Source organism: Pseudomonas sp. IT-P12, assembly GCF_949767465.1.
Lineage (GTDB): Bacteria > Pseudomonadota > Gammaproteobacteria > Pseudomonadales > Pseudomonadaceae > Aquipseudomonas.
The window spans coordinates 398,286-513,628 of the sequence record NZ_CATKPY010000011.1 but is presented as its reverse complement, the minus strand read 5'-3'; the positions used below and the strand labels follow the sequence as shown (position 1 = coordinate 513,628).

Annotated in this window: 93 protein-coding genes and 2 pseudogenes (1 of these 95 only partly in view); 54 read left to right on the top strand and 41 right to left on the bottom strand. The window is 60.5% G+C overall.

The annotated features are described in order from the left end of the window. Window positions 1-3 precede the first annotated feature (3 nt). Window positions 4-1,764 carry a hypothetical protein gene (locus tag ACM6IM_RS05535; RefSeq protein ID WP_414864445.1) on the top strand — a complete coding sequence of 587 codons (1,761 nt, stop codon included), beginning with the start codon at window positions 4-6 and terminating at the stop codon, window positions 1,762-1,764. 296 nt (window positions 1,765-2,060) lie between these two features. Here ACM6IM_RS05535 and ACM6IM_RS05530 read toward each other — a convergent pair whose 3' ends face one another. The 14 genes and pseudogenes from ACM6IM_RS05530 to ACM6IM_RS05465 all read right to left on the bottom strand — a co-directional run bounded on the left by ACM6IM_RS05530 (window position 2,061) and on the right by ACM6IM_RS05465 (window position 18,454). Further along, window positions 2,061-2,591 carry an HpcH/HpaI aldolase/citrate lyase family protein gene (locus tag ACM6IM_RS05530; protein WP_373940536.1) on the bottom strand — a complete coding sequence of 177 codons (531 nt, stop codon included), beginning with the start codon at window positions 2,589-2,591 and terminating at the stop codon, window positions 2,061-2,063. Next, a complete protein-coding gene (locus ACM6IM_RS05525) occupies window positions 2,591-2,962 on the bottom strand; it encodes a hypothetical protein (RefSeq protein WP_134722317.1) in 372 nt (123 codons plus the stop codon). The genes ACM6IM_RS05530 and ACM6IM_RS05525 overlap by 1 nt, the downstream gene beginning before the upstream one ends. 79 nt (window positions 2,963-3,041) lie before the next feature. Then, a complete protein-coding gene (locus ACM6IM_RS05520; protein WP_414864444.1) occupies window positions 3,042-3,656 on the bottom strand; it encodes a toll/interleukin-1 receptor domain-containing protein in 615 nt (204 codons plus the stop codon). Between the two features lie 234 nt (window positions 3,657-3,890). Next, window positions 3,891-4,751: a hypothetical protein gene (locus tag ACM6IM_RS05515; RefSeq protein WP_338507327.1), complete on the bottom strand. Its 861-nt coding sequence runs from the start codon at window positions 4,749-4,751 to the stop codon at window positions 3,891-3,893. Between the two features lie 242 nt (window positions 4,752-4,993). Beyond that, a pseudogene (locus tag ACM6IM_RS05510) lies at window positions 4,994-5,449 on the bottom strand (zinc-binding dehydrogenase); the annotation flags it as partial. Between the two features lie 381 nt (window positions 5,450-5,830). After that, window positions 5,831-8,662 (bottom strand): DEAD/DEAH box helicase, encoded by a 2,832-nt coding sequence (locus ACM6IM_RS05505; RefSeq protein WP_414864443.1) that lies wholly within the window; start codon window positions 8,660-8,662, stop codon window positions 5,831-5,833. Between the two features lie 22 nt (window positions 8,663-8,684). Continuing rightward, window positions 8,685-10,787: a hypothetical protein gene (locus ACM6IM_RS05500; protein ID WP_414864442.1), complete on the bottom strand. Its 2,103-nt coding sequence runs from the start codon at window positions 10,785-10,787 to the stop codon at window positions 8,685-8,687. A 153-nt stretch (window positions 10,788-10,940) separates the two neighbouring features. Next, window positions 10,941-11,777, bottom strand: a complete 837-nt coding sequence (locus ACM6IM_RS05495; protein WP_414864441.1) for a hypothetical protein — start codon at window positions 11,775-11,777, stop codon at window positions 10,941-10,943. Window positions 11,778-11,968: 191 nt separating this feature from the next. Next, the gene (locus tag ACM6IM_RS05490) at window positions 11,969-12,538 is read right to left on the bottom strand and encodes a hypothetical protein (protein WP_134722322.1); all 570 of its coding nucleotides are present in this window, start codon (window positions 12,536-12,538) and stop codon (window positions 11,969-11,971) included. Window positions 12,539-12,540: 2 nt separating this feature from the next. Beyond that, window positions 12,541-13,683 carry a toll/interleukin-1 receptor domain-containing protein gene (locus tag ACM6IM_RS05485; RefSeq protein ID WP_373940514.1) on the bottom strand — a complete coding sequence of 381 codons (1,143 nt, stop codon included), beginning with the start codon at window positions 13,681-13,683 and terminating at the stop codon, window positions 12,541-12,543. A gap of 81 nt (window positions 13,684-13,764) precedes the next feature. Beyond that, a complete protein-coding gene (locus ACM6IM_RS05480) occupies window positions 13,765-15,378 on the bottom strand; it encodes a CBASS cGAMP-activated phospholipase (protein WP_338507319.1) in 1,614 nt (537 codons plus the stop codon). Window positions 15,379-15,440: 62 nt separating this feature from the next. Continuing rightward, window positions 15,441-16,040, bottom strand: coding sequence for a TIR domain-containing protein (locus ACM6IM_RS05475; RefSeq protein ID WP_134722325.1), 600 nt, complete (start codon window positions 16,038-16,040; stop codon window positions 15,441-15,443). A 663-nt stretch (window positions 16,041-16,703) separates the two neighbouring features. After that, the gene (locus ACM6IM_RS05470; RefSeq protein ID WP_414864440.1) at window positions 16,704-17,201 is read right to left on the bottom strand and encodes a hypothetical protein; all 498 of its coding nucleotides are present in this window, start codon (window positions 17,199-17,201) and stop codon (window positions 16,704-16,706) included. A 521-nt stretch (window positions 17,202-17,722) separates the two neighbouring features. Then, a complete protein-coding gene (locus tag ACM6IM_RS05465) occupies window positions 17,723-18,454 on the bottom strand; it encodes a metallophosphoesterase (protein WP_134722329.1) in 732 nt (243 codons plus the stop codon). A gap of 221 nt (window positions 18,455-18,675) precedes the next feature. On the opposite strand from ACM6IM_RS05465, the gene ACM6IM_RS05460 reads away from it, so the two are divergent. Then, window positions 18,676-19,143: a helix-turn-helix domain-containing protein gene (locus tag ACM6IM_RS05460; RefSeq protein ID WP_338507317.1), complete on the top strand. Its 468-nt coding sequence runs from the start codon at window positions 18,676-18,678 to the stop codon at window positions 19,141-19,143. Between the two features lie 85 nt (window positions 19,144-19,228). Here ACM6IM_RS05460 and ACM6IM_RS05455 read toward each other — a convergent pair whose 3' ends face one another. From ACM6IM_RS05455 to ACM6IM_RS05425, 7 genes are all read right to left on the bottom strand, one after another. Then, complete coding sequence (locus ACM6IM_RS05455) at window positions 19,229-20,302, bottom strand: hypothetical protein (protein WP_414864439.1); 1,074 nt, start codon at window positions 20,300-20,302, stop codon at window positions 19,229-19,231. 415 nt (window positions 20,303-20,717) lie between these two features. Then, window positions 20,718-21,689, bottom strand: a complete 972-nt coding sequence (locus ACM6IM_RS05450) for an ATP-binding protein (protein WP_414864438.1) — start codon at window positions 21,687-21,689, stop codon at window positions 20,718-20,720. Between the two features lie 13 nt (window positions 21,690-21,702). Continuing rightward, window positions 21,703-23,559 carry a hypothetical protein gene (locus tag ACM6IM_RS05445; RefSeq protein WP_414864437.1) on the bottom strand — a complete coding sequence of 619 codons (1,857 nt, stop codon included), beginning with the start codon at window positions 23,557-23,559 and terminating at the stop codon, window positions 21,703-21,705. A gap of 134 nt (window positions 23,560-23,693) precedes the next feature. Next, the gene (locus ACM6IM_RS05440) at window positions 23,694-24,377 is read right to left on the bottom strand and encodes a hypothetical protein (protein ID WP_414864436.1); all 684 of its coding nucleotides are present in this window, start codon (window positions 24,375-24,377) and stop codon (window positions 23,694-23,696) included. Between the two features lie 346 nt (window positions 24,378-24,723). Continuing rightward, window positions 24,724-24,933: a cupin domain-containing protein gene (locus ACM6IM_RS05435; protein WP_414864435.1), complete on the bottom strand. Its 210-nt coding sequence runs from the start codon at window positions 24,931-24,933 to the stop codon at window positions 24,724-24,726. An 81-nt stretch (window positions 24,934-25,014) separates the two neighbouring features. After that, on the bottom strand, window positions 25,015-25,464 hold the full coding sequence (locus tag ACM6IM_RS05430) for a hypothetical protein (protein WP_414864434.1): 450 nt from the start codon (window positions 25,462-25,464) through the stop codon (window positions 25,015-25,017). 79 nt (window positions 25,465-25,543) lie between these two features. Next, complete coding sequence (locus tag ACM6IM_RS05425) at window positions 25,544-26,458, bottom strand: helix-turn-helix domain-containing protein (protein ID WP_414864433.1); 915 nt, start codon at window positions 26,456-26,458, stop codon at window positions 25,544-25,546. 161 nt (window positions 26,459-26,619) lie between these two features. Between ACM6IM_RS05425 and ACM6IM_RS05420 the strand changes: the two genes are divergently transcribed. The 14 genes and pseudogenes from ACM6IM_RS05420 to ACM6IM_RS05355 all read left to right on the top strand — a co-directional run bounded on the left by ACM6IM_RS05420 (window position 26,620) and on the right by ACM6IM_RS05355 (window position 40,468). Then, window positions 26,620-27,978, top strand: coding sequence for a glutamine synthetase family protein (locus ACM6IM_RS05420; protein WP_192307953.1), 1,359 nt, complete (start codon window positions 26,620-26,622; stop codon window positions 27,976-27,978). Between the two features lie 150 nt (window positions 27,979-28,128). Next, entirely contained in the window at window positions 28,129-29,217 is a 1,089-nt protein-coding gene (locus ACM6IM_RS05415; RefSeq protein WP_414864432.1) for a polyamine ABC transporter substrate-binding protein, read from the top strand. Continuing rightward, on the top strand, window positions 29,214-30,515 hold the full coding sequence (locus tag ACM6IM_RS05410; protein ID WP_414864431.1) for an NAD(P)/FAD-dependent oxidoreductase: 1,302 nt from the start codon (window positions 29,214-29,216) through the stop codon (window positions 30,513-30,515). Before ACM6IM_RS05415 ends, ACM6IM_RS05410 begins: the two co-directional genes overlap by 4 nt. Before the next feature lie 256 nt (window positions 30,516-30,771). Then, a complete protein-coding gene (locus ACM6IM_RS05405; protein WP_225607151.1) occupies window positions 30,772-30,963 on the top strand; it encodes an antitoxin in 192 nt (63 codons plus the stop codon). Continuing rightward, window positions 30,953-31,222 (top strand): type II toxin-antitoxin system RelE/ParE family toxin, encoded by a 270-nt coding sequence (locus ACM6IM_RS05400; protein WP_414864430.1) that lies wholly within the window; start codon window positions 30,953-30,955, stop codon window positions 31,220-31,222. Before ACM6IM_RS05405 ends, ACM6IM_RS05400 begins: the two co-directional genes overlap by 11 nt. A gap of 118 nt (window positions 31,223-31,340) precedes the next feature. After that, a complete protein-coding gene (locus tag ACM6IM_RS05395; RefSeq protein ID WP_414864429.1) occupies window positions 31,341-31,937 on the top strand; it encodes a paraquat-inducible protein A in 597 nt (198 codons plus the stop codon). Beyond that, window positions 31,934-32,584 (top strand): paraquat-inducible protein A, encoded by a 651-nt coding sequence (locus tag ACM6IM_RS05390; protein ID WP_192307948.1) that lies wholly within the window; start codon window positions 31,934-31,936, stop codon window positions 32,582-32,584. The genes ACM6IM_RS05395 and ACM6IM_RS05390 overlap by 4 nt, the downstream gene beginning before the upstream one ends. Beyond that, entirely contained in the window at window positions 32,565-34,220 is a 1,656-nt protein-coding gene (locus ACM6IM_RS05385; protein ID WP_414864428.1) for an intermembrane transport protein PqiB, read from the top strand. Before ACM6IM_RS05390 ends, ACM6IM_RS05385 begins: the two co-directional genes overlap by 20 nt. A 17-nt stretch (window positions 34,221-34,237) precedes the next feature. Then, a complete protein-coding gene (locus ACM6IM_RS05380; protein ID WP_192307946.1) occupies window positions 34,238-34,798 on the top strand; it encodes a membrane integrity-associated transporter subunit PqiC in 561 nt (186 codons plus the stop codon). A 141-nt stretch (window positions 34,799-34,939) separates the two neighbouring features. Further along, window positions 34,940-35,953 carry an iron ABC transporter substrate-binding protein gene (locus tag ACM6IM_RS05375; RefSeq protein WP_414864427.1) on the top strand — a complete coding sequence of 338 codons (1,014 nt, stop codon included), beginning with the start codon at window positions 34,940-34,942 and terminating at the stop codon, window positions 35,951-35,953. Between the two features lie 4 nt (window positions 35,954-35,957). Then, window positions 35,958-37,556: an ABC transporter permease gene (locus tag ACM6IM_RS05370; RefSeq protein ID WP_414864426.1), complete on the top strand. Its 1,599-nt coding sequence runs from the start codon at window positions 35,958-35,960 to the stop codon at window positions 37,554-37,556. Next, complete coding sequence (locus ACM6IM_RS05365; RefSeq protein WP_192307943.1) at window positions 37,553-38,632, top strand: ABC transporter ATP-binding protein; 1,080 nt, start codon at window positions 37,553-37,555, stop codon at window positions 38,630-38,632. Before ACM6IM_RS05370 ends, ACM6IM_RS05365 begins: the two co-directional genes overlap by 4 nt. A gap of 187 nt (window positions 38,633-38,819) precedes the next feature. Next, a pseudogene (locus tag ACM6IM_RS05360) lies at window positions 38,820-39,002 on the top strand (hypothetical protein); the annotation flags it as partial. Window positions 39,003-39,088: 86 nt separating this feature from the next. Then, complete coding sequence (locus ACM6IM_RS05355; RefSeq protein WP_192307942.1) at window positions 39,089-40,468, top strand: UDP-glucose dehydrogenase family protein; 1,380 nt, start codon at window positions 39,089-39,091, stop codon at window positions 40,466-40,468. Window positions 40,469-40,472: 4 nt separating this feature from the next. Here ACM6IM_RS05355 and ACM6IM_RS05350 read toward each other — a convergent pair whose 3' ends face one another. Continuing rightward, window positions 40,473-41,438, bottom strand: a complete 966-nt coding sequence (locus tag ACM6IM_RS05350) for a LysR family transcriptional regulator (RefSeq protein WP_414864425.1) — start codon at window positions 41,436-41,438, stop codon at window positions 40,473-40,475. Between the two features lie 318 nt (window positions 41,439-41,756). Between ACM6IM_RS05350 and argH the strand changes: the two genes are divergently transcribed. From argH to ACM6IM_RS05295, 11 genes are all read left to right on the top strand, one after another. After that, entirely contained in the window at window positions 41,757-43,184 is a 1,428-nt protein-coding gene (argH, locus tag ACM6IM_RS05345; RefSeq protein WP_414864424.1) for an argininosuccinate lyase, read from the top strand. Window positions 43,185-43,333: 149 nt separating this feature from the next. Next, window positions 43,334-44,212, top strand: coding sequence for an amino acid ABC transporter permease (locus ACM6IM_RS05340; protein WP_414864423.1), 879 nt, complete (start codon window positions 43,334-43,336; stop codon window positions 44,210-44,212). Window positions 44,213-44,222: 10 nt separating this feature from the next. Beyond that, complete coding sequence (locus ACM6IM_RS05335; RefSeq protein WP_192307938.1) at window positions 44,223-44,987, top strand: amino acid ABC transporter ATP-binding protein; 765 nt, start codon at window positions 44,223-44,225, stop codon at window positions 44,985-44,987. 53 nt (window positions 44,988-45,040) lie between these two features. Beyond that, complete coding sequence (locus ACM6IM_RS05330; RefSeq protein WP_414864422.1) at window positions 45,041-45,865, top strand: ABC transporter substrate-binding protein; 825 nt, start codon at window positions 45,041-45,043, stop codon at window positions 45,863-45,865. Window positions 45,866-46,013: 148 nt separating this feature from the next. Continuing rightward, window positions 46,014-46,862, top strand: coding sequence for a polysaccharide deacetylase family protein (locus ACM6IM_RS05325; RefSeq protein ID WP_414864421.1), 849 nt, complete (start codon window positions 46,014-46,016; stop codon window positions 46,860-46,862). Beyond that, window positions 46,855-47,742, top strand: a complete 888-nt coding sequence (locus ACM6IM_RS05320; RefSeq protein ID WP_414864420.1) for a polysaccharide deacetylase family protein — start codon at window positions 46,855-46,857, stop codon at window positions 47,740-47,742. The genes ACM6IM_RS05325 and ACM6IM_RS05320 overlap by 8 nt, the downstream gene beginning before the upstream one ends. Then, window positions 47,739-49,088: an MmgE/PrpD family protein gene (locus ACM6IM_RS05315; RefSeq protein WP_414864419.1), complete on the top strand. Its 1,350-nt coding sequence runs from the start codon at window positions 47,739-47,741 to the stop codon at window positions 49,086-49,088. Before ACM6IM_RS05320 ends, ACM6IM_RS05315 begins: the two co-directional genes overlap by 4 nt. A gap of 136 nt (window positions 49,089-49,224) precedes the next feature. Beyond that, window positions 49,225-50,403: an MFS transporter gene (locus tag ACM6IM_RS05310; protein WP_414864418.1), complete on the top strand. Its 1,179-nt coding sequence runs from the start codon at window positions 49,225-49,227 to the stop codon at window positions 50,401-50,403. Between the two features lie 159 nt (window positions 50,404-50,562). Beyond that, window positions 50,563-51,267, top strand: a complete 705-nt coding sequence (locus tag ACM6IM_RS05305; RefSeq protein WP_414864417.1) for an HPP family protein — start codon at window positions 50,563-50,565, stop codon at window positions 51,265-51,267. A 191-nt stretch (window positions 51,268-51,458) separates the two neighbouring features. Next, window positions 51,459-52,565: an enoyl-CoA hydratase/isomerase family protein gene (locus ACM6IM_RS05300; protein WP_414864416.1), complete on the top strand. Its 1,107-nt coding sequence runs from the start codon at window positions 51,459-51,461 to the stop codon at window positions 52,563-52,565. Window positions 52,566-52,568: 3 nt separating this feature from the next. Beyond that, complete coding sequence (locus ACM6IM_RS05295) at window positions 52,569-53,720, top strand: acyl-CoA dehydrogenase family protein (RefSeq protein WP_192307930.1); 1,152 nt, start codon at window positions 52,569-52,571, stop codon at window positions 53,718-53,720. A gap of 203 nt (window positions 53,721-53,923) precedes the next feature. On the opposite strand, the gene ACM6IM_RS05290 is transcribed toward ACM6IM_RS05295, so the two are convergent. The 6 genes from ACM6IM_RS05290 to ACM6IM_RS05265 all read right to left on the bottom strand — a co-directional run bounded on the left by ACM6IM_RS05290 (window position 53,924) and on the right by ACM6IM_RS05265 (window position 60,842). Next, window positions 53,924-54,697: an enoyl-CoA hydratase gene (locus tag ACM6IM_RS05290; RefSeq protein ID WP_414864415.1), complete on the bottom strand. Its 774-nt coding sequence runs from the start codon at window positions 54,695-54,697 to the stop codon at window positions 53,924-53,926. Between the two features lie 13 nt (window positions 54,698-54,710). Further along, window positions 54,711-55,838, bottom strand: a complete 1,128-nt coding sequence (locus ACM6IM_RS05285) for an acyl-CoA dehydrogenase (protein WP_192307928.1) — start codon at window positions 55,836-55,838, stop codon at window positions 54,711-54,713. A gap of 135 nt (window positions 55,839-55,973) precedes the next feature. After that, window positions 55,974-57,167, bottom strand: coding sequence for an acetyl-CoA C-acyltransferase (locus tag ACM6IM_RS05280; RefSeq protein WP_201192691.1), 1,194 nt, complete (start codon window positions 57,165-57,167; stop codon window positions 55,974-55,976). A gap of 11 nt (window positions 57,168-57,178) precedes the next feature. Next, window positions 57,179-57,940: an SDR family NAD(P)-dependent oxidoreductase gene (locus ACM6IM_RS05275; RefSeq protein ID WP_414864414.1), complete on the bottom strand. Its 762-nt coding sequence runs from the start codon at window positions 57,938-57,940 to the stop codon at window positions 57,179-57,181. Window positions 57,941-57,956: 16 nt separating this feature from the next. Then, window positions 57,957-59,621: an AMP-binding protein gene (locus ACM6IM_RS05270; RefSeq protein ID WP_414864413.1), complete on the bottom strand. Its 1,665-nt coding sequence runs from the start codon at window positions 59,619-59,621 to the stop codon at window positions 57,957-57,959. A 204-nt stretch (window positions 59,622-59,825) separates the two neighbouring features. Then, window positions 59,826-60,842, bottom strand: a complete 1,017-nt coding sequence (locus tag ACM6IM_RS05265) for an AraC family transcriptional regulator (protein ID WP_414864412.1) — start codon at window positions 60,840-60,842, stop codon at window positions 59,826-59,828. 258 nt (window positions 60,843-61,100) lie between these two features. Between ACM6IM_RS05265 and efeU the strand changes: the two genes are divergently transcribed. The 4 genes from efeU to efeO (ACM6IM_RS05245) all read left to right on the top strand — a co-directional run bounded on the left by efeU (window position 61,101) and on the right by efeO (ACM6IM_RS05245) (window position 65,443). Continuing rightward, the gene (gene efeU / locus ACM6IM_RS05260; protein ID WP_414864411.1) at window positions 61,101-61,958 is read left to right on the top strand and encodes an iron uptake transporter permease EfeU; all 858 of its coding nucleotides are present in this window, start codon (window positions 61,101-61,103) and stop codon (window positions 61,956-61,958) included. A 111-nt stretch (window positions 61,959-62,069) separates the two neighbouring features. Continuing rightward, the gene (efeO, locus tag ACM6IM_RS05255) at window positions 62,070-63,269 is read left to right on the top strand and encodes an iron uptake system protein EfeO (protein ID WP_414864410.1); all 1,200 of its coding nucleotides are present in this window, start codon (window positions 62,070-62,072) and stop codon (window positions 63,267-63,269) included. A 15-nt stretch (window positions 63,270-63,284) separates the two neighbouring features. Further along, window positions 63,285-64,583: an iron uptake transporter deferrochelatase/peroxidase subunit gene (efeB, locus tag ACM6IM_RS05250; RefSeq protein ID WP_414864409.1), complete on the top strand. Its 1,299-nt coding sequence runs from the start codon at window positions 63,285-63,287 to the stop codon at window positions 64,581-64,583. A gap of 35 nt (window positions 64,584-64,618) precedes the next feature. Then, window positions 64,619-65,443 (top strand): iron uptake system protein EfeO, encoded by an 825-nt coding sequence (gene efeO, locus ACM6IM_RS05245; RefSeq protein WP_414864408.1) that lies wholly within the window; start codon window positions 64,619-64,621, stop codon window positions 65,441-65,443. 115 nt (window positions 65,444-65,558) lie between these two features. Here the strand turns inward: efeO (ACM6IM_RS05245) and pssA are convergent, their stop codons facing one another. Then, entirely contained in the window at window positions 65,559-66,902 is a 1,344-nt protein-coding gene (gene pssA, locus ACM6IM_RS05240) for a CDP-diacylglycerol--serine O-phosphatidyltransferase (RefSeq protein ID WP_414864407.1), read from the bottom strand. Between the two features lie 169 nt (window positions 66,903-67,071). Here pssA and ACM6IM_RS05235 point away from each other — a divergent pair, with 169 nt between their 5' ends. Further along, window positions 67,072-67,635 carry a TetR/AcrR family transcriptional regulator gene (locus ACM6IM_RS05235; RefSeq protein WP_192307917.1) on the top strand — a complete coding sequence of 188 codons (564 nt, stop codon included), beginning with the start codon at window positions 67,072-67,074 and terminating at the stop codon, window positions 67,633-67,635. A gap of 56 nt (window positions 67,636-67,691) precedes the next feature. Beyond that, a complete protein-coding gene (locus tag ACM6IM_RS05230) occupies window positions 67,692-68,168 on the top strand; it encodes a DUF1348 family protein (RefSeq protein WP_192307916.1) in 477 nt (158 codons plus the stop codon). A 59-nt stretch (window positions 68,169-68,227) separates the two neighbouring features. Here the strand turns inward: ACM6IM_RS05230 and sfnG are convergent, their stop codons facing one another. Further along, a complete protein-coding gene (gene sfnG, locus ACM6IM_RS05225) occupies window positions 68,228-69,319 on the bottom strand; it encodes a dimethylsulfone monooxygenase SfnG (RefSeq protein ID WP_414864406.1) in 1,092 nt (363 codons plus the stop codon). A gap of 334 nt (window positions 69,320-69,653) precedes the next feature. Between sfnG and ACM6IM_RS05220 the strand changes: the two genes are divergently transcribed. Both ACM6IM_RS05220 and ACM6IM_RS05215 read left to right on the top strand, forming a co-directional pair. After that, window positions 69,654-70,892 (top strand): acyl-CoA dehydrogenase family protein, encoded by a 1,239-nt coding sequence (locus ACM6IM_RS05220; protein WP_414864405.1) that lies wholly within the window; start codon window positions 69,654-69,656, stop codon window positions 70,890-70,892. Window positions 70,893-71,083: 191 nt separating this feature from the next. Beyond that, window positions 71,084-71,863 carry a TSUP family transporter gene (locus tag ACM6IM_RS05215; RefSeq protein WP_201192721.1) on the top strand — a complete coding sequence of 260 codons (780 nt, stop codon included), beginning with the start codon at window positions 71,084-71,086 and terminating at the stop codon, window positions 71,861-71,863. Here ACM6IM_RS05215 and nudC read toward each other — a convergent pair. Beyond that, entirely contained in the window at window positions 71,831-72,661 is an 831-nt protein-coding gene (gene nudC, locus ACM6IM_RS05210) for an NAD(+) diphosphatase (protein ID WP_414864404.1), read from the bottom strand. The two genes, ACM6IM_RS05215 and nudC, sit on opposite strands and share 33 nt — an antisense overlap. Window positions 72,662-72,668: 7 nt before the next feature. Then, complete coding sequence (locus ACM6IM_RS05205; protein ID WP_192307911.1) at window positions 72,669-73,481, bottom strand: crotonase/enoyl-CoA hydratase family protein; 813 nt, start codon at window positions 73,479-73,481, stop codon at window positions 72,669-72,671. 556 nt (window positions 73,482-74,037) lie between these two features. Here ACM6IM_RS05205 and glgA point away from each other — a divergent pair. The 14 genes from glgA to ACM6IM_RS05135 all read left to right on the top strand — a co-directional run bounded on the left by glgA (window position 74,038) and on the right by ACM6IM_RS05135 (window position 93,900). Then, window positions 74,038-75,624, top strand: a complete 1,587-nt coding sequence (gene glgA / locus ACM6IM_RS05200) for a glycogen synthase GlgA (protein ID WP_192307910.1) — start codon at window positions 74,038-74,040, stop codon at window positions 75,622-75,624. A gap of 13 nt (window positions 75,625-75,637) precedes the next feature. Further along, a complete protein-coding gene (treZ, locus tag ACM6IM_RS05195; RefSeq protein WP_414864403.1) occupies window positions 75,638-77,434 on the top strand; it encodes a malto-oligosyltrehalose trehalohydrolase in 1,797 nt (598 codons plus the stop codon). Next, a complete protein-coding gene (gene malQ, locus ACM6IM_RS05190; RefSeq protein WP_414864402.1) occupies window positions 77,431-79,509 on the top strand; it encodes a 4-alpha-glucanotransferase in 2,079 nt (692 codons plus the stop codon). Before treZ ends, malQ begins: the two co-directional genes overlap by 4 nt. Continuing rightward, window positions 79,506-82,289, top strand: a complete 2,784-nt coding sequence (locus ACM6IM_RS05185) for a malto-oligosyltrehalose synthase (protein ID WP_414864401.1) — start codon at window positions 79,506-79,508, stop codon at window positions 82,287-82,289. Before malQ ends, ACM6IM_RS05185 begins: the two co-directional genes overlap by 4 nt. A gap of 4 nt (window positions 82,290-82,293) precedes the next feature. Beyond that, the gene (locus ACM6IM_RS05180; protein WP_192307906.1) at window positions 82,294-82,620 is read left to right on the top strand and encodes a DUF2934 domain-containing protein; all 327 of its coding nucleotides are present in this window, start codon (window positions 82,294-82,296) and stop codon (window positions 82,618-82,620) included. A gap of 154 nt (window positions 82,621-82,774) precedes the next feature. Further along, window positions 82,775-84,934 (top strand): glycogen debranching protein GlgX, encoded by a 2,160-nt coding sequence (glgX, locus tag ACM6IM_RS05175; protein ID WP_201192740.1) that lies wholly within the window; start codon window positions 82,775-82,777, stop codon window positions 84,932-84,934. A 1-nt stretch (window position 84,935) separates the two neighbouring features. Further along, window positions 84,936-85,925, top strand: coding sequence for an acyl-CoA dehydrogenase (locus tag ACM6IM_RS05170; protein WP_414864400.1), 990 nt, complete (start codon window positions 84,936-84,938; stop codon window positions 85,923-85,925). Further along, window positions 85,922-86,680 (top strand): PIG-L deacetylase family protein, encoded by a 759-nt coding sequence (locus tag ACM6IM_RS05165; RefSeq protein WP_414864399.1) that lies wholly within the window; start codon window positions 85,922-85,924, stop codon window positions 86,678-86,680. The genes ACM6IM_RS05170 and ACM6IM_RS05165 overlap by 4 nt, the downstream gene beginning before the upstream one ends. Then, a complete protein-coding gene (locus ACM6IM_RS05160; protein WP_414864398.1) occupies window positions 86,677-87,276 on the top strand; it encodes an SAM-dependent methyltransferase in 600 nt (199 codons plus the stop codon). Before ACM6IM_RS05165 ends, ACM6IM_RS05160 begins: the two co-directional genes overlap by 4 nt. Further along, entirely contained in the window at window positions 87,273-87,932 is a 660-nt protein-coding gene (locus tag ACM6IM_RS05155; protein WP_192307901.1) for a glycosyltransferase, read from the top strand. Before ACM6IM_RS05160 ends, ACM6IM_RS05155 begins: the two co-directional genes overlap by 4 nt. Before the next feature lie 122 nt (window positions 87,933-88,054). Continuing rightward, window positions 88,055-88,813 carry a PIG-L deacetylase family protein gene (locus ACM6IM_RS05150; protein ID WP_201192755.1) on the top strand — a complete coding sequence of 253 codons (759 nt, stop codon included), beginning with the start codon at window positions 88,055-88,057 and terminating at the stop codon, window positions 88,811-88,813. 75 nt (window positions 88,814-88,888) lie between these two features. Beyond that, window positions 88,889-89,689 (top strand): endonuclease/exonuclease/phosphatase family protein, encoded by an 801-nt coding sequence (locus tag ACM6IM_RS05145; protein ID WP_201192758.1) that lies wholly within the window; start codon window positions 88,889-88,891, stop codon window positions 89,687-89,689. A 258-nt stretch (window positions 89,690-89,947) separates the two neighbouring features. Beyond that, entirely contained in the window at window positions 89,948-92,509 is a 2,562-nt protein-coding gene (locus tag ACM6IM_RS05140; RefSeq protein WP_414864397.1) for an autotransporter outer membrane beta-barrel domain-containing protein, read from the top strand. Between the two features lie 323 nt (window positions 92,510-92,832). Then, the gene (locus ACM6IM_RS05135) at window positions 92,833-93,900 is read left to right on the top strand and encodes an autotransporter domain-containing protein (protein WP_414864396.1); all 1,068 of its coding nucleotides are present in this window, start codon (window positions 92,833-92,835) and stop codon (window positions 93,898-93,900) included. Window positions 93,901-94,026: 126 nt separating this feature from the next. On the opposite strand, the gene glgB is transcribed toward ACM6IM_RS05135, so the two are convergent. From glgB to ACM6IM_RS05120, 3 genes are all read right to left on the bottom strand, one after another. After that, window positions 94,027-96,258: a 1,4-alpha-glucan branching protein GlgB gene (glgB, locus tag ACM6IM_RS05130; protein WP_414864395.1), complete on the bottom strand. Its 2,232-nt coding sequence runs from the start codon at window positions 96,256-96,258 to the stop codon at window positions 94,027-94,029. 2 nt (window positions 96,259-96,260) lie between these two features. Further along, on the bottom strand, window positions 96,261-99,602 hold the full coding sequence (treS, locus tag ACM6IM_RS05125) for a maltose alpha-D-glucosyltransferase (protein WP_414864394.1): 3,342 nt from the start codon (window positions 99,600-99,602) through the stop codon (window positions 96,261-96,263). Window positions 99,603-99,742: 140 nt separating this feature from the next. Next, window positions 99,743-101,737: an alpha-1,4-glucan--maltose-1-phosphate maltosyltransferase gene (locus ACM6IM_RS05120; RefSeq protein ID WP_414864393.1), complete on the bottom strand. Its 1,995-nt coding sequence runs from the start codon at window positions 101,735-101,737 to the stop codon at window positions 99,743-99,745. Window positions 101,738-101,943: 206 nt separating this feature from the next. Here ACM6IM_RS05120 and ACM6IM_RS05115 point away from each other — a divergent pair, with 206 nt between their 5' ends. Further along, a complete protein-coding gene (locus ACM6IM_RS05115) occupies window positions 101,944-102,114 on the top strand; it encodes a hypothetical protein (protein WP_201192776.1) in 171 nt (56 codons plus the stop codon). Window positions 102,115-102,368: 254 nt separating this feature from the next. After that, window positions 102,369-102,626 carry a hypothetical protein gene (locus tag ACM6IM_RS05110; protein WP_414864392.1) on the top strand — a complete coding sequence of 86 codons (258 nt, stop codon included), beginning with the start codon at window positions 102,369-102,371 and terminating at the stop codon, window positions 102,624-102,626. A 65-nt stretch (window positions 102,627-102,691) separates the two neighbouring features. On the opposite strand, the gene ACM6IM_RS05105 is transcribed toward ACM6IM_RS05110, so the two are convergent. Further along, window positions 102,692-103,195: an MgtC/SapB family protein gene (locus ACM6IM_RS05105; RefSeq protein ID WP_201192782.1), complete on the bottom strand. Its 504-nt coding sequence runs from the start codon at window positions 103,193-103,195 to the stop codon at window positions 102,692-102,694. Between the two features lie 122 nt (window positions 103,196-103,317). Between ACM6IM_RS05105 and ACM6IM_RS05100 the strand changes: the two genes are divergently transcribed. The 3 genes from ACM6IM_RS05100 to mapR all read left to right on the top strand — a co-directional run bounded on the left by ACM6IM_RS05100 (window position 103,318) and on the right by mapR (window position 106,696). Beyond that, window positions 103,318-103,551 carry a DUF3203 family protein gene (locus tag ACM6IM_RS05100; protein WP_414864391.1) on the top strand — a complete coding sequence of 78 codons (234 nt, stop codon included), beginning with the start codon at window positions 103,318-103,320 and terminating at the stop codon, window positions 103,549-103,551. Between the two features lie 195 nt (window positions 103,552-103,746). Then, entirely contained in the window at window positions 103,747-105,159 is a 1,413-nt protein-coding gene (gene ccoG / locus ACM6IM_RS05095) for a cytochrome c oxidase accessory protein CcoG (protein ID WP_414864390.1), read from the top strand. Window positions 105,160-105,286: 127 nt separating this feature from the next. Further along, the gene (gene mapR / locus ACM6IM_RS05090; protein ID WP_414864389.1) at window positions 105,287-106,696 is read left to right on the top strand and encodes a GntR family transcriptional regulator MpaR; all 1,410 of its coding nucleotides are present in this window, start codon (window positions 105,287-105,289) and stop codon (window positions 106,694-106,696) included. Between the two features lie 112 nt (window positions 106,697-106,808). On the opposite strand, the gene ACM6IM_RS05085 is transcribed toward mapR, so the two are convergent. From ACM6IM_RS05085 to ACM6IM_RS05065, 5 genes are all read right to left on the bottom strand, one after another. Beyond that, window positions 106,809-107,555: an SDR family oxidoreductase gene (locus ACM6IM_RS05085; RefSeq protein ID WP_192307885.1), complete on the bottom strand. Its 747-nt coding sequence runs from the start codon at window positions 107,553-107,555 to the stop codon at window positions 106,809-106,811. A gap of 117 nt (window positions 107,556-107,672) precedes the next feature. After that, complete coding sequence (locus ACM6IM_RS05080) at window positions 107,673-109,754, bottom strand: putative bifunctional diguanylate cyclase/phosphodiesterase (RefSeq protein WP_414864388.1); 2,082 nt, start codon at window positions 109,752-109,754, stop codon at window positions 107,673-107,675. A 267-nt stretch (window positions 109,755-110,021) separates the two neighbouring features. After that, entirely contained in the window at window positions 110,022-111,491 is a 1,470-nt protein-coding gene (locus ACM6IM_RS05075; protein WP_414864387.1) for an efflux transporter outer membrane subunit, read from the bottom strand. Then, window positions 111,488-114,595 (bottom strand): efflux RND transporter permease subunit, encoded by a 3,108-nt coding sequence (locus ACM6IM_RS05070; protein ID WP_192307882.1) that lies wholly within the window; start codon window positions 114,593-114,595, stop codon window positions 111,488-111,490. The genes ACM6IM_RS05075 and ACM6IM_RS05070 overlap by 4 nt, the downstream gene beginning before the upstream one ends. Beyond that, window positions 114,592-115,343: the 3' end of an MdtB/MuxB family multidrug efflux RND transporter permease subunit gene (locus ACM6IM_RS05065; RefSeq protein ID WP_414864386.1), read on the bottom strand. It continues 2,353 nt past the right edge of the window; 752 of the gene's 3,105 nt are visible here — the last part of the coding sequence; the start codon falls outside the window, past its right edge; its stop codon occupies window positions 114,592-114,594. The genes ACM6IM_RS05070 and ACM6IM_RS05065 overlap by 4 nt, the downstream gene beginning before the upstream one ends.

Here is a 115,343-nt window from a genome sequence, read left to right as displayed (position 1 = left end):
AAAATGAGCGCGCTTCTCCTTCACGCACCTCAAAATCAAGCTTTCCTGGCAGACGTTGGCAAGTACATCGTAGAGCTTGAAGGTTGCATCAAGCGACATGCCTTTTTTACCGCTGCCCGGGCTGAGGGTCTTCTGTCAGCTCGTGATAGTTGTGCCTTTTTCACCGAGTGCATGGCGGCGTTGGAAAGCGCGTTCGCAGCCGACCTAAACTCCTATTCGACAATGCGGTGGATGTACTACCTACGTCGGTTACCACACAGGGTATTCGAAGGTGAACTGGCTTCCACTGCTCCTAATGCACGAGCATTGATCGAGGGCTATGCCAATCGCAGCGGCAAAGCCGAACCAGCGACTTATGGAAGCCGAGGCTTCGTATTTCCGGTCAACGAAAGCACCCTACGACACATCGCGCGCTTTATAGCCTTCATCACAATCATTTATGACTTGCAAGTTGGATTCCGGTTGGCGAGCAAAGGGTACGACTATGCATTCCCTGCCACTTCCTCACGAACGCCAAGGAATGGGGCGGTAAGGCCCCCCCTAACCCACAAACCAATGGCCAGCCCTGCCCCTACTGTCCTGCCTCAGCGCGTGGAAAACGCGCTGGTGGAGTCCGCAGTCCGAATCTATGATCAGCGCCACGACCGCCATCGGCGCACGTTCCTTGGCGCAGTGATGAGCCAGACAGGCCTGGCCCATGATGAATCTGCAACAGCTGATCATGCCCCAGAGCTCGACGTTTCCTGCGCTTACTGGGGGTTGCTCAGCGAAGAGGTCTCTATTTCCCCTCAGCCCTTTCTTGAGGGCCACGCCCATGCTGCTCACTTCGGTGACGATGGGAAAATCATGGTCAGGTTTGGCCCGAGCACTCTAGATCTAAGCCGCATTTTCGAACTCTATCGATTACCCGCGATGGCGGAAGTAAGCGTGGACACCCACACCTCACTGTGTTTGATCGTGCTAATGCTCGGCGGGCGCTGGCTGCAGCGCAGCCGTTACTCAGCGCTTCGTACCATGGAGCTTGGTTACTTCATTACTAAGCTTGAGCACTGGAGCACGTTTGGCGAGGAAGAGTATCCGGCAGTCTGCAGCGAAATCAGAGCGGCTCTCCCACAGTTTGTGGCGCCTGCCGACTTCAGCGTTTTCCGCAATGGTTGCGCAACATTCAAAGGAGAGGTATGGCCTACAGCACACGGAGCCCCGGCAAAAGCAACCAACGACTACATGTGCATCGATATGTGGGCTGCCTCCATGGGGTTCCTGGCATGGCTGCAGTTCCCAAAGTTGCAGGGCAACGTCGCGAACACGCGCGCAACCAGGTTCGAGGACGTTGTTCAGGATGCAATTGACCGAACGCAGTGGGGTCATAGTCAGCACCGCGTGATGAGACAACGCACGCTCCGAGCCCACGGCCAAAACCTGACCGATATCGACGCAATCGGATCGTATAAAGACGCCCTTCTCATTGTTTCGTGCAAAAGCATCCCCTACACCCGCGATTACGACCAAGGAACTCATAGAGCTATCCGGAATGCTGCGTCAACAGTGGATCAAGGCGTCGAGTTTTGGAGTGATATTGTCGATACGCTCACGGCAAATCCAACGGGCGAAAATTTCGATTTCTCGCGCTACAAGCGCATCATCGGCGTGCTCTGCACTCCATTTGCGGTCTATACAAGCGATGCGAAGGCTTTGTCCATAACAGTGGACGAGCTGCGGTGGGCGTCCTCTCTGGACGAACTCGTGACTTTTCTTGAGGGATAGTCAAGTGTTCCGGCCTGGCGAGGCAGGGCATCTCATGTGAGCGCAAGGGATCGACGGCGGTGACCAGCGGCGTTGCTCCACTGCCAAACGCAGCGACATGAATTACGCCTATTGGTTGCTGGATGATGCTCAAAGATATGCCCTAGCTACTAAAGCAAGCGCAGCACCTGACAACCGAGGCTGCGACGCTGATGAACCGCGCCATCACTGACCACAGAATCGTGATGCCGCGCTTCGACAAACGCGTGAAAACCTACGCCTTGATCATGACGCAGGTTTTCGACGCGGTGTTTGCTTCATCTCTGTGAGGTATGACTAAGGCTGGCGAGCGAGATAATGCGATCTGCTCGCGCTAGCACGGGCGCATCGATCATCCGGCCATCCATCTTGAACGCCCCCGGTTGATTCAACGGGGCCTCACGGACACGCCGCGCCCAGTCTACCTCTTCAAGAGCAGGCGCAAGGCTTTCGTGAATCACGGAGATCTGGGACGGGTGGATGCAAAGCACACCGCCGAATCCGATCCCGTGGGAGTTCTTCACTAATGCTGCTAAACCGTACACATCCGCGATAGCCGGGTAGACACCATCCAGGGGCGGCTCCAAGCCATTGAGCTTCGAGTGCAACATAACGCCGGCGCGCAGCGTATTGAGCATGCTCTGTCCGCCTTGAGTCCCCTCCTCCAAAGCCAGATCCACAGCCATGTCGATCGAACCAAAGCAAAGCCGCTCCACGCCTGGCGTTGCACTCAGCAGTGACAGTGTCGCAGCCCCGATGGCGGTTTCAATGATCAGCCAGAGCGGCTTACCGCACTCAGACAACTGCATCACGAGAGCCACTGCCGAATACCGGAAAAGCATGACTGAATCGATCTCGAACTGTTCACGACATTCGGCGTCGGGTGCAGGTTTACCAGGCGCGACTTTGTAAGGGCTGGGGTCGCGATAACGATGTCCTGCTCCTCGGTGAGCATCAGTTCGTCGTGCTGATAGATGCTGCGCCTCACCGTCACAAACAACAACGAGCCCGAGCGCCCCTCTTTCTCTTGAATGTGCTCGATTGTCGAAACACGTTTGGCGGGAACGCAGACTTTAAGCGGCTGGCTGAACGCAAGCCGGCCACCGGCCCACATCCGGGCGCGGCTACCCACATCCGGCAAGAAGCCTCCCGTTAGAGGATGGCCGTCTTCACCGATCAACTCCGCGGCCACAGCTTCTTGGAAAAACGCCCAGTGCTAAAGCAGCGGCAATGGTTCCCCATCTGACTGCCCGTCTCGCTCAGAACAAAGTCCTAGACCCTCCAAAGGGGAAGTCGGGAAGGTCAGGCAAGTCAGGGGTAAATCCTACGTCTAAAGGAAGCCCGTAAGGTCTGTGAATTCCGCGTCCCAAGGCAGGCCTAGTGTTGCTCTGCACTACCATTTCTTTTGTGACAACTGGATAGAGCCCCAGGTACTCCTGGCCTTCAAAGGGGGAGTCCGACTCATGCATTACTGGTAGAACAGATACACCGCCATTCTTATAACCGTCGAAGTATCCGAGTTCCCACGGCATCCACTTAGATTTAGGAGCGTTCTCAGTGGCGAGGTAGAGAAGAGTTTCACACTGCCGCATGCGGTGGCGCAGGAGTTCGGCGGTGTCGGCCGTAACGCGATTGCGATCCAGAGCCTGGTCATCAACCCAGTCCACATAGACCTTTTTGCCTTCCTCCTCCAGCAGAACTTTGATCCCAAGGACAAGCTCCGAATCCACCATAGCGTGGGAGAGGAAGATGTCGAATCGTTCCGTAACCTTGTAGTTCTTCTGTGCATTCTTAATGGCATCAATGGCACTACGGCCGCCACGCAGAGCCTGCTGTCCGACCTTACGGGCTTCTGCCTGTGTGAAGTACGACATTTCGATCTCCGTCCGGTAACCTGGCAGGTACTATACATAGAACATTACGGCCAATTGCTGGCGCAAGGCTAGAAATTGTACATCTTCGGGAATCTGAGTGCTTGACTGCAGGCTGGAGGCGTTCACGGATTGTGCTCTTGCCCCTGTATCCAAGCACTCTCAGCTGTTTCCACATACAGAACATTCAAATGAGGCAGGAAGACCTACCTCACTATGCAGCCCTGCTACTCCCCGCTAACCTCGATCAGCCCTGGCTTTCAAATTTTTAAATCGATCTTCGAGAGACAGGCGATCATAAATATTATTCAATGCCACCTCTGCGGGGGTAAGGTTTTTGCTCCGCTCCTGCCAAGTGTCGTACCATTCTTGCATCTCCTCACCGGTGACCTTTGGCAAGTGGCGATTAAACGCTTTAAAGGCGAGCAGCGCGTCTGATCTTACCGATGCAGTTGACTTGATAAGGCTTTGTGAACCATCGTAGGACTCAAAGGCCGGTGTCAAACGTCTTTTCGGAGTCTCATTACTCACATACGCGCTAAACTGGAGCTCCGAATAAATCCAGGGCGAAAATGTCCGGTCGAACTCTTGATAATCCTCAAGAGGAATTGACTTGGTTGTATTAAGAAAAATGAACAATTCAGACTGGTGAATCACTTTATGCAGAGCACCAGTCAGCATCATATGCACGCCAGCGGCCAAATCTATAGCATCACGGTAATTGTAGATAGTTCGATTTTCTTCGCGCTTAGGGTCTGCGTAGATTTCGCTGAGATCATGAAGGAGATCGTGGAAATAACCCCAGACGCAAGAATCAACAAAGACACGCAGCCCTCTTGCCTGCAACGAAACCGCCAATTCTATCGCCTTGTCCTCATCTGCATGTGAGTGAGAAAGAAAAACATCAGCATCCTGGAAAGGAAAGATGTGGTCGGCAATTTTTTGAGCGTCAATGACTTCCTTTTTCTCAAATACACCAACTAGATAGTTAGAGAGCTCATCATACCGCCCCTTAGCTTGCTCTCGAAACGCTTCAAGCTCATCTTCATCAGGTATCGATAGATGTGAATACCGATTTAACTCAAAACCTACGTACATCGAAATATCCTTAATCGAAGTTCATAGCTCCAAACGGAGGCGCTGTATCACAGAGGACTACAACTATCTGTCAGGCTCAATGGCCGTTTCATCGGCCGGGAAGTGAGGTTGGGATTATACTGAAAATCAAACCAAAAGTGGCACTTGGCCACTCCAAGCAAAGGTCGAGACTGCAGACCTTATGGCATCAACGCAAAAATGGAAGCAACCCAAGGGCTGCTTCCTTCTTTCATCAATCGTGTTTACTGGCCTACGGAGATGACAACCTTGCCAAAGGCGCCTTTCGAGAGGTGCTCATTAGCCTCGCGCGCATGCTCAAATGGGTAGATATGGTCAATCACCGGCGCGATCGCATGTTGGTTCAAGAACTCATTCATCCGATCGAACGAGGATCGAGGAGCAACCGCAATGCCGCGGATAGTGGTCTGACGAAAGATCAATGGAATCAAGCTGAGATTCGTGCTCTGCCCGGTCAGGAAGCCGATCTGAGCGATACGGCCAGCAGCCTTGGTCGCAGCAATCGACTGGTTGATGCCGTCGCCGCCGGCGACGTCCAGTAGTAGATCGACACCCTTCCCTTCAGTCAGATCCAACACTTCGGACTTCCAGTCAGGCGTTTTGCGGTAGTTGATACCGGCCTGCGCGCCGTGAACGATAGCACGGGTTAGATTCTCGTCGCTGCTGGAGGTAACGATGACCTTAGGGTGCCGCCTTTCAGAACAGCCGCGACAAAAATGAAGGGTGCCATTCCATTGTCATCCTTAAACACACCGCAAAAAGCGAAGAGTTTACCAGACAAGCAATGAATCAAACCGCCTCTAGGCTGGAGAGTGATCGGAGAACTCGGCGTCTCGATAGCCCTCGCCAGCATTCACTGGCAAGGGCTTAGCCAAAGCGTGAGGCAACGGGGCCAGTGTCGCCTTAAACCCTAGGGATCATTAGCCCTCGATCTGCCCCTTGTAAGCGTCCTGGGAAGTCACATTGCGATGGCCTACGAGCAAACGAGAGAGCTGTGCACGATGTCCAGTGGTAGGCAAGCCGTCACCTCACGCTCACGATATGAGAAACCTGCCAGGTAATCAGTTAGGAGAAGTCCAGGCCGCTCCAGCCCAATCGAGGCTTTCGGGGATCAGGTATTGATTACTCAACTCCGCCAGCCTCTGGTTGGCGACCTTATTGGCTGCATCATAAAGCGGACGTGACGACTCAATAGAAGCCGTCTGGGCACTGAAATGAGCCGGCTGCATCAGCCATTCACTGACTGCTCCAGTGTTGACTTTGACCCCCTCTTGGCCTGTCAGGATGGTCACAAACTCCTGACGTACGCGATTCCCTTGCGGCCCTTGCCACCTCAGCATGGCTCCAAACAGTGCGCCGCTGCCCTCACCCAAGTTCGGGGCGCAAACAGATCCCGCCAATCCCCCGAAGTCGTACAAGCATGCTTTGGCGAGAAGGTACTGCATCAGTGATGAGGTCAAGTCCAACATTCGGGTATCAGGGCGACGAGCAGCGAGCGCCCTGTCGACCGTGACGTCCATGCGCGAAGAAGATCTTTTGCTGAGTCCAAGCTCTTGCATCACCAGGTCTGGCAAGCGAATCCGTAGAAGACGAGGCTCGTTACTGGGGACGGAGATCTCAATGCCTAGCTGGCCAAACATCCCGGTGACAAAGCTCTGGAGATGATCAATGGTGACTGCCACCTGATCCCCCAGTTCATTGACGTCGTTTGTGGCGGCGTGGGCAAAAATTTCCCTCTGCAACTCCGCGGCCTTCTTGGCTTCCTCCAGCGCAGCGTCAATGCGCTCGCTGGTGCGCTCGATGCCAAGTTTCGTGGCTTGCTGGAGAATGTCTTCCACGTCGATGAGATCCGCTAACTCCCCAAGGATCTCATCTTTCAACCCTTCGTTGAATTCATGCTCCTGAACCTTTGCCAGGTCATCCACAACGCTATCAATTCGCCGGTACATCAAGTCAACGATGTCCTGATCGAGACTGTCCGATTGCTGGATGTTGAAGACTACGACTTTCAACTTCTGGCCATAGCGATACAGCCTACCGATCCGCTGGACAAGCCGCATCGGGTTCCAAGGCAGATCATAGTTGACCATCATGTGGCACTGCCTCTGCAGGTTGATACCCTCGCCACCTGCCTCGGTGGAGATAAGGAATCGACCGTGCGTTTCAAACTGAGAGATCGCCTCACGACGCTCAGCGTGCTGCATGGAGCCATTGATGAGAGCGACCTTGTCTTCACCGAATCGGGCGGCCAAGGCGTCTCTGAGATAGCGTTGCGTCGTACGGTACTCGGTAAAGATCAGCACCTTCTCTTCAGGGTTGCTCGCATTGATTGGCCCGATCACGTTGTCAATGAACACCGTGAGCTTCAAGTCATTGGCCATGAGCAACGAAGCGTCGTCAATGAGCCGTTTGAGAAGTTGAATTTCGCCTGCGAAAAACTCTTCTGCCTCGCCCCTCACCTGCTCTTCCCACTCACCGACGTAACGCTGATCAGTCGGCTCGCTGGGTAGCCTGTCGTCACCATAATCGTCCAGCAACCGCCGGAGGCGATTACGAAGGGCTTGGTGGATCGCAGCAGCACTGGACACTGCGAGTTTGCGATAAACCGTCATCACAAAACCAACGGTGTTCCCCGTCCGACCCATGGCTTCGCCTGCGGCATAGCCCTTACGCAGGTAAGCCTGCAAGGTCTGGTCGAAATCAATCGACTCCGGACTGCTTGGCACCTTAAGCGCAGAGGTGATTTTACCTTGAAAAATGAACTGGCCGTCCGCGTCGGTGACGTCCGCTTTATGGTTACGGTAAACCATGTCACGCAAAATCTCAGGCTTGAGGCTGAGCATCAGAAGCTCCTGCCGTCTTTCCGGGCGGAGCAACTCAAGTAATGCTACGAATTTGTCCTGCATGCCTTGGTGAGGCGTGGCACTGAGAAGCAGCATGTGCTGCGTGCGGCCCCGGAGCGCTTTGGCAAGATCGTAACGCTCAGAGCTGTCAAACTTCAGGCCATACTGTCGACGACTGAGTCGGTGGCCTTCGTCAAAAATGACCAAATCCCAGGGTTCTGCCTGAAGCAAGCTTTCCAGGTGATCAGGTTGCTTGAGGCGATCCAGCGAGCCAATCACACAGTCGTGCATCTTCCATTGACGAGGTTCGTTGACGGAGAAATCTTCGTGATAGATCTCAAATTCTTCGAGTTTGAACTTATGGTACAGCTCATCCTGCCATTGCTTGGTCAAGCCCGCGGGGGTGATTAGGAGGATACGTTTCACACGGTTCCGCTGGATCAGCGCGTGAAGCAGCATCCCCGTTTCGATGGTTTTGCCCAAACCCACATCATCTGCGATCAGCCAGCTCAGGTTGTCCGAGGCCAGGATGTGGTGCACCAAATTGATCTGATGAGGCAGCGGGTCAATTTCCAAGTGCGAGAGGGATCCTGTGTTCTCGTTCCATACCTTGATGGCATGGGCGAGTAACCGCAATCGCAACCGCTCGACGTCCGTGTCCTGCCCCAGGTGAGCTCTCAAAAACCGGTGTCTCACCCCTTTGACCTGGCGCAGGTATTGGTAAGGTAACCAATGCCGCTCTCGCTTATCTGGGAAGTCCACAAGCGCCTGCTCGCTGCCAGCCAACACCCTCTGCTGCATGATTACGCCCAGGCCTAGGGAACGCACACCCGTCCCAGGAGTACAGTCCAACACATCTTGGCCATTCTGAAAGCCTGAACTCACGGTGGCAGCATCAACGAAGCTTGCTCGGTCTGACCGGATCCAGTGCACCTGAACCTCCCCGGTCTCAGCGATCGCCATCTTGACTACGCCAAGCTCTTCCTGACCGCTGGGGGTCAAGCGCTTAACCCAACAACCCTGTACGTGAGCAAGTCTAAGCGGCTTCATTCAATAGTCCCTGTGATTCCAATCAACTAGTTACTGACACGCAGCGATTGGGGAGATCTTCGATCGCTGAGTCGAGTGTGGGTGCCGAGCATTGCTGCTCTGAGAAGTCAAAGTTGGTTTGCGATGCGACCTCCGCGAGTGGCACATCTGCCGCATGCTCGGCGCTATCAACGTTGCCAGTGGTTGATTCGGCTGGCTCATCATTGCCCTGTGCTTCCACCCGAGCGACCTCCTCCGCTTCCGATTTGATGGGAAGGTCACTGAAGTAGCAGCCAGGCACTTGCGGGTCTTTGATGTTGGGTACGCCATGTGACCGAAGCTCCTGGAGCTCCTGAATTCCCAGGTCATCCGGGACGCCAAGGTCGCTATACTCTTCCTTCGGCCAACGATAGGGTGAATCGAAGTCCCAAAAGACGCTTGGTGGAAGGACGCCTTCTATATCACCAAAGCGGTACCAGAGGTATCTTGCGAAAGCTTTGAACACACGGCGAAGCGTTGCGTTTTCATACCAGTACTCGAACAGCTGCTCCAACAGGACATCGATCTCTTCCACCTGCGGAATCGACTCAAAAGATCGGACAATCAGCAGCGCCGTACGCCAGGAGAGAGCGTGGTAAGACAAACGAGTACTGCCAGTGCTGTCGAAAGCGATCCAATACAGGTCATTGTCTGCCCAAATCACCTTGATGTGTGCAGCTAGGACAAGCTCCTTTGGCGTCAGTCCTTCATCAATCGCTCGCTCCAAAGCAAGCCTGGTGGCCCCCCACCCGCTCATCACGAAAATCTGTTGAATTAGGAAGCGCGTAGCGTGCGGCCAGTCATACCTGATTATGAGAGCAACGGCCTTTTGGAGAGCACGCTCCTCGCGGGTTAGCTGATACTCTGATGCAGCCTCTTTAGGTTCAACCTTGAAGTCGTCGTCCTCCAACAGCGAGTCTGGATCGAAGGCATAGATAGCAAACTCATCTTCAGAATCAGGATGGTATGCACCGCTGGCCGGAAGAATGCCTTCTAGCTCTCCCTCCGAGTCATAGAGCGCCAAATCAGAGAAGTCGTCCGCGGCGTTCGGGTCAAAGCTGGAATATTCCGAGTACGACTCGGCATCCAGCATGATGGTTTCATCGACGCCATCGATTTGGTCGAGGTGGAAAGCATCTTGGTCGCGAGGGGCCACCAACACGTCAGAGATAGGAGCATCGGTGAAGAAATCTGTAGATGAGCCATGCGTAACCCCTACGTCAACCTGAGAGTCCAGCTCCTCGGGGACGTGCGCTGCTGTATAGTCAGAAGCGTTGAGTGGAGTGGTGAATGATCGCGATGTCTTGCTGACAACCCGGGGCTGAGAGCCGTCTTCGCTGTCGGGTTTGATAGCTTTCGATGGGTTCAGGCTGAGCCTGCGCTTAGGCTCTTTTGGAGCGCCCTCCCGATGCGGCTGTGCTCCGTTTACAGTGCTGAGCACTTCAGTTCTTGGGTTGACCGCCTTATGCACCGACGAGCCTTCACCTTGATGCACGGGTTGCGGTTCGCCGGCTTCCCACTCTAGTGGCGCAAACTGGCGAGCGTTTACCTGGATGAACTCTAAGTCGTCTGCACTCAGCTGATCGTCTTGGCTAGACGAGTAGCCACGGGAGAATGCCCCTTGCTGGCGCCGGATGGCATCGGCTGTTTGCATCGCCTTGGCACCCTCAACGACGCGGTGCTGAAGCGTGAAGACCCGCCCCAGCAACATCAGATAGTCAGGGTCTTGGCCATCTTCAAGGGTGTCGAGCAGCAAACGCTCTGCTGCTGGCAGATCGGAAGCGGACACAAGGGCATTGAGCTCCCTGAGGAGTGCATCCTTGTTCCTGGGTTTTCTCGACGAGAGTTCGGCACCCTGAGTTTGCCGCTCCACGCGGAGCCTTTTGAGTCGCCCCTGGACTCGCAAAAAAGCGCCTGGGCGTGCTGAGACTTCTCTGATCACCGATCCCAGGGTTGAGTGTTCGGAAGACCGCAGATGAGCAGTGATCGCCACCAACTCATTGTCCCTTGCTAGCCCTTCAAAGAGCTCCTGGACTGCGGCCTCCAGTGACCCCGGCTCAGCAGCCACGTAGCGAAGTAGGTCGTCCAGCAGTTGATCGCAATCCATTGCTCACTTTCCAGTCTATCGCGGCACAAAAATGTGACTCGTAGCACACTTTAGCCGATCACCCATCATCAAGTTAAGCGAATATCGAGGCCGGTCGACAAGGGTGAGCGGTTGGCTGTTCCTGCTCCTCCACGACCCTCGGCGATGCCATGCCTACGCACTTTCATCCGACCTTTCAGAGAACTCGTCTTCGAGGCCGTATGCATAATACAGTGAGTCGAGATAGAAGCCGCCTCTGTGGCTTACACGCTCAAAATGATCCTTCAGCTCTTTACCACTGATTTTAGGCAGGTGCTCGGTTGGAATGTCGAATCCGAACGAGGCAGATTTGGGGCTATAAGATGCCTCCTTCATGGACATCTCATCTGCAAAAAAACGCTTAGATTTGGGGAGGCGATCTCTGCGGGGAACTCTGCTGCGAACCTGCGCGCTGAATGAAAGCTCGGAGTAAATCCAAGGCGACAAGGTCTGATTCCTACCAGCACTTCTCAGGGGCACCGATTTACTGGTATTCAAGAATAGAAAGCATTCCGCCTGGTCGATCATCCTGTGAAGCTCTGTCATCAAAATGACGTAAGCTGCCGCTGCAGCCTCATCACATTTTCTGTGCGAGTAATATTTCTGGTCGCCGACGATTTCAGATTCTGAGTACTGCTCATTCACAGCATCCAAAAGCTCGTCAACGCTACCCCAAACACACGAGTCGATGAATACCTCGACACCCCTCCTCTCCATCGCGACGGCAAATTTTATGGCGTTTTCTTCATCGCCATGGGAATGAGAGAGAAAAATGTGTGCCTGGCCAGTAGGGAATAAGATTTGAGAAATCTCTCTAGCACCTAATACGTCCTTACCTCCCAGCTGTGCGACAATGGCATTCGTGAGTTTGCTGATATTTAGCTTTCCAGAATTCGCCTTATAATTATCAATCTCTTGTCGCGTCACAGTGTCAAGTGACTTGAAGCCCTCTAACTCAAACCCTAAATACATTAATGCTCCTTCACTAAAATCTTTCGTCCTACGCCCAATTTCGATGCGCCACACTGATCGGAACGGCTTCCTCATTATCGCTCACTGGACGAATACGCCAGCCCATCCGGATGCACCTAGCTGGGAGATGTCACCTGCAACCCACTGGTTAGGCACCTGCCAAGCATGCTGACTTGGCAGCTTATCCACGGTTAATGGGCAGGCAAAAACCGGTTGAATAACGATGCAAAGTCTATGTCCTCAAGCTCGGAACCAGTGAAATAGTCTTTATCCCTGGCGAGGTTGAGCGCTGCACCTCCTGGTGCGGCAACCGGTAGAATGAAAGCGTCTGGATTGAACTGCCTGAAGATATCGTATTCGACCTCAACACCGTCCATCCCGCCAATGAACACAGCACCGATTAGATCTGGCCGAGAGAGCATCTGTTCGCGCATCAATAGCAAGCTGCCTTGGAGACTGTTTGGCACGGCATCTGTGTAGATCACGTTGTCAAATCGCTGGTTCTCTTCTGGGAAGCTCCCTTCAAAAAATCGGCTTTGATACAGAACCACAGAGCTTGCGTAATCAACACCGAGATCTTCACAAATGCTCCAGATCATTGGGGTGATTGCTGGATGGCCACCCCATACAATCTTATGCTGGCGAACGGCAGCGATGGCGAACTCGCGAACGGCACACTGGATAAGAAACGGGTCAGCAGTCTCAAAATACTGACCTCGCCCAGCCACTGGGATACTTGCCGAGAGAAAAATCGCCCCCATTTCTACGCCCTCCAGTCTGCAAATTGCCAGCCCGCTTCGCAGGCCTTAACCCATCGTGTCGCTTGGATGTGCTGGCCGAGCCAGTCCAAATGACTCAGCCACTGCGGATGCAGGCCTACATGGTCATAGAGTATGGCCACAGACTTATCAGGAGAGTTCATTGAAGCTTCGTGCATAGTCGTGGAGGTCGGCACACCCACCGTTGGATAAACCACAACCATTCGGTCATCGGGCAGACGTACCTGAATCCCGCGGCCGGCGCCCATGCCAATCACCTCGCCACCAATGGTCTCGATGCCGATTCGCAGATTGCTAACCAGGTTAACGGTTCGCACCGCATGGCTCTTGCTGCGGACTTCTTCAAGCTGGAGACAAATCCGGTCAATAGCGTGGTCAGTGATCCTTCCAGATTCGACATCTAGCTCGCTCGCATCGAGCTCTGCGAGGCTTGCGGTGGCCAGGCGCGCGGAACGCTGGGCTTCGGGCCATCCTACTCGAAGCACGCTGATGCCCTTGGCAAGCGCCCTCCCGAACTCGGCCGACGTCCATCGACTGCTGAAGTAGTCAGGCGTATCGAGCATCAATAGCACGTCAGAGTCGCAAAGCCGATGCCATAGCATGGTCTGAAAGTCTTCGGCCGGCGCAATGCTGTGGGTATCCAGGAAAACGTCGAAATGCCTGGCAGATAGCGCATCGAACATCTGCAGCGCAGCCTGCCTGGCCTCGTCTCGCCGATAGCTGACAAAAACCCGTCTCTGCTTTGGTAGCAACCCGGCACATTCCAATAGCGCCGTGGCGACACGTTTTGCCCCACCGTTGGCGTAACACAAGCAATTCAACGGGCGCAGAATGTCCGGGACTTCAGTCGACACTCGGCCCAGGTCAGACACGACTGGGACAACAGGAACACCGCCTCGCAGCAAGCTCGATAAGCTAGGATGATCCGCGCCCACCCCACCAAAAAACACTACAGCAGCTGATCGTTGCTGGTGGGGAGTGAAGGTCGCAGGAACGATTTCCCAGCCGATTTCCTGGCCCAACCTCAAGCCAAACATGGAAACCGCATCTGCTACAGCGCTTTCAAGCTCAGAAATTTGCGCTGCCGAGGGTGCTCCCAAGACAGCTAGCTGATAGATGAATGACATGACAGCCCCGCAATCGGACTCATTAAGCGCCAATAATCAAACGGACACCGGGAGGGTTAACCTCTCAGTGCCCATGCCCACTCAGAAACGCTCCCACGGATCAACATGCTGGCCATCGAAGAACCTGGAACGCACCTCCGCAAAGTGCTCTTTTGCAGCCTCATTGCCTCGTTGCGCCATGTCTTGAATTGCCTCGGCGTCATCCATCTTGATTTCAACAGGGGTCTGCTGGTTAACGCGTACGTGGCGCGTTGGGCCCAGGAAGCTCTCGGCTAGTGCCAGGGCACCATGCTCTTGGGCGGCAAAAAAGAGATCAACGCTGTGGGGGGCCCAGCCAGCCTTGCCCTTACCGAGTTGGTCGGTGAAGTCACTTTCGCTACTGAGCGTGCCGATGCTCAGCACATCGATCCTGTCTAGAGGGATTTTCAGGTAGCGAACCGCTTCCGCCAGCGCCGGGAGGATAGGGTTATTAGCCCAGACGCCTCCATCGAGGAACGTCTCCAACGCGATAGGGCCATCGAAGGTGACTTCATCGAAATAGGTAGGTGCAGCTGAGGAAGCCAAGGCGGCATCGACGGCTGAGATATCTCGGTAAGCTGTGCGATCTGGGCTATGAGGGGTAACGATTGCCTCTGCCTGCCCATGCTTGGCCCTGACAGTGGGAATCACCAGACGGCACAGGGAGTCTGCAGCCAGCGTTTTGTCACCATAAACCTCTTTTAGCAGGCCCCGGAGCGTGGCTGAGTCGTGCTTGGATTTAAGCCAGTGTCGTAGCTTACGATCTGCCGGGAAAATCTGAGGGCCCTTCTTCTCGTAAAATTCAAGGATCTCACGAGGCTTTAGCCCCATCGCGAGGCCAATGGCGAGAATCGCTCCGGTGGAGGTGCCGGCAACTAGGTCGAAATGTGAAATGAGGTCGTTTCCGCCACCGGCCTTCAGCATGTCGTCCCACTTGGCCAAGACTGCCGCGGTGAAGGTACCTCTCAGCCCTCCTCCGTCGAGCGCCAAAATGCGGAAGTTGCGGCCGCGCGAAATGTTGCGGCGAGTAAGGGGGAGGTTTTTCAACTGTTCGACAATCAGATCTACGACCTGGTCTACAGACGTGCTTTCTGCAATGACCTTATTGGCATCCTCAGACAACCCGTTGCGCAGGCGAGACAGCAACGACTGATCTTCCTTGAGATAACCTGCGATTGCCCCGCCGAAGCCCGCGACGACAAAACCAGGCTTACCGAGCTCAAGCATTGCATCGAGCTCATTGGGAACGCCCGCTTTTGCTTTGTTGACGTCCCACCATGCGCCCCCCACACAGATGACGGCGTCGGAACGATCAGCCATCCAATCACGCATCGGGGTCAGACCGTCTGCCGCTGTGCCAGTGTTATCCGCGGGCACGATCTCTACAGAAGCGAAAGCTCTCTGCTCTTCAATTTCAGTGGTGTATTCGTCGGTTGAAAAGCTTTTCGCTCGAACTAGCGTAAGCGCACCTTTGCTACCACCCGCCTGGATGAAATCCTCTGCAGCCTTCTGCAGTGGCGCAGTGAATGATGGATGACTTCCATGGACAATGGAGCCTCGTTCGCTGAAGACCTTCGCTGCGAGTTTCTGAACGAAAGCAGCAATCTCTGCTTTTGATTCTTTATTTGATCCGGACAGGTGGATCCTGACGCCGGCCAGGCGCTGTGTGACAGCCATGTGCGATACCTAAGTGATCCTAATGTCTATTGCAGCGACCAGCTACAGCTAGGGGCGCATTTCTAACGGCCAGCCAGGCCAGCCGCCGTTTCGATCCAGCCAGCAATATTGGCCCTGCCATTTTGAGCATCGAAGTCGTATCTGATGCAGTGTTTAGAAAGGGGAACTACGGTGTTGCTGGTAGGAGCATCGAACCACAGATCAGCGGCCGGGATGGCAACGGTGTAATCCTCATACTTCACCCACTTACCACCCTTGACCTCCGCGAAGAGAATTTTACCGTTGGAGAGATACAGACCCACCTGATCCAGTGGATTTGTGCCTTTCACGCCAAGCACCTGTTTATCATTCCTAAGGCCATGGATATCAACAGTGAGCAGCCCATTACCCTTCAAAACGCTGCGCACGATCTCATAACGTACCCACCGCCTGGCAGCGGTGTGCTGGCCAGCAAGCACGCACGTCACAGAGGTATTTTTGAGACCGTCACGAAGAAAATTCTTGAGCGCTTCGTCGCTTTCCCTCTTGGACGCTTCGAACACACTGCCGTCAAAAAAACCATCTGCTTCTCGATCTTTGCCGATAGCCCAGCATTTCCGGACGTTCCAAACTCGCCACACGTCTTCCTGATAATGGAAGGAGAAAAACGTTCTTCGTGCCATCCCTTGCTCCTAGTCTTTGGCACCCACCGTAGCCATCACTCCGGATGCCTGAGGATCCGGGAGGCAGTCTGCCGTAGCCTTGAAAAGTGGGGCCATCAGGCAGTGTTGGTTAAGAGAGGCAAGAAGATACCACCAAGCCCCGCGGATGACATCATCATGATGGCTACCCTGCCGGCTCGGACTGATGGGGGTGCTCAGGCGGCCACAAAGCCAGCCTGAACTTGGTTCGCGGACATCCGGTAGGACAATGGAAATCGATAGGGTTAGTTCGGCTCAGCCGAGAATCCCGTAGTCAAGGCGCATGAGGAGTCCGTAGATGTTTTGATACCCTGATGGGGAGCAAAGCAGGCTGCAGAGAGCACCACGGCCTAATCCACCCGCAGACCCTTGCAGCCAATTTTCTGCAGTCGTTTGGTTTCCGAACACTTGATGAGCGACTGCCAAAATTTGATCGTATTGGCTCTTGAAGCAACGATGCCGAGCACTCCAGCAACTGAGTGACGAGCGTGCACATGGCCCAATGATATGAAGTTCACTCATCCGACTCTCCCCATCCTCGCTTCAATCAGTAGAACACGAAGAACGCTTATGTATCGCATGATCCAGCTGTGAAACCGGGAACAGGGGCCGGCGCGACCCTCTTCGACAGAAGGCCTCTGTGGCTTATCGAACAATAATTCCGTGACCTGCAAGCTCGTCGACAAGTGTTTTCCGACGCAGCATCCCTGGAATCTTGAATACGCCCCTGTATGCATAGTAAAACGCTGCTGGAATGAACAATAAACCGATGCCATAGGTGGCGACACCGATGACCACTCCAGCAGGAACGGCAGCCAGCGCCATCAGAATTCCCTTTAGAATGCTGGACTTCGCAACTTGCCGCATATTGTCGAGATCATACTCAACCTTGCCATTGGTCTTCTCAATGGCAATAAGCGCGATTGAATTTTTGCCAAGGTGCTTGTAATACCAAGTCCGAGGACTGTCAGTTACAAGTGCTCCGTGCCGCCTCAAATAATCAACCATTGCGACTTCTTTAAAGTGAAAGGTATTGCCTTGAGCATCCTCACACCTGACCTGCTCATATAGCGCATCTAAGTCGCTATTGGCTCTAAGATTGTAGTTTTTGACAATAAGTGTCATTTTTTTGAGGTCAGACATACCTTTCCTTAAGTATTACAAGTGGTTCTTGACGGCAATAGAGGGCTAGCTCGCAGGCGTGTTAACCCACCAGGCACAACTAGCTGGTTCAAGCATCGGATACCCTAGGCATCGGCTCACGTTGATCACGTCTCTCGCGTGCTACGGGCCATCGGGGCCACGACTGAGTCGAGGTGACAACTCAGCACTGCGGCTCGTTACGCCAATGGCAGGGTCACGAGCCCCTACAGCCCTTCGGACAATTTAGACACAATCACGTAATGGTCTTGGCCCGTCAGGCTACGTACCAACGTAAATCCTCTGACCTGGCGTACAGCGCGAACCTCCGGTGTCACAACCGTCATACCGTCGTTGCTCACACCGGAAAGATCGCAGTAGACCAATGCTGTGATGCGATCACCTACTTGCGCTGCGTCCATGAGGTACGCGTCAATCTTGACGCCCCAGGCAACCCGGGTCGCCTGCTCGACTTGCTGTGGAAGCCCGATCAATTCACAAGCACTCACGCTACTCACCATTCCTCAGTCAATTTCGATAATTTTGTATGGGTCAAATTCACAGCTTTCCGAAGGATACCCACGCTGATTCGATATCAGACGGCACCCACCCAGGACAGTGTCGATGGAGAAATGGGTATGGCCGAACGCCCAGAAATCGGCTTGCTCCACCAAGGAGTGCCACCTGTTGTAGTACGCGGCGCTGACATGCCCATCGTGCTCATCGCCCGCCACTTCAGCCAGTGGGGCATGGTGAGTGACGACGAATGTTTTCCCCGCGAATGGCCGGCTCAACTCCCGGCTAAAAAACTCCCGCGTGGCGTGGTTCTTGGCAATAAGGTCGGCCGGCCGCAGGCGCCGGTAATTCGAGTCGGCCCTGATCATTTTGAAGTCGTTCATCATCCGGCCGCAGGTCATGGATGCGGCGACCGTATCGCCCGTCGAAGAAAAATCCGTCCATGCGGTACCCACCAGGAATCTCACGTTTCCCAAGGTCAAAACCTCGTTCTCCATCACATGGACGTGGGGGGCCGCCGCAGCACGCATCTTCTCGATTGTTCGATCGAGATGACCTTTGTAGCACTCATGATTCCCAGCGCAGTACACGACTGGAGTTCTGAAGGTCTCGTTTGCCCACAAAACACCCCGCGCTTGCAGGTCAATGTCGCCGGCGAGCACTACCACATCCGCCGGCACATCTGGTGGGATGAAGCGGTCGAATTCGATATGCAGATCTGAGTAAATGAGGACTTTCATGGGCTGGTGATTTTGGCCTTGCTGGTAAAATGCGCAGACTGGCTTGAGACCGACTCAGGGCTTTCCGGAGCTAAATTCGGTTTATGCATAAATTGGTAGAACCCGCTAGCCATAAGGCCCCGCTGGCGAATAGCCTACCCCAGCGTCAAGCAACGTGACTATAGACACTTGCGTATGACAAGGCAAATTCAGCATATCGTTCCGTTTGAACGGTAACGCTCATGTCGCTTCGCTCTGCCTACGCTTCTGCTTTGCAGTATCTACGCAACCATCGCGAATCCTCGAAGCAGGAACTGGCTCATGCGGCTGATCCGTCCTACCTCAGCCGACTGGAAGCAGGTACGCGCTCAGTTACCCTTGACGTCAGTCAGCAAATTGCCGAAGCCCTAGACGTGGATCCGCTGAGCCTTTTGGTACTGGCGTACGCTGCGGAACGCGGGGTGACGCCGCAGCAGATTCTGGAGCACCTGGAGAGCGACCTGAAAGCCACAGGGTTGCTCCAGTGTGAGATCCCTCCGCTGCCTTCAAAGGCTATTCATCCTGTAACCGCTGCTGCTGTAGAGTTGCGCGCGCAAATCAAGGATCTTGCGGCTCAAGGTTTAAGCCAGGCAGAGGTTGCAAGGCAGCTAGGGGTCAGCCGTCAAACCGTTAGCAACCATTTAAAGAAACTCGGCTTGCAGACCACCTGACACGCTAGTGAGTGTCAGGGTGGCTAAATGGTTTCGAAACACCCAACGGAAGCAAACTGCTGGCGAGTTTATTCATCTGCAATGGTCAGATGTAAAAATCGCACGAACCTGAGGCTCCCTTTGAAAAGTTATAAATAGCGCAGTAGATCGTGTGCCTATCGAGCGTTCGAAGTTCTACTTCATCGCTATCGATGACCAGTCGGTGCGGGCTCTGGCACTTTCTACAAACACTGGCTAGGACTTCTGGATTTTTCATAAATAAGTAGGCGCCCTCACGCACAGGAAGGCCGCGATTTCGACCGATTTCAAAGATGCCCGAGTATCTGCATGTCCGTTTGGAACAAAAGAATTGAGAACTGAACATGATGCATTCTGCGTCGATTTTTTCGTAGTTTGCTAAGCCATCGAGCACCTCATAAAAGGAACGCAATACACTGACTGCGTCCAACTCAAAGCTTGACCCAATCCCCCCATTATTCGAATTGATGGTTCGTTGCTTAAAGCCGACTGTGCAATCATAAGAGCAAGCATTTCGAAAAAAATAGTAAGGCGGAACCTGCCAATACTTTGCGCAAACCAAAGCATAAGCAAGGACGCCAGGGCATATCGCTCTTGCATCCATTCTTACCCACTCTACTTTGCCCAGTTTTTTGAGCTTTTTGAGACAGGATCGATGAGGCTTCACATATACGCGAAAAAGGTATCTGCGCAAAGCCCGGACAACCGCTCGCATTTGAGTACTCGATATCACGCGACTGCCTGCTGACATCAACTCATTATTGCAACCTGCATAAGCTGCGAATGTTTCTGAGCGCAAGGTTTTGGGGTGAGTATTTCTGAAGACAACAGTCGACTCAGACTGTCTGGCAGTGAAGCCTGGCACGCCCAGTCGTTCAACTAAGTAACCAAGCGCTACCTGGACATCTTGCAACGCACAGGCATGATTTACAGCGACTACATCATAAGCTGTCTCGCCTAACAATTCGTGACCTCGCTGAACCCACGTAAAAAACGTATTGCACCAGGTCTGTATAACGCCAGCCAGATCTGGAGGCAGCGGGTCGTTTTTTGCAACTCTTAAGATAATTGGGATGTGTTCACAGAGATTTTCAGCGTTATAAATCCCCTTCTGCATACCCCACTGCTGATCAAGAATCATTGAGCACTGTTCACATCGCTCTAGGGCATCTCCGTGCCAGGGGCAGTGGGTGACAACGCCAAAGTAAAATACTACAGAATGGTAACCGTACTTTATGCATTGAGGGCAATGTCTGATCTGAACTCGCCCCCTCTGACTTGTTAAATCATGCTCATACGGTTTAGGAACCGGAAACCAACCATCGACGAATGATGGTTTCAGCTCTACAGGTGACATTCCCAGCTCAGCGCTCAAGTAACGCAATGAGCCTGAGCAGTTCCACCATGCTTCCTGGCTTGGGTTGCCTAATACAAAAACCTGTAGAGCGTGATAGTCTGCGAGGCTATTACACCTCAGAATATCTAAGTAGACCTGCCACGAGGACGGATATGATGCAACCATGGCAGGGTAAATGAGCATATTGCCACCTGGATAATTATTTTTTAGTCAGATTAGTTGTGTAGCTTGCCAAATTTGCTTCCGCTACGGCTGCTTTAACGACATCTTGTGGAAGTTCAAATCCCGCATGATCGAGCTTTTTTGCGCGAATTAATATCAGCCTGCATACTTCTAGCACATGAGCAGTCGGAAAAAGCTTCAAGCTTGCCTCGCGAATAGCTTGCTCCATTTGTAAAAAAATAAGCTTTGCGCTATCAGCCAATCTGAAACCGCCTGCGAAGGCTAGTGGTAGAAAGAACTCCGTATATGTGCATTTACTATTCGAAGGGTAGGTCATCTTCTCGTCAAAAAATGTGAGGGTTTCCGTAAGCCATCCAACATTCGTGCAGTGCGGCAGGTCGTAGACTTCATTCAAAAACCGAACAAGTAGTTCGGGTCGCCCTTGCTCCCTCAGCAAGGTAATTGAGTCATCCACCTGTGTCTGGGCGAATCCGATCACAGTCATACCGATCCCCTGCAAGGCGAGTTCGTTCTGCAAGAACTGGAGGTGTTCATATTCCGAAATCAGCAATGCCTGCATTTCGTCGATCAACAGAACGAAATGCCTGCCATTCACCGACCTGAGCTTGTTCTCGATTGCCGCCAGAGCATCTCGGCGCAGGTTTTCGAGTTTTGGCAGATTCGGGATTGCAAGATTCAAATTCCTAACAATCGTACGGATTATATGTTCATGGCGGCGTGGATCCGCAGTGATCATTAAGCAAAAACGATCTCTGAAACTTTGCCCTTCGTCAATGGCCGCACGTGAAAGCCGGCAGGCTGTGGACTTTCCCATTTGGGGATAAGCCCGAAAGCAGATACTCCTCTTATGCAGCATGACGCTCTCTACGACAATATTTAGCACTGGGGGTATGCTGGGCGTGACAATCGTAAAGTCTTTTATGATAAGAGGATGGCTGGGGAAGTACTTAACCTGCATCGCCAAATCTGTCGGCTCATAAACTTCCATCGACCGTTCCTCGTTAAATCTTCTTGATTAATGCATCAATGTCTACACTATCCTCAGGCAACACCCATTCCCGCTCAGGAGCAGGGTGAGCAGGAACATCTGTCGTGAAGGTTGTCCCCCCACCATTTTCAACGTTCTTGCTCCATTCCATTTCATGCCTCAAGCGATCCAGTTGCGACGCAAGTTTTTTCGACTTCGACTTGGTCTGAAGGCTGTGCTCTAGCTCCGTTGCCAGCTGGTTATGAAAAACCACCACAGGACTTTGGCCCTCAACATTGCTCACAGTCTTTTTGCGTTTGCCGCTATTAACTGCTCTGCGGGTTTTCCTAGAATGTTTGACATCTCGCCAATGACCTTCAGCTTGGAGAGCTCCTAGAGAGCGCCCATCCAAGCGATACCCATAAATCGTCCGCACGTCACTCTCATTTATTCTGATGATTATTACTTGGTTGATGAGGCTACTTTCCTTTCTGAGGTTGTCATTGGAATAGCGGGCCCGCTCAAAATTTACATAGGGCCTGGTGCCATTTTCAATACTACCTCGTACTGTGCGCCTTTCTGATCTCAGCGCCAAGGCGATCGTATTCATCTTGTCAGTAGGTAGGAATCTAGGTATGAAATGATTATTTCCCTGACGTAGCCGCTGCCCAATAACTTGCAGCGGGCTTAAGAATCCTTTTCCTTCAGTTGGCTCTGCATTATGATTGGCGAAAACAGTGTAGCAGAGCTGCTCTAAATAGGAGCTTTTAATATTGTATTTCACTGCTGCTTGCCCTGCGCTGTCTCCTGAGTTGCCCCCAGGTCGAGAACCCACTGTGTTTACCGAGCGCTGAAACAATTCGCGTTCAAATTCTAAAAAAAGTCTTTCAATTCCAGGGCGTCTTTCAAAATGTCTGGGCGGGCCGTATTCCACAGCCCAACCTAGCTCTTTGCGGAGCTCGCAACTGACCTTTGTGGACAAATGTGCCAGTGCGTTGTCCAGCCGCAAAACTGATGGTATTACGCAGGCAAGTTCAGGATAAAACTCAGTGGGGAAGCCGGCGCCGGGCTTGAGCTCAAGATCTGGAATGAGCACATCAGGCTTTGGCAAATTCCGACTTAGCATCTCCCGTAACAATGAGATTACATCTTCTGCATCTGCGTCCAGACCGTACACCACATGAAACCACAATACTGCGAAGGAAGATGGTTCCAAGCCCGCAATTACGTGGAGGCGTTTAAGTTCTACTGAGCTTACCAGGCCCGACGAATTTTCGAATTCGATCACAAACTCAGAATCGATCGTATGACTATCGATCACTACAGAGTCATACAGGTTTTTCAGGTTCGCCAGCGTGGACTTACCCCTCCCTACTGCCAAATGCGCAACTGCAGACACGTCACCTATGATATGAACGGCACGATCAAAATTTTCAGCACGGACTCTGCGAGTAAATTCTGAAATCGTTTTAACACCGTAACTCTCGGTTATGTAGGGCCATGCATCTTTGGGGTGGGATTTTTTCTCCAGAAACTTTATGAAGCTATGATGAACCGCTTTTGGTTTTATTGCATCCTCATGTATGACTACATTTCCAGTACCAGGCTGAGGCTTCTCGCGCTTCAAGATCAATGCTCGTAGATAGTCCTCTAGATCGGGGTATTGTTGAAATAGGAGGCCAAGCACTCCGGAAAGGCCACTCCCACCTATTCGCGGTGTAACTGGGGCCGTTCTTTTATAGATTTTGATTTGAATATTTGGTATCAACGCCGTATATCCGTACACAACGCCACGCGCATCGACGAGAAGACATTTCGCAATGAGCTTTCTCAGATAGTTTCCGCCAATCTTGGTTTGTTGCTTTATCACTGAAAGCGAAGCACCTGCCATATACATTTCCAAGGCAGAAACCCTACGTTTGAACGTGTTCAGTGCATCCTCAGAAAACGAATCAGTGCAAACAGGCTCCCAGGGCATCGTTGACTCAAGAAGCCGTACCGTGGTCGCACGACTGTTTCGTGCTGTCATGGTAAAGACCACCGGGTATTGTTACCAAATCCATCGACGCTTGCTTCCACTTTAATGGTGCCCGATAAGATCATTTGGCACATCGCACCAAGCGCGAGCGCAGTATCTTGAATCGGAGTGCTGGCTAGGAGGGTGCGCACATCCCCGTCCTTTTGCACTGAAATCGTGGAGTGAATTAAATCCATTTCGTGTTTAAGATTGTAGCTGCGCACCTGCGAGGCAAACGCAATGACCTTTACCCAAAAGCCGAGGTTCTTACTCGCCAAATAGAAGCTTGTGCTTGGCAGGCCTACAAGCGTGCCTGTTGAAACTGCACTGCCGACCTCCTTGAACCAGACGGGAACGCGGCGCACCTCATCCTTAGCATCGTCGCTTTTGAAAATCCTGTGCAGCTCAACAGCGCCATCCACGCAAAAGACTTTAGTGCATTTGATGACTTCAAATTTATCGTCTGCCGCTGGTTCCTCTTCCGAAACCTCGACCTCTACGCCAAGTTTGAAGCTAGCCACCTTTGGATTGGGCTCCAGATTTGTAACCCAGTGCAGAACCTCACAATCACCAACCAGTGCAATATCTTCCTGCACCTTGTGGCTATAAAAAAGCCAAATGCTGTAGTTATTGCCCGTCGCCTTTCGTGAGGCTGTGAGCTGCCGTCGTAGGTGGGTTCTCGGGCTCGCCATGCTACTTACCCTGTCACGAAGGGATGTGAATTGCTTCCGAAAGCTTAGCTTTGCAGCAGGGGGGTATAGGAACTATTCGCAACAAAGTGGAGGGTTGAAATTTCAATCGGCGATGAAATCCGGGTCTTTACGGCTGTCGCTGGTGCGGATGTCTAGAAATCGTGGACTGAAGGGTAAACAGGAATGCGGCCTTAGGGTCACTTTTACTTCTTTACGCGTCCTAGGGTTCACTTTTACTGCTGGCGAGCGGAAACAACCCTAGTGGCTTACGTGCACACACGAGCGGCTGGCTTTTATCAAGCTGCTGATTTATCAGGGGGTTGTTGGAGGGTTAAAAGTGTCAGGTTTACTTCGGCGGACTTTGGTCCTCGGTCATTTGTTCAATCAACGCCCAATACTCGGGAAACGTCTCTCCAAGCTTTTCCCTGTTTCCCAATTGCATGTCCGCAAAATCAAACCCTGGCGACACCGCGTCGCTGACCAAAGCAAATCCTGCTGAACCGTCAATCAGTCGCGAAGCTTTCCAGATACCGCCGGTACGTGCGGTTGCAAACATTCACCGGTAATCACGATGGTCTTCAAGATGCTGCACGGGTCGTTCCTGGTAGCGTCATTGCCGGTGACCATACAGCCACGCTCAAGGATTGACCTGATATCCCTTGCCTTGCAAACAACCGCTGTACGCCGTCGCACTGGCGGCCTCGTTGCTGTTGCGTTGTGCCCGGCGTTCCTGGCGTTGACGTGAGCCACCGACCACGGCGCCCGCAGCGGCGGTCTGCCTGGCGCGGTCTTGGCGATAATCCTGTTGGGTGTCGTCATCCACGCGATCATAAAACTCGTCGTGCTGGCGTCCGCGTATCTGTGCGGCGGTCGCGCCGGCGGCAGCGCCTGCCGCGGCGCCCTTGATCCGGCCTCCGGACGGTGTCGATGAGGTGGTTTGGCCGGCCGCGATGTTCTGGCACTCGGTGATATCGGTCTGGGTCTGTTGCGTGCTTTGACCCTTCAGGGGCACGACCGACTGGGCCCATCCCTGAGGGGCGACAACCGCCAGCGCGACACACAGGCCAAGGGGAGACAACCTGTTCATTATGACCTCCGGGCAATGGGCAGCCATCAAGAGTGTAGATCAGGGTGACTTGCCCTCCCTCGCCAAGGGACTGACGGCCTTACTTTCGTTGCCTGCCCGTGCGCTTCAGCGTTTCACTCGGAAGCTCCTTGAACAGCGAGTAATAGCTGCTGGAAAACCGCCCCAGGTGCCAGAACGACCACTGCATCGCCACTTCAGCCACGGTGGTTTGCAGCGGCGAGCTGTTGAGCAATGCCCGGTGGGCGCTGTTGAGGCGACGCAGGCGCAGCCAGTGGGTCGGGGTCATGCCGGTGTAGGCCTTGAAGGCATGTTGCAATTGGCGCAGCGACACTCCGGCAATCTGGGAAAGCTCCAGCAGGTTGAGGGTCTCCTCGGGGGAATCGGCCGCCCATTCGCCGATGCGTTTCATCACCGCACGCTCTTCGGTGCGACGCTGCAAGCCGCCACGATCCAGGCAGATGCACGCGTTATCGAGGATGTACAGGCAGTCTTCGAGCAACTGTTGCGTCAGCGCTTCCTTGCTCGGTGGATCCAGGGTTTGTGCCAATCGGGTCAGGGTGCCGCTCAGCCAGCGGCTGAACAGCGCGTTCTGCCCTGAGTTCAGCGGCGCCATGAACAAGCCTTCCAGCCTGGCGACATTCAGGCCATGGCGCTGGACAAACGCCGGCCCGAAGACCACGGCGATTTCCTGGTAATTCTCCGGGGTGATCCAGATGTTGCGGCTTTCTTCATTGAGCACGTACAGCGCGTTGTCGCTGCGATCGAAACAGAACGCCAGCGCCCCCTCGGGCGCGCTGAAATTCTGCTCGACCCGGGTGTTCATGTGCTCTTCGTAGATCTCCACGCCCTGCAGATCGAGGTAACGCACCCGCCCGGCGAAATGCCCCGGCGACATCTGCTGGTAATGCTGGACCCAGCCCGGTGTGGCGCGGATCTGCTCGGCCACGTCGGCGGTATCGAAGGCTTGGACTTGTATGGGATTGCACGCTGTCATGGGTGACCTTACGCACTCGTTTGGTGCGTTTTGGTGCTGCTGAAAGTGGATAGATGGAACCTTGAGGCTCGCCCAAGATAGTCGTCAACGCGTCTCAGGGGAAGTGTGCGGCAGATGAAACCGCCCTCCCCGGCGTTAATAAAACCAACAACGAGGTCTTTATGAATGTCCCTTTCGATCAGCTGCTGACGTGGCTGAAAGATCACAAGATTACCGAAGTCGAGTGCGTCGTCAGCGACCTGACCGGCATTGCACGCGGCAAAATCGCGCCCACCAACAAGTTCCTGCATGAGCGAGGCATGCGCCTGCCGGAAAGTGTGCTGTTGCAAACGGTAACCGGGGACTTCGTCGACGACGACATCTACTACGACCTGCTCGACCCGGCCGACATCGACATGGTCTGCAAGCCGGTTTCCGATGCCGTGTATGTAGTGCCATGGGCCATCGAGCCGACCGCCATCGTGATTCACGACACATTCGACAAGTTCGGCAACCCCATCGAACTGTCGCCGCGCAACGTGCTGAAAAAAGTCCTGCAGCTGTACACCGATAAGGGCTGGAGGCCGATTGTCGCGCCGGAAATGGAGTTCTACCTGACCCAACGCTGCGAAGACCCGGACCTGCCGCTCAAGGCGCCGCTGGGCCGTTCGGGCCGGGCGGAAAGTGGGCGTCAGTCGTTCTCCATCGACGCCGCCAACGAGTTCGATCCGCTGTTCGAGGACGTCTACGACTGGTGCGAACTGCAAGGCCTGGACCTCGACACGCTGATCCACGAAGACGGCCCGGCACAGATGGAAATCAACTTCCGTCATGGCGACGCGCTGGACCTGGCGGACCAGATCACCGTATTCAAACGCACCATGCGTGAAGCCGCGCTCAAGCACAACGTCGCCGCCACCTTCATGGCCAAGCCGATTGGCGACGAGCCGGGCAGCGCCATGCACATTCACCAGAGCGTCGTGGACATCGCCACCGGCAAGCCGATCTTCGCCAATGCCGACGGGCAAATGAGCGAACTGTTCCTGCATTACATCGGTGGTTTGCAGAAATACATCCCCAAAGTGCTGCCGATGTTTGCGCCGAACGTGAACTCGTTCCGCCGCTTCCTGCCCGACACTTCGGCACCGGTCAACGTCGAATGGGGCGAGGAAAACCGCACCGTGGGCCTGCGTGTCCCCACGTCCAGTCCCGAGGCGATGCGCGTGGAAAACCGCTTGCCGGGTGCCGACGCCAACCCGTACCTGGCGATTGCCGCCAGCCTGTTGTGCGGCTACATCGGCATGGTCGAAGGCATCGCCCCGAGCGCGGCGGTCCAGGGTCGTGCCTATGAGCGTCGCAACCTGCGTCTGCCGATCACCATCGAAGACGCGCTGACCCAGATGGAAGAATGCGTGGCCATCGAACGTTACCTGGGGAGCAAGTTTGTCCGCGGTTATGTCGCGGTCAAACGGGCCGAACACGAGAACTTCAAGCGGGTGATCAGCTCCTGGGAACGTGAGTTCCTGTTGCTCAGCGTCTAATCCCGCGTAGCCCTCGACGGCTGCTTCGCGAACACGCTCGCTCCCACTGTTGCAATGCAGTTGCCTGTGGCAGCGAGCCTTATCGCGAAAGCGCTCACCAACACACCGAAGCACCACCTGAAAAACCCAATAACTCCAAGAGGTGTCGACATGCGTCTATTGAAATCCGTTGTTCCGGCCGCGCTGGCCGTGCTGTTCAGTGCCATTGCGCACGCCCAGCCACAGGTCAGCGTTTATAACTGGACCGATTACATCGGCGAAACCACCCTCGCCGACTTCCAGGCCAAATCCGGGATCAAGGTGATCTACGACGTCTTCGATTCCAACGAAACCCTCGAGGGCAAGCTGCTTGCCGGCCGTACCGGGTATGACGTGGTGGTGCCGTCCAATCACTTCCTCGGCCGTCAGGTCAAGGCCGGCGCGTTCCTCAAGCTGGATCGCGAACAGCTGCCGAACTTCAAGAATCTCGACCCGAAACTGCTGGCATTGCTGGAGCAGAACGACCCGGGCAATCAGCATTCGGTCCCCTACCTGTGGGGCACCAACGGCATCGGTTACAACGTGGACAAGGTCAAGCAAGTGCTGGGCATCGACCACATCGATTCCTGGGCCGTGCTGTTCGAGCCGGAAAACATCAAGAAACTCAGCCAATGCGGTGTGTCGATGATGGACTCGCCGGATGAAGTGTTCCCGGCCATCCTCAATTACATGGGCATGGACCCACGCAGCGAAAAAATCGAGGACTATAAAAAAGCCGAAGCCAAGCTGCTGAGCATTCGGCCTTACGTCACCTATTTCCACTCGTCCAAGTACGTGTCGGACCTGGCCAACGGCGACATCTGCGTGGCCTTCGGTTACTCCGGCGACGTGTTCCAGGCCGCCAACCGTGCCAAGGAAGCCAATAACGGCGTGAACATCGCCTACGCCATTCCCAAGGAAGGCAGTAACCTGTGGTTCGACCTGCTGGCCATCCCTGCCGACGCCAGCAACCCGAAAGAGGCCCACGCCTTCATCAATTACCTGCTCGACCCGCAAGTGATCGCCAAAGTCAGTGCTTCTGTCGGCTACGCCAACCCGAACCCGGCGGCCAAGCAGTACATGGACGCTGAGCTGGTCAACAATCCCGAGGTTTACCCGCCTCAGGACGTGCTCGACAAACTCTACATTTCCACCACCCCGCCCCAAGCGATCATGCGTCTGATGACCCGTTCCTGGAGCAAAGTGAAGTCGAACAAATGAATCAGTACACCCAGGAACATGCCCGCTCCTATTACGCGGCCTCGGCCAATGGACTGGCCCCCTTCCCTGCGCTGACCGACGACCTGGTGGCTGACGTCTGCGTGATTGGTGGCGGGTTCACCGGGGTCAACACCGCCATCGAGCTGGCACAACGCGGGCTCTCGGTGATCCTGCTCGAGGCCCGACGCATCGGCTGGGGCGCCAGCGGGCGTAACGGCGGGCAGTTGATTCGCGGCATCGGGCATGACGTCAGTGGGTTCGCCAAATACGTCGGCATTGATGGCGTGCGCTATCTGGAGCGCGCCGGGGTCGAATCGGTGGAACTGGTGGGCCAGCGCATCCGCGAGCACGACATCGAGTGCGACCTGCGTTGGGGCTTTTGTGAACTGGCCAATACCCAGGCTCAGTTCGCGGCATTCAAGGGCGAACAGCAACGCCTGGTCGACGCCGGTTACGCCCATGAAACCCGTTTGGTCGGGCCCGAGCAGATCCGCGAGCAGGTGGTGAACGCCGGGGTGTACGCCGGTGGCCTGGTGGACATGGGGTCCGGGCATTTGCACCCGTTGAATCTGGTGCTGGGCGAAGCGCGGGTGGCGCAGACCCTTGGCGTGCAAATCTTCGAGCAAAGCCCGGTGCTGGAACTGATCCATGGCAGCACGGTGCAGGTACGCTGTGCCTCGGGCACGGTACGTGCCGGCAGCCTGGTGCTGGGGTGCAATGCGCACCTGGACGAACTGGAGCCGAAACTCAGTGGCAAAGTGCTGCCGGCGGGCAGCTACATCATCGCCACCGAGCCCTTGGCGCCAGACGTCGCGGCCCGACTGATCCCGCAGAACCTGGCATTGTGCGATCAGAAAGTCGGCCTGGACTACTACCGGCTCTCGGCTGACCGGCGCTTGCTGTTCGGCGGTGCCTGCCACTACTCCGGGCGTGATCCGGCGGACATCGCCGCCTACATGCGTCCGCAGATGCTCAAGGTGTTCCCGCAACTGGCCGATGTGCGCATCGACTACCAGTGGGGTGGCAAGATCGGCATCACCGCCAATCGCTTTCCGCAGGTCGGTCGCCTGCGCCAGCAGCCGAACGTGTTTTACGCCCAGGGTTACTCCGGTCATGGGCTGAACGTGACCCACTGGTGCGCGAAACTGCTGGGTGAAGCGATTCACGCCGGCCACAGCCAGGGCTTCGATGTGTTCAGTGCTGTGCCGCACATGACCTTCCCCGGCGGCCCGATGCTGCGCTCTCCCCTGCTGGCGCTGGGGATGCTGTGGTATCGGTTGCGCGAAGTGCTGGGTTGAATGCAGGGACTGATCATTCTTACGCAACGAAGAGCGAGCAGTCCTACGGAAAATGAACACCGGCAGCGTATTCAGGGAAGCTTCCGACGCTCTTTTCAGGTTGTCCGTCGGAAGCACGGGGCTTAGCGTGGTGACTTTCTTCAGAGGCGAACTCATCATGAACGCTAGAGGCAACAGACCTGCCCGAAAGTCCGGACATTCACGACAAGTCACGAGTTTGCGCATAGACTGGCCGGCACCTGTCCCGGAGGTCCATATGAGCCCCCAGCATCCGCCGTTTGATTCCGACTCCGAAACCGAAGAACAGGCATCCAGCTATGACCGCTGGCTTCGCGCCAAAGTCCAAGCTTCACGAGATGATCCCAGGCCCAACTTCCCACACGATCAAGTGATGGCCGAAATGCAAGCCCTTATCGAGTCCAGGCGCCACGGGCGCGATGCAGATTGAATGGCGGCCCGAAGCACGGGCTGACTTGAAGCAAATCATCAGCTACGTCGCCGACCGCAACCTGCAAGCCGCCGTCGAATTGAATCAGGCCATCCACGCTGCCGCGTCCACTGTTTCGAAACATCCTCACCTCTACAGGACAGGTCGAGTCAGGGGCACGCGAGAAATCGTCGCGCATGCCAACTATCTGTTGGTTTATCAGGTAACGGACCAGCTAGAGATCCTCAACGTGTTGCACTCCAGGCGAAAATACCCCTGAGCCCACGGAAATAACGCCTGTATCTACGCCGGCCCCCGCCTTTCGATTTGCTCAATCGCGAGGCACTTCTATATTGAGGGGGTGCTCTGACTTTCCTGTCTCCCGGCGAGTGCCCTCTATGGTTGCGACCGATCAACTGATCATCTGCGAGCACTGCGACTGCGTGTACCGGAAAACCACGCTCGCTAAACATCAAAAAACCCTCTGTACCCGCTGCGGCGGCGTGCTTCAGCGTTACAACGGCCTGACCGTGGAGCAGCGCCTGGCGCTGACCGTCACGGCATTGATGCTGTGGATCTTCGCCAATTTCTACCCGGTCATGAGCATCAGCCTCAAAGGCTTGAAAAACAGTGCGACGCTGTGGGATTCCGTGCTGGCCCTGAGCCTGGGCCCCATCACCTTCATCGCCCTGGTGGCGGCCATCGCCATGATCATTGCGCCGGTCATTCAATTGCTGCTGTTGATCTGGGTCCTGGGCCATGCCCTCGCCGGTCGTCGCTCGCCGGGGTTCAGGTTCTGCATGCGCTGGCTGGAAACCCTCAGGCCCTGGAGCATGCTGGAAGTCTGCCTGCTGGGCGCGATGGTCGCGGTGATCAAGCTTGCCGGATTGCTCGATGTGCTGCCGGGCATCGGTCTGTTCGCCCTGGCCATTCTCAGCCTGATGATGATCCGCATCGCCGGACGCGATATCCGTGACTTGTGGGACCTGCCATGAGCACGCCACCGCTGGCCAGCGAACTCGACCTGTGCCTGTGCCACAGTTGCGGCCTGGCTTGCGACATGACCGGCGAACCCCACGAATGCGAACGCTGCGGCGCGCCGCTGCACCGACGCAAGACCAACGCATTGACCCGGACCTGGGCGTACCTGCTGACGTCCCTGGTGTTTTACATCCCGGCCAACCTGTTGCCGGTGATGAACACCAAAATGGTCGGCAACGGCGCCGACAGCACCATCATGAGTGGCGTGCTGGAGTTCTGGGAGGCCGGCGCCTGGGACATTGCCCTGATCATCTTTATCGCCAGCATCGCCGTGCCCGGCCTCAAGTTCGTGGTCCTGACCCTGTTGCTGGTGACGGTGCAACGCAACAGCGCGTGGGCACGCAAGGAGCGTTCGAAGCTGTACCGCTTCGTCGAGGTCATCGGTTACTGGTCGATGCTCGACGTGATCGTGGTCGCACTGGTCGCCTCGCTGGTGAAGTTCCAGGCCCTGGCGGACATCGAACCACGCACTGGCATTCTGTTTTTTGGCCTGGTGGTGGTGTTCACCATGCTGGCGGCGATGAGTTTCGACCCGCGGTTGATCTGGGATACACCCCATCCGAACAACGAGGAGGTCATGGATGAAATCGCAAGCCACTGACGGGCCGCAAGCCCCCGGGCAGGCCCCGATCAAGACCCGCCGCTTCAGCGTTTCGCTGGTCTGGATCGTGCCCATCGTCGCCGTGCTGGTGGGTATTTCCCTGGTGGTGCACAGCATCCTGCAGGAAGGCCCCACGATCACCGTGACCTTCAAGACCGGCAGCGGCCTGACCGCCAACAAGACCGAGGTCAAGTACCGCAATGTGGTGATCGGCCATGTCTCCGACGTCGAGCTCAGCGACGACCAGAAAAGTGTCAACGCCACCATCAAGCTGGCTAAGCAGGCAGAGAGTTTCACCCGCAAGGACTCGCAGTTCTGGGTGGTGCGTCCGCGCATCGGTGCCGGCGGCGTGTCGGGCATCGACACGCTGCTTTCCGGAGACTATATCGGCGCCGACATTGGCCAGGACAACGCCCGGGCCAAGCGTTTCACCGGCCTGGAAAACCCACCGCCCATCACCTATGGCGAGCCGGGCAAGCGCTTTACCTTGCACACCCAGGACCTGGGCTCGCTGGACATCGGCTCGCCGGTCTATTACCGCAAGATTCCGGTCGGCCAGGTGGTCGCCTACGCCCTGGACGCCGATGGCAAAGGGGTGAACATCGAGGTGTTCATTCATTCGCCCAACGACGCCTACGTCACCGACAACACCCGGTTCTGGAACGCCAGCGGCATCGATGTGAATGTCGGCGCCAACGGTTTTGCGGTGAAAACCGAGTCGCTCTCCGCTCTGCTGGTCGGTGGCATTGCCTTTCGCGCGCCCGAATACAGCCCCAATGATGCGCCGGCAGCCGAGGAAAAGACTTTCGATCTGTTCGAAGACCAGCAGACCGCCCTCGCCCCGCCCGCCGGCAAGGCGCAGTACCTGGTGCTGCGTTTCGACCAGGCTTTGCGCGGTCTGAAAGTCGGTGCGCCGGTGGAATTTCTCGGTGTCGAGTTCGGCCGGGTGGTGTCGGTCAACCTGGATTTCGATGCCGAAAAACGCAGTTTCCCGGTCAACGTCGGCATTCTGATCTACCCGCAGCGGCTCGGTCAGGCGCACACCAAGATGCTCAAGGTGTTGAACCACAACCCCGATGACGAAGCCGCCGGCATCCGGTTGATCGGCACCTTCATCGACAACGGCCTGCGCGCCCAGGCCCGCAGCGGCAACCTGCTAACCGGCCAGTTGTACATCGCCCTCGACTTCTACCCCAAGGCCGAGAAGGTCGCGTTCGACCCGACCGCCCGCCCACCGTCCATTCCAACCATCCCCGGCAGCCTCGAACAGCTGCAGGAAAAACTCGAAGGCATGGTCAACAAGATCAACCAGTTGCCCATCGAGCGCATCGCCAGCAACCTCGACAGCAACCTCGTGGAGCTGCGCAAGGGCCTGGTGCAATTCAATGCCAAAACCCTGCCCGGTGTGCAAACCACCCTGGGGGATGTCAGCAAAACCCTGCAATCGGCGACCTCGACCCTGGCCGAGGACTCGCCGCAACGAGAACAGCTGACCCAGACCCTGGACGAACTCGGACGCATGTCACGTTCGCTGCGTGAGCTTTCGGATTACCTGGGACGGCACCCCGAGTCGCTGATTCGCGGGCGGCCGGACAATGCCGCGCCGCTGGACCTGAAAGCGCCACCGCGTAACTGACTACAGGAGCCACACTCATGGTTACTCCGCTGAAGATAACGTGGGTCACGGCGTTCGTGCTGCTGACGGCCTGTCGTAGCGACCCCATTCAATTCCACACCCTGACGCCTGCGCAATTGAGCGGCACCGCGCGGGGCAATGGCGGTGAAATCCAGATCGAAGGCCTCAGCGTGCCGCCCCAGGTCGATCGCCCGCAGATCGTCATTCGCCAGGGCAACAGTGGCCTGGCGATTCTGGAAACCGAGTGGTGGGCCGCCAGCCTGGTGGATGAGCTGCGCAGCGCGTTGGTCGATCAACTGGCCAGCAGCAACCCCCAGCGCAAGGCGTCGGTGCGCCTGGAGGTGCAGCGCTTCGATTCGATTCCCGGTCAATATGCGCTGATGGACGTCAAATGGCGCCTGCGCAGCCCCGGTGACGGTGAAAGCGCGATGCTGAATTGCCGCAGCACCCTGCAGACGCCTTCAGGTCCGTCCATCGACGACCTGGTGCTCGCCCAGCAACGCAACGTCCAGCGCCTCGCCGCGCTGATCAGCCAGGCGGCAGGCCGTGCACAAAAAAGTTGTCCGCCGGCCTCCTGAGTTCACGTTTTTTTCGCATTTCGCCCCTTACATTTGTCAGCGTTTTTGACCTGCAAACGATTCGCATTGACCTATACTCATTGACGACCCTGTTGGTCTGTCCGTGTGCATGATTCCAAACATAACTGGAGCCGCCACTGCATGAACCCCCGCATCCCCGATTTCCTCAAACACGCCCTGCTTGCCACCGCCCTGCTCGGTGCCGGTCACGCCTACGCCGCCGATGGCGACGGCATCGTGGTCTACAACGCCCAGCACGAAAGCCTGACCAAGGCGTGGATCGAGGGCTTTACCCGGGAAACCGGGATCAAGGTCACGGTGCGCAATGGCGATGACACCGAGATGGGTAACCAGATCGTGCAAGAGGGTGCGGCGTCACCGGCAGACGTGTTCCTCACCGAAAACTCCCCGGCCATGGTCCTGGTCGACAACGCCGGGCTGTTTGCGCCGGTGGCCCCGTCCACCCTGGAACAGGTCGACGCTGCGTACCGCCCGGCCCATGGCAAATGGGTCGGCATCGCGGCGCGTTCCACGGTGTTTGTCTACAACCCGGGCAAACTGCCGGAAGCCGAGCTGCCGACATCGCTGATGGACCTCGCCGAGCCCAAATGGAAAGGCCGTTGGGCCGCCTCGCCGGCCGGTGCCGACTTCCAGGCAATCGTCGCGGCGGTGCTGGAGCTCAAGGGCGAAGCCGCCACCCTCGAGTGGCTCAAGGGCATGAAAACCAATTTCACCGCCTACCGGGGCAACAGCTCCGTGCTCAAGGCGGTCAATGCCGGGCAAATCGACAGCGGGGTGATTTACCACTACTACCGTTTCGGCGATCAGGCCAAAACCGGTGAAAACAGCCAGAACTCCGCCCTGCACTACTTCAAGCACAAGGATCCGGGGGCATTCGTGAGTGTCTCCGGTGGCGGCGTCCTGGCTTCGAGTCAACACAAGGAGCAGGCCCAGGCCTTCCTCAAGTGGGTGACCGGCAAGGACGGCCAGGCGATCCTCAAGACCGGCAGCTCCTACGAGTACGCTGTTGGCAAGAATGCTGAATCCAACCCCAAACTGGTGCCTTTGCAACAGCTCGACGCGCCGAAAGTCGATGCCTCCAAACTCGACAGCAAGAAAGCCGTGGAGCTGATGACCCAGGCCGGACTGCTCTGAATTGATGCCTGAAACGCTGCCGGCGGGTGTCGCTGCGCCGATTCCCGCCCCTTTGCGCCGCCGCTCCCATGGCTTGTTCGCGGGGCGTGGCGGTGCATGGGTGATCGGTTTGTCGTTACTGGTGTCATTGCTGGCCCTGCTGCCGATCGCCTTCGTCATCGGCGTGTCCTGGCAGACCGGTTGGGCTACGCTCTCGGCCCTGGTGTTTCGGCCACGGGTGGGCGAACTGCTGCTCAACACCGTGTTGCTGGTGGTGATCACCCTGCCCTTGTGCATCGTCCTCGGTGTAACACTGGCCTGGTTGACGGAGCGCAGCAATTTGCCGGGGCGACGCGGCTGGTCGTTGCTGGCGACCGCGCCGCTGGCGGTACCGGCCTTCGTCCACAGCTATGCCTGGGTCAGTCTGGTGCCGCCGATTCACGGGCTGTCTGCCGGGGTGCTGGTGTCGGTGATCGCCTATTTCCCTTTCCTTTATCTGCCGGTGGCCGCGACCCTGCGCCGTCTCGATCCGGCGATCGAGGACGTCGCGCAATCCATGGGCCTCAAGCCATGGGCGGTGTTCTTCCGGGTGGTGCTGCCGCAATTGCGCCTGGCCATCTGCGGCGGCGCCCTACTGGTGGGCCTGCATTTGCTGGCCGAGTACGGCCTGTACGCGATGATCCGGTTCGACACCTTTACCACGGCGATTTTCGATCAGTTCAAATCCACCTTCAATGGCCCTGCCGCCAACATGCTGGCCGGTGTGCTTGCCCTGTGCTGCCTGGCCATGTTGACCCTCGAGTCGACGGCGCGAGGCCATGCACGTTATGCCCGGGTGGGCTCGGGCAGTGCCCGCGAACAGCCAGTGGCGTGCCTGAAAACCGGGCAAACCGTGCTGGCCCTGGCGTTGCTGACCATCACCTGTGCCCTGGCCCTCGGCGTGCCGTTGTTCACCTTGGGCAAGTGGCTGATTGCCGGCGGCGCGCAGGTCTGGGAAATGGCCGAACTGCTGCCGGCGCTGCAACAGACCTTGCTGTTCGGGATCTGCGGGGCGGTGCTCACCACCGTCGCGGCGTTCCCGATTGCGTGGCTGTCGATACGCTCGCCAGGGCGATTGCAGCGGGTTCTGGAAAGCTGCAACTACATCACCAGTTCCTTGCCAGGCATTGTCGTGGCCCTGGCACTGGTGACGGTCACGGTGCATTACGCCCGGCCGATTTATCAGACTGCCGTCACCGTGCTGCTTGCCTATTTGCTGATGTTCCTGCCCCGGGCACTGGTCAGCCTGCGGGCCGGTATCGCCCAGGCACCGATCGAGCTGGAGAACATGGCGCGCAGCCTGGGGCGCTCGCCGGCCCGGGCGCTGTGGCTGATCACCCTGCGCCTGGCCGCGCCCGGTGCCGCGGCGGGCGCCGCCCTGGTGTTCCTGGCGATCACCAACGAATTGACCGCTACCCTGCTCCTCGCGCCGAACGGCACACGCACACTGGCGACCGGGTTCTGGGCGTTGACCAGCGAAATCGACTACGCCGCCGCAGCGCCCTATGCGTTGCTGATGATTGTGCTGTCGCTGCCCTTGACCGGCCTTCTCTACCACCAATCCAAACGCACGGCGGGCCGATGAACGCGCTTGAACTGCATTCGATCTGTAAATCCTATGGCGCACAGCGGGCCCTGCACGATGTCAGCCTGTCAGTGCCGGCGGGCAGCCGCACCGTCATCGTCGGCCCTTCGGGCTCGGGCAAGACCACCTTGTTGCGAATGATCGCCGGCTTTGAATTCCCCGACGCCGGGCGGCTTATGTTCAATGGCCAGACGCTGATCGATGAAACCCATGAAGTCCCCGCCCATCGGCGCCAGATCGGCTACGTCCCACAGGATGGCGCGCTGTTTCCGCACATGAGCGTGGCCGCCAACATTGGTTTCGGCCTGGCAACCAAAGGCCTGGAGAAACGCGAGCGTGTCGCCCAACTGATGGACAGCGTGGCCTTGCCGCTGAGCATGGCCGAGCGCTGGCCCCATGAGTTGTCCGGCGGCCAGCAACAACGGGTGGCGCTGGCCCGGGCACTGGCCCAGCAACCCCAATTGATGCTGCTGGATGAGCCGTTTTCCGCGCTCGATACCGGCTTGCGCGCCGCCATGCGCAAGCTGGTGGCGCGATTGCTGGCCGATGCCGGCGTGACCACCATCCTGGTGACCCATGACCAGAGCGAAGCGCTGTCATTCGCCGATCAACTGGCGGTCATGCGCGAGGGACGCCTGGTGCAGTCCGGCCACCCGCTGGACCTGTATCGCTACCCCGGCGACGAACAGACCGCACTGTTCCTTGGCGACGCTGTGGTCATGCCAGCCAGGATCGAAGCCGGCTGGGCCCATTGCGACCTGGGGCGGATTCCGGTCAACAACCATCGCAACAACCGCAGCGCGCAGATCATGCTGCGTCCCGAGCAGTTGCAACTGGTCGGTGTGGTTCCCAACGGCCTGGAAGCGGTCGGTTGCCGAGCCGTGGTGACCGAACGCGATTTCAGCGGAAACACTTGCACCCTGACCGTAGAGTTGGAGACCCCGACCGCCAATGATCAGCCCGGCCGATCGCTGATGGTGCGCAGTTCCGGGCTGTACGCGCCCCCGACCGGCAGTGCCGTACAGGTCACCACCATTGGCCATGCCCACGTGCTCAGCGACACCAACCCCGCGTAGGCGCGAGTTTGCGCCTGAAGAAACGACCCTCACCCTGGTGAGAGCAAGCCTGCAGAGTCGGTATAAACCAACTAACGAATGAAACACTTCATATAACGTCCGGCACTTTCGTGGGGCCTCTCCATTTCCCCGACCTCTACCTGCCGAACGCCGAATGGAACTCGGCGCGTCTGTGCTCGATCCCGTTGTCCATGCCGAAGTCGGAGGGCGGGTGATGGCTGATGCATTTCGCCAACTGCTGGCCGCTGCGCGCCAACGCCACCTCCATTTCCAACCCTTGGGCGACTTGCTGCCACCCATCCCGAGTGCATTGCCGACGGGCCGGGTCCGGCGCGGCACAGTCGACACGGGGCGTTGTACATCACGATAGACGAACTGAAATATGGCCTCGCTTATCCTGACGGCGCGCAACAGCGCATCAATCCCGAGCACGCGCCCAAGACTCAGGAGTGACCCATGAAAATCAGTGTATTTGGTAGCGGTTACGTTGGCCTGGTACAAGCCGCTGTGCTGGCTGAGGTCGGCCACGACGTGGTCTGCATGGACATCGACGAGCAAAAAGTCGAACGGCTGCAGCAGGGCCACGTGAGCATTTACGAGCCGGGGCTGGCCAGCCTGGTCCGGGAAAGCCTGGAAGCCCGGCGCCTGCAGTTCACTACCGATGAAAAACTCGCGGTGCAACACGGCCAGGTGTTGTTCATCGCGGTCGGCACGCCCTCCCGGGACGATGGCTCGGCGGACCTGCGCTACGTGCTGTCGGTGGGTGAAGCGGTGGCCCGTCATCGCGAGCAACCGGTGATTCTGGTGGAAAAATCCACCGTGCCCGTGGGCACCGGCGACACCTTGCGCGCGCACATCGACAAATGCCTGATCAAGGTGGGGCGATTGCTGCAGTTCGAGATCGTCTCCAACCCCGAGTTTTTGAAGGAAGGCTCGGCCGTGGCCGACTGCCGGCGCCCGGACCGCATCGTCATCGGCTGCGAAAGCGATGAGGTACGCGACGTCATGCGTGACCTCTATGCGCCGTTCAATCGCAACCATGACCGCATCATGTTCATGGACCTGCGCAGCGCCGAACTGACCAAATACGCCGCCAACTGCATGCTGGCGACCAAAATCAGCTTCATCAACCAGATCGCCGAGCTGGCCGAACACCTGGGCGCCGATATCGAATCGGTGCGCCTGGGCATCGGCGCCGACTCGCGCATTGGCTATCACTTCATCTACCCCGGTTGCGGCTATGGCGGCTCGTGCTTCCCCAAGGACATGCGCGCCCTGATCCACAGTGCCGAGCAAGCGCACTGTTCCAGCGACCTGCTGCAGGCGGTGGAGGCAATCAACCAGCGGCAGAAACACAAGCTGTTCGACCGCATCAACGCCTTCTTCAAGGGCGACCTGCGGGGCAAGACCTTCGCCGTGTGGGGCCTGGCGTTCAAACCCAACACCGATGACATGCGCGACGCACCCAGCCGCGTGCTGCTGGAGTCGCTGTGGGCTGCGGGCGCCAGCGTGCGGGCATTCGACCCGGAAGCGATGCAGGAAACCCAGCATCTGTATCCAGAGGAAAGCAAATTGATGCTGATGGGCACGCCGGAATCGGTGCTGGCCGGCGCCGACGCACTGATCATCTGCACCGAGTGGCAACAGTTCAAGGCACCGGATTTCAACCTGATCCGCCAACGGCTCAAGGCGCCGGTGATCTTCGACGGACGAAACCTGTACGACGCCGACCGCCTGGCGCGCAACGGTTTCACCTATTTCCCGATGGGACGCGGCGAATCGCGCAAGCTGCCGATCCCCCTTCAGCAATGGCCGGCGGCGCAGGGGGTGGCCTGAGGGGTCAGGCAGGTACTTTCAAATCCACGCCCAGGGCCAGGGCGAAAGCCTTGACCAGAGGGCTGCGTACGGTGTTGTGGCGCAGGATCAGGTTGAACGGCGTGTCGATATGGATCAGGTCCGGGCGCACCGCGCGAAACTGTCCCTGGGCGACCATGGCCGCCGCGTAGTGTTGCGGCAGGAAGCCAATGAAGCGTCCGGTCTTGATCAGCAGTGCCACGGCCTCCACTTGCGTGGCCGAGGCGGAAAAACTGTCATAGCGGGCAAAGTTGAGTTTGTCGCGGTGGATCGCATAACGATGGTTCACGCATTCGTAATCCTTGAGCAGGTGACTGCCAATGTCGCCGTCGGGAATGGCGAACAACGGATGACCGACCGCGCAATAAATCTGCGAGCGTTCTTCATACAGTTGGTAATAATCGAACTCCTCGCGCTTTTGATAGACCGGCACAATCCCTGCGACTAACCGACCCTCTACCACGCCCCTCTCCACCTCATCCAGCTGTGAAGCCTGAATTTGCAACCTGACCTTCGGCGATGACTCACCAAGTTGTTTTAGCGCAGCAACTAACGGTGAATGATCGTCGGTGATCGTATTATCAATAACACCCACACCAAGATCACCGATCAGTTCATTTTGAGCAGAACTAAGCCGGTCCCGAAAGTTATCGACCGAGGCAAACAAATCAATCGATGCCTGATACACCAGGCGACCTTCTTCGGTCAGATGAAAGCCTTCCCGACCCCGGGTGCACAGACGCATGCCGATGCGGATTTCAAGGTCGGAAATCTGCTTGCTGATGGCGGCCAGTCCCACATTCAGCTCGTTTTGAGCCGCGCTGAAGCCTCCGGCCTCGACCACCGCCTTGAACACTTTCAACAGTTTGAAATCCAGCCCGCTGAGGGCCAGCGGCGCTCGTTGCGGCGGTTTCGGCGTCGGGTTTCCGGAATTGGAAAGTGGGGTTTCCATAATGCTTATTTACCTCTGGCGCCGTATTCAACAACCTGTGCCCAACAACAAAAACATAGCTGGCCTAATAATAATGATCACAGAAAACCAGGCTTGGCAACCGCCAAAAAATCCAGAACATGCGTGCCAGATCACGGTGTTCGAATTATTAAAAGCTGACGTTTCGATCAGCCCTCGCTCCTTTCGTAACTGCGCTTTCCCCCTGCCCTAGAACATTGTTTTGGCCTGACCACGCCCGCTCGATTCCTATCGATTCCGGTAACGGTTCCAGGCCAGGCACACCGATTTCAGTTCGCTTGACCGACGAGGAAAACAACAATGTCCCAAACCACCGAACGTCTCTGGGGTGCTCGCTTCCAAAGCGGCCCGTCCGAAGCCCTGGCGGCCTTGTCCCGGTGCCCGGAGCGCTATTTCCGACTGACCCCGTACGACCTCGCCGGCTCCAAGGCCCATGCCCGTGAGCTGCAACGTGCCGGGCTGCTGAGCGAACAGGAAACCCTGACCATGCTCGACGCACTCGAGCGCATCGGTGCCGATTTCCGCGACGGCCGTATCGCCCCGACCCTGGACGACGAAGACGTCCACACCTTCATCGAACGCCTGCTGACCGAGCGCCTCGGCCCCCTCGGAGGCAAACTGCGCGCCGGCCGTTCTCGCAACGACCAGACCGCCAACGACCTGCGCCTGTTCCTGCGTGACCACGTGCGCACCCTGGCCGTTGAAGTGCTGGCGCTGCAGCAGGCACTGGTGGGCCAGGCCGAACAACACGTCGAAAGCATTTGCCCGGGTTTCACCCACCTGCAACAGGCCCAGCCGATCGTGTTTGCCCACCATTTGCTGGCCCACGCCCAGTCGATGTTGCGCGACGTGCAACGCCTGGTGGACTGGGACGCCCGCACCTCGCTGTCGCCTCTGGGCGCAGCGGCCATGGCCGGCTCGGCGATTGCGCGGCTGCCGCAGCAATCGGCGAAGGAAATGGGTTACAGCGGGGTGTGCGAAAACTCCATCGACGCCGTGGCCAGCCGCGACCACGTTGCCGAGTTCCTGTTTATCGCCAGCATGCTCGGCATCAACATTTCCCGCCTTGCTGAAGAGTTTTGCCTGTGGTCGTCCCGGCAATTTCGCTGGGTTGCCCTGGACGATGCCTACGCCACCGGCAGTTCGATCATGCCGCAGAAGAAAAATCCGGACATTGCCGAGCTGGCCCGGGGCAAGGCGGGTCGCCTGATCGGCAATCTCACCGGCCTGCTCTCGACCCTGAAATCGTTGCCGCTGTCGTACAACCGCGACCTGAGCGAAGACAAGAACGGTGTGCTCGACAGCGTCGACACCTTGCTGCTGGTGCTGCCGGCCATGGCCGGAATGGTGGCGACGATGACGGTCAACGTCGAAGAATTGCGGCGCCAGGCACCGCTCGGTTTCACCCTGGCCACCGAAGTCGCCGACTGGCTGGCGGTGCGCGGCGTGCCGTTCAAGGAAGCCCATGAAATCACCGGCGCGCTGGTCAAGGCCTGTGAGAAACACGACATCGAGTTGTGGGAAGCCTCTCCGGCGCTGTTGGCCGAAATCGATCCTCGCCTGACCCCGGAAGTGCGCGACAGCCTGACGCTGGAAGCTGCCATCGCCGCCCGCAGCGGTTGGGGCGGCACCGCGCCGCAACAGGTGCGCGAACAGATCGGTCGCCTGAAAACCGCCCTCGCCGCCCAGCAGGCGTGGACCGAGAACTATCAGGGTTTTCGCCTCTGAATCAAACACACGGCCCCTGGGGGAGCGAGCCTGCTCGCGATAGCGGTGCATCAGTAATCAAGAGGCTGGCTGACAGGATGCCATCGCGACCAGGCTCGCTCCCACGGGGCCAAGTGTTTGACCCGAAATAAAGTGTACGGAGAACCAACATGAGCCAGACCCAGGCAGAGCGACTCCAGGCGGAGCGCAAACTGGCGGAAAACCAGTTCGATATCACCCAGTACGATCATGTGCCACGGCGTTACTACGGGCGGATCTTCTTCGCCACGGTGATCGTCATCGCCCTCATCGGCCTGGTGCGCGCCTTCGCCGAGGGCAAGATCGAATGGTCGTACATCGGCCAGTTCCTCACCTCCCAGGCGATCATGTGGGGCCTGCTCAACACCATCGTCATGGCCGTGCTGGCGATGGCGCTGGGCATCGTCTTCGGGGTGATCACGGCGATCATGCGCATGTCGGCCAACCCGATCCTGCGCTACGTGGCGCTGACCTACACCTGGCTGTTCCGCGGTACGCCGCTGATCCTGCAGCTGCTGCTGTGGTTCAACCTGGCGCTGATCTTCCCCACCATCGGCATCCCCGGCCTGGTCGAAATCGACACCGTGAGCCTGATGACGCCCTTCGTCGCCGCCCTGCTCGGCCTGAGCATCAACCAGGGCGCCTACACCGCCGAAGTGGTGCGCGCCGGCCTGCTGTCGGTGGACACCGGCCAATACGAGGCCGCCAAGTCGATCGGCATGCCGCGCCTGCAAGCCCTGCGCCGGATCATCCTGCCGCAGGCCATGCGAATCATCATCCCGCCGGTCGGCAACGAGTTCATCGGCATGGTGAAAATGACCTCGCTGGCCAGCGTCATCCAGTACTCGGAGCTGCTCTACAACGCCCAGAACATCTACTACGCCAACGCCCGGGTGATGGAGTTGCTGATCGTCGCCGGCATCTGGTACCTGGCGACCGTCACCGTGCTGTCCTTCGGTCAAAGCCGCCTGGAGCGTCGTTTCGCCCGCGGCGCCGGCAAGCGTTCCTGAGGAGTCGAACATGAGAAACATCGTCAAGGCCGTGAGCCTGAACAAGTACTACGACCAGTTCCACGCGCTCAAGGACGTCAACATCGAAGTCGAGCAAGGCGAAGTCCTGTGCATCATCGGCCCGTCCGGCTCCGGCAAGAGCACCCTGCTGCGCTGCGTCAACCAGCTGGAAAAAATCGACAAAGGCGGCCTCTGGGTAGACGGCGAGCTGGTGGGTTACCGGGTGGTCGGCAACAAGCTGCATGAGCTCAACGAGACGCAGATCGCCCGGCAACGCCTGTCCACCGGCATGGTGTTCCAGCGTTTCAACCTGTTCCCGCACATGACCGTGCTGCAAAACATCATCGAAGGGCCGTGCCAGGTGCTCAAGCGTTCGCCCAAGGAGGCGCAGGAGGAAGCCCTGGAACTGCTGGCCCGCGTCGGTCTCGCCGACAAACGCAACAGCTATCCGATCGAACTCTCGGGTGGCCAGCAGCAACGTGTGGCCATCGCCCGCGCACTGGCCATGCGGCCCAAGCTGATGCTGTTCGATGAACCCACTTCGGCACTCGACCCGGAACTGGTCGGAGAGGTGCTGTCGGTGATGCGCGACCTCGCGCAGACCGGCATGACCATGATCGTCGTCACCCATGAACTGGGCTTCGCCCGGGAGGTTTCCAACCGCATGGTGTTCATGGACGGCGGACAGATCGTGGAGGCTGGAAGCCCCGAAGAAATACTAATAAGTCCACAAAACCCGCGCACCCAAAGCTTCATTTCTGCCGTTCGAACCTAAGCGCCAGCCTCGCCAACCCGCAGCGGCGTCAAAACACTCATAAGAGAACGACCATGAAGAACTTCGTAATCCCCGCAGTACTCGCCGGCCTGATGGCCTCCAGCGTCAGCTTCGCCGCCGAATTGCCGGCCAGCATCAAGGCCAAGAGCGAGATCGTCGTCGCGATCATGCCAAACTATCCGCCGATGGATTTCAAGGACCCGGCCACCAACCAGCTGACCGGCCTCGACTATGACCTGGGCAATGCGCTGGCCGAACGCCTGGGCATCAAGATCAAATGGCAGGAGACCGGTTTCGAGCAAATGATCAACGCGCTCACCACCGATCGCGTCGACATGGTGCTGTCGGGCATGACCGACACCGCCGAACGGCAGGCCAGCGTGACCTTCGTCGACTACTTCACCAGCGGTCCGCAGTTCTACACCTTGCAGAAAAACAAGGACACCCACGAAATCATCGACCTGTGCGGCAAGAAAGTCGGCACCAGCCGTCGCACCACGTTCCCGGCGGAGATCGCCGAGTGGAGCAAGGCCAACTGTGAAGCGGCGGGTAAACCGGCGATCAACGTGGTCGGCACCGAAGGTTCCGCCGACGCCCGTGCGCAACTGCGCCAGAGCCGCATCGACGCGGCGATGCAAGGCAGCGAGACCCTGCCGTACCTCAAGACCCAGGAAAAGGACATGTACAAGACTGTGGGCCTGCCGATCTCTTCGCAGTTCACCGGCCTGGGCGTCAGCAAGAAAAAACCCGAGTTGAGCGAAGCGGTGAAAGTCGCGTTGCAGAGCATGATCGACGACGGCAGCTACCTGGCGATCCTGAAGAAGTGGGACCTGGAACTGGGCGCCATCAAGACGGTGACCATCAACGCCGGGAAGTAAGCCGCCAAGCAATCCTGTCCGCTGGTGGTGGGAGCGAGCCTGCTCGCGAGGGTGTGTCAGTCGACACCGGTGCGGCTGATGCGCCATCGCGAGCAGGCTCGACCCCACAGGGATGGGGTTTGACCCATGAAACAGCTGGAGCACCACGATGTCCTCCTCACCCCGTCCCACCTGGCCGGCGCCCCACAAAGCCTGCCTGGCCCTGGCCTTCGACCTCGACGGCCCCACCGGCGATGCCATGCTCAATGGCTCGATCTGGCACAAGCCGGAGTATTTCGGCTTTGGCGGTTATGGCCCTTACCGGGCGTTGCCGCGACTGCTCGACCTGCTCGATGCGTTCCGTATCCCGACCACCTTCTTCGTCCCGGCCTGGGTCGTGGAAAACTGGCCGAAACAATGCCAGGCGATTGTCGAGCGCGGGCATGAGGTGGCGTACCACGGTTACAAGCACGAATCCTTTTACGCCCTGACGCTGGAACAGCAGAAGGACGTGATGAAGCGCTGCCGCGAGGTGTTCTGGAACCACCTGAACATCCGCGCCGAAGGTTTCCGCACGCCGTCCGGTGACTGGCACACCGAAACCCCGGCGATGCTGGTGGAGGCCGGCGTGACCTATTCCAGCAGCATGCGCGGCGACGATCGCCCTTACCTGGTCAAGGTGCCGGGCTTCGACACCCCGCTGGTGGAGATCCCCGGGCGCTGGGAAATGGACGATTACGCCTCACTGGCCTATACCCGCGCGCCGGATTTCCCTTCAGGTCTGGATCGCACCGCCAGTTATGAGCTGACCCTGGACAACTGGTGTCGCGAATACGACGGCGCGATGAATGAAGGCTTGTGCCTGACCACCCTGTTCCACCCCAAGATCACCGGCAAGCCGGGACGTATCCTGCTGCTGGAAAAACTCTTTGAACACATGCGTCGGCGTGACGACGTGTGGTTCGCCACCTGCGCCGATGTCGCGCAGTGGTGGCTGAAGGAGCACCACCATGACTGAGTCGGTTTTCTGGCCCAAAGGTTACCGTTGCGCCGTCGTGGTGACGGTCGATTACAACGACATCCACGGCATTCTGACCCAGGCCCCGGAAGTGGCCGGACGCGACAAGACCCTGTCCGTGTGGCGTTACGGCACGCAACGGGGTGTCGAGCGTCTGCTGGGGCTGTTCGACGAACTGAAGGTGTGCAGCAGCTGGTTCGTGCCCGGCATCGTTGCCGAGGAAAACCCGCAGCATCTGCAGGCCATTCAAGCGGCCGGGCACGAGATTGCCTGCGCCGGGTATCGCCATCAGAACTACGACACCCTGGACCTGGCGCAACAGCGTGACGAAGTCGCCCGAGGGTGCGCCGCGTTGCAGGCACTGACCGGCCAGCGCCCCAGCGGTTTTCGCATCCCCGCCGGCAACGGTGCGCCAGGGTTCATCGAAGCCCTGGGCGAACAAGGCATTCGCTGGTCGTCGTCGTGGCGCGGCGATGATCTGCCTTTCGCGCACCCCACGGCGCCCGGGGTCATCGAACTGCCCTTGCACTATGAGCTGGAGGACGAGCCCTACTTCGCCTTCAACCTGAGCCCGGCGGTGCCGCCGGCGCAATCGCGGATCGCTTCCTACAGCCACACCCTGGGCAATCTGCAAATGGACTTCGCCGGTTTTCACCGCTTCGGCCTGTGTTACGTGCTGCGCCTGCACCCCGAGATCATTGGCACGCCCGGGCGGATCGGCGTGTTGCGCGAACTGCTGCAGGGCATCCGGCAACACGATGATGTGTGGATTGCCCGCGGTGCCGAGGTCGCCCAATGGTGGACGGATTCGGCGCTGCCAACGGCTGGGGATCACCCCGCCTCGGTGTACGAACGGCATTATCGGGACTACCTGCCATGACTGAACGCCTGCAGCGACTGGCGCAGTTCTGCGTCGACACCCGTTTTGAAGACTTGCCAGCGGCACTGGTGATACAAGCCAAGCGGCACATCCTCGACACCTTCGGGGCGACATTGGCCGGCGCCGACAGCGAGGTCGCACGCCAGGCGCGTCAGGTGTTCGAAGGCGAAACGGGCAGCAGCCTGGTCTGGGGCACCGACCTGCGACTCGGCGCAGCCCAGGCGGCAATGCTCAACGGCGTCGCCGCCCATGCGCTGGAACTGGACGACACGGGTGGCTGTGACCACTCCGGGGCGGTGGTGTTGCCGGCGGTGATGGCCGCCGTGTCGCTGGCGCCTGGCCCGGTCAGCGGTCGTGAGCTGATCACGGCGGTGGTACTCGGTTATGAGGTCGGCCGGCGGGTGCTCGAGGCCTGCGGTGGTTACTCGGCGCACAACGGCGCCGGGTGGCACTCCACCGCCACCTGCGGGGTGTTCGGCGCGGCCGCCGCCAGTGCGCGCATCCTGCGACTGGACGCCGGGCAAATGCTCGCCGCACTCGGCATCGCCGGCAGTTTCAGCGGTGGCCTGTGGGCGTTCATCCACGACGGTTCACAAAGCAAAAAACTGCACAGCGGTCGTGCGGCCGAAGGCGGTTTGATGGCGGCCCGGTTTGCCTGGCAGGGCATCACCGGGCCGGCGAAGTTGTTCGATGATGTCTGGGGCGGTTTTCTCAAGACCCTGGCGGTGCAGACGGCAGAGCCGCCAGCGCTGGATGCGGATCTCGGATCGGTGTGGAAACTCGCGCGCTGTTCGATCAAGCCCTACGCCTCCTGCCGGGGCACCCATTCGGCGATCGACGCGCTGGGGCAACTGTTGGAACAGTTGCAAATCGACGCCGATCAGGTCGAAGACATCGAGGTGTCGTTGTGCGGGTTCCTGCTGAGCATGTGCGGTGGTCAGGATATCGCCACGCTGCCAGCGGCGCAGATGAGCCTGCCCTACGCGCTGGCCGCGCGCCTGGTGCATGGCCATTGCCGGCTTGACGCCTATGACGAGACCGCACGCCGTGACCCGCGGATTGAACGCTGGCTGTCGCGCATTCGCCTTGAAGTGGACCCGCGACTGTCGGAGGATGGCGAGCCCGTGGTTCGCGTACGGACCGTGGACGGTCGGCAGGCGCAGTTGTGCGTCGATCCTCCCCTGGGCGCGCCAGCCAATCCCTTGAGCGATGCGGCGCTGGAAGAGAAGTTTTTCAGCCTGGCGACGCGCGTGATGCCGTTGGGGCAGGCCGAGGCGTTGGCGGAGCAATTGCACCGGCTCGAGACGCTGGATTCGGTCGCGTTGCTCGAGCAGTGGCTGGGGTGATCGCTCTGGCCCCATCGCGAGCAGGCTCGCTCCCACATTGGAAGCCTGAATGCAGGCCAACGGTGGGAGCGAGCCTGCTCGCGATAGCTTCACCCCGATCATCAGACGAACATTGAATAAGGACATCTGCCCCGCCGTGGCCACTTACTCGCTTGTCATTCGCCGCCTGATGATCGTCTCGCTGACCATCGTCGTCAGCCGCGCCATCACCAGCCCGCTGCTCACCCTGTTCCTGAGCAACAAACTCGGCCTCAACCAACAGGACGTCGGCTTGCTGTTGGGCATCGCGGTGTTCATCGCCACCCTGCTCGCGCTCTACGGCGGCTATATCATCGATCGCCTGGAAAAACGCCGGTTGCTGATCCTCGCCATGCTCTCCAGCGCCATCGGCTTCGTGCTGCTGACCTTTGCCCAGAACCTGTACCTGACCACCCTGACCCTGGTGATCACCGAAACGGCATCAGCGCTGTTCCTGATCGGCTCCAAGGCGATCCTCAGCGAGAACCTGCCCGTGGGCCAGCGGGCCAAGGCGTTTTCCCTGCGCTACACCTTGACCAACATCGGCTACGCCACCGGCCCGATGCTGGGCGTGGTGATCGCCGGGGTGTACCCGATCGCGCCGTTCCTGATTGCCAGTGCCATCGCCTTTGGCAGCATCTTTTTCATGCGCGGCATTCCCGGCGATCCGACCCGCCCCCCTGCGACAGGCCAGCCACAAAGCTTTCTGAAGACCCTGATCACCCTGAAGAACGACCGCACGCTGATCATGTTCACCTGCGGCTGCCTGCTCAGCACCGTGGTCCACGGGCGTTTTACCCTGTACCTGTCGCAATACCTGCTGGTGATCGAAGACTCCCAACGCGCCCTGCAAACCATGGCCGCCCTGCTCGCCTGCAACGCGATTGCGGTGATTCTGCTGCAATACCAGATCGGTCGTTTCCTCAAGCGCGAACAACTGCGCTACTGGATTGCCGGTGGCACCAGCCTGTTCATCCTTGGCCTGATCGGCTTCAGCCTGGCCGACAGCCTGGTGTCCTGGTGCGTGGCGATGTTCATTTTCACCCTGGGTGAAATGATCATTTACCCCGCCGAATTCCTCTTCGTCGACACCCTGGCCCCGGAAGAACTGCGTGGCAGCTACTACGGCGCGCAGAACCTCGCGGCCCTGGGCGGCGCCTTGAGCCCGGTGATCTGCGGCTACCTGCTGATGCACACCCCGGCGCCGACCATGTTCTATGCCTTGAGCCTGCTCACCGCGCTGGGCGGCACCCTGTGCTTCATGAGTGGCCGGCGGGTGGTGTTACAGCAAAAATAGTGCACTCAAACAGCATTAATATGAATTAGTCAGCATCCGCAATGAGCGGCACACTGTGCCTCGTTCCTCCCCCAATAGTTGGAACTTCTTCAAGGGCTTTCTGGATATCCCAGCTAAGCCTTTTTTTTGCCTCGATTTTTGCTACGGATTGTTTACCCCATGCTTGCTCGCTGGATACCCGCCGCCATCAACACCCGTCCCTCGGAATGGAGCCGCGCTGCCATCGGCATGGCGCTCGGCACTCTGTTCAGCGTGTGGCTGTGCTCGCAGTTCTTCGGCATCGAAGTCGCACAGCACCTGATCGGACCGCTGGGCGCCTCGGCGGTCCTGCTGTTCGCGGTGTCCTCCGGGGCGCTGGCGCAACCCTGGTCGATCATCGGCGGCTACCTCACCGCCGGCGTGGTCGCGCTGCTGGCGGCGCATGTGCTTGGGCGAACCTTGAACAGCGCGTGCCTGGCCGCCGGCATGGCGCTGATCCTGATGTGCTGGCTGCGTTGCCTGCATCCACCGGCCGGCGCAGTGGCGCTGTTGATGGTCCTGGCCGATCCGGCCACCAGCGCCCTCGACTGGCAGGCCCTTGCCCCGCTGATGCTCTGCGCCGCGACCCTGCTGCTCAGCGCGATTGCGTACAACAACCTGACGCGCATCCGTTACCCGAAAAACGCCAGCGAGCCGGCGGCCAGGGTTCCGGCGGACATGCCTGTCGACAGCCAGGCCATCACCGCCCAGGACCTCAAACTCGCCTTGGCCGAGATGGAAGCCTTCATCGACGTCACGCCTGAAGACCTGGAAAAGTTGATCCACACCAGTGAGTTGCACGCGAAACGTCGCAGTATTGGTGAAGTGTTGAGCCAGAGAACCTGAGACAACAATCCCGTGGGAGCGGGTTGGCCCGCTTCCACGGTGAGTTGCACGCCTCGTGCCTGGAGTGAGATAAAAACGCAGACGGACCCTGCACATATCCCGGTTGTACATCACAAAATTGCACTGTTACGATCCCTGATCGCTCGCACGCGGGCTTTTGTATAAAAAACAATAAAAGCAGGGAGTTATCGATGACTGCTCAGGTTTCTTCTCCAGGGACTCTGTCCAAGGACGCCACGCCCAACGCAGTGCTGGCCGAGGTTCGCAACCATATAGGTCACCTGACCCTCAACCGTCCCGCCGGTCTCAACGCAATCACCCTGGACATGGTTCGCCTGCTGCAGCGCCAGCTCGATGCCTGGGCGAAGGACTCACAGATTCACGCCGTGGTCCTGCGCGGCGCAGGTGAAAAGGCCTTCTGCGCCGGTGGCGACATTCGTTCGCTCTACGACAGCTTCAAAAGCGGCGACACCCTGCACCAGGACTTCTTTGTCGAGGAGTACGCCCTCGACCTGACGATCCACCACTATCGCAAACCGGTCCTGGCCTTGATGGACGGTTTCGTCCTGGGCGGCGGCATGGGCCTGGTGCAAGGCGCCGATTTGCGTGTCGTCACCGAAAAAAGCCGCCTGGCGATGCCGGAAGTCGGCATCGGCTACTTCCCGGACGTCGGTGGCAGCTACTTCCTGTCGCGCATTCCCGGCGAGCTGGGCACCTACCTGGGCGTCAGCGGCGTGCAGGTGCGTGCCGCGGATGCCCTGTATTGCGGGCTGGCCGACTGGTACCTGGAAAGCGACAAACTGGGCACGCTGGACGAACACCTCGATCGTTTGCAATGGCGCGATACGCCGCTCAAGGACTTGCAGGGCCTGCTGGCGCAACTGGCGGTGCAGCAATTGCCCGATGCGCCGCTGAGCAGGCTGCGCCCGGCCATCGACCATTTCTTCGCCCTGCCCGACGTGCCGAGTATCGTTGAGCAACTGCGCGCAGTGACCGTCGCCGACAGCCACGAATGGGCAACGACCACGGCGGACCTGCTCGACACCCGCTCACCGCTGGCCATGGGCGTGACCCTGGAAATGCTGCGACGCGGCCGGCAGTTGAGCCTGGAAGACTGCTTCGCCCTCGAGCTGCACCTGGACCGCCAGTGGTTCGAGCGCGGCGACCTGATCGAAGGCGTGCGCGCCTTGCTGATCGACAAAGACAAGAATCCGCGTTGGAACCCGCCAACCCTGCAGGCGCTGGACGCCGGGCATGTCGCGAGTTTCTTCACGGGGTTTGACCGGAGCGGGAGCTGAGCCATGCACGATATCGAATTGAGTGAAGAACAAATCATGATCCGCGACATGGCCCGGGATTTTGCCCGCGGCGAGATCGCCCCCCACGCCCAGGCCTGGGAAAAGGCCGGTTGGATCGACGACGCCCTGGTGGCGAAGATGGGTGAGCTGGGCCTGCTGGGCATGGTGGTGCCCGAGGAATGGGGCGGCACCTACGTCGATTACGTTGCCTATGCCCTGGCAGTGGAAGAGATTTCCGCCGGCGACGGCGCGACCGGCGCGTTCATGAGCATCCACAATTCCGTCGGCTGCGGTCCTGTCCTCAATTACGGCACCGAGGAACAGAAACAGACCTGGCTGGCGGACCTCGCCAGCGGCCAGGCCATCGGCTGCTTCTGCCTGACCGAACCCCAGGCCGGTTCCGAAGCCCACAACCTGCGCACCCGCGCCGAGTTGCGTGATGGCCAGTGGGTGCTCAACGGAGCCAAGCAATTTGTCAGTAACGGCAAGCGGGCGAAGCTGGCCATCGTGTTTGCCGTGACCGATCCGGACCTGGGCAAGCGCGGTATCTCGGCCTTCCTCGTGCCCACCGGCACCGAGGGTTTCATCGTTGACCGCACCGAACACAAGATGGGCATCCGCGCGTCCGACACCTGTGCCGTGACCCTGAGCAACTGCACGATTCCCGAAGCCAACCTGCTGGGCGAGCGCGGTAAAGGCCTGGCGATCGCTCTGTCCAACCTCGAAGGCGGGCGTATCGGCATCGCGGCCCAGGCCCTCGGCATCGCCCGCGCCGCGTTCGAAGCGGCCCTGGCTTATGCCCGTGATCGCGTGCAGTTCGACAAGCCGATTATCGAGCACCAGAGCGTAGCCAATCTGCTGGCAGACATGCAGGTACAGTTGAATGCCGCACGGCTGCTGATCCTGCATGCCGCCCGCCTGCGCAGCGCCGGCAAACCGTGCCTGTCGCAAGCGTCGCAAGCCAAACTGTTCGCCTCAGAAATGGCCGAGAAGGTCTGCTCGTCGGCGATACAGATTCATGGCGGGTATGGGTATCTGGAAGACTACCCGGTGGAGAAATACTACCGGGATGCGCGGATTACCCAGATCTATGAGGGATCCAGCGAAATTCAGCGGATGGTGATTGCCCGGGAACTGAAGAACTACCTGATCTAAGCCTTTGGTCTGCACCATTCTCTGCGTGGGAGCCACCAAAAGCATCGTCGGAACGCCGCCCGGAGCCGGCTCGCTCCCACACTGGATCTCTTAACACTGGAGATCTACTGTGGGAGCGAGCCTGCTCGCGATGGTCGTCAACGATGACACGGGATGTCTGGATGTAAAGCGGACACTTGTATGAGCGAGCCTGAAAGCGCTACCTACTTCCCGACGAACTCCGCTTCCCGCTTGGCAATGAACGCCGCCATCCCCTCTTTCTGATCCTGCGTGGCAAAGGCCGCATGGAACACTCGACGCTCAAAGCGAACCCCTTCCGACAGACTCACTTCAAAGGCGCGATTCACGCTTTCCTTGACCATCATCGCAATCGGCAACGATTTTTTGGCGATCAGCGCCGCGACTTTCAAGGCTTCCTCCAGCAATTCATCGCTTGGCACGATGCGCGCGACAATCCCGCAGCGCTCCGCTTCCACCGCATCGATCAGGCGCCCGCTCAGGCACATTTCCATGGCCTTGGCCTTGCCCACCGCGCGGGTCAGGCGCTGGGTGCCGCCCATGCCCGGCAGCACACCGAGGTTGATCTCCGGCTGGCCGAACCTGGCGTTGTCACCGGCCAGGATGAAGTCGCACATCAGCGCCAGCTCGCAACCGCCGCCCAGGGCAAAACCGTTGACCGCCGCGATGATCGGCTTGCGCCGGTTGGCCACCCGGTCGCTGTCGCTGAACAGGTCGTCGAGGTAGATCTGCGGGTAGGTCAGCTCGGCCATTTCCTTGATGTCGGCGCCGGCGGCGAAGGCTTTTTTCGAGCCGGTCAGCACGATGCAACCGATGTTGGAATCCTTCTCCAGGCCGTCGAGGGCATGGTTCAGTTCACTGACGATCTGCGCGTTCAACGCATTGAGCGCCTGCGGACGGTTCAGGGTGATCAGGCCGACACGGCCGTGGGTTTCCAGCAAAATCGTTTCGTAGCTCACAATGGACTCCTTCTTAAAGATTGCGCGAAATGACCATGCGCTGAATGTCGCTGGTGCCTTCGTAGATCTGACACACCCGCACGTCGCGGTAGATCCGCTCCAGCGGGAAGTCGTTCAGGTAACCGTATCCGCCGAGGGTTTGCAACGCGGCCGAGCAGACCTTTTCGGCCATTTCCGAGGCGAACAGCTTGGCCATCGAGGCCTCGACCAGTGCCGGCTTGCCGCTGTCACGCAGCGCCGCCGCGTAGTGCACCATCTGCCGGGCGACGGCGATCTGGGTCGCCATGTCCGCCAGGCGGAAGGCAACGGCCTGGTGCTCGATGATCGGTTTGCCGAAGCTCTCGCGCTCACGGGCGTAGTCGCGGGCCGCTTCAAACGCGGCGCGGGCCATGCCCACCGATTGCGCAGCGATACCGACGCGGCCGCCCTCGAGGTTGGCCAGGGCGATTTTGTAGCCCTCGCCCTCCTCCCCCAGGCGGTTGGCCACCGGCACCTTGACGTTTTCGAAAAGAATCTGGCAGGTGTCCGAGGCATGTTGGCCGAGTTTGTCCTCGACCCGGGCCACACTGTAGCCCGGCGAATCGGTGGGCACGATCAACGCGGTGATCCCGCGCTTGCCGGCACTCGGATCGGTTACCGCAAACACGATCACCACCCCGGCGTTCTGCCCGGAGGTGATGAATTGTTTGCAGCCGTTGAGCACGTAATGATCGCCTTCCAGCCTGGCCCGGGTTTTCAGGCCGCTGGCATCGGAGCCGGCCTGGGGCTCGGTCAAGGCGAAGGCACCGAGCATCGAACCGCTGGCCAGGGGCTTGAGCAAGCGCTCCTTCTGCTCATCGTTGCCGTAGTGCAGGATCGGCACGCAACCCACCGAGTTGTGCACGCTCATGATGGTCGAGCAAGCACCGTCGCCTGCGGCGATTTCTTCCAGCGCCATGGCGTAGGCCAGGTAACCGGTGTCGCACCCGCCCCATTGTTCCGGCACCAGCATGCCGAAAAAACCCAGTTCGGCCATCTCACCAATGGCTTCTTTCGGAAAGCGGTGTTCGCGGTCCCACTCGGCGGCGAACGGCTTCAGCCGCTCCTGGGCAAACTGCCGGGCCGCGTCGCTGATTTGCAATTGTTCGTCATTGGGGATCATAAAATTGAGCCTTTATACAGTCGAAACTGTGGGAGCGGGCTTGCTCGCGAAGGGGCAGTGTCAGGCGATATTAATGTTGAATGACACACTGCATTCGCGAGCAAGCCCGCTCCCACAGGGGAAAAAGAGAGTGCCTCAGGACAGGCATTCCACCGCCATCGCCGTGGCTTCGCCGCCACCGATGCAGATGGCCGCCACGCCCCGCTTCAGGCCCTTCTGGCGCAGCGCCGAGAGCAAGGTCACGAGAATCCGCGCGCCGGACGCACCGATCGGATGCCCAAGGGCGCAGGCGCCGCCGTGCACGTTGAGTTTGTCGTGGGGAATCTCCAGCTGCGTCATCGCCGCCATGCCGACCACGGCGAAGGCTTCGTTGACTTCCACCAGGTCCACGTCAGTGAGCGACCAGCCGGTTTTCTTCATCAGCTTCTTGATCGCGCCAATCGGTGCCACGGGGAACAGGCCTGGGGTATCGGCAAAGGCCGCGTGTCCGTGAATCACCGCCAACGGCTTGAGGCCACGCTTGTCGGCCTCGGATCGACGCATCAGCACCAGCGCCGCCGCGCCGTCGGAAATCGAACTGGAGTTGGCTGCGGTCACTGTACCGCCCTCGCGGAACGCCGGTTTCAGCGAAGTGATCTTGTCCAGCCTGGCCTTGGGTGGCTGCTCGTCGTTGCTGATCAGCACCTGCTCCTTGCCGACCGTCACGCTGAGCGGGACGATTTCGTCCTTGAAGCGGCCGTCCTTGATCGCCAGCTGGGCGCGGGTGGTCGAGGCGATGGCGAACTCGTCCTGGGCCTGGCGGCTGAAACCGTGGGTCTCGGCGCAGTCCTCGGCAAAGGTGCCCATCAGGCGGCCCTTGTCGTAGGCATCTTCGAGGCCGTCGAGGAACATCGAGTCCAGTACCCGGCCGTGGCCCATGCGATAACCGCTGCGGGCGCGGTCCAGCAGGTACGGCGCGTTGGACATGCTTTCCATACCCCCGGCGACCACCACCTCGGCGCTGCCGGCGACCAGCATGTCGTGAGCCAGGATGGCGGCCTCCATGCCGGAGCCGCACATTTTGTTCAAGGTGGTGCAGCGGGTCGATTTATCCAGCCCGGCGCCCAGTGCCGCCTGACGGGCCGGGGCCTGGCCGAGTCCGGCCGGCAGTACGCAGCCCATCAGCACCTCGTCTACGGTGTCCGGCGCAACACCGGCACGCTCGACGGCGGCCCGTATCGCGGCGGCCCCCAGCTGCGGCGCGGTCAGGCTCTTGAGTTCACCCTGGAACCCGCCCATCGGGGTGCGCACAGCGCTGACGATCACAATCGGGTCATTGGCAGTAGTCATGACAAATCCTCTTACTTGGCGGCCATGCGCAAGGCGCCGTCGAGACGGATCACCTCGCCATTGAGCATGCTGTTTTCAATGATATGCCGGACCAGCGCGGCATATTCGTCCGGTTTGCCCAGGCGTGGCGGGAACGGCACGCCAGCGGCCAGCGAATCGCGAACCTGCTGGGTCATGCCGGCCATCATCGGCGTTTCGAAAATGCCCGGGGCGATGGTCATCACACGAATGCCGAAACGCGCCAGCTCACGGGCGGCGGGCAAGGTCAGGCTGACAATCGCGCCTTTGGAAGCGGCGTACGCGGCCTGGCCGATCTGGCCGTCGTAAGCCGCCGCCGAAGCGGTGTTGATGATCACTCCGCGCTCGCCATCGGCATCCGGGGCGGTTTCGGCAATCGCCGCCGAGGCCAGGCGCAGCATGTTGAAGCTGCCGATCAGGTTGACGTTGATCACCTGGCTGAAACTGCCCAGTGTGTGCGGGCCGTTCTTGCCGAGGATCTTTTCGCCACGCACGATGCCGGCGCAGTTGACCAGGCCATTGAGGCCACCAAACGCCTTCACCGTGGCCTGCACCGCAGCTTCGGCCGCGGCCTCGTTGCTGATATCGGCCACCACGCTCTGCGCGCCGAGCCTTTCAGCCTGGGCCGCGACGGCCTCGGCGTTCATGTCCACCAGCATCACCTTGGCGCCGGCGGCCACCAGCATCTGCGCCGTGGCCGCACCGAGGCCGGAAGCGCCGCCAGTGACGAGAAAAACCTTGTTTTCGATCCGCATCATTGTTTCCTTGGGTTCAAGCTGAAACGTTCTTCGCCGCGGCCTCTTGAGCCTTGGCGATTTCCTGGTTGCGCAAGATAAAGCGCTGCAATTTGCCGCTTGGGGTTTTCGGCAACTCGCTGACAAATTCGATTTCACGGGGGTAAGCGTGCGCGGCCAGGCGCTTGCGCACGTGCTGGCGCAGCTCTTCAGCCAGCTCGGGCGCGGCGCGGTACTGGGCGCTGAGCACCACGAAGGCCTTGACCAGCTCGGTGCGCTCCGGATCGGGTTTGCCGACCACTGCCGCTTCCACCACGGCCGGGTGCTCGATCAACGCGCTTTCCACGTCGAACGGACCGACGCGATAACCCGAGGTGGTGATCACGTCGTCGCTGCGCCCCACGAAGCTGATGCTGCCGTCCGGGTTCCACTCCACGGTATCGCCGCTCAAGTAGTAATTGCCGACGAAGGCCTTGGTCGGCGCACCTTCGTAGCCGGCGAACCAGCACATCGGCGACTGGGTACGGTCAATGGCCAGAATCCCGGGCTGGCCGACACCCAATTCCCGGTATTCATCGTCCAGCACCACGATGCGGTGGCCGGGCGAGGCAAAACCGGCGGCGCCGAGGTGGATCGGGTGGTCTAGGCCGTGGTGGTTGCACAGGACCATGCCCAGTTCGGTCTGACCGTAGTGGTCGTGGATCACCACGCCGAGGTTGTCGGCGAACCAGCGGATCACTTCCGGGTTCAACGGCTCGCCGGCGCTGCTGACGATGCGCAGCTTGCCCTTGATCGATTGGGCGAACGCGTTGCCGCCGGCAATCAACAGGCGGTAGGCGGTGGGCGAACCGGTGAGGTTGGTGATCCCGTATTTGTTGATCACCCGGCAGGTGCTTTCCAGGGTGAACGGGCCATCGTAGAAGGTGATCGGGTGCCCCATCGCCATCGGCCCGGTGACGCCGAAATAGATGCCATAGGCCCAGCCCGGATCGGCGACGTTCCAGAACGCGTCTTCCGGGCGCAGGTCGACGGCGTCACGGGTGTAAGCCTGGAAAGCGACGATGGCCTTGAGTGGCACCGACAGCGCTTTCGACGGCCCGGTGGTGCCCGAGGTGAACATCAGCAGGAAGGGGTCTTCGCCGGTCAGCAGCACCGGTTCGCACTCGGGGGAATAGTTGGCCAGTTCGGCCCAGAAGCTGAAATCGCCACGCACAATGCCCTGGCCTTTCGGGCCGCCGACGCTGACGATGGTCGGGCAATCGGCGACCTCGGCCAGTTTTGCCCGGTTGACCGCGTCGGTGACCACCACCCTGGCGCCAGAGCTGCCCAGGCGGTGCTCGATGGCTTTGGGGCCAAACGCAGTAAACAGCGGCTGATACACCGCACCGATACGCCAGGTGGCGAACACGGTGATCAATAATTCTATGTTGCGTGGCAGCAGGCCGGCGACCTTGTCGCCCTTCTGCACGCCCTGGGCGAGAAGGAAATTGGCGAAACGCGCAGCCTGGTCTTGCAGGTCGCTGAAGGTGTACGTCGCGCTGGTGCCGTCGCGGCCTTCCCAGAACAAAGCGATGCGCCCGGGCAAGGCGTGACGGTCGCAACATTCGACGCAGGCATTGAGCGCCTCGAGCGAGCCGCTGAGCGCGGCGTCCACGGTGTGCTGATAGTTGAACTGTGTGACGGCAGACAAGTAATCGCGCATTGCCAGAATCCCTCGGTGTTCTTATTAGGTTGGGGAACCGTAAACAACGCAGGAATACTCGCTCCGCAGCGGGTACGGGGCAATGGCCAAAGCCATCAAACTGGATGACTGGTTTGGCCAAGATTCAGCTGCTGCGGAGCCTGAATCGGCCTCTTCGCGGGGCAAGCCCGCGAAAGCGCCCGCCGCATCAATGCGGGCTCCGGATCAGTGCGCCTCGTTGAGGATCAGGCTGCGGTAGTGCCCTGGGTTTGATCCCGACCACTTGCGAAAGGCCTTGTAGAACGAGCTCGCATCGGCAAAACCCAGGCGCGTGGCGATCTCGCTGAAACTGATTGCCGGCTCCGCCAGCCAGCTGATCGCCAGTTCCTTGCGCACACTGTCCTTGAGGCCCTGGTAGGTCTGCCCTTCTTCCGCCAGACGCCGGCGCAGGGTCGAGGCCGACATGCACAACTTCTGGGCCAGCGCTTCGGTCTCCGGCCATCGCTCGGCCGGCAACTGCCGCAGGTCCTGCTTGATCCGGCTGGCGAGGCTTTGCGGGTCGCGGTATTTGACCAGAATGTTGGCCGGTGCCTGGGCCAGGAAGCGTTTGAGTTCTTCGGTGCTGCGCTTGATCGGCAGGTCCAGGCAATCGGCGGAGAAAATCATCCGCGTGCGTGGCCGGTCGAAACGCAGGTTTTCCGAGAACATCACCTGGTAATCGCCGCAAAAGTCCGGCTCGGCACAACGCAGCTCGATGGCCAGGATGGGAATGCGCCGGCCCGCCAACCAGCACGCGACACCGTGCACGATCATCCAGTAAGTGAAATAGGTGAAGGCGCGTCGTGGGTCCTGTTCGTCCTCCAACAGAACGATCTCCGCCAGGCTTTGCTGGCGGACCAGTTGCGCCGGCAGGTGTTCGAGCATCAGCGACAAAAAAGTCAACGCCGACGTCAGGCCGGCCGCAAGACTGGGCTGGACCATCGAGCAGCGGCACAGGAACGCCAGGCTCCCGGATTTGAGCTTGCGCGGGTCCATGCCAAAAAACTCATCGTCGCGCCTGCGGGCCAACAAACGCCACAGCCGTGCATAGGCCGTGGCCGGTACACGGGCGTCGGGGGACTCCAACTGTGCGGGATCGATGCCGACCTTGGTCAACACCTCATGGGTGGCCGCCCCCGGCGCGCAACTTTGCAGCAGTGCTTCACGCACCAGTTGCATGGAAATGGTGTCTTTTTCCGACATTGAGTGAGGTGGGCCCTGTTGTTTTTTGAGTGCTCGCATCTTACCGCAGCCGTGAGCCCGCCGCCGACTGACAGTGGCAGCGAGCCTGCTCGCGATTGCCTATCGCGAGCAGGCTCGCTCCCACAGATTCGTTTTCGCTGCAGGACAATATTCAGGGTTGTTCAGCTTAGGTTCAGGTAAATGTCAATGATTGCCATTTGGGAATGAGTGTCATTATGTTACAACTTAGCACCCTATCTAAATCGCCCACGGTGCTGAATGCTCGTTCCCTTTCTGATCATGTTGCGCGAGGGCATCGAAGCCGCGTTGATCGTCGGCATCATTGCCAGTTACCTCAAACAAACCGGGCGTGGCCAATGGATGCCGGCCGTGTGGATCGGCGTGTTCCTCGCCGCCGCGCTCGCGCTGCTGGTGGGGGGTGGCCTGGAGCTGGTCAGTGCCGAATTCCCGCAGAAGCAGCAAGAGCTGTTCGAAGGCGTGGTCGGTCTGGTGGCGGTCGGCATCCTCAGTTCCATGGTGTTCTGGATGCGCAAGGTGGCACGTTCGATCAAGCATTCGCTGCACGTTTCCCTCGATCATGCGCTGGCCGGGTCGCGGCACCAGGTGACCGCACTGATCGCCATGGTGTTCTTCGCTGTCGCCCGTGAAGGCCTGGAAACCGTATTTTTCCTGCTGGCCGTCTTTCAACAGAGCGAAGGCCCGGGTGCGCCGATCGGTGCCCTGCTCGGCCTGATCCTGGCAATCATCGTCGGCTTCCTGATCTACAGCGGCAGCATGCGCCTGAACCTCGCGGCGTTCTTTCGCTGGACCGGTCTGTTCATCCTCGTGGTGGCCGCCGGCATTCTTGCCAACTCGGTGCAGGCCCTGCATGAGGCCGGGATCTGGAATCACCTGCAAACCGTGCTCTTCGACTTCAGCACCGCCCTGCCCATGGACAGCGCCCTGGGTTCGGTGCTGGCCGGCATGTTCGGTTACCAGGAAGCACCGACGGTCAGCACCCTGGGTGCCTATCTGATTTATCTGGTGGTGGCGCTGGTGATGTTTTTCCTCCCCGCCGCTGCGACCGCCACAAAACCCTGTGGGACCGAGCCTGCTCGCGATGGGCGTCAACGCTGACGCCGGTCGCCTGATGCCGTGCGGTGTCTTGCGCTCATCGCGAGCAGGCTCGCTCCCACACGTGGGGCGGTGTCGAGTTCAGATTTTTTCTTTCAGTCAACAAGGGCCTCCATGCCAAGTCAAACTCCACCTCATACTTCCCCTCCCCGCGCGTTGCGCTGGGCGGTGGCCGGCTCGGTGATCCTGATGATCGCCGCCGGCGGCCTGTTCTACTACGCCTCGAAGATGGCGGCGGCCAAGCGTCAGGCCCACCCTGACGAAGTGCAAGTGACCATACACCCGCACAGCTGCGAGCCGAATGCCCTGACCGTCCCGGCCGGACGCGCCAGTTTCCGCATCGTCAACCGTTCGGACCGGGCCGTTGAATGGGAGATCCTCGACGGCGTGCTGGTGGTCGAGGAACGGGAAAACATCGCCCCCGGACTCAGCCAGGTGATCAACGCCAACCTGTTGCCCGGAGATTACGCGATCACCTGCGGTTTGCTCAGCAACCCGCGCGGCACTTTGCATGTGACGCCCACTGCCGCATCCGAGGCGGCTGCCAGGGCCAAGCCGTCCATGGTCGCCTTCGTCGGGCCGTTGTCGGAGTTCCGCGTGTACCTGAGCAGCCAGGGCAGCGCCCTGATCAAGGCGGTCACCGCGCTGGAACAAGCCATTGCGGCGGGCGACCTGGGGCAGGCGCAGGCGCTGTACATTCCGGCCCGCGCAGCCTATCAGCGCCTGGCCCCGGCCGCACAACGGCTGGCTGAACTCGACAACCGGATCAACGCGCGCGCCGATTACTTCGAACAACGCGAGCAGGACCCGGGTTTTCGTGGCTTCCATCGCCTGGAATTCGCGCTGTTCCAGCAACGCAGCCTCGACGGCCTGACCCCGGCATCCCAGCAACTGCTGGCCGACGTCACCACGCTCAAGCAACAACTGCTGGCCCAGTCGCTGCCCCCGGAACAATTGGTCAGCATCGTGGTGCGCAACCTCGACAACCTGGGCGACGTGCGTGCCACCAGCGGCGAAGAGGAACGCTACAGCCACAGCGATCTCAACGGTTTCGCCGGCAACCTCGACGCCGCCCGCAAAGTGCTCGACCTGCTACGCCCGTTGCTGGACAAATCCGCCGCCGACCTGCTGCCAACCCTGGACAACGCGCTGGCCGGCCTCGATGCCGAACTCAATCGGTTCAAGGTCGAGGAAGGTTACGCCCGCTACGACAGTGTCAGCGCCGAGCAGCGCCAACAGATCGCCGACAAGGCCAAGGCATTGGCCCACGCACTCGATGCCATCGATCCCGCCCTTGGCCTCTCCGGCCTGTAACAGAAGACCTTGCAGATGAACGAATCAGAGCCATTCAACCTCCAGCGGCGTCGCGTATTGATGGGCATGGGCGCCGCCGGCGTTGCCCTTGCCGGTTCGGCACTGAGCTGCCCGGCCATGGCCGCCAGCCCCGCGCAAGTCACCGAAGCGCCCAGCAGCGACAGGACCGAAGACCGCCACGATTTCCACGGCCTGCATCAGAGCGGCATCGTCACGCCGCGTCCGGCGTCGGGCATGCTGGTGTCATTCGACGTGCTGGCCAGCGACCGCGACGATCTGGAGCGACTGTTTCGCACGCTCGACGAACGCATCGCCTTCCTGATGAAGGGTGGCCCGGTGGCCCAGGTCGACCCGAAACTGCCGCCGGTGGATTCAGGGATCCTCGGCCCGGTGGTCACGCCGGACAACCTGACCATCACCGTGTCCGTGGGCGATTCGCTGTTCGATGAGCGCTTCGGGCTGGCCGCTGCCAAGCCGAAACGGCTGAGCCGCATGGTCGGTTTTCCCAACGATGCGCTGGAGGCCGACTGCTGCCACGGCGACCTGAGCCTGCAGTTTTGCGCCAACACCGCTGACACCAACATCCATGCCCTGCGCGACATTGTGAAAAACCTGCCGGACCTGTTGCTGGTGCGCTGGAAACAGGAAGGCAGCGTGCCGCCGCAAGCCCCCGCCAAACCCGGGGTGCCGGCCCAGAGTGCGCGCAACTTCCTCGGTTTTCGCGACGGCTCGGCCAACCCGGACTCCAACGACGGCAAGACCATGGAGCGCATTGTCTGGGTGCAGCCGGGCAGCGATGAGCCGGCCTGGGCCGCCCATGGCAGCTATCAGGCGGTGCGGATCATCCGCAATTTCGTCGAACGCTGGGACCGCACCCCGTTGCAGGAACAGGAAAGCATTCTCGGACGCGTCAAAAGCACCGGCGCGCCCATGGGTGGCGCCCATGAAACCGAAGTGCCGGACTACGCCAGGGATCCCGAAGGCAAACTCACAAAGCTCGATGCGCACATCCGCCTGGCCAACCCGCGCACCGCTGCCAGCCAGGCCAACCTGATCCTGCGCCGGCCATTCAACTACTCCAATGGCGTGAACAAGAATGGGCAGCTGGACATGGGCCTGTTGTTCATCTGCTACCAGGCCGACCTGGAGAAAGGCTTCATCACCGTGCAAACCCGACTCAACGGCGAGCCGCTGGAGGAATACCTCAAGCCGGTCGGCGGTGGGTATTTCTTCACCCTGCCGGGTGTCACGGGCGACCAGGACTTCATTGGCCGCTCGCTGCTTCAAGCCACACAACCGACAAAAACCGTCTGAACCGCACTGTGCACAACCCCCTACGGAGCCGCCCCATGAAAAAGTCGCCACTCGCTTTATTGCTGACCCTCGGTTTGCTCAACACCCCTTTTTCGGCTTTCGCGGCGACCGCGCCGCTGGAACTGGTGGGGCCGATTTCGGACTACAAGATCTACGTCACCGAGCAGTTGGACGAACTGGCCAGCCACACCCGACAGTTCACCGACGCGGTAAAAAAAGGCGACCTCGCCACCGCACAGAAACTTTACGCGCCGACCCGGGTGTACTACGAGTCGATCGAACCGATCGCCGAACTGTTCAGTGACCTCGACGCGTCCATCGACTCGCGTGTCGACGACCACGAACAAGGCGTCAAGGCCGCAGACTTCACCGGCTTCCACCGCATCGAGTACTCGCTGTTCTCCGAGAAAAGCACCAAGGGCCTGGGCGATTTGGCCGACGGTTTGAACAAAGACGTCCAGGACCTGCAAACCCGCGTGGCCGGTTTGACCTTCCCGCCTGAAAAAGTGGTGGGTGGCGCGGCAGCGCTGCTGGAAGAAGTGGCGGCGACCAAGATCTCAGGCGAGGAAGATCGCTACAGCCACACCGACCTGTATGACTTCCAGGGCAACATCGATGGCGCGAAGAAAATCGTCGACCTGTTCCGCCCGCAGATCGAGAAGCAGGACGCGGCATTCATCGCCAAGGTCGACAAGAATTTCGCCACGGTGAACAAGACCCTGGCCAAGTACAAGACCCAGGGCGGTGGTTTCGAAACCTATGACAAGGTCAAGGAAAGCGATCGCAAGGCGCTGGTCGGGCCGGTGAACACCCTGGCCGAGGACCTGTCGACGCTGCGGGGGAAACTCGGTCTGAACTGAGTTGCAGGAGCGAGCCGGCTCGCGATGGTCGTCAACGACGACGTTGGCTGTTTGAATGCCCGCGGTGTCCAGGCCTCCTTCGCGAGCAAGCTCGCTCCTGCAGTAGATTTGACGTCTACAAAATGCGGTACAGCAAGCGCTCGATCCGTACCCGACTCACCCGCTTGAGAAACTTCGCCACACCGGTCGGGTAGTCCGGCAGGGTTTCCAGCGCCTGGTAGCGCTCGATCCGTGTGGTGTGCTGGAAAATCTGCGCCAGCTCCTGACGACGCGGCGCCAGCAATTCCCCTTTCGGGTCATCGATCAGCAAGGCGTTTTCCAGGTCGAGGCGGAACGCACGCGGGTTGAGGTTGTTACCGGTCAGCAAGGTGTAGCGCTGATCGACCCACATGCCCTTCAGGTGATAGGTGTTATCGCCGTCTTTCCACAAATGCAGGTTCAACTGGCCGCTGTCGACGCTGCGATGATGACGCTTGGCGAAACGCCGCAGGCTGATCTCGTACAGGTACGGTAACGCCGAGATCACCTTGAAGGGCTCGCTGGGCGGAATGTAGAAGTCGTTGGCGGTCTTGTCGCCGACCACGATGTCGATTTTCACGCCCCGCGCCAGCGCCCGGTTGATTTCCCGGGTCACGGCCAGTGGCAGGTTGAAGTAGGGCGTGCAGATCGTCAGTTGATGCTGGGCGCTGGCGATCAACTCGCAGATCACCCGGCTCAACGGATTGTTCTTGCCCACGCCAAGCAACGGGCTGACCGACAAGCCGCCCTTGTCCGTGGAGCCCGACGTGGTGTCGTACGCCGCGTGCTTGAGACGACTGCGCAAGTCACCGATGTCGTTGCGCAGGCTGCGGGTGGTGGGCAGGTTCGGCAAATCCAGGCGATGCACCGCTTTGGAGGCCACCAGGCCGTGCTGCACCAGGTGCTGCATCGAATCAGCCAGCGCACGGTTGTGCAGCAGGTGATAGCGGTCGTAACGGTACTTGTCGAACTTGTGCAGGTACACGTTATTCAGGCTCGCGCCGCTATAGATCACGCAGTCATCGATCACGAACCCTTTCAGATGGAGCACCCCGAACAGCTCGCGGGTCTGCACCGGCACGCCGTACACCGGGACCACGCTTTCGTGGGTCCGCGTCATTTCCTGGTACCACGCCGCATTGCCCGGCTGCTTGCCGGCGCCAATCAGGCCACGCTGGGCGCGCAGCCAGTCGACGACCACCACCACGTCCAGTTCCGGACGCGCCAGCTTGGCGGCGTGCAGGGCATCGAGGATTTCCTGGCCGGCTTCGTCCTGTTGCAGGTACAGCGCGACGATGTAGATGCGTTGGGTCGCGGCGCCGATTTTGTCCAACAGGCATCGACGGAATTCTGCAGCACCACTGAGGAACGTCACCGTCTCGGCGGACAGCGGAAAACTGCGCAGTTTGGGCAGCAGGGAGCGTTTGAAAAGCGACGGCATAGGGCTCGCAAGGGGTCGAATCCAGAGAGTCGCAGAGCTTACACCATGGAGAGGCTCGGGTCTTCTTCACACCGATCACACGGTGGTTGCGAGCCTGTTGGCGAGGCCATTTCATGTCAGGCGAAAATAAAATTTGACCAAGGAGAACGATCGTTCTACTCTATGCCCCATGAACGAAATCACTCGCAACGACACACGCGACATCATTCTGGATGTCACCGAAAAGTTGATCTACAAAAGTGGGATCGCCGCCACTGGCATGGATCTTCTGGTGAAAACCGCCGGCGTCTCCAGAAAAAGCATCTACCGCTACTTCGCCAACAAGGAGGAGTTGGTGGTTGCCGCCCTGCAACGCCGCGATGAGCGCTGGATGCACTGGTACCGAAGCGCTGTCGATCAGGCCCCCACCCCGGCCGATCGCCTGCTCAACCTGTTTACCGTGCTCGGCACCTGGTTCGCCTCCGAAGGCTTCCGTGGCTGTGCGTTCATCAACACCAGCGGGGAGACCGGCGACCCGCAAGACCCGGTTCGCCTGGTGGCCAGGGAACACAAACAAAAGCTGCTCGACTACGTGCTCGAGCTCTGTACCGAACATGGTGCGAACGATCCGGAGACGCTGGCCCGACAGCTGCTGATCCTGATCGACGGTGCCATTACCGTGGCGCTTGTCATGGGTGATCACAGTGCGGCCGATAATGCGCAATGCATGGCGCGAAAGTTATTGGACCTGTAACACTTTTACCAAGCCCGACAACTTGCTTGAACTTTAATCTTTTTGGGAGATTTGACATGTCTAACGCTGAAGTTCGTCCGCCATTGCCGCCTTTTACCCGTGAATCGGCCATCGAGAAAGTTCGCCTGGCCGAAGACGGCTGGAACTCCCGCGACCCGGCGCGCGTGTCACTGGCCTATACCCTCGACACCCAATGGCGCAACCGCGCCGAATTTGCCCATAGCCGCGAAGAAGCCAAAGCGTTCCTCACCCGCAAATGGGCCAAGGAGCTGGACTACCGCCTGATCAAGGAGCTCTGGGCGTTCACCGATAACCGTATCGCCGTGCGTTACGCCTATGAATGGCGCGACGATTCAGGTAACTGGTTCCGCTCCTACGGCAACGAAAACTGGGAGTTCGACGAGAACGGTCTGATGGCTCACCGTTTCGCCTGCATCAACGACATGCCGATCAAGGAAAGCGAGCGTAAATTCCACTGGCCGTTGGGTCGCCGGCCGGATGATCATCCGAGCCTGTCCGACCTGGGTCTGTAAACACCGGGCAACGAATGTGGGAGCGAGCCTGTTCGCTCCCACAATCGCTTTACGGTTTGTCAGGCGACGGCCGCTGTTTCCACGGCGGCCTGCGCCTCCAGCTCCCGCACCAACGGCAGCACCCGCTTGCCGAAATACTCCACTTCCTCCTGGAAGTGCAGGAACCCCGCCAATACCAGGTCCACCCCCACCGCCTTCAACGCCACGATCCGTTCGGCAATCTGCCTGGGTGTGCCGATCAGGTTGGTCTTGAAGCCGTCGTTGTACTGCACCAGGTCCTCGAAGGTCGATTTGGCCCAGTTGCCCTCGCCTTCCGGTGACGCCCTGCCCGCCTGCTTCGCGGCATCGCCAAAGGCATTCACCGCTTCCGGGTCGGCCTGGTCGATGATCTGCGCGAGCACGGCGCGTGCCTCTTCCTCGGTATCGCGGGCGATGACAAAGGCGTTGACCCCGATCTTCACCGAATGATGGTTCGCTGCGGCCTTGCTGCGGATATCGTCGACCTGCGCCTTGATGCCCTCCGGGGTGTTGCCGTTGGTGAAGTACCAGTCCGACACCCGCGCCGCCATGTCCCGCGCAGCGCGGGAACTGCCGCCCTGGAAGATCTCCGGCTGGCCCAGTGGCTTGGGCTTGAGCGTGTAGTTGTCGAAGCGGTAGAAATCCCCCCGAAAGGTGAAGTTGTCCTGGCTCCAGACGCCCTTGAGCGAGCGGATGAACTCTTCGGAGCGGCGATAACGTTCGTCGTGCTCCAGCCAATGCTCGCCGATGGCCTGGAATTCCCCCTTGAACCAGCCGCTGACGATGTTCACCGCAATGCGGCCATTGGTCAGTTGATCGATGGTCGCCAGCTGTTTGGCCGCCAACGCCGGTTGCCAGGGGCCGGGCAGGATCGCCGCGATCACTTTCAATCGGCTGGTGGCGCCCAGCAGCGCGTGGCTGAACGCCACCGACTCATGCTGATACTCGGCACCGTAGCCGGCGGTGAAGCGAATCTGTGTCAGGGCGTACTCGAAACCGGCCGCCTCGGCCAGTTGCGCCAGTTTGCGGTTGTAGTCGATGCCCCAGTGGGTGCGTTGCTCGATCTTGCTGACCACCAGCCCACCGCTGACGTTCGGCACCCAGTAGGCAAATTTGACGGCTTGCTGACTCATTGGCGTGTCCTCGGGACGTTAGGGATGTATTGGGGTGAGAGCAGCAAGCGTGCCAGTGCTCCTCTTGAATCCAGCGAAACCCTGTGGGAGCGAGCCTGCCCGCGATAACGGAGTGTCAGTCCACGAAATAGAAACTGATCCGTCGCTATCGCGAGCAGTCTCGCGCCCACAACCGGACCCTGTCTGCCAGGGCAATTTGTGATTTTGCTGTTGGTGCAGCAACAGTTCGCAGGAGCTGGAGCGCCAAATGGACGAACAAACCCGGGGTGCCCCTACCCGGCATGGACCCTGCAATCCTCCCTGGCATCCACTGCCGATCCAAGGAGCTGTCCCCATGACCGAACACCAGGTAATCAACCCGCTGTCCGTTGGCGTCGACTATGAGACGCTGGCCGCGCGCTTTCGCCCGATCTTCCAGCGCATTGCCGCCGGGGCGGTGGAGCGCGAACAGTCGCGCAGCCTGCCCCATGAGCCGATCCAATGGCTCAAGCACGCCGGGTTCGGCGCCGTGCGGGTGCCCGTGGAATACGGCGGTGGCGGTGCGTCGTTGCCGCAGTTGTTCGAGTTGCTGATCGAACTGGCCGAAGCCGACTCCAATGTGCCGCAAGCCCTGCGCGGGCATTTCGCGTTCGCCGAGGACCGTTTGAATGCCACGCCGGGCCCGGCGCGTGACCTGTGGTTCAAGCGCTTCGTCGACGGTGACATCGTCGGTTGCGCCTGGACCGAAATCGGCAATGTGACCATTGGCGAAGTGATCACCAAGGTCTCGCCCCATGCCGACGGCTGGCGGCTCAACGGCGAGAAGTTCTACAGCACCGGCAGCCTGTTTTCCGACTGGATCGATGTCTACGCCCAGCGCAGCGACACCGGGGGCGATGTGATCGCCGCAGTGCGCACCCAGCAACCGGGGATCGTGCAGAGCGACGACTGGGACGGTTTCGGCCAACGCACAACGGGCAGCGGCACCTCACGGTTCATCGAGGCCGACGTCGACGCCGAAAACATCATCGACTTTGCCACGCGCTTCAAATACCAGACAGCGTTCTATCAATTGGTGCTCCTCGCCACCCTCGCCGGGATCGGTCGCGCCGCGTTGCGCGATGTGGCGCATCAGGTGCGCGAACGCAAACGCATCTACAGCCACGGCAACGCCCCGCGCGTCAGTGAAGATCCACAGATCCAGCAAGTGGTGGGCGAAGTGGCGGCGCTGGTGTACGCCGCCGAGGCCAGCGCATTGAAGGCCGCGCAACCTGCGCAGCGGGCGTACCTGGCGCGGTTCAGCGGCGATGAAGCGCTGGAACGCGCGGCCAATGCCGACGCCGAAATCCAGTCGGCGACGGCGCAAGTGGTGGTGTCGGAGCTGATCCAACGGGCCACCAGCGAGCTGTTCAACGCGCTCGGGGCGTCGGACATTCGCGAAGGCAAATCCCTGGACCGGCACTGGCGCAATGCCCGGACCGTGTCTTCACATAATCCGGTGATCTACAAGGCGCGGATTGTCGGGGATTGGGCCATCAACGGCACTGAGCCGCCGTTTGTCTGGCAGATCGGCAATGGACCGGCCTCGAAATGATGTAGCGCCCGGCCGTCAGCAATCGCGAGCAGGCTCGCTCCCACAGGGTGGAGGCATTTCAAGGGGGAGCGGGCCGGCTCCGGGCGGCGTTTCGACGCCAGGCCGGAGCAGTCGCCGCAACGTCTGGATACAGGTAACATATCGGCCTTCCCGCAGCGATGTCCTGCACCCTGCCGACTTAAGCCGATTCCATGCCTTTCGAACTCAGTGTTGACCTCACCACCCTGGCCATTCTGGCCCTTGTCGCTTTCATTGCCGGTTTCATCGACGCCATTGCCGGTGGCGGCGGCCTGTTGACCACCCCGGCGCTGTTGACCGCCGGCCTGCCACCCCACCTGGTGCTGGGCACCAACAAACTCAGCTCGACCTTCGGTTCGGCCACCGCCAGTTTCACCTTCTATCGGCGCAAGCTGTTTCATCCCCGGCAGTGGATGCATGCCATCGTCGGCACGCTGGTGGGTGCGCTGACCGGCGCCGTGGTTGCGCATTACCTGCCAGCCGAATGGCTGAACAAGATGCTGCCGGTGATCGTGTTCGCCTGCGGCATCTATCTATTGTTCGGTGGCACGCCGAAAGCACCGCTGGATGCCGACGCGCCGATCAAGAAGAAATGGCAGTCGACCCAGGGCTTCAGCCTTGGCTTCTACGACGGCGTGGCAGGCCCCGGCACCGGCGCGTTCTGGACCGTCAGCAGCCTGCTGATGTACCCCATCGATCTGGTCAAGGCCAGTGGCGTGGCGCGCAGCATGAACTTCGTCAGCAACATCGCGGCGCTGTCGGTGTTCGTGTTTTCCGGGCAGGTGGACTGGATCATCGGCCTGAGCATGGGCCTGTCGGTGATGGTTGGTGCCTTCTTTGGCGCCCGCTCCGCGATCAGCGGTGGCGCCAAATTCATTCGCCCGGTGTTCATCACCGTGGTGTTGGGCCTGACCGTGCGCCTAGCCTGGCAACACTGGTTCAGCGTGGCCTAGACGACGCGCCACATAGACGTCGATCAGGTATCGGGCAATCGAGCGTGACGCCGGCAACGGCGGCAGCGCGTGCACGTTGAACCACTGGGCGTCCTCGATCTCGTCTTCCTGGCAGACGATCTCGCCACCGGCGTACTCGGCGTGAAAGCCCAGCATCATCGAGTGCGGGAACGGCCAGCACTGGCTGCCCATGTACTGAATGTTCCTGACCTCGATCCGCACTTCCTCGCGCACCTCGCGAATCAGGCAATCCTCGGCCGACTCGCCGGGCTCGGCAAACCCCGCCAGGGTGCTGTAGACCCCGGTGACGAACCGCGGTGAACGCGCCAGCAGAATTTCATCGCCGCGGGTGATCAGTACGATCATGCTCGGCGAAATGCGTGGGTAATAACGCAAATCGCAGGGTTCGCAGTACATCGCCCGCTCAAGGGTGACCTGCTGTGTCGCCTGCCCGCAGTTACCGCAAAAGCGGTGCTCGCGGGCCCAGGTGCCGATCTGCGCGGCATAACCGAGCACCTTGTAGACCACGTGGTCGCCCTCGAGCATGAACGCCCGCAGGCCTTTCCAGTTGCAACCGGGCACTTCGCTGGCGTTGCGCAGTTCGAGCAGGAACACCGGCTCGCCATCCAGGTGGCCGATGCCATGCTCGGCAATGACCGACAGGTCCTGGCGCTTGAGCCATTCACGCGGAAACAGCGCGCCATTGTCATCGAACAGAAAGCCTTCGGGACTGCGCGCAACGGCCAGGCCGCCCGGTTGATCGGTGTCCAGTACTGCGGTGGTCCAGCGTGAAATCATTGTTCAATCAATCCGCAAAATCGGGTTTCTGTTTGCTCATGTGGGCGGCCATGGCCACGCGCAAATCGGTGGATTGCAGCATGGCAGCGTTCCACGTGGCGACGTATTCAAGGCCGTCGTCGATGCGGTGATCGCGCATGTAGCTGATCATCTCCTTGGTGCCGCTGACAGCAATCGGCGACTTGCTGGCGATCTCGCGGGCAATGCCCATGACACCGTCGAGCAGGCTGGCGCTATCGCTGTAGACACGATTGACCAGGCCGATGCTGCGCGCTTCCTCGGCACCGAACGAGCGACCAGTGTAAGCCAGTTCTCGCAGCATGCCGTCACCGATGATCCGCGGCAAGCGTTGCAGCGTGCCGACGTCGGCGGCCATGCCGATGTCGATTTCCTTGATCGAGAATTGCGCGTCCTCGGCGGCGTAGCGCATGTCGCAGGCGGCGATCAGGTCGATGGCACCGCCCAGGCAGTACCCCTGGATCGCGGCGAGCACGGGCTTGCGGCAGTTGTCGACCGCATTGAAAGACGCCTGCAGCGCCAGGATCTTGCGCCGCAGCAGGCGCGCATTGCGGCCCACGTCCTTCCCCAGCTCATTGGCCACGCCGGCCAGCATCATCAGGTCGATGCCCGAGGAGAAATGTTTGCCGGCGCCACTGAGCACCACCACGCGCACTTCATCGGTGTCGTCGACCCACTGGAAGATCTCGATGATTTCGCTCCAGAACGCGGCGTTCATCGAATTGATCTTTTCCGGGCGGTTGATTTGCACATGGGCAATTTTATCTGCCAGTTCGACGGTGAACGCGCTGTATTGGGACATGACTGTGATCCTTTCCTGCCGGCAAAAATGAGGTCCGAACTATAACAAGGCAGCCCCGCTCACCGTCAGGCAGCGCTTCGGCCAAAAACGGGACCTGCGGGTGCACCACCAGGGTGCGCGGGCACTTTTGCCCCTGCACATCCATGTGACGCCATAGTGACTTTTTGTGGCCGTTTTGCAGAAAAACATGCACTTCGTCGGAACATTTACGGCTCGATCCGGCACGTTCGTACCGCTTCGGACCGATTGTCGAACAATTTTGCTATCTGCCATTCACCGCTCTAAGTTCTGGCCTAGACTCATTTTCGCGGGGCAAAACCGGTCGGTCACAACAGGCAAAAAAAATCGAAACTTTTGCCATTCATGGCCGGTCATCTGACAGGTAGGTGCGTTGCGACTGGTGCATTCCTTGCAACGTCCACTCCAGCCAATCTGCTTGGACGCATGGCCAGCACTTGCTTGCCACTGCGCTGTGTACTTGTGCCTGGCCAGAGGAATTGGCCGCGAAGCACCGTTTGCAAGATTTGGAAATAGATCAACAACACGGGAGACTCAGATGATAAGTGCGGCATTAGATATTCAGGGAGAGCGTGCTCATCAGCCGGTCGGGGAATCGAGCACCGCGAGCACCCCGAGTGCCCAATCGATCAGCGTCCCGGGCACCCGGACACTGACACCGGTGGCCAGTCAGAATCCCAATCGAAAGAAAGTGCTGTTCGTCACCTCGGAAATCGCCGACCTGGTCAAGACCGGCGGCCTCGGCGATGTGTCCGCCGCACTGCCCCGGGCGATGGCGCATTTGCACGATGTGCGGGTGTTGATCCCCGGTTACCCGCAAGTGCTGCACAGCGAGAACCCGATCCATATCATCGGTGAGCTGGGTGGCCACGCCGCCTTGCCGCCCTGCAAGATCGGACGCATGGACATGCCCGACGGCCTGGTCATCTACGTGTTGATCTGTCCTGAGCTCTACGAGCGCGAGGGTTCGCCCTACGGCGCCAACAACGGCCGCGACTGGCCGGACAACCACATTCGTTTCGCCCGCCTGGGCCTGGCGGCTGCCGACATCGCCGCCAACCTCGCGCAGATTCACTGGTGCCCTGACCTGGTACACGCCCACGACTGGCCCGCCGGCCTGGCCCCCGCCTACATGCACTGGCGCGGGCAGCGCACGCCGACACTGTTCACCATTCACAACCTCGCCTACCAGGGCGTGACCAGCCTGGGCTCCTGCCCGGAGCTGGGGATCCCCACCCACGCCCTGCAACAGGAAGGCATGGAGTTCTACGGCAAGATGTCGTTCCTCAAGGCCGGCATGGCCTATTCGAGCCACATCACCACGGTCAGTGCCACCTACGCCCAGGAAATCACCACCCCGGCGTTCGGCTGCGGCCTCGACGGTTTTCTCGCCGCCAAGACCCAGCAAGGCCTGCTCAGCGGCATTCCCAACGGGATCGATGAGAGCTGGGACGCGGCCACCGACTCGCACCTGTTCCGCCCCTTCGCCATCGGTGACTGGGAGGGCAAGGCGGTGAACGCCGCGCACGTGCGCGAGCTGTTCGGCCTGGACGATTCCGAGGGCCCTCTGTTTGCCGTGGTCTCGCGCCTGGTCTACCAGAAAGGCCTGGACCTGACCGAAGCCGTGTCCGAATACATCGTCAAATCCGGCGGGCAGATCGCGATCATCGGTCGTGGCGAGCCGGAAGAAGAACAAGCCATGCGCGAACTGGCCCTGCGTTTTCCCGGGCAGATCGGGGTGCGCATCGGCTTCAACGAAACGGATGCCCGGCGCATGTTCGCCGGCAGCGATTTCCTGCTGATGCCTTCGCGTTACGAGCCTTGCGGCCTGAGCCAGATGTACGCCCAGCGCTTCGGGTCGTTGCCGGTGGCACGCAATACCGGCGGCCTGGCCGACACCATCGAAAACGGCGTGACCGGTTTCCTGTTCGACGAATCCACCGTGGAGAGTTACCAGGAAGCCCTGAGCCGGGCGTTCAAGGTGTTTGCCTTCCCGGGCCTGCTCAACGCCATGCGCTGCCGCGCCATGGCCGCTCCGTTCAACTGGTGCAAGGCGGTGGAACCCTACGCCGAGCTCTACGAACAACTGGTCGCCAAGGCCCTGGGGAAATCGCACAAACAGTAAGAGGTTTTCAGCAATGCCGTTACGGACCCTTGAGACCTGGCCCCACGGCGCAATCATGCTGGACGCAGAACATACGCGTTTTGCCTTGTGGGCGCCCGATGCGTTTTTTGTCAGTGTCGAACTGGAAAATGGACAATCCTTGCCGCTGCTGCCTCAGGCTGATGGCTGGTTCGTGATTAAAACCCGCTGCGAAGCGGGCACGCGTTACCGCTACAACATCGATGGCGAGATCGAAGTGCCCGACCCCGCTTCCCGGGCGCAGGAGGGTGACATTTCGGGGCGCAGCATCGTGGTCGACCCCCTCGCCTATGCCTGGCAGAACAGCCATTGGCTGGGGCGACCGTGGAACGAAGCGGTGATCTACGAATTGCATGTCGGGGCGCTGGGCGGTTTCAGCGCAGTCGAACAGCATCTGGCGCGCCTGGTGGAGATGGGGATCACCGCCATCGAATTGATGCCCATCGCGCAATTTCCCGGTGAGCGCAACTGGGGCTACGACGGCGTGCTGCCCTTTGCGCCCCAGGCCTCCTATGGCAGCCCCGAACAACTCAAGCACCTGATCGACACCGCCCACGGCCATGGCCTCGCGGTGATCCTCGACGTGGTCTACAACCACTTCGGCCCGGACGGCAATTACCTGCACCGTTACGCCAAGGGCTTCTTCAATGAGGACCGGCACACGCCCTGGGGGGCGGCCATTGACTTTCAGCAGCGCGAGGTGCGCGACTTCTTCATCGAAAACGCGCTGATGTGGTTGCTGGAATACCGTTTCGACGGCCTGCGTTTCGATGCGGTGCATGCCATCGAGAGCCCGGACTTCCTCCAGGAACTGGCCCGACAGGTGCGCGACCAGGTCGACCCGGCGCGACACGTCTGGCTCACCGTCGAGAACGAACACAACCAGGCCAGTTTGCTCGAGCAAGGCTACGACGCGCAGTGGAACGACGACGGCCACAACGCCTTGCATGTGCTGCTGACCGGGGAAACCGATGCCTATTATGCCGACTATGCCGACAACCCGACGCAGCAACTGGCCCGCTGCCTGAGCCAGGGTTTCGTGTTTCAGGGGCACATCAATCGCCATGGCGAGGCCCGTGGCGAATACAGCGCTCACTTGCCCCCCACTGCGTTCGTGCTGTTCCTGCAGAACCATGACCAGATCGGCAATCGCGCGTTTGGCGAACGCTTGCACCAACTGGCCCACCCCGACGCCCTGAAAGCCGCGACAGCGCTGTTGCTGCTGTCACCGATGATCCCGTTGCTGTTCATGGGCGATGAGTTCGCGGCCGAACAACCCTTCCTGTTTTTCACCAGCCACCACGGCGAACTGGCAAAGCTGGTGCGTGAAGGACGCCGAAACGAGTTTGCCGCGTTCAGCGCGTTTGCCGACCCACACAAACGCGAGCAGATTCCCGACCCCAATGCAGCGGAGACCTTTGAAGCCTCGCGGCCGCAACGGTCGACAGCGCACAGCTCGGATTGTGAACGGTTGTACCGCCAACTGTTGCGGATCCGCCACGAACAGATCATTGCCCACCTGCCCGGCACACAGGCACTGGGCACGGACGTCCTGGGGGTTGGAGCGGTGTCGGCGCGCTGGCGACTGGGCAACGGCAGCCAGCTGCGAATCGACCTGAACCTCGGCGACAAGCCGGTGGTCCACTCCCCACAGGCCGACGCCGTGGTGCTGTTCGAACATCCGCCACAGTCCGTCGACCTGCTGAACCAGGGCACGCTTGCCCCGTATTGCGCGCTAGTCAGTCTCACGGCCGCAGCCCCTTTGCTACCCCCGGACGGAGAGCGTCAATGAGTGATGCGCAACTTGAAATACTGGCCACCCACGCGGGCCTGGCGGTGGACTGGATCGACGCCAACGGCCGTCCGCAAAAAGTCGCGCCGGCGGTACTGCGCAACGTCCTGACCGGACTGGGACACCCCGCTGGCAGCGCCCAGGAAATCGACGCCAGCCTGCTCGAACTGCAACAGGTTCAACAGACCCGACACCTGCCGCCCCTGCTGACCGTCGACTTCGGCAGCGGCCTGGATCTGTCGCGTTACTTCCAACCTGAAACGCCTTGCGAAATCCACCTCGAAGACGGCGCCCGACTCAATCTGAAACTCAACGCCGACGCCGTGCTTCCCGGCCTGATACCGGTCGGTTATCAGCACGTCGACATCGACGGCCAGTCCTTCACGCTGGCCGTGGCACCGAACCGCTGCTACAGCGTCGGCGATGCGGTCGACAACCCGATCCCGCGCGCCTGGGGCCTGAGCGTGCAGCTGTACTCACTGCGCCGCCCCGGCGATGGCGGTTTCGGCGACACCCAGGCACTGGAAGACCTGGTCCGGGTGGCGGGCGAACGAGGGGCCGAAGCGGTGGCGATCAGTCCGCTGCATGCGATGTTCAGCAGCGACACCCAGCGTTACAGCCCTTACTCGCCCTCCAGTCGCCTGTTCCTCAACAGCCTGTATGCCGCCCCTGGCGCCATACTGGGCGAACGGGCCATGCGCGCGGCGATCGACAGCACCGGGCTGGCCGCAGAGCTCAAGCACCTCGAAGAGCTGCCACTGATCGACTGGCCCGTTGCGGCCGAAGCCAAACACCGTTTACTGCAGGCTTTGTACGAAGGCTTCGTGCAGGGTGAGCACCCTCTGCACGCCGATTTCAGCAGCTATCGGCATGCCGCCGGCGAAGCCCTGGAAAACCATTGCCGCTTCGAAGCGATCCAGGAAACCCTCGCCGCCAGGGGCGAACGCCTCGACTGGCGGGAGTGGCCCGAACAGTGGCGTGACCCGCGCAGTGCGGCCCTGGCGGCGTTTGCCGAAGAAAACGCCGGACGCATCGGTTTCTTCGCCTTCTGCCAATGGCTGATAACCCGTTGCCTGGAGCGGGCGCAGGCGGCGGCGCGCAGCAGCGGCATGAGCATAGGCCTGATCGCCGACCTGGCCGTGGGGGCCGATGGCGGTGGCAGCCAGGCCTGGAGCCGTCAGGATGAATTGTTGGCGTCCCTCACCGTAGGTGCACCGCCGGACATCCTCAATCGCACGGGCCAGGGCTGGGGGATTTCCGCATTTTCGCCCGAAGGCCTGGTGCGCAACGGTTTTCGCGCCTTCATCGAAATGCTCAGGGCCAACTTCGCCCACGCCGGCGGTCTGCGCATCGATCACGTCATGGGCCTGCAACGGCTGTGGGTGATTCCCAATGGTTCGCCGCCCGCCGATGGCGCCTATCTTTATTACCCGCTCGACGACCTGCTGCGTTTGCTGGCGCTGGAATCCCACCGTCATCAGGCCATCGTCCTCGGCGAGGACCTGGGCACGGTGCCGGATGGACTGCGCGACAAACTCACCGCCCGCTCGATCCTGGGCATGCGCGTGATGCTGTTCCAACAGGACAACGCGCACTTCAAGCCGATCCTCGACTGGCCAGACAGCGCGCTGGCCACTACCAGCACTCACGACCTGCCGACGCTCAATGGCTGGTGGCATGGCCGCGACATCGACTGGAACGCCCGGTTGGGGCTGGTCGATGCCCAAGGCGAGATCGACTGGCGCCAATACCGCGAACGCGAACGCGAAGGCCTGCGCAGGGTGCTGAGCGAGGACCCGCAAAACTTTCGCGAAGAGCATCAGGAAACCGACCAGGTGCTGGATGCGGCGATTCGTTTTCTCGGCCACACGCGTGCGCCGCTGGTCCTGCTGCCGCTGGAGGATGCCTTGGGCATCGAACAGCAGGCGAACCTGCCTGGCACCGTCAATACCCACCCGAACTGGTCGCGACGCCTGCCGGGCGACAGCGAAACACTGCTCGATGGCGAGGACGCCGCGCGGCGCCTGGAACTGCTCGCCTGTGCGCGCCTTCAAGCTGCCGAGCGTGACCGATGAGCACGCCCGACATCCGACCCTTGCGGGCGACCCTGCGCCTGCAATTTCATAAAGGCTTCACCCTCGACCAGGCGGTGCCACTGGTGCCGTATTTCGCCAGCCTCGGCATCAGCCATGTCTACGCCTCGCCCTTGCTGAGTGCCAGAGCCGGGTCGATGCACGGCTACGACGTGGTGGACCCGACCAGCGTCAACCCGGAACTGGGTGGCGAAGCGGCGCTTCGGCGTCTGGTCGAGGCGTTGCGCGCGCACGACATGGGGCTGATCCTCGACATCGTGTCCAATCACATGGCCGTCGGGGGCGGCGACAACCCATGGTGGCTGGACCTGCTGGAATGGGGCCGCTTGAGCCCCTACGGCGAGTTCTTCGACATCCAATGGCATTCGCCCGATCCGATGATGGAAGGCCAGCTGCTGCTGCCGTTTCTTGGCAGCGATTACGGCGTCGCCTTGCAAGAAGGCACCCTGCCCTTGCGCTTCGATGCGCAACGGGGAGCGTTTTACGTCGAGCATTACGAGCACCACTTTCCGATCTGCCCGATGAGCTATGGCGAACTGCTCAGAGCCGATCACGAGGGTCTCAAGGCGCTGGCCGAGCGTTTCAGCACCCTGAGCTACCAGACCGATGCCCATGGCCTGGCGAAGCCCTTGCAAAACGAGTTGCGGGAACTGGCCGGCGATCCGGCGGTGCTGCAGGTCATCGAGCAGAACCTCAAGGGCTACGATTCACTGACGCCAGAAGGTTTCCAGCGCCTGCACCGACTGCTTGAGCAGCAAAGTTACCGACTCGCCAGTTGGCGCACGGCAGCGGACGACATCAACTGGCGGCGCTTTTTCGATGTCAACGAACTCGGTGGCCTGCGTGTCGAGCGTCCGGCGGTGTTCGAAGCGACCCACGCGAAAATCTTCGAGCTGATCGCCCAGGGCCTGATCGACGGCCTGCGCATCGACCACATTGACGGCCTGGCCGATCCACGCCGTTATTGCCGCAAGCTTCGACGCCGGGTCGACAGCCTTTCTCCCGATCGGCACTTGCCGATCTATGTCGAGAAAATCCTTGGCGAAGGCGAAACCCTGCACCGTGACTGGTCGGTGGATGGCACCACCGGCTACGAATTCATGAACCAGTTGTCATTGCTGCAGCACGATCCCGCCGGGGCTCACACGCTGGGCGAACTGTGGCAGCGCTACAGCGAACGGCCGGCCGACTTCCGCCAGGAAGCGCAACTGGCGCGCCAGCAAATTCTCAACGGCTCGCTGGCCGGTGATTTCGAAAGCGTCGCCCAGGCCCTGTTGCAAGTGGCCCGGGACGACCTGATGACCCGTGACCTGACCCTCGGGGCGATTCGCCGGGCGTTGCAGGCACTGATCGTGCACTTCCCGGTTTACCGCACCTACATCAGCCCCTGTGGTCGATCCGAGCAGGACGAAAGGTTTTTCCAGCAGGCCATGGACGGCGCCCGCCAGACGCTTGGCGAAGCGGACTGGCCAGTACTCGATTGCCTGGCGCGATGGCTGGGCGGCGAGCGTTGGCGCCAACGGCCACGGGGGCGCTCGCGCAAAATTCTCAGGCATGCCTGCGTGCGCTTCCAGCAGCTGACTTCGCCAGCGGCGGCGAAAGCCGTGGAAGACACTGCGTTCTATCGTTCAGCGGTGCTGCTGTCGCGCAATGACGTGGGTTTCAGCACTGAACAGTTCAGCGCCCCGGTGGCCGACTTCCATGCCGATTGCCTCAATCGACTGCACGCGTTCCCCGACAACCTGCTGGCCACCGCGACCCACGACCACAAGCGTGGCGAAGACACCCGCGCCAGGCTGGCGGTGTTGAGCGAGCGCAGCGCCTGGTTCGCCGAACAGGTGCCGCTATGGCAAGCCCTAGCCCGGCCGTTGCGCGACGACGACCTGATGCCAACGTCCGGCGATGAACTGATTCTCTATCAAGCGTTGCTCGGCAGCTGGCCACTGGACCTGCACAGTGACGATCGCGCAGGCTTGGAGGGCTACACTCAAAGGGTCTGGCAGTGGCAGCAGAAGGCCCTGCGCGAGGCCAAATTGCAGAGCAGTTGGAGCGCGCCCAACGACGCTTACGAACAGGCGACCCGGCAATTTCTCGAACGCCTGCTGCTCAGTCCCGAAGGGGAATTGTTACGTGCGGCGCTCGGCAAGGCGGCGATGTCCATCGCCGTTCCAGGCGCCCTGAACAGTCTGGCGCAAACCTTGCTGCGCATGACCGTGCCGGGCATTGCGGACCTTTATCAGGGCAACGAGTACTGGGACTTCTCGCTGGTCGATCCGGACAACCGCCGCCCGGTGGATTACGCCAGCCGCGAGCAGTCCCTGGCCAGCCATCACTCGCTGGCCGACCTGCTGACGAACTGGCGCGACGGGCGTATCAAGCAAACCCTGATTGCGCGCACCTTGAACCTGCGCGCCGAGCATGCCGAGCTGTTTAGCCGCGGCACGTATGAAGCGCTGGAAGTGGTCGGCAGCGAGGCGCATCGGGTGCTGGCTTTTGCGCGGACACTCGGGCGTCAGCGGGTCATCGTGATCGTGCCGATCCGCTGTGCAGAGTTGCTGAAAAACGCTGCCGACCCCCGGGTTGGCGCGCTGCAGTGGGGCGATACGCGGGTCAGGTTACCGTTTACCACCCGCGAGGAAAATCTGAAGGGACTTTTTGCAAGCGTCGCAGTCACACACCACAAGGAGCTGATGATTGGCGCTGCGCTGGGAGATTTCCCGGTCAATCTCTTTATCCAATCTTTGAGTGCAGTTCAGGAGTAGAGCGATGAGTACCGACGATAAACGCATTCGCGAATTTGCCTATCAGATCTGGGAGTCGGAAGGCAAACCCGAAGGCCACGAAGCCCGGCATTGGGAAATGGCGCGCAAGCTGGCCGAAGCCGAAGCCCTGGCCCCAAAGAAAGCGCCCAAGGCCACCGGCAGCAAAACGCCGGGCACCAAGGCCGCCACGGGCAAGGTAGCCAACGGCAAGGCAGCCGAGCCAAAAACCAAAGCCAAGGCCAAGCCGGCTGCCGCAGCAAAGGTGGTCCCGCCCGGAGAAAAACCGGCGGAGAAAAAACCTCGCGCTGCGCGTAAACCGCCTGCGGTCTGACGCTTCCCGAGAATGTTGTGAATCGATCGTGGCGAGCCTACTCGCCACCGTGAACGCGTTCGTCCCGAAAAAAGAGTGTTCAACCCTGTCCGGACCCTAAGGGCTGCGTCGGGAGCCAGAAGCACATTAATGACCCGCCCTTGCAGGAGCCTCTATGAGCAGTGCAAAAAAATCCGCGCCAGAACCGCTCGCCGAGCCTTCGAGAATCCGCGAAGGCCTGCCCTTCCCGCTGGGCGCCACCTGGGATGGCCTGGGCGTCAACTTCGCGTTGTTTTCCGCCAACGCCACCCGGGTCGAACTGTGCATCTTCGATGATGCCGGCGAAGTCGAACTCGAACGCATCGAGCTGCCTGAATACACCGACGAGATCTACCACGGTTACCTGCCCGACGCCCACCCGGGGCTGATTTACGGCTACCGTGTGTACGGTCCGTACGATCCGGCGAACGGCCATCGCTTCAACCACAACAAGCTGTTGATCGACCCCTATGCCAAACAACTGGTCGGCCAATTGAAGTGGTCCGAAGCGCTGTTCGGCTACACCATCGGCCACCCGGACGCCGACCTCAGCTTCGACGAGCGCGACAGCGCGCCCTTCGTGCCCAAATGCAAGGTGATCGATCCGGCACACACCTGGGGCCACGACCACCGCGTCAGCGTGCCGTGGGACAAGACGATCATTTACGAAACCCATGTGCGCGGCATCAGCATGCGTCACCCGTCGGTGCCGGAAAACGTACGCGGCACCTTCGCCGGCTTGATGGTCGATGACGTGTTGGAACACATCCGCAAGCTGGGCGTGTCGTCCGTCGAGCTGCTGCCGATTCACGCTTTCGTCAATGACCAGCACCTGCTGCACAAGGGCATGACCAACTACTGGGGCTACAACAGCATCGCGTTCTTTGCCCCTGACCCGCGTTACCTGGCCAGCGGCAAGATCGCCGAGTTCAAGGAAATGGTCGCGCACCTGCACGAAGCCAACCTCGAAGTAATCCTCGACGTGGTCTACAACCACACCGCCGAAGGGAACGAGCAAGGGCCGACCCTGTCCATGCGCGGCATCGACAATGCCTCGTACTACCGCCTGATGCCCGACGACAAGCGCTTCTACATCAACGATTCCGGCACCGGCAATACCCTGGACCTGAGTCATCCGTGCGTACTGCAAATGGTCACCGATTCGTTGCGCTACTGGGCCACGGAAATGCACGTCGACGGTTTCCGCTTCGACCTGGCGACCATTCTGGGGCGCTATCACGATGGTTTCGATGAGCGCCACAGCTTTCTGGTCGCCTGCCGTCAGGACCCCGTGCTGCGCCAGGTGAAAATGATCGCCGAACCTTGGGATTGCGGCCCCGGCGGTTATCAGGTCGGTGGTTTCCCACCCGGCTGGGTCGAGTGGAACGACAAGTTCCGCGACACCGTGCGCGCATTCTGGAAAGGCGACGAGGGCCAATTGGCCGACTTTGCCAGCCGCATGACCGCCTCGGGCGAAATGTTCAACCAGCGCGGCCGCCGCCCGTACGCGTCGGTGAACTTCATCACGGCCCACGACGGTTTCACCCTCAACGACCTGGTGTCGTACAACGACAAGCACAACGAAGCCAACGACGAGAACAACCAGGACGGCAGCAACAACAACCTGTCCTGGAACCACGGCGTCGAAGGCCCGACCGACGACCCCGAAATCAACGCGTTGCGCCACCGGCAAATGCGCAACTTCTTCGCCACGCTGCTGCTGTCCCAGGGCACGCCGATGCTGGTAGCCGGCGACGAGTTCGCCCGCACCCAGGACGGCAACAACAACGCCTATTGCCAGGACAGCGAGATCGGTTGGGTCAACTGGGACCTGAGCGAAGACGGCAAGGCCCTGCTCAAGTTCGTCAAGCGCCTGATCAAGTTGCGCCTGGCCTACCCGATCCTGCGTCGTGGCCGCTTCCTGGTGGGCAGTTACAACGAGGACATCGGCGTCAAGGACGTCACCTGGCTGGCGCCGGATGGCAGCGAGATGAGCACCGAGCAATGGGAAGATGCCCACGGCAAATGCCTGGGCATGCTGCTCGACGGGCGCGCCCAGGAGACCGGCATCCGTCGCAAGGGCGGCGATGCGACGCTGCTGCTGGTGGTCAACGCCCACCACGACGTCGTCAACTTCACCCTGCCGCAGGTGCCCGACGGTGGCTTCTGGACCTGCATGGTCGACACCAACCAACCGTCGATCCGTGGCCAGGAGCGCTTCGAGTTCGGCCATGAGTATTCGGTGACCGGGCGTTCGCTGCTGCTGTTTGAATTGCAGCATGAGGAAGAGGAGTGAAATGGAACTTGAGGCATTTCTTCGGCGGCGGCCGCCGGAGTATCCCGACACAGAAGCGCTAGGCCGGTGCCTGCGGGCACTGGTCGAAGCGCGTCTCGACCAACTGCCGCTACCGGGCAGCGGGCGCACGCTGGAGCGTTTTCAGGGCCTGGCCAGCGTCGGCGGGCATGACCTGGGGTTGTGCAAGCTGTACGAGGGCCATACCGACGCGCTGGCGATCATGGCGCAACTGGGTGGAACGCCGACGGCCGCCAGCACCTGGGGCATGTGGGCGGCCGAGCCGCCGGACGCCAGGCTGCGGGTCTCGGCCCAGGGTCGCGGGTTGACCTTGCACGGGCGCAAGGCCTGGTGTTCCGGTGCGGCGGTCCTGAGCCACGCGCTGCTGACGGCGTGGGACGAACAGGATCGCCAGCAACTGGTTGCGGTGGCACTGAACCAACCCGGGGTCACCCTCAGCGCTCAAGGCTGGCAAGCGGTGGGCATGGGGGCTACCGGCAGCGTCGACGTGCTGTTCGACGGCGCCGAAGGCCAGGCCATCGGCAACCCGGGTGACTATCTGCGGCGCCCTGGCTTCTGGCAAGGCGGCATCGGTATTGCCGCGTGCTGGTACGGCGCGGCGCAGAGCCTCGCCGAACGTTTGCGCAGTCATTGCTCCCGGCGCGAGGAACCTCATGCCCTCGCCCACCTGGGGGCGGTCGACAGTGCCCTGCATGCGGCGGCGACGGTGTTGCGTTGCAGCGCCAACGGCATCGACGCCGCTCCGCAGGACGACGCCGAACGCCTGGCGCGACGTGTCCGCGCAGTGGTCGAGGACGCCGCAGAACAGGTGCTGCGCCATGTGGGTCACGCCCTCGGCGCCGGTCCGTATTGCAAGGATCCACAGTTCGCTCGCCTGAGCGCCGACCTGCCGGTATTCCTTCGCCAAAGCCACGCCGAACGCGACCTGGCCGCCCTCGGCCTGCACATCCTCCCGGACACATGGACGTTATGAAAGCCAATCCCATCGTCGGCCAGGGCACGCCCCTGCACCGGTGGCAAACCTCCAGCCACCTGGCACACGTGCCGGTCATCGATATCCTCGACCTGGTGCCGGCCGGCTCACGCGCGGTGATCGTGGCACCGCACCCGGACGACGAAGTGCTCGGCTGCGGCGGCTTGCTGCAACTGTTGGCCGCCGCCGACCGGCCGTTGCAACTGATCTCGGTCACCGATGGCAGCGCCAGTCACCCCGGCTCCCGGCGCTGGCCGGTGGAACGCCTGAGTGTGGTCCGCCCGCAAGAGTCGGCCGAAGCGCTGCGCCGGCTCGGCCTGCCCCTGCATCAACTCAAATGGCTGCGTGGCGGTTTTGCCGACAGTCAGGTCGCTGCACGGGAAACCCAGCTGCTCGACTTCATCGAACGACACCTTCACCCCGGGGACGTGGTGTTCACCACGTGGCGCGAGGACGGACATTGCGATCACGAAGCGGTCGGGCGCGCAACGGTTGCCGCCGCGCAACGGGTTGGCGCAACCGTGCACGAGCTGCCGGTCTGGACCTGGCACTGGGCAACGCCCGAAGACCGCCTGGTGCCCTGGCAGCGGGCGCGCAAAATTCTCCTGTCGCCGGCGCAGGTGGCACGCAAACGCCACGCGATTCACGCCTTTGCCAGCCAGTTGGAGGGCGATCCGCAGATCGGCTTGCCGCCGGTGCTGGCGCCCTATGTGATCGAGCGCTTGCTGCAACCGTTCGAGGTGGTATTTGTATGAGTGTCGAGGATCGCTATTTTGACGGCTTGTTCGCTGGCAGCGAAGACCCCTGGGCGTTCCGCCAGCGCTGGTACGAACAACGCAAACGCGCGATCACCCTCGCCGCCCTGCCCCGTGCGCGCTACCGCTCGATTTTCGAGCCAGGCTGCGCCAACGGTGAGTTGAGCGCGGAACTGGCGGGCCGCTGCGATCGCCTGCTCTGTTGCGACACCGCAGCCGCCGCCGTGACCTTGGCCCGCACCCGCCTGAGCCTGTTCGAGCATGCCGAAGTGCGCCACAGCCGCTTGCCCGGCGACTGGCCGAAAGAACAGTTCGACCTGATCGTGCTCAGCGAAATCGGCTACTACCTGGATGCCGAAGACCTCAGGCACTTGATCCAGCAGGCTACGCAATCGCTGACCGCCGATGGTCAGTTACTGGCGTGCCACTGGCGCCCTCCGATCGAGGGCTGCCCCCTGAACGCCCGGCAGGTACACGACCTTCTGCACGAACACCTGCACCTGGCGCGCCTGGTCCTGCATCAGGAAGCCGATTTCATCCTCGAACTGTGGAGTCGCGAACCGCGCTCCGTAGCTACGCTGGAGGGTTTGCGATGATTGGCATCCTGATCCCGGCGCACAACGAGGAAGCGCTGCTTGAAGACTGTCTTCGAGCGGCCCTGCGCGCCGCGCAGCACGAGTCGCTGGGCGGTGAGGCGGTCGAAGTGCTGGTGGTGCTGGACAGTTGCACCGATCGCTCCTTGGCCATCGCCGGCAGTTATCCGGTTCATTGCCTGGAAATCGAGGCACGCAATGTCGGCCAGGCCCGTGCGGCCGGGGCACGATTTCTGCTGGAACGCGGGGTGCGCTGGATTTCCTGCTCCGACGCCGACAGTCGGGTGGCCCATGACTGGCTGGTGGCACAACTGGCGCTCGACGTGGATGCGGTGTGCGGCACGGTGACCGTGGAGACGTGGGACGAGTCGTTCGACGAGTCGGCGCAGATCCGCTACCACCAGCATTATCAGCAGCGTGACGGCCACCGGCATATTCACGGGGCCAACCTGGGTATCAGCGCCGAGGCGTACCGGCGCGCCGGCGGTTTCGAGCCCCTGGCGTGCGATGAAGACGTGCAACTGGTGCGTCAGCTGGAGCGCTGCGGCGCGACGATTGCGTGGAGCCAACGTCCTCAGGTGCTCACCAGCGCACGCCTGGACAGCCGGGCCCGGGGCGGCTTTGGCGACTACCTGTCCGACCTGGCGCGCAGCGGATAAAAAACTAACTGGAACGAACAAGCACGCGACGAATAGCCTGACTTGAGCAATACTCTTGCACGCTGCAATCCAAGGTACGGAGCGCGGCACATTGCTATCAACCATAACAAGGACGTAGCCTGATGAAACCCGTATCCCTCATCGACAGTAGTCTGTCAGCCCAGATCTGGAACACTGCGCTTCAGCTGGACAATGTTCCGGTGATCAACACTCAGACGCTGGTCCCGCCCGGCGCACGCGCCGTGGTGATCGCCCCGCATCCCGGCGACGAAGTGGTGACTTGCGGTGGTCTGCTGCAGTTGCTCAGCGCCCTGGGCCACCCCCTGCAATTGATCTCGATCACCGACGGCAGCGCCAGTCATCCGGGCTCGCAGCAATGGTCGGAGAAACGTCTCAGTGTGTTTCGCCCCCAGGAAAGCGTCGAAGCCTTGCGCCGCCTCGGTTTGCCCATGCATAGCCTGAAATGGATTCGCGGAGGGTTCACCGATAACGCCCTGGCCGAACGCGAACGTCAATTGAGTGAATTCATCGCCCGCTACCTGCGTCCAGGCGACGTGGTGTTCAGCACTTGGCGCGAGGACGGCAACATCGACCACGACGCGGTGGGCCGAGCCAGCGCCCACGCCGCCGCGCTGGTGGGCGCAGTCTTCAACGAAGTGCCGGTATGGGCCTGGCACTGGCCAACACGCGACAGCAGCCTCTTCCCCTGGCACCGGGCACGCAAGCTGCGGCTCGACACCTGGACCGTGGCGCGCAAAAGCCACGCCACCCACGCCTACGCCAGCCAGCTCGACGGCGAGCCCGCGGTCGGCCTGCCGCCGTTGCTGCCGCCGGTGCTGCTGGAGCGGATGCGCCTGCCGTATGAAATCGTCTTCGTCTGAGTGCCGGTGTCCGACTGAACTGCCCGCTGCCGGATCAGTCGCATACATAGGCAACCCAGATTCAGAGGAGTGAAAGTGACCAGTGATTCCAAGCGGCAGGCCGTTGAATCGGTGCCATCGAGCACGCCCCCGGTGGTTCATCGGCTCAGGATACTGACGGTCAACACCCACAAGGGTTTCACCGCATTCAACCGGCGTTTCATCCTCCCGGAACTGCGTGAGGCGGTACGCAGCACGTCGGCGGATGTGGTGTTCCTGCAGGAGGTGGTCGGTGAGCACGAGCGCCATTCCTCGCGCTTCAACAATTGGCCACAAACGTCGCAATACGAATTCCTGGCCGACAGCATGTGGAGCGACTTCGCCTATGGGCGCAATGCGGTCTACCCCGACGGCCACCACGGCAATGCCCTGCTGTCCAAATACCCGATCCGCGAATACCGCAACCTCGATGTGTCGATCACCGGACCCGAGCGGCGTGGGTTGCTGCATTGCATTCTGGATGTGCCGGGCCATACCGAGGTTCATGCCATCTGCGTACACCTGAGCTTGCTGGAAAGCCATCGCCAGCTGCAGCTGGAGCTGTTGTGCCAGTTACTCGAATCCTTGCCGGACGACGCCCCGGTGATCATTGCCGGCGACTTCAACGACTGGCAATTGCAAGGCAACGCCACCCTGGCGCGTCGCGATTACCTGCACGAAGCCTTCGAACGTCACCACGGCCGCCCGGCCAAGACCTACCCGGCACGTTTCCCCTTGTTGCGCCTGGACCGGATTTATCTGCGCAACGCCAGCAGCCACGACCCGAAAATCCTGGGCAGCAAGCCTTGGACGCACCTGTCCGATCACCTGCCGCTGGCGGTGGAAGTGCATTTGTGACCCGGCGACCTGAGCCGCCACGATGCAAAAAAAGTTGCTCGACCTGTTATTTATGACAGTAGCCGGCCGCAAAATCTGTTGATACGGTGCAGCTGTCTGTATTCATGCCTGATACGGACGGGATCGTAGCGCAAGTTTTGCCAGGGTTTTCAGCAGGGAGCTGTATTTGTCGTCAATTCGCGCTGCCATGGGCGCCTGAGCCACTGCCACTCCAAGGGCGTGCAGAGCTCAGGCGCAAATCAATGCGGAGAGACGAACATGACCTTTTCGACGCAACGGCCAATGGGCCGTTATTCCGTCTGCGCCTTTTCCTTGCTGCTCTGTGCGGGCAGCGCCCAAACCGCCTCGGCGGCCTGTGCATTGACGCCCACCGTCGGCAACGACAACTTCACCTGTGACAGTGGCAGCAGTGGCCCGTTGACCGATAACGCGGGCGACAACAGCCTGACCTTCCCCGCCAACGGCACCGGCTCGATCAACGGCAACGTGACCTTCGGCGCCGGCGCAGACACCGTGATCATGAATTCAGGCGTCATCAACGGATCGCTCAATGTGGGCGACGGCACCAACACCATTAATATTGCGGGCGGGACCATCAGCACGGCGGTGAACCAGGGCAGTGGCATCGACCGCTTCACCATGAGTGCCGGGACCATCGGTTCCCTGGCCCAGGGCGACAGCCGTGACACGTTCCTGATGACCGGTGGCACCATCACTGGCGCTTTCGAAGACGGCGACGTGGCCAAAATGACCGGAGGGTCCATCGGCCGGGTCGACATGAAACTCGATAACAATATTTTCGACCTGTCGGGCGGCACTATCCTCGGCAATCTGGTGACCGGTTTCGGCCAGGACACCATCATCGTTTCCGGCGGATTCATTGGTGGCAACGTCAGTGTCAGCGGCGGCAACGACAGCATCACCGTCACCGGTGGCGAGATCGTCGGCGAAGTCCGTGCCAGTGTCGGCGACGACACGCTGCTGTGGGACGGTGGCGGAATTATCCGCTCGGCCGTCCTGATGGACCTGGGCAACGATCGTGTCACCCTGCGCAATCTGACCGACAGCACCCTGGCCCTCAATCCGAATATGGATGGCGGCGCCGGCAATGATCGCTTGACCTTCGACCAGACCCGCTCCTCGGGCGCCAGCCGCTACAACAACTGGGAAACGGTGAGCCTGACCAACGCTTCGCGGTTCGACCTGCTCAATGACACCTTCCGCCTGGGCGACAGCAACATTGGCACCGGCGTCTTCAACGTAGACGGCAGCAGCCTGCTGACGTCCGTCCAGGGCGGCATTGCACCGCTCACTCCCGGCCTGATGGCCACGCTGAACAACAGCGGGGTCATCGACCTCACCCGGGGCAACACCGCCACCAGCGACACCCTCACGGTCCAGGGCAACTACGCCGGCAATGGCGGTCAGTTGTTGTTGCAAAGTGCAGTGGGCGATGACGCCTCTGCCAGCGACAAACTGGTGGTCAACAACGGCACATTGACCGGCACCACGTTGATTTCCGTCAGCAACCTGGGGGGCGCGGGTGCCCTCACCCTGCAGAACGGTATACAGCTGGTGCAGGCGCAAGGCACGGCAGTCAGCGACAACGGCGCATTCGCCCTGGCAGCGCCGGTGTCGGCCGGTGTCTACGACTACAACCTGTTCAAGGGCGGCATCACCGCCGGCAGCGAAAACAGCTGGTACCTGCGCTCCTCGGTGGTCGCCCCGCCGCTGGTGGAAGTTGCCAATGCCGACCCGACGCTGCCACCCACCCTCGAGCCGCTGGTGCCGGTACCGGTGGTTGCCGCTGTTGCCGGGGTCGTTCCGGTGTTGCCCGCAGTCCAACCCGGCGCTGCACCGATCCCGATCTTCAGGCCGGAAGTCCCGGTGTGGTCGGTGATGCCTCCGGCCGCCGCACAATTGTCACTGAACGCCCTCGCCACCTTCCACGATCGCCAGGGCGATCAGGGGCTGCTCACGCAAACCGGCCCCCTGAGCGCGGGCTGGGGCCGGGTCTACGGCAAAAATTTCGACCAGACCTGGGCCGGGACCGTCACGCCCCGTGTCGATGGCTCGCTTTATGGTTTCCAGGTCGGCACCGATCTGTTCGGCTCGACACTGAGCGGCGGCCAGATCCAGCGCAGCGGTTTGTTCGTCGGCCACTCGCGCCTGCGTGGCGATGTCGACGGCTTCAATGGCGGCTTTGAAGGCAAACAGGCCGGCAAAGTGGACCTCGAAGGCGACAGCGCAGGGGTCTACTGGACCCTGACCGACTCCGCAGGCGCCTACCTCGACACCGTGGCGATGTACACCCGACTCGACGGTGACAGTCATTCCGATCGTGGCCGTAAGATCGACAATGAGGGCCACGTCGCGACCCTGTCGGCAGAAGTCGGTTACCCCATTGCCATCAGCGACAAGTGGGTGATCGAACCCCAGGCGCAAGCGATTTATCAGAAAGTCAGCCTCGACAGCCAGGATGATGGCGTGTCGCGTGTTTCATTCGACTCCGACAGCGCCTGGACCGGACGCGTCGGCGCGCGCCTCAAGGGCAGTTACCAGGTCAGCGGCCGATCGGTCGAACCCTACCTGCGTGCCAACCTGTGGCACACCTTCTCGGGGACCGACACGGTGACCTTTGCCGGCACGGACGAGATCGTCAGCGAGCAGAAATCGTCATCGCTGGACCTGGGGGTCGGCGTGATCGTGAGCCTGTCTTCGGCCGTCAGTGTGTACGCCAGCACCGATTACAGCAGCAATATTGACAGTAATCAGCTGCATGGCAGTCAGGCGAACATGGGGGTGAGAGTGAGCTGGTAAGCCGGTAGCCTGCTATGCAAACCCCTCTAGCCTGCGGCTGGCAGGACGTTTTTTTGAACAAACAATAACTTAGAGTCTCGATCAAAAACAGATAGTTGCAATCGCTAAAATTCACCTACCACTTATCGGCCATTTTCTTGACGCACGGTCGTCGGTCTTCTTAGCTTCACGTACTACCCCCGAAGTACCTGAGGGGGCACCCCACCAGACACCCGTAAAAACGGGCGGCCAGCGGCTTGCCCCCATTCCATTCGGTCGCCCCTCGTTCGGGGTAGGAGAGACGCCACAGCGAGATCCAGCATGCGATTGCAAGGTAGACCTCCATGAAAACTTCATTCACCCAACAAGAGATCAAAGTAACTTTCTGCACGGTGTCGAGTTCACTTCTACTGTGTTCATCCATGGAAGTGCAGGCCTCACCTGCAGAGGAAGAGACAGCCCCCTGGTATGACCAGCAGGTTCCTGTGCTCAGCCTGCCCGCGCTGGCTGCCAGCTATCCCGGCCGGTTCAGCGCTGCGTCGGACAGTCGAAGTACACGCTGGACCACCCAGGACGCCGCGCCCTCGGCCTGGGATCAACTCTATGGGCAGGCCGGGCGCCAGGCCCAGACCGATTATGAGTCCCAGTCAGGCGCTCTTGCCTACGCCAACCCGCACAAAGGCCCGGCGATCCTGACCCTGCAAAGCGGCAGCGGTCATGTCCAGCAAGTCGGCCTGATCGGTGGCACCAGCCAGATCCGGGGCAACGCGGACGGTCCGCTGACGCATCGCGCGCTGGCCGATCCCAATACTGACACCCTGAACCTGCAAGGCCAGAGCCTCGGCGCCTACTGGAGCCTGACCGGCCCCCAGGGCTGGCACGTCGACCTGAGCGCCAGCGGCGGGCGCGTCAACGGTTTCAGTCGCAATCAGCAAGGCGCCCGGCAAGCCACGGAAGGCAGCGCAGTCACACTCTCGGTGGAAGGGGGTTTTCCGATCGGCCTGAGCGAGAACTGGGTCGTTGAACCGCAGGCACAGTTGATCAACCAGCGCATCACCCTGGACACCCCGTACGCGGGCTCCGGCAATGCATCGTCCAGCGACCTCACCTCGTGGAGCGGCCGGGTCGGCGCCCGACTCAAAGGTAGTTACGACATCAATGGCCTGGGGTTCGAACCCTATGTGCGGACCAACTTGTGGCACACCGTCTACACCGGCAATACCGTGACCCTCGACCAGGTCGACAAAATCAGCAGCAGCCGTAAATCATCGACCGTCGAAGTGGGGTTGGGATTGGTTGCGCGGATGACACCGGCCGTCAGCCTGTACGTCAGCGCCGACTACAGCAGCGACGTCGACGATAACGACTTGAACGGGTTGATCGGCAGCCTGGGTGTGCGGATGCGTTGGTGAGGGACTGACCCAAGCCGATGCGGCGTTTGTCAGCACGCCATCGCGAGCGGGCTCGCTCCCACAAGGGTCACAGCGGACCTGTGGGAGCGAGCCTGCTCGCGATGAGTTCAACGCGGTATCAAGACGTCAGCCTTCCGGCCTCAGTATCAACACCGCCAACGGCGGCAAATTCAGCACCAATGACATGGCCTGCCCGTGGCTCGCCTCCTCCTCGGTAAACGCCCCGCCGCCGTTGCCGTAGTTCGAGCCGGCATAAGTGGCCGAATCGCTGTTGATCACTTCGCTCCAGCGCCCGGCAAACGGCACGCCGATGCGATAACCGGCCCGTGGCACCGGTGTGAAGTTGGCCACCACCAGCAGCGGTCGCCCGTCCTTGCTCCAGCGCAGGAAGGCGTAGACGCTGTTGATCGCGTCGTCGCCAATCAGCCACTGGAAGCCTTGCGGGGCGTCGTCCTGGTCGTGCAGCGCCGGCTCGGAGCGGTACAGCTGGTTGAGGTCGCCGACCAGTTTCTGCACGCCTTTGTGTTCCGAATACTGCAGCAAGTACCAATCCAGTTGCTGGTCGTGGTTCCACTCGCGCCACTGGCCGAACTCGCAGCCCATGAACAGCAGTTTCTTGCCCGGATGCGCCCACATGAAGCTCAGGTACGCCCGCAGGTTGGCGAATTTCTGCCAGCGGTCGCCCGGCATCTTGTCGATCAGCGAGTGTTTGCCGTGCACCACTTCGTCGTGGGAGATCGGCAGGATGAAGCGCTCGGACCAGGCGTACACCAGACCAAAGCTCAGTTCGTTATGGTGATGGGCACGGTAGACCGGGTCTTGCTGGATGTAATGCAGCGAGTCGTGCATCCAGCCCATGTTCCATTTGTAGTCGAACCCCAGGCCGCCCTGCTGTGTGTTCTGGCTGACACCGGGCCACGCGGTTGACTCCTCGGCGATCACCAGCGCGCCGGGGACTTCGAGATTGACCACGTCATTGAGGTGACGCAGGAAGTCGATGGCTTCCAGGTTTTCACGCCCGCCGTGACGGTTCGGCACCCACTCGCCGGCCTTGCGCGAGTAATCGCGGTACAGCATCGACGCCACGGCATCGACGCGCAGGCCATCGACGTGGAAATGCTTGAGCCAGTGCAGCGCCGACGCCAGCATGTAGCCGTGCACCTCGGTTCGGCCAAGGTTGTAGATCAGCGTGTCCCAGTCCTGGTGAAAGCCTTCCTGCGGGTTGCCGTACTCATACAGCGCGGTGCCGTCGAATTGCGCCAGGCCGTGGGTATCGGTGGGGAAATGCGCCGGCACCCAGTCGAGGATCACGCCAATGTCCGCCAGGTGGCACGCATTGACGAACGCGGCGAAATCTTGCGGTGAACCGTAACGGGCGCTCGGGGCGAATTGCGACAGCAGTTGATAGCCCCACGAACCGCCGAACGGGTGCTCCATGATCGGCATCAGCTCGATGTGGGTGAAACCCAGCTCCTTCACATACGGAATCAGACGTTCGCCCAACTCGTGCCAGGTGTACTGGCGGGCCACTTCGCCCAGGTCGTCCAGTTCGCACTGCCAGGAGCCGGCGTGCAATTCGTAGATCGACAGCGGCGCGCTTGGTTTCGAGCGTTCGAGCCGGTCCTGCATCCATTGCTGATCCTGCCAGTCGATGTTCAGCGGCGCGGCGACTTTCGAGGCGGTGTCCGGTGGCAACGTGGTGGCCAGCGCCATCGGATCGGCCTTCAAAGGCAAGATGCCATGAGCGCCGAGAATCTCGTATTTGTAGGCCTCCCCGGCCCCCAGACGCGGGATGAACAACTCCCAGACGCCGGTGGGATGCCGCAGGCGCATGGGGTGCCGACGCCCATCCCAATTATTGAAGTCGCCGACCACCGATACCCGCTTGGCATTCGGTGCCCACACGGCGAAACGTACGCCGTCGACACCCTCGACGTTTTTCAACTGCGCGCCAAAGCAACTGCTCAGGTCGCGGTGATTGCCTTCGGCAAACAGGTACAAGTCCATCTCGCCCAGCAGCGGACCAAAACTGTAGGGGTCTTCGGCGACCTGCTCGCCACCGGCCCAGCGCGTGCGCAGGACGTAGGGCTGCGCATGATCGAAGTGCCCGACGAACAGCCCGGGTGTCTCGGTGGCTTGCAGCGCACCGAGTTCTTCGCCCGTGTCCTTGCTCAGCACCTGGACGCTCAACGCATCCGGCAGATAAGCCCGAATGTACTGCCCGCCGGCGTCGTCGCCATGGGGGCCGAGAATGGCAAATGGGTCGTGGTGTTCGGCGCGTACCAGCGCCTCAATATCCCGCGATCTGGGCAGTAACGCCTCTTTGCGGTGACCCTGTTCCTTGTTCGAGAAACTCATGACTACTCTCCACCAAGATCGGAAAAGGGTTTAAGCCCACTCAATAATCCATATAAACCGTGCAACGGCACGGGCAGCCAGGTGGGCCGGTTTTCAGCCTCATAAGCCACCTCGTATGCCGCCTTTTCCAGACCGAACAACGCCAGCGCGGCGTCCTCGCCTCCCGGTTCCTGCCAAGCATGACTAAGACTAGCTGCCGCCAGCCGATACGCGTCGACAAATGCCTGTTTCGCCTCGATCAGGTAGCGCCGGGATACCCGCTCCCTGGCGGCCTGGGCATCGGCGGTGTTATCGACGTTATGCACGTTGATCGCCATCGCCGCCGCGTAATCGAAGGAACGCAGCACGCCACTGACATCCTTGTACGGACTGTGCTTGCCGCGCCGTTCGGCCAATGGCCGCGCCGGTTCGCCTTCGAAGTCGATCAGGTAGGCATCGCCCTTGATCACCAGGACCTGCCCCAGGTGCAAGTCGCCATGCACCCGAATGCGCAAGCCACCGGCCGCCTGTTTGCCCAGCGCCTGGATATGAGTGAGGATCGCCTTTTTGTTGTCCAGCATCTGACTGACCAGATTTCTGTCGCCAGGGTTCAGTTCACTTTGATGTTGCTTGAGCAATTTCAGCGCGTGCTCCACTTGCGCCGCGACATCCCTGGCCGAGGCCATGGCGTCTTTCTGCGTGGTGACTTGTGGGGCGAAGTCCGGGTTGTCGGTCGGTGCGGCCAGCACCTGGTGCATTTCGCCCAGGCGCTGACCCAGCATGCCGGCGAAGTCCTTCAATTCGCCAAGGGCGTTGTAATGCTGCTCCTGCTCGGACATGGCGTCCGCCAGTTCGTCGCGCAGCGCCCGCTCGAGGTTGTTCTGGGTCCACTCCCACGCATCGCCCTGATTGCTCAGGTAGCCCTGGGCGATCATCAGCAGGTTGTCTTGGCCCTGCGCATCGCGGCGCACCACCGAGCCCAGCAGCGGTGAGATATTGGCGAAGCCGGCCTCGGTCAGGTAGGCGCTCATTTCCAGTTCCGGGTGAACGCCAGAGGCCACCTTGCGGATCAGCTTGAGCACCAGGCTGCTGCCGATCACCACCGAACTGTTGGACTGTTCGGCGGACAGGTAGCGCACTTCGGATTCAGTGGTCAGGCCCAGCCTGGCCAGCTCGGGCGTCGGCTCGAAACGGATTTCGCCACCTTCGCACGGCAACACGCTGTTGTTCTGCATGCCCTGGAGCACCGCGCGGATGAAGTTTTCGAGGGTGAACGCATCGGTGATCAAACCGACCTGTGGCCCTCGTCGCACCCGCGACAATGCCAATTGCTGAGGCAGCGCGGGGCCCACCTGATCTTCGGCAATGAAGCCGAAGGGCAACTGGTAGCGGCTGGTCTGGCCGCCGCTGGTGACATCGATCTCACTGAGCAGCACCGGATGCTGCGCATCTCCGAAACGCACGCCGTAGGCCAGCGTCACCGCTTCGATGGCCGCGTCCTTGCCGGCGAACCAGCGACGGTTCTGCAACCAGTTCGGCAGGATGGTTTGCTCCAACGTGGCGCGGGACGGCGATTCGAGCAATTCTTCCATGCGTTTTTTCAGCACCAGCGTGGTGAAATCCGGCAGGCTTTGTGCCGGTTCCACGTGCCAGCTGGGCATCTGATTCTCGGCGGCCAATACGAACCAGTAGAAGCCATACGGCGCCAGGGTCAGGAGGAAATTCAACTGGCCGATCGGCGGGAAGGCGTTACCGCCGAGCATCTCCACCGGCACCATGCCGACGTAGGCCGAGAGGTCCAGCTCCGCTGCCTGAGCGCTGCGGGATACGTTGGCCACGCACAGAATGATTTCGTGCCGGCCATCGTCCCCGGTGAATTCACGGGTGTAGGCCAGGATCCGCCGGTTGCTCGGCGACAGCATCTTCAGCGTGCCGCGCCCGAAGGCCTTCGACTGTTTACGCACGGCAAGCATGCGCCGGGTCCAGTTCAACAGCGAATGCGGATCGCCGGCCTGGGTTTCGACGTTGACCGACAGGTAACCGTACTGCGGGTCCATGATCGGTGGCAGGACCAGGCTCGCCGGATCGGCACGGGAGAAGCCGCCGTTACGGTCGATCGACCACTGCATCGGTGTACGCACGCCGTCGCGGTCACCCAGGTAGATGTTGTCGCCCATGCCGATCTCGTCCCCGTAATACAGGGTCGGCGTCCCGGGCATCGACAGCAGCAGGCTGTTGAGCAGCTCGACACGACGCCGGTCGCGCTCCATCAACGGGGCGAGGCGCCGACGGATCCCCAGGTTGATCCGCGCGCGGCGGTCCGCCGCGTAGTAATTCCACAGGTAGTCGCGCTCCTTGTCGGTGACCATCTCCAGCGTCAGCTCATCATGATTGCGCAGGAAGATCGCCCACTGGCAGTTGGCCGGGATTTCCGGGGTCTGGCGCAGGATATCGGTAATCGGGAAGCGGTCCTCCTGGGCCAGCGCCATGTACATGCGCGGCATCAGCGGGAAATGGAACGCCATGTGACATTCGTCGCCGTTGAGCCCGGACTTGTCGGTGTCACCAAAATACAGCTGGGTGTCTTCCGGCCACTGGTTGGCTTCGGCCAGCAGCATGCGGTCGGGATAGTTGGCATCGATTTCGGCGCGGATCTGCTTGAGGACGTCGTGGGTCTCCGGCAGGTTTTCGTTGTTGGTGCCGTCGCGTTCGATCAGGTAGGGAATCGCATCCAGGCGCAGGCCGTCGATCCCCATGTCCAGCCAGTAGCGCATCACCGACAACACGGCCTTCATCACCTGCGGATTATCGAAATTCAGGTCCGGCTGGTGCGAGTAGAAACGGTGCCAGAAGTACTGGCCGGCCACCGGGTCCCAGGTCCAGTTGGATTTCTCAGTGTCGAGAAAAATGATCCGCGTGCCATCGTATTTGCCATCGTCGTCGGACCACACGTAGAAATCCCGCGCCGCCGAACCAGGCTTGGCCTTGCGTGCCCGCTGGAACCAGGGGTGCTGGTCGGAGGTGTGGTTGATGACCAGCTCGGTAATCACCCGCAGGCCACGCTTGTGGGCTTCGGCAATGAACCGCCGGGCATCGGCCAGGGTGCCGTAATCGGTATGCACGCCCCGGTATTCGGCAATGTCATAACCATCGTCGCGGCGTGGCGACGGGTAAAACGGCAGCAGCCAGATGGTGTTGACGCCGAGATCGGCGATGTAGTCAAGCTTGTCGATCAGGCCGGGAAAATCGCCGATGCCGTCGTTGTTGGAGTCGAAAAATGATTTCACGTGAACCTGGTAGATCACGGCATCCTTGTACCAGAGCGGATCCTTGATAAAGGTGGCAGCCTTGGGTTTCTTCGCCATGGGTCACTCCTGTTGAATTCGAGAAAGCCGTCATCGATGTGTGGGAGCGAGCCCGCTCGCGAAGGGGACATGTCAGTCACCCTCAGGGTGATTGCAGACCGCAATCGCGAGCAGGCTCGCTCCCACAGATGTCGTGCTTGTTAAGCCGTGATCCGCCAGATGCCGAACGGTTGATGCGCCGGGTCGATCCGCATGAACTGGTACTTGCCATGCCACGTCCAGCGATGGCCGTTCATCAAGTCTTCACCCTGGGTGCTCGCGTCATCGGGCAGGCCCAATTCCCACAGCGGCAACTCGAAATTCGCCTCCTGGACGTTATGCGGGTCGAGGCTGACCGCAACCAGGATGAAGTTGCTGCCATCGGCACTGCGCTTGCCGAAATACAGGATGTTGTCGTTCCAGGCGTTGTAGATCGTCAGGCCCAGGTGCGTGTGCAAGGCCGGGTTCTGCCGACGGATGCGATTGAGCTGGGCGATCTCGGCGATGATGTTGCCCGGCGCATTGAAATCCCTTGGACGGATCTCGTACTTCTCGGAATCGAGGTATTCCTCCTTGCCCGGCACCGCTGCCGATTCACACAACTCAAACCCTGAATACATGCCCCACAGCCCGGAACCCATGGTCGCCAGCGCCGCGCGGATCAGAAAGCCGGCGCGGCCCGACTCATGCAGGAAGGCTGGGTTGATGTCCGGCGTATTGACGAAAAAGTTCGGCCGGTAGCACTCGCGCCAAGGCGACTGGTTGAGTTCGGAAAAATAGGTCGACAATTCGTGCTTGGTGTTGCGCCAGGTGAAGTAGGTGTAGCTCTGGGAGTAACCGACCTTGCCCAGGCGCGCCATCATCGCGGGCGTGGTGAAGGCCTCAGCGAGGAAAATCACTTCAGGGTGCAGCGCCCGCACGTCGGCGATCAGCCATTGCCAGAACGGCAACGGCTTGGTGTGCGGGTTGTCGACACGAAAGATCTTCACGCCCTCTTCCACCCAGCCGATGACAATGTCGCGCAATTCTATCCAGAGGCTGGGGATCGCGTCGGCGGCATAGAAGTCGACGTTGACGATGTCCTGGTATTTTTTCGGCGGATTCTCCGCGTACTTGATCGTGCCGTCCGGCCGCCAGTTGAACCAGCCTGGATGCTGCTGCAACCACGGGTGGTCCTGGGAACACTGGATGGCGAAATCGAGGGCGATTTCCAGGCCGTGGGCGGCGGCGGCCGCGACCAGGCGACGGAAATCTTCACGGCTGCCCAGTTGCGGATGAATCGCCTCGTGCCCGCCTTCTGCGCTACCGATGGCATACGGACTGCCCGGATCATCCGGGCCCGCCGTCAGGGAGTTGTTCGGGCCTTTGCGGAAACTGCGGCCGATCGGGTGGATCGGCGGGAAGTACAGCACATCGAAGCCCATGTCCTGGATCATCGGCAGCCGTGAATGCACATCATTGAAGGTGCCATGACGGGCGGGATCGTCGGTGATCGAGCGGGGAAACAACTCATACCAACTGGCGAACTCGGCGAGTTCGCGCTCGACGTCCAGTGGATATTCGGGACTGAAGCTCAAATAAGCACGGTGATCGGCCTGGGCCATCAGGTCGGCGCTGCGCGGTTGCAGAAACAGCGCCACCTGCTCCATTTCGAGCAGTGCTGCCAGTTCATGGTGCAGCGCCGCCAGCGCTTCACTGAGTGGCCCGTCGGAGCGCTCGGCGGCGGCCTGGACCAGATGACGGCCTTCCTGCAGCTCAAGGCTCACCGGCACACCGGCGGCGTGCTTCTTCTCCAGTTCATAGCAGAAGCTGGCGAACTGATCGATCCAGGCCTCGATGCAGAACACATAGCGCCCCTGCGTCCTGACGCGAAACTGCCCCTGCCAACCGTTGTTACCCAGATCGGTCATGGATTCGCGTTGCCAGGTCTGCTCGCCCTCGGCCCGCCAGCGCACCTGCACCGCCAGCTTGTCGTGCCCGTCGGCGAACACCTTGCTGGTGACCACCACCTCCTGCCCCGCCACCGCTTTAACGGCAAACTGCCCGCCTTCGAGGGTCGGCATCGTGCTCTCGATCGCAATGCGCGGCAGCAGCAAAGCCTGCGACAGCGGCATGTGAGCGTTGTAGTCCAGCTCTGTCGGTGTTTCGGCAGTCATCGAGCATCTCTCCTTTACGCCCCATGGACGCTCAAGTGCAGGGTCGCCATTCGCGCAGGACCGTCGGCCCCGGAATGAACTCACTTAGGTTCCGAGCGGCAGGTCCGGATAAAAGTTCAGGTGAATTGTCGTGGAATCAAATCCCTCGCCCGGTGGTCAACCAACTTAAGCACGACTTACGCCATGTGCCACCGGAGGCCGTCACCATGAGCATTCCAATCCCAGCCGAAACACCCGATCCGAACATCGACTCGCCGACCATTCCGCCCACCGAGCCGGAACCGGTCCCCGAAAAGGACCCGCCCGGCACCACCCCGCCGCCACGGGAAGAACCGCCATCGACCATGCCGCCGGTGATTGTGGCGCCTGAAGAGTGACAAGAAGCCGATGATCGTTCCCTCGCAGCGCTGGGGAACGATCTCGTGCACAAAATGAATGAAGATTCCGACGACTCTGTAGTACCGCTCCTTTACTGAAAATCCCCGTTTGTCCCACGCTTTACCAGCACACCTTGCATGCTCTTAGATAAAGCGCTGTCTTTAGCCGAAAGAGTGGCCAGTCATGTCGATACTATTGTTCAACGCCAGCAAATCCCCCGAAAACATTAGCGCACGTTGCCCGGCGCTCGACCGTGAAATACTCAACGGCTGGCCATCTCTTGAAAATATTCAATTACGAACTGCAGTATTTCCTGCCCGAACAGGCATTCCCGGAAGAACACCCAAAGACCTCACTCCAACGCGACATTGAACAAAGCCAGAACATCGACTTTTCCCAAAACGAGTTGAACAGCGAAATCCGTGGGGGGTGTCAGGTTCCCCGCGTTATCGTTGACGACCATCGCGAGCAAGCGCGCGCCCACAGGGTGGGTGTGATGCTGTGGGAGTGAGCCTGCTCGGGAAAAATCGGAATTCACCACTGGAGATCCTGCCTCTCGGACCATCCCTGACCAGCCTACGAAGCCTCCTTATCGTTCTCGAACATCTTCACAATCCTCGGCATCACGCTGAACACCGCCAACGCCAGCAACGTACTGAACACCGCCGTGGCCTCTCGCCCCAGCCCGGCCGAAACACCAATGGCAGCGGTCATCCAGAGGCCGGCGGCGGTGGTCAGGCCTTTGACGTGGCCTTCGTCGCCTTCCTGGTTTTTCAGAATGGTGCCGGCGCCGAGGAACCCGATACCGGCAATCACGCCCTGCACCACGCGACTCATGGCATCCGCCTGGGCGCCGGCCGTTTGCGGCACCAGCACAAACAGCGCTGCGCCCAGTGCGACCAGCATGTGGGTGCGAACCCCGGCCGCCTTGCCCTTGTGCTCGCGCTCAAAACCCAGGATCGCGCCCAGCAGTGCCGCGATCAGCAGTCTGACGGTAATCCGCGTCAGTTGCGCGGCGTCGCCGATGTCGGCGAATTCCGCTTGCAGGGTTACCCAAACCTCATGCCACCAGGCGTCCATGGCGTAATCCTTGTTATTGATCGATAGAGGATGGACCGCACCGACCATTAATCAGTTGCACAGAACGATGGCCTTCGGTTGTGCCCTAACGCGGTATAACCCGCCGAAACAAGGACAGAGCCATGACTGTACGTATCGAGAACCAGACCTGCTTCTTCACCACCGAGAACGGCGAGGAAATTCGCCTCTGCCCTGACGTGGAGATCATCACCGACAGCGAAAAATCGATGTCGGCCGTCGAGATCAACGGGCAGCGCATCTACATCACCGAAGCAGAAGCGGATGCATTGACCGTAGCAGGTGCGGTGGACGGGCGCCGCCACTTGAAGGCCACGGACAGTGATTCGGTGATTTGACTGACGCGCATCAACACACCGCGCGGGCCCCTGATATAGGCGCCCGCGTGCCGGCAACACAAGTGCTTCAAGTTGTCGCAGGCAATGGCTGCACACTCATCTGATCCGCTTTTTATTGAAATACCTGAGTCTGTTATGCAAACAGTTCGTCGCTCATAGTGACCCGGCCTGATGGAGGCTGATGAGCGAAAGACCATGAGCGAACTAATCCCCGTCCGAACCGTAGAAACCTTCGAGCCTTCGCGTCCAAAGATGAAGGCCAAGTCCACTGACACCCTGGTCCACACCCGCAGTTTCACCGGCAGGTTTCGTAACCTGCGCCTGCTCGGTGCGGGCCTTTTGTACCTGCTGTTCTTCGGCACTGCCTGGTTGAACTGGGGGGATCGCCAGGCCGTGCTCTGGGACCTTTCCGAAAGCAAATTCCACATCTTTGGCGCAACGTTCTGGCCGCAGGACTTCATCCTGTTGTCGGGGTTGCTGATCATTGCCGCGTTCGGCCTGTTCGCGATCACCGTGTTTGCCGGACGCGTCTGGTGCGGCTACACCTGCCCACAGAGTTCCTGGACCTGGGTCTTCATGTGGTGCGAGAAGGTCATCGAAGGCGAGCGCAACCAGCGGATCAAGCTGAAGGCGGCGCCCTGGAGCCTGAACAAGCTGATACGTCGCTCGGCCAAGCACACGGCGTGGCTGGCGATCAGCCTGATCACAGGCCTGACCTTTGTCGGCTACTTCACCCCGATCCGGCCGCTGGCCGCGGAACTGCTGACCCTGCAGATCGGCGGCGTCAGCCTGTTCTGGGTGCTGTTCTTCACCGGTGCCACTTACCTTAACGCCGGTTGGCTGCGTGAGGCGGTGTGCATCCACATGTGCCCCTATGCACGGTTTCAGAGCGTGATGTTCGACAAGGACACCCTGGCCATTTCCTACGATGTCGCCCGTGGCGAAAATCGCGGCCCACGCAAACGCGAGGTCAAACCGGCCGAAGTGGGACTTGGCGATTGCATCGATTGCCAGCTCTGCGTTCAGGTCTGCCCGACCGGCATCGACATTCGCGACGGTTTGCAGATGGAATGCATCGGTTGCGCCGCCTGCATCGATGCCTGTGACTCGATCATGGACAAGATGAACTACCCGCGCGGCCTGATCCGCTACACCTCCGAACGGGAGTTGCAGGGCGGCAAGACGCACCTGCTGCGTCCACGCCTGATCGGTTATACCGTGGTGCTGGTGGCGATGATCGGCGCCCTGACCCTGGCACTGATCGAACGGCCGATGGTATCGCTGGACGTGACCAAGGACCGTGGTTTGTTCCGTGAGAACGGTCGGGGCCAGATCGAGAACATCTACAGCCTCAAGGTGATCAACAAGACCCAGCAACGTCAGAACTATCAACTGAGTCTGGTCGATGGCGACGGCTTCCAGCTGCAAGGCCGGACCGAGCTGAGTCTGGCCGCCGGGGAAATTGTCGATGTGCCGGTGTCGGTGGCGATGACCACGGACCGACCCGCCAGCAGTTCGCAGACCCTGAGCTTCAAGGTCATCGACAGCGACGAGCCCGGTATTTACGCCGTGGCAAAGAGCAGGTTTGTTGCGCCGATGAATCGCTGATCCCTTAAACTTCGGTGCGCCCATCGCGAGCAGGCTCGCTCCCACCGTGTTGCGAGCGGCTTTGTGGGAGCGACCGCTCGCGAGAAGCTCACCCCGATTTCACCGAATGACACCCAACGGGCTTTAGATGAAACGCTACGAAAAATTCGCCGATGACATCGCTGAACTGATCCGCTCCGGCGTCCTGGGCCCCGGCCAACGCGTGCCTTCGGTGCGATACGCGAGCCAGACCTACGGCGTCAGCCCGTCCACGGTGTTCCAGGCCTATTACCTGCTGGAACGCCGCGGCCTGATCCGCGCCCGCCCGCGCTCCGGTTATTTCGTCAACACCCATGCGCCAAGCCCGTTTTCCGAGCCGGTGATCAGCAGCCAGGTCAACGAGTCCACCGAAGTCGACGTCAGCGAACTGGTGTTCTCGGTCCTCGATTCGATCAAGGACCCGACCACCGTGCCCTTTGGCTCAGCGTTTCCCAGCCCGACCTTGTTCCCCCTGCAACGGCTGTCGCGCTCACTGGCCAGCGCCACCCGGGACATGGACCCGCGCATGGTCGTCACCGACATGTCGCCGGGCAACCCGCAACTGCGGCGCCAGATCGCCCTGCGCTACATGGTCGGCGGCCTGATGCTGCCCATGGAAGAGTTGCTGATCACCAATGGCGCCCTGGAAGCGCTGAACCTGTGCCTGCAAGCGGTGACCGAGCCGGGGGACCTGGTGGCCATCGAAGCCCCGGCGTTCTACGCCTGCCTGCAGATTCTGGAGCGGTTGAAACTCAAAGCCGTGGAAATCCCCGTGCACCCGCGTGACGGCATCGACCTCGGCGTACTCGCGCAAACCCTGGAACGCCACCCGATCAAGGCCTGCTGGTGCATGACCAGCTTCCAGAACCCGATGGGCTCGACCATGCCCGAGGCGAAGAAACAGGAGCTGGTGGAGCTGTTGCGCCAGCATCAGGTGCCACTGATCGAAGACGATGTGTACGCCGAGCTCTATTACGGCCAGCAGGCGCCAAAGCCGGCCAAGGCCTTCGACACCGAAGGACTGGTGATGCATTGCGGCTCGTTCGCGAAAAGCCTGGCGCCCGGTTATCGGGTGGGCTGGGTGGCGGCCGGACGCTATGCGCAGAAAATCGAACGGCTCAAACTCATGACCTCGCTGTGCGCGTCGATGCCGGCCCAGGCGGCGATTGCCGACTACCTGCAACACGGCGGCTACGACCGGCATCTGCGCAAGTTGCGTTACGCACTGGAGGAACAACAGAGCGCGATGCTGGCGGCGATAGTCCGGTATTTTCCGGCAGAAACCCGGGTCAGCCAGCCGGCTGGCGGCTACTTCCTATGGCTTGAGCTGCCGCCGCAGATGGATTCGTTGAAGCTGTTCCAGATGGCGTTGGCCCAAGGGATCAGCATTGCACCAGGACCGATCTTTTCCCCGACCCAGCGGTTCAGGAATTGTATTCGCTTGAATTACGGCAGCCCCTGGAATGAGGCGGCGGAAAGGGCGATGGAGACGCTGGGGCGGATTGTGCGGTCGTTTTGAGGTTTGCGTTCATTGCGAGCAGGCTCGCTCCCACAGTTGACTCTGGATGTTCTGCACTGTGGGAGCGAGCCTGCTCGCGATAACGCCAGGACAAACACAGGTAATCCTGGGGCTAACGCCCGCCCCCCAGATCCACAAACGTCCCCGTCGCGTAAGAAGCCTTGTCCGACAACAGCCACACAATCGCCTCCGCCACTTCATCCGGCCGGCCGCCGCGTGCCATCGGGATCGCCGACTCCAGCTTGCTGACCCGATCCGGATCTCCGCTGAGCGCGTGGAAGTCGGTGTAGATGTAGCCAGGGCGCACGGCGTTGACGCGAATACCTTCGCCCGCCACCTCCTTGGACAGGCCCAGGGTGAAGGTGTCGAGCGCGCCTTTGGACGCGGCGTAATCCACGTACTCGTTCGGCGCCCCCAGGCGCGCGGCGACCGAGGAGACGTTGACGATGCTGCCGCCCTGCCCGCCGTGCTTGGGTGACATGCGCAGGATGGCGTGCTTGGCACAGAGGATCGGCGCCAGGACATTGGTCTTGAGGGTTCTGAGGATGCGGAACTCGGACATTTCGTCGACCCGGGACTTTTGCCCCACCGTGCCCGCATTGTTGACCAGTGCCGTGACCCGGCCCAGCTCGGCGTCGACCCGGTTGAACAGGGCAATCACTTCGTCTTCGTTGCTGACATCGGCACGTACCGCAATGGCCTGGGCGCCAAGAGCGCGGACTTGCTCCAGCACGCGATGGGCGGCCTCTTCATCGGACTGGTAGTTGATGCAGATCCGATAGCCCTGTTCGGCGGCCAGTTGTGCCGTGGCGGCACCGATACCGCGGCTGCCGCCGGTGATGACAATGACTTTGTCCATGCGAGCGTTTCCCCGTTCAAGCGTATGCAGTCGGGGCCAAGAATAACCGCCATTGACCGGTTTTGCATGAGCTGTGGCAGCTTGCGCGCAGATGACCGATGACTGCGACCGGGATTTTCAGCCTGCCGCCAGTTGCTCCGCCTGGACAATGTCCGACAGGAATCGCTCCGCCGGCAGCGGATGCCCCAGCAGGTAGCCTTGCAGCGAGTCACAACCAAGCTGCGTCAGGAAATCCTGCTGCACGTCGGTTTCCACCCCTTCGGCGACGATTCGCAGGCCCAGCGCCTGCCCCAGGGCGACAATCGCCGAAACAATGGCCGCGTCGTCGCTGTCGCGCTCCAGGTCGCGGACAAACCCACGGTCGATCTTCAGCTCATTGGCCGGCAGGCGCTTGAGGTACATCAGGCTGGAATAGCCGGTGCCAAAGTCATCGATGGACAGGTCGACGCCCATCTGCGACAGCTCATTGAGCACCGTCATGCTGGCATCGGCGTCGCTCATCGCCGTGGTTTCGGTGATTTCCAGGGTCAGGCAGTTGGCTGGCAGATGGTGCGTGGCCAGGGCCCTGGCTACGCTCTGTACCAGGCCTGCGTGGCAGAACTGCAACGCGGACAGGTTCACGGCGATACGCCAATGGGTGTAGCCGAGCACAAACCACTCGCGCATCTGCCGACAGGCTTCGTTGAGCACCCAGTCGCCGATCGGGATGATCAGTCCGGTCTTCTCTGCCAGATCAATGAACTTGTCGGGCAACAACAGGCCGTGGGTCGGGTGTTCCCAACGCAACAAAGCCTCGGCGCCGACGGCGCGGCCGTTGCTGGCATCGAATTTGGGCTGGTAATGCAGCCTGAACTGCTGCTGATCCAGTGCGTTGCGCAGTTCCTGCAATAATTGCAGTTGTTTGCGCGCGTTGCTGTTCATCGAGGCATCGAAGAAGCTGTATCCGTTCTTCCCCGCCCCCTTGGCGTGATACATCGCCGCATCGGCGTTCATCAGCAATTCCTCGGCGCTGTGGCCATTGCCCGGATAAAGGGCGATGCCGACACTGGCGGAGATCTGCAAGTCATGTTCGGCGACGCGGAACGAGCGCCCGACCAGCCCGACCTGGCGCTCGGCGAGACTCAGCGCGTCATGCTCGCTGACCAACTGCACCAGCAAGACGAATTCATCGCCGCCAATCCGCGCCAGGGTGTCCTGGCTGCGCAAATCCTCGCGCAGACGCAGTGCCACTTCACGCAGCAGCAGATCGCCCATGTGGTGGCCGAACGCATCGTTGACCGGCTTGAAGCCGTCCAGGTCGATGAACATCAAGGCAAAACAGCCGCCCTGCTCCTTCACCCTCGACATGGCCTGATCGATCCGGTCGGCCAGCAATACGCGGTTGGGCAGCCCGGTCAGCGTGTCGTGCAGGGCCAACTGGGTGAGTTCGCGGTTGGCTTCGGTCAGCGAATGAGCCAGGTCGGCTGTACGGGCCTCCAGGCGTGCATCGAGAATCGACGTGAGCAGCGCGATGCTCAGCACCGCCAGCGTGGTCACCAGCACCAGGCTGTCCAGACCCTTGCCATTCAGGCCAGCGGTGGCCGCGCCACAGAAACTGCCGTCGGGAAACTGCGCGGCGGCCATGGCCGTGTAGTGCATGCCGACAATGGCAATGCCCATGATGATTGCCGCGCCGCCACGGATCAGGCTGACATAGGGTGTATGCAGGCGCAGGCGGAAGGCGATCCACAAAGCCGCACCCGACGCGCCGACGGCGATCAGCAAGGACACGGCGAACAGCATGGGGTCGTAATCGATGCCGGGCTCCATGCGCATCGCGGCCATGCCCGTGTAATGCATGGCACTGATACCGGCGCCCATCACCAACGCACCGAAGCCCAGTTGCCATAGTGGCAATCGTGACTGGCTGACCAGCCACAGGGCAAAGCCACTGGACAGGATGGCGGTCAGCAGTGAAAGGCCCGTCAGTGTGATGTCGTAGCCAAGCGCGATCGGCAGATCGAACGCCAGCATGCCGATGAAGTGCATCGACCACACGCCAATCCCCATCGCAAAGGCGCCGCCAGCCGTCCAGAAATGCACCGCCCGGCCTTTGGCCGTGGCAATGCGCCCGGTCAGATCGAGCGCCGTATAGGACGCGAGGATCGCCACGAAGAGCGAAATGACAACCAGCGAGGGGGAATAGCTACCGATGAGCATGGGGTTTCTCGAAACGACCTGACTGACTGAGTCCATTCCTGGCAGGCAAATCGGCGATTGTACTGATTGCGCAAAAGAACGCACTGACAAAATGAGCAAATGGCCAGCAAGCCGATGAAACGCTTGTTTGAGCCATCGCAGAGCCGTGTATTGCCGGTATGAATACCCCCACTGTGGGAGCGAGCCTGCTCGCGATAGCGGTGTGTCAGCCCCCACCGTTGTGGCCTTGAAACCGCATCGCGAGCAGGCTCGCTCCCACAGGAGTGATTACAGTTCGGTATTGCCATCCCACCCGCCACCGAGCGCGGCGATCAATTGCACGCTGGCAATCAACCGGCTCTGCAACAGGTCCAGCATGCTGCGCTCGTTGTTCAGCGCCGTGGCCTGGACCACCACCACATCCAGATAGGCAATCAGCCCGGCCTTGTACTGATTCTGGGTCAGGCGCAGGGACTCCCGGGCCGCATCCAGCGCTTGCTGGCGAACCTCGGACTCGTTCTCCAGGACCTTGAGCTGGACCAGATAGTTTTCCACCTCGCGGAAGCCATCGAGCACGGTCTGACGGTACTTGGCCACGGTTTCATCGTACGCCGCCTCGCTGCGGTCGACTTCCGCCGAGCGCTGACCGCCGTCGAACAGGGTCATGGCCAGTTGCGGGCCGACCGACCAGAAGCGGTTGGGCACGGTGAACAGCCCGTTTGAAGTGCTGCTGCTGTAACCGCCATTCATGCTCAGGGTCAGGTCGGGGTAATAAGCGGCCTTGGCCACGCCGATGTTGGCGTTGGCGGCGATCACCGAGCGCTCGGCGGAGGCAATGTCCGGGCGTCGCTCCAGCAATTGCGACGGCAGGCTCAGCGGCACGTCAGGTAGCTGCGGGATGTCCTGGCGTTCGGCCACGCTGAATTGCGCGGGCGGCAGGCCGATCAACACGGCGATGGCGTTCTCGAACTGGGCCCGCTGCCAGATCAGGTCGACCAGGTCCGCCTCGGTGCTCTTGAGCTGGGTTTGTGCCTGCGCCACCGCATCTTTGCCGGAAACGCCGGCGCGATACTGGTTTTCGGTCATTTTCAGCGACCGCTGATACGCCTCCACCGTCGCTTGCAGCAGGCGTTTCTGCTCGTCGATGACCCGCAATTGCAGGTAGTTCTGCACCAGTTCCGACTGCTGGCTCAGGCGCATCGCGGCCAGGTCGGCAAAACTGGCCTCGGCGTTGGCCGTGTCAGCCTCCAGCCCACGGCGCAATTTGCCCCAGACATCGGCTTCCCAACTGACCCCCGCCTGGGCGGTGTAGGTATTGCGAATACCACTGGAGGTGCTGCTCAGGCTGGAACTGCTGCTGCCGGTGCCCTGGCTTGAACGGTTCTTGCCGAGGGTCAGGTCCACCGTCGGGAAAAACGCACCACGGGCACTGCGCACCAGCGCCTGGGCCTGCCGGTACTGGGCTTCGGACTGCGCGACCGTCTGGTTGGCACTGTTGAGCTTGTCGATCAGGCCGTTGAGCTGTTGATCGCCGTACAGCTCCCACCAGGCCCCGCGAGCCAGGGAATCGCTCGGGGCGGCCTGTCGCCAGCCGGCCGCTTCCTTGTACTGCACCGGCGCAGCGGTGGCCGGGCGCTGGTAATCCGGGCCGATGGCGCAGGCACTGAGCAGCGCCACGCACAGCGACAGGCTCAGCAAACGCGAGCCCCGGGCCATCAGCAGCGGTGCGGACAGGTTGTTAAGCGAACGGTCAGTCATAGCGGAGTTTCCAGGGCAGCATCGGTGCGCACGCCGCGCCAGCGGTTGAAGCGATGGCGCAGTTTGTCGAGATAGAGGTAGACCACCGGGGTGGTGTAAAGCGTCAGCACCTGGCTGAAGATCAGCCCGCCGATGATGGTCAGGCCCAGCGGCTGGCGCATTTCCGCACCTTCGGCACGGCTCAGCAACAGCGGCAATGCGCCGAGGATGGCCGCCAGGGTGGTCATCAGGATCGGACGCAGTCGCTGCAGGCAAGCGTTGCGGATCGACTCCAGCGGCTCCAGGCCCTGGTGCCGCTCGAGTTGCAACGCCAGGTCGATCATCAGAATGGCGTTTTTCTTCACCACGCCGATCAGCAGGAACAGTCCCAACAGAGAAATCAGGCTGAACTCGGCCCCCAGCACGTAGATCGACAGCAAAGCACCGACCCCAGCCGACGGCAGGGTCGACAGAATGGTCAGCGGGTGAATGTAGCTTTCGTACAGCACACCCAGCACCAGGTAGACCGCCAGCAGCGCGCCGAGAATCATCCATGGCTGGCTCTTCTGCGTTGCGGCGAAGGCGTCGGCGGTGCCGGCCATCTTCACGATCACGTCTTCGGGCATGCCAAGCTGGGCGAGCGAGCGTTCGATCGCGGCCGTGCCCTGCTCCACCGTCACGCCTTCGGCCATGTCGAAGGAAATGCTCTCGGACGCAAACTGGCCTTCGTGGCTGACGCGGTCTTCTTCCAGGCTGCTTTCGTAATGGGCGATGGTCGACAGCGGGATCCGCGCACCGTCGGCGGTGATCACCTGGACCTGCTTGAGGGTGATCGGGTCCTGGGCGTACTTGGGATTGACCTCCATCACCACCTGGTACTGGTTGAGGCTGTCGTAGATCGTCGAAATCTGCCGCTGGCTGTAGGCGTTGTTGAGCACGGCCGTGACCATGTCCATGTCGACGCCCAGGCGCTTGGCCTGATCGCGGTCGACGATCAGCGTCACCTGCTGCGCGCCGCTGCCCTCCCGGGCATCGATAGCGGTCAGTTCCGGCAGGGCCCTGAGGGCCGCCACCACTTTCGGATACCACTTGCGCAGCTCGCTCAGGTCAGCACTCTGGATGATGTAGGAATACTGCGAGGTCGTCTGCTCACGGCCGCCCCCGAACTGCAAGTCCTGGTCCGCCATCAGCATCAACTGAGCGCCGGGCACCTTGGGCATTTCCTTGCGCATGCGCTCGATGACCTTTTGCGCGGAAAGCCCGCGTTCCTGGATCGGCTTCAGGCGCACCAGCATGAAGGCATTGTTGGTACCGTTGCTGCCACCGATGAAGCCGGCGACGCTTTGCACTGCGTCGTCCTTGAGCACGGCACGACGGAAAATTTCCATCTTCGGCTGCATGACACTGAAGGACAGACCGTCGTCCCCCCGCACGAAACCGATCAGTTGCCCCGTGTCCTGCTGCGGCATGAATGTTTTAGGAACAACCACATACAGCGCAATATTCACCCCAACTGTCACCAATAGACTGAGCAACGTTAGGCGTCGATGGCGCAGCACCCAGTCGAGGCTGGTGGCGTATTTGCCGACCATCCATTCGTTGGTGCGCTGGCTCCAGCGTTGCAGGCGATTTTCCTGCCCCGGCGTGTGCGGCTTGAGCCAACGTGCGCACAACATCGGCGTCAGGGTCAGGGACACCACCAGCGACACGACGATGGCCGCTGCCAGGGTGATGGAAAACTCACGGAACAGGCTCTCGATGATCCCGCCCATGAACAGGATCGAGAGGAACACTGCCACCAGCGACACGTTCATCGACAGCAGCGTGAAACCGACTTCCTGGGCCCCCAGGTAGGCGGCCTTCATCGGGCGCACACCGGCGTCGATGTGCCGGGAAATGTTCTCCAGCACCACGATGGCATCGTCCACCACCAGCCCGGTGGCGAGAATCAGCGCCATCAACGACAGGTTGTTCAGGGAAAAGCCGTAGAGGTACATCACCGCAAAGGTGCCCACCAGCGAGACGGGCACCGCCAGGGTCGGGATCAGCGAGGCGCGGAAGTTGCCGAGGAACAGGAACACCACCAGGATCACCAGGGCCACGGCGATCAGCAGGGTCATTTCCGCTTCGTGCAGCGTCGCCTTGATCACCGGCGAGCGGTCCATGGCCAGGTTCAGCTTGACGCTGGCGGGCAGTACGGCCTGCAAGGCCGGAAGCTGGGCCTTGATTTCGTTGACCGTCTCGATGATGTTGGCGCCGGCCTGTCGGTTGATCACCAACAGGACAGCCGCATCGTCGTTGAAGAAACCGCTGTTGTAGCGGTCCTCGACGCCGTCGCTGACCTTGGCCACATCCTTCAGGCGCAGGGCTGCACCGTCCGCGTAGTGAATGATCAGCGACTCGTAATCCTTGGCTTTTTCCAGTTGATCGTTGGCCTGCACCTGCCACAGCCGCTCGCCGTCTTCGACCGACCCCTTGGGGCGACGAACGTTGGCGTTGGCGATGGTGTTGCGCACATCGTCCAGCGCCACGCCGTACTGGTTCAGCGCCTGGGGCTCGAGCTCGATGCGCACGGCGGGCAGGGAGCTGCCGCCGATCTGTACTTCACCGACACCCTGCACCTGGGACAGGCTCTGGGACAGGATCGTCGAGGCCAGGTCGTACAGCTGGCCCTTTTGCAGCACCTCCGAGGTCAGCGACAACACCATGATCGGCGCCTGGGACGGGTTGACCTTCTTGTAGGTCGGCATGCTGCGCATCCCGCTGGGCAGCAGGTTACGCGAAGCATTGATCGCCGCCTGCACTTCCCGCGCCGCGCCGTTGATGTCGCGGTCGAGATCGAACTGCAGGATCACCCGGGTCGAGCCCTGGCTGGATCGGCTGCTCATGGTATTGACGCCCGAGATGGCGCCAAAGGAGCGTTCCAGCGGCGTGGCCACGGTCGAGGCCATCACTTCCGGGCTGGCCCCGGGCAAACTGGCCTGGACCACGATCACCGGGAAATCCATTTGTGGCAGCGGCGAGACGGGCAACAGGCCGAAGCTCACGCCGCCGAGCAGCATGATCGCCAGGCTCAACAGCAAGGTGGCGACCGGGCGCTTGATGAAAGGTCCGGAGAGGTTCATGGCTGCTCGACCGCTTCCACCGGCTCGGATGGACGGCCCCAACGCCGACCGAGACGGTCGAAGTACAGGTAAATCACGGGTGTGGTGAACAGGGTCAGCACCTGGCTCACCAGCAAGCCCCCCACCATCACCAGGCCCAGGGGTTGACGCAGCTCGGCCCCGGAGCCGGTGGCGAGCATCAACGGCACGGCACCGAACAAGGCCGCCAGCGTGGTCATCAGGATCGGCCGGAAACGCAGCAGCGCCGCCTGGTAGATCGCGGTTTGCGGGTCCATGCCCTGGTTACGCTCGGCGTCGAGGGCGAAGTCGATCATCATGATCGCGTTCTTCTTCACGATACCGATCAGCAGGATGATGCCGATGATTGCGATCATGCCCAGGTCATTGCCGCTCAACAGCAGGGCCAGCAAGGCACCGACCGCGGCCGAGGGCAAGGTCGAGAGGATGGTGATCGGGTGGATGTAGCTTTCGTACAGCACGCCCAGCACGATGTACATGGTCACCACCGCCGCCAGGATCAGCAGCAAGGTGCTCGACAGGGACGCCTGGAACGCCTGCGCCGCACCCTGGAACTGGGTCTGCACGCCGACTGGCATGCCGATGTCCTGCTGCACCTGCTCGATGATTTGCACCGCATGACCCAGCGCCACGCCAGGCGCCAGGTTGAAGGACATCATGACCGCCGGAAACTGGCCGATATGGGTGATCGCCAGTTGCGCCTGCCGCTCCTCGATGTGCGCCAGGCTGG

Coding starts and splice junctions, on each gene's coding strand:
- pssA (WP_414864407.1), bottom strand. CDS start 66,902: ATGCCGTCGCTTTTCAAACGCTCCCTGCTGCCCAAACTGCGCAGTTTT.
- ACM6IM_RS05170 (WP_414864400.1), top strand. CDS start 84,936: ATGGAACTTGAGGCATTTCTTCGGCGGCGGCCGCCGGAGTATCCCGAC.
- ACM6IM_RS05300 (WP_414864416.1), top strand. CDS start 51,459: ATGACTGCTCAGGTTTCTTCTCCAGGGACTCTGTCCAAGGACGCCACG.
- ACM6IM_RS05450 (WP_414864438.1), bottom strand. CDS start 21,689: ATGGAAGTTTATGAGCCGACAGATTTGGCGATGCAGGTTAAGTACTTC.
- ACM6IM_RS05180 (WP_192307906.1), top strand. CDS start 82,294: ATGAGTACCGACGATAAACGCATTCGCGAATTTGCCTATCAGATCTGG.
- ACM6IM_RS05490 (WP_134722322.1), bottom strand. CDS start 12,538: ATGGGGGCGATTTTTCTCTCGGCAAGTATCCCAGTGGCTGGGCGAGGT.
- ACM6IM_RS05430 (WP_414864434.1), bottom strand. CDS start 25,464: ATGAACAGGTTGTCTCCCCTTGGCCTGTGTGTCGCGCTGGCGGTTGTC.
- ACM6IM_RS05435 (WP_414864435.1), bottom strand. CDS start 24,933: ATGTTTGCAACCGCACGTACCGGCGGTATCTGGAAAGCTTCGCGACTG.
- glgX (WP_201192740.1), top strand. CDS start 82,775: ATGAGCAGTGCAAAAAAATCCGCGCCAGAACCGCTCGCCGAGCCTTCG.
- ACM6IM_RS05075 (WP_414864387.1), bottom strand. CDS start 111,491: ATGACTGACCGTTCGCTTAACAACCTGTCCGCACCGCTGCTGATGGCC.
- ACM6IM_RS05355 (WP_192307942.1), top strand. CDS start 39,089: ATGAAAATCAGTGTATTTGGTAGCGGTTACGTTGGCCTGGTACAAGCC.
- ACM6IM_RS05325 (WP_414864421.1), top strand. CDS start 46,014: ATGTCCTCCTCACCCCGTCCCACCTGGCCGGCGCCCCACAAAGCCTGC.
- ACM6IM_RS05500 (WP_414864442.1), bottom strand. CDS start 10,787: ATGGATTGCGATCAACTGCTGGACGACCTACTTCGCTACGTGGCTGCT.
- ACM6IM_RS05285 (WP_192307928.1), bottom strand. CDS start 55,838: ATGATCCCCAATGACGAACAATTGCAAATCAGCGACGCGGCCCGGCAG.
- ACM6IM_RS05215 (WP_201192721.1), top strand. CDS start 71,084: ATGCCTTTCGAACTCAGTGTTGACCTCACCACCCTGGCCATTCTGGCC.
- ACM6IM_RS05410 (WP_414864431.1), top strand. CDS start 29,214: ATGAATCAGTACACCCAGGAACATGCCCGCTCCTATTACGCGGCCTCG.
- ACM6IM_RS05120 (WP_414864393.1), bottom strand. CDS start 101,737: ATGACTGCCGAAACACCGACAGAGCTGGACTACAACGCTCACATGCCG.
- sfnG (WP_414864406.1), bottom strand. CDS start 69,319: ATGAGTCAGCAAGCCGTCAAATTTGCCTACTGGGTGCCGAACGTCAGC.
- ACM6IM_RS05085 (WP_192307885.1), bottom strand. CDS start 107,555: ATGGACAAAGTCATTGTCATCACCGGCGGCAGCCGCGGTATCGGTGCC.
- ACM6IM_RS05465 (WP_134722329.1), bottom strand. CDS start 18,454: ATGAAAGTCCTCATTTACTCAGATCTGCATATCGAATTCGACCGCTTC.
- argH (WP_414864424.1), top strand. CDS start 41,757: ATGTCCCAAACCACCGAACGTCTCTGGGGTGCTCGCTTCCAAAGCGGC.
- ACM6IM_RS05315 (WP_414864419.1), top strand. CDS start 47,739: ATGACTGAACGCCTGCAGCGACTGGCGCAGTTCTGCGTCGACACCCGT.
- ACM6IM_RS05485 (WP_373940514.1), bottom strand. CDS start 13,683: ATGTCATTCATCTATCAGCTAGCTGTCTTGGGAGCACCCTCGGCAGCG.
- ACM6IM_RS05520 (WP_414864444.1), bottom strand. CDS start 3,656: ATGTCGTACTTCACACAGGCAGAAGCCCGTAAGGTCGGACAGCAGGCT.
- ACM6IM_RS05415 (WP_414864432.1), top strand. CDS start 28,129: ATGCGTCTATTGAAATCCGTTGTTCCGGCCGCGCTGGCCGTGCTGTTC.
- ACM6IM_RS05530 (WP_373940536.1), bottom strand. CDS start 2,591: ATGCAGTTGTCTGAGTGCGGTAAGCCGCTCTGGCTGATCATTGAAACC.
- ACM6IM_RS05440 (WP_414864436.1), bottom strand. CDS start 24,377: ATGGCGAGCCCGAGAACCCACCTACGACGGCAGCTCACAGCCTCACGA.
- ACM6IM_RS05230 (WP_192307916.1), top strand. CDS start 67,692: ATGTCTAACGCTGAAGTTCGTCCGCCATTGCCGCCTTTTACCCGTGAA.
- ACM6IM_RS05265 (WP_414864412.1), bottom strand. CDS start 60,842: ATGTCGGAAAAAGACACCATTTCCATGCAACTGGTGCGTGAAGCACTG.
- ACM6IM_RS05405 (WP_225607151.1), top strand. CDS start 30,772: ATGAGCCCCCAGCATCCGCCGTTTGATTCCGACTCCGAAACCGAAGAA.
- ACM6IM_RS05205 (WP_192307911.1), bottom strand. CDS start 73,481: ATGTCCCAATACAGCGCGTTCACCGTCGAACTGGCAGATAAAATTGCC.
- ACM6IM_RS05445 (WP_414864437.1), bottom strand. CDS start 23,559: ATGGCAGGTGCTTCGCTTTCAGTGATAAAGCAACAAACCAAGATTGGC.
- ACM6IM_RS05135 (WP_414864396.1), top strand. CDS start 92,833: ATGAAAACTTCATTCACCCAACAAGAGATCAAAGTAACTTTCTGCACG.
- efeO (WP_414864408.1), top strand. CDS start 64,619: ATGAAAAAGTCGCCACTCGCTTTATTGCTGACCCTCGGTTTGCTCAAC.
- ACM6IM_RS05400 (WP_414864430.1), top strand. CDS start 30,953: ATGCAGATTGAATGGCGGCCCGAAGCACGGGCTGACTTGAAGCAAATC.
- ACM6IM_RS05100 (WP_414864391.1), top strand. CDS start 103,318: ATGACTGTACGTATCGAGAACCAGACCTGCTTCTTCACCACCGAGAAC.
- ACM6IM_RS05160 (WP_414864398.1), top strand. CDS start 86,677: ATGAGTGTCGAGGATCGCTATTTTGACGGCTTGTTCGCTGGCAGCGAA.
- efeB (WP_414864409.1), top strand. CDS start 63,285: ATGAACGAATCAGAGCCATTCAACCTCCAGCGGCGTCGCGTATTGATG.
- ACM6IM_RS05275 (WP_414864414.1), bottom strand. CDS start 57,940: ATGCGGATCGAAAACAAGGTTTTTCTCGTCACTGGCGGCGCTTCCGGC.
- treS (WP_414864394.1), bottom strand. CDS start 99,602: ATGGCGAAGAAACCCAAGGCTGCCACCTTTATCAAGGATCCGCTCTGG.
- ACM6IM_RS05115 (WP_201192776.1), top strand. CDS start 101,944: ATGAGCATTCCAATCCCAGCCGAAACACCCGATCCGAACATCGACTCG.
- ACM6IM_RS05235 (WP_192307917.1), top strand. CDS start 67,072: ATGAACGAAATCACTCGCAACGACACACGCGACATCATTCTGGATGTC.
- ACM6IM_RS05340 (WP_414864423.1), top strand. CDS start 43,334: ATGAGCCAGACCCAGGCAGAGCGACTCCAGGCGGAGCGCAAACTGGCG.
- ACM6IM_RS05295 (WP_192307930.1), top strand. CDS start 52,569: ATGCACGATATCGAATTGAGTGAAGAACAAATCATGATCCGCGACATG.
- ACM6IM_RS05535 (WP_414864445.1), top strand. CDS start 4: ATGAGCGCGCTTCTCCTTCACGCACCTCAAAATCAAGCTTTCCTGGCA.
- ACM6IM_RS05375 (WP_414864427.1), top strand. CDS start 34,940: ATGAACCCCCGCATCCCCGATTTCCTCAAACACGCCCTGCTTGCCACC.
- ACM6IM_RS05390 (WP_192307948.1), top strand. CDS start 31,934: ATGAGCACGCCACCGCTGGCCAGCGAACTCGACCTGTGCCTGTGCCAC.
- ACM6IM_RS05320 (WP_414864420.1), top strand. CDS start 46,855: ATGACTGAGTCGGTTTTCTGGCCCAAAGGTTACCGTTGCGCCGTCGTG.
- ACM6IM_RS05155 (WP_192307901.1), top strand. CDS start 87,273: ATGATTGGCATCCTGATCCCGGCGCACAACGAGGAAGCGCTGCTTGAA.
- glgA (WP_192307910.1), top strand. CDS start 74,038: ATGATAAGTGCGGCATTAGATATTCAGGGAGAGCGTGCTCATCAGCCG.
- ACM6IM_RS05185 (WP_414864401.1), top strand. CDS start 79,506: ATGAGCACGCCCGACATCCGACCCTTGCGGGCGACCCTGCGCCTGCAA.
- ACM6IM_RS05105 (WP_201192782.1), bottom strand. CDS start 103,195: ATGGACGCCTGGTGGCATGAGGTTTGGGTAACCCTGCAAGCGGAATTC.
- efeU (WP_414864411.1), top strand. CDS start 61,101: ATGCTCGTTCCCTTTCTGATCATGTTGCGCGAGGGCATCGAAGCCGCG.
- ACM6IM_RS05505 (WP_414864443.1), bottom strand. CDS start 8,662: ATGAAGCCGCTTAGACTTGCTCACGTACAGGGTTGTTGGGTTAAGCGC.
- ACM6IM_RS05350 (WP_414864425.1), bottom strand. CDS start 41,438: ATGGAAACCCCACTTTCCAATTCCGGAAACCCGACGCCGAAACCGCCG.
- ACM6IM_RS05395 (WP_414864429.1), top strand. CDS start 31,341: ATGGTTGCGACCGATCAACTGATCATCTGCGAGCACTGCGACTGCGTG.
- ACM6IM_RS05460 (WP_338507317.1), top strand. CDS start 18,676: ATGTCGCTTCGCTCTGCCTACGCTTCTGCTTTGCAGTATCTACGCAAC.
- ACM6IM_RS05305 (WP_414864417.1), top strand. CDS start 50,563: ATGCTTGCTCGCTGGATACCCGCCGCCATCAACACCCGTCCCTCGGAA.
- ccoG (WP_414864390.1), top strand. CDS start 103,747: ATGAGCGAACTAATCCCCGTCCGAACCGTAGAAACCTTCGAGCCTTCG.
- ACM6IM_RS05150 (WP_201192755.1), top strand. CDS start 88,055: ATGAAACCCGTATCCCTCATCGACAGTAGTCTGTCAGCCCAGATCTGG.
- ACM6IM_RS05495 (WP_414864441.1), bottom strand. CDS start 11,777: ATGTATTTAGGGTTTGAGTTAGAGGGCTTCAAGTCACTTGACACTGTG.
- ACM6IM_RS05380 (WP_192307946.1), top strand. CDS start 34,238: ATGGTTACTCCGCTGAAGATAACGTGGGTCACGGCGTTCGTGCTGCTG.
- ACM6IM_RS05270 (WP_414864413.1), bottom strand. CDS start 59,621: ATGCGCGATTACTTGTCTGCCGTCACACAGTTCAACTATCAGCACACC.
- ACM6IM_RS05280 (WP_201192691.1), bottom strand. CDS start 57,167: ATGACTACTGCCAATGACCCGATTGTGATCGTCAGCGCTGTGCGCACC.
- ACM6IM_RS05425 (WP_414864433.1), bottom strand. CDS start 26,458: ATGACAGCGTGCAATCCCATACAAGTCCAAGCCTTCGATACCGCCGAC.
- ACM6IM_RS05370 (WP_414864426.1), top strand. CDS start 35,958: ATGCCTGAAACGCTGCCGGCGGGTGTCGCTGCGCCGATTCCCGCCCCT.
- ACM6IM_RS05515 (WP_338507327.1), bottom strand. CDS start 4,751: ATGTACGTAGGTTTTGAGTTAAATCGGTATTCACATCTATCGATACCT.
- ACM6IM_RS05140 (WP_414864397.1), top strand. CDS start 89,948: ATGACCTTTTCGACGCAACGGCCAATGGGCCGTTATTCCGTCTGCGCC.
- treZ (WP_414864403.1), top strand. CDS start 75,638: ATGCCGTTACGGACCCTTGAGACCTGGCCCCACGGCGCAATCATGCTG.
- mapR (WP_414864389.1), top strand. CDS start 105,287: ATGAAACGCTACGAAAAATTCGCCGATGACATCGCTGAACTGATCCGC.
- ACM6IM_RS05420 (WP_192307953.1), top strand. CDS start 26,620: ATGAATGTCCCTTTCGATCAGCTGCTGACGTGGCTGAAAGATCACAAG.
- glgB (WP_414864395.1), bottom strand. CDS start 96,258: ATGAGTTTCTCGAACAAGGAACAGGGTCACCGCAAAGAGGCGTTACTG.
- ACM6IM_RS05220 (WP_414864405.1), top strand. CDS start 69,654: ATGACCGAACACCAGGTAATCAACCCGCTGTCCGTTGGCGTCGACTAT.
- ACM6IM_RS05080 (WP_414864388.1), bottom strand. CDS start 109,754: ATGCTCATCGGTAGCTATTCCCCCTCGCTGGTTGTCATTTCGCTCTTC.
- ACM6IM_RS05455 (WP_414864439.1), bottom strand. CDS start 20,302: ATGATTCTTGATCAGCAGTGGGGTATGCAGAAGGGGATTTATAACGCT.
- nudC (WP_414864404.1), bottom strand. CDS start 72,661: ATGATTTCACGCTGGACCACCGCAGTACTGGACACCGATCAACCGGGC.
- ACM6IM_RS05470 (WP_414864440.1), bottom strand. CDS start 17,201: ATGTCTGACCTCAAAAAAATGACACTTATTGTCAAAAACTACAATCTT.
- ACM6IM_RS05480 (WP_338507319.1), bottom strand. CDS start 15,378: ATGGCTGTCACACAGCGCCTGGCCGGCGTCAGGATCCACCTGTCCGGA.
- ACM6IM_RS05385 (WP_414864428.1), top strand. CDS start 32,565: ATGAAATCGCAAGCCACTGACGGGCCGCAAGCCCCCGGGCAGGCCCCG.
- ACM6IM_RS05335 (WP_192307938.1), top strand. CDS start 44,223: ATGAGAAACATCGTCAAGGCCGTGAGCCTGAACAAGTACTACGACCAG.
- ACM6IM_RS05330 (WP_414864422.1), top strand. CDS start 45,041: ATGAAGAACTTCGTAATCCCCGCAGTACTCGCCGGCCTGATGGCCTCC.
- malQ (WP_414864402.1), top strand. CDS start 77,431: ATGAGTGATGCGCAACTTGAAATACTGGCCACCCACGCGGGCCTGGCG.
- ACM6IM_RS05475 (WP_134722325.1), bottom strand. CDS start 16,040: ATGGCACGAAGAACGTTTTTCTCCTTCCATTATCAGGAAGACGTGTGG.
- ACM6IM_RS05070 (WP_192307882.1), bottom strand. CDS start 114,595: ATGAACCTCTCCGGACCTTTCATCAAGCGCCCGGTCGCCACCTTGCTG.
- efeO (WP_414864410.1), top strand. CDS start 62,070: ATGCCAAGTCAAACTCCACCTCATACTTCCCCTCCCCGCGCGTTGCGC.
- ACM6IM_RS05365 (WP_192307943.1), top strand. CDS start 37,553: ATGAACGCGCTTGAACTGCATTCGATCTGTAAATCCTATGGCGCACAG.
- ACM6IM_RS05165 (WP_414864399.1), top strand. CDS start 85,922: ATGAAAGCCAATCCCATCGTCGGCCAGGGCACGCCCCTGCACCGGTGG.